The organism is Silicimonas lutimaris (assembly GCF_047314965.1).
In the GTDB taxonomy this organism is placed as follows: Bacteria; Pseudomonadota; Alphaproteobacteria; order Rhodobacterales; family Rhodobacteraceae; genus JAVJUV01.
Map to the genome: position 1 here is coordinate 1 of NZ_JBLBVK010000042.1, position 97,477 is coordinate 97,477.

General features: G+C 60.4%; 101 protein-coding genes and 2 tRNA genes. 46 read left to right on the plus strand and 57 right to left on the minus strand.

The features are described from left to right. The 4 genes from ACKLNI_RS06840 to ACKLNI_RS06855 all read left to right on the plus strand — a co-directional run. Nucleotides 1-509 (plus strand): hypothetical protein (locus ACKLNI_RS06840; RefSeq protein ID WP_413718311.1); only part of this gene is annotated, 509 nt, incomplete at its 5' end. Nucleotides 510-1,086: 577 nt separating this feature from the next. Further along, nucleotides 1,087-1,500 carry a hypothetical protein gene (locus ACKLNI_RS06845; protein WP_413718312.1) on the plus strand — a complete coding sequence of 138 codons (414 nt, stop codon included), beginning with the start codon at nt 1,087-1,089 and terminating at the stop codon, nt 1,498-1,500. Between the two features lie 4 nt (nt 1,501-1,504). Continuing rightward, the gene (locus tag ACKLNI_RS06850; protein ID WP_413718313.1) at nt 1,505-1,642 is read left to right on the plus strand and encodes a hypothetical protein; all 138 of its coding nucleotides are present in this window, start codon (nt 1,505-1,507) and stop codon (nt 1,640-1,642) included. 73 nt (nt 1,643-1,715) lie between these two features. Next, on the plus strand, nt 1,716-2,189 hold the full coding sequence (locus ACKLNI_RS06855) for a hypothetical protein (protein WP_413718314.1): 474 nt from the start codon (nt 1,716-1,718) through the stop codon (nt 2,187-2,189). A 111-nt stretch (nt 2,190-2,300) separates the two neighbouring features. On the opposite strand, the gene ACKLNI_RS06860 is transcribed toward ACKLNI_RS06855, so the two are convergent. Next, nucleotides 2,301-2,386 (minus strand) — tRNA-Leu (locus ACKLNI_RS06860). 55 nt (nt 2,387-2,441) lie between these two features. Next, the gene (gene ypfJ, locus ACKLNI_RS06865) at nt 2,442-3,287 is read right to left on the minus strand and encodes a KPN_02809 family neutral zinc metallopeptidase (protein ID WP_413718315.1); all 846 of its coding nucleotides are present in this window, start codon (nt 3,285-3,287) and stop codon (nt 2,442-2,444) included. A 105-nt stretch (nt 3,288-3,392) separates the two neighbouring features. On the opposite strand from ypfJ, the gene ACKLNI_RS06870 reads away from it, so the two are divergent. Then, nucleotides 3,393-3,971: a YqaA family protein gene (locus ACKLNI_RS06870; RefSeq protein WP_413718316.1), complete on the plus strand. Its 579-nt coding sequence runs from the start codon at nt 3,393-3,395 to the stop codon at nt 3,969-3,971. Then, nucleotides 3,968-4,435: a disulfide bond formation protein B gene (locus tag ACKLNI_RS06875; RefSeq protein ID WP_413718317.1), complete on the plus strand. Its 468-nt coding sequence runs from the start codon at nt 3,968-3,970 to the stop codon at nt 4,433-4,435. The genes ACKLNI_RS06870 and ACKLNI_RS06875 overlap by 4 nt, the downstream gene beginning before the upstream one ends. 46 nt (nt 4,436-4,481) lie before the next feature. On the opposite strand, the gene ACKLNI_RS06880 is transcribed toward ACKLNI_RS06875, so the two are convergent. Continuing rightward, nucleotides 4,482-4,751 carry an usg protein gene (locus ACKLNI_RS06880; RefSeq protein ID WP_413718318.1) on the minus strand — a complete coding sequence of 90 codons (270 nt, stop codon included), beginning with the start codon at nt 4,749-4,751 and terminating at the stop codon, nt 4,482-4,484. A gap of 98 nt (nt 4,752-4,849) precedes the next feature. After that, the gene (locus tag ACKLNI_RS06885) at nt 4,850-5,782 is read right to left on the minus strand and encodes a hypothetical protein (protein ID WP_413718319.1); all 933 of its coding nucleotides are present in this window, start codon (nt 5,780-5,782) and stop codon (nt 4,850-4,852) included. 159 nt (nt 5,783-5,941) lie between these two features. Here ACKLNI_RS06885 and gyrA point away from each other — a divergent pair, with 159 nt between their 5' ends. The 6 genes from gyrA to gluQRS all read left to right on the plus strand — a co-directional run bounded on the left by gyrA (nt 5,942) and on the right by gluQRS (nt 13,288). Further along, on the plus strand, nt 5,942-8,674 hold the full coding sequence (gyrA, locus tag ACKLNI_RS06890) for a DNA gyrase subunit A (RefSeq protein ID WP_413718320.1): 2,733 nt from the start codon (nt 5,942-5,944) through the stop codon (nt 8,672-8,674). Between the two features lie 241 nt (nt 8,675-8,915). Beyond that, entirely contained in the window at nt 8,916-9,620 is a 705-nt protein-coding gene (locus tag ACKLNI_RS06895) for a hypothetical protein (protein WP_413718321.1), read from the plus strand. Nucleotides 9,621-9,828: 208 nt separating this feature from the next. Further along, entirely contained in the window at nt 9,829-10,404 is a 576-nt protein-coding gene (locus ACKLNI_RS06900) for a hypothetical protein (protein ID WP_413718322.1), read from the plus strand. A 38-nt stretch (nt 10,405-10,442) separates the two neighbouring features. After that, nucleotides 10,443-11,801, plus strand: coding sequence for a methylenetetrahydrofolate--tRNA-(uracil(54)-C(5))-methyltransferase (FADH(2)-oxidizing) TrmFO (gene trmFO / locus ACKLNI_RS06905; protein ID WP_413718323.1), 1,359 nt, complete (start codon nt 10,443-10,445; stop codon nt 11,799-11,801). A gap of 36 nt (nt 11,802-11,837) precedes the next feature. Beyond that, nucleotides 11,838-12,452, plus strand: coding sequence for a class I SAM-dependent DNA methyltransferase (locus ACKLNI_RS06910; RefSeq protein WP_413718324.1), 615 nt, complete (start codon nt 11,838-11,840; stop codon nt 12,450-12,452). Next, a complete protein-coding gene (gluQRS, locus tag ACKLNI_RS06915) occupies nt 12,449-13,288 on the plus strand; it encodes a tRNA glutamyl-Q(34) synthetase GluQRS (RefSeq protein WP_413718325.1) in 840 nt (279 codons plus the stop codon). The genes ACKLNI_RS06910 and gluQRS overlap by 4 nt, the downstream gene beginning before the upstream one ends. A 69-nt stretch (nt 13,289-13,357) precedes the next feature. On the opposite strand, the gene hisI is transcribed toward gluQRS, so the two are convergent. Continuing rightward, complete coding sequence (gene hisI, locus ACKLNI_RS06920; protein ID WP_413718326.1) at nt 13,358-13,717, minus strand: phosphoribosyl-AMP cyclohydrolase; 360 nt, start codon at nt 13,715-13,717, stop codon at nt 13,358-13,360. Between the two features lie 65 nt (nt 13,718-13,782). On the opposite strand from hisI, the gene ACKLNI_RS06925 reads away from it, so the two are divergent. After that, nucleotides 13,783-14,235 carry an iron-sulfur cluster assembly scaffold protein gene (locus ACKLNI_RS06925; protein WP_413718327.1) on the plus strand — a complete coding sequence of 151 codons (453 nt, stop codon included), beginning with the start codon at nt 13,783-13,785 and terminating at the stop codon, nt 14,233-14,235. Nucleotides 14,236-14,420: 185 nt separating this feature from the next. On the opposite strand, the gene ACKLNI_RS06930 is transcribed toward ACKLNI_RS06925, so the two are convergent. The 5 genes from ACKLNI_RS06930 to sciP all read right to left on the minus strand — a co-directional run bounded on the left by ACKLNI_RS06930 (nt 14,421) and on the right by sciP (nt 20,081). Beyond that, on the minus strand, nt 14,421-14,588 hold the full coding sequence (locus ACKLNI_RS06930) for a hypothetical protein (RefSeq protein ID WP_413718328.1): 168 nt from the start codon (nt 14,586-14,588) through the stop codon (nt 14,421-14,423). 83 nt (nt 14,589-14,671) lie between these two features. After that, nucleotides 14,672-16,762, minus strand: coding sequence for an ATP-dependent DNA helicase RecG (gene recG, locus ACKLNI_RS06935; protein ID WP_413718329.1), 2,091 nt, complete (start codon nt 16,760-16,762; stop codon nt 14,672-14,674). After that, a complete protein-coding gene (ligA, locus tag ACKLNI_RS06940; protein WP_413718330.1) occupies nt 16,759-18,915 on the minus strand; it encodes an NAD-dependent DNA ligase LigA in 2,157 nt (718 codons plus the stop codon). Before ligA ends, recG begins: the two co-directional genes overlap by 4 nt. 75 nt (nt 18,916-18,990) lie before the next feature. After that, nucleotides 18,991-19,710 (minus strand): response regulator transcription factor CtrA, encoded by a 720-nt coding sequence (ctrA, locus tag ACKLNI_RS06945; protein WP_413718331.1) that lies wholly within the window; start codon nt 19,708-19,710, stop codon nt 18,991-18,993. 92 nt (nt 19,711-19,802) lie between these two features. Beyond that, complete coding sequence (gene sciP, locus ACKLNI_RS06950) at nt 19,803-20,081, minus strand: CtrA inhibitor SciP (RefSeq protein WP_413718332.1); 279 nt, start codon at nt 20,079-20,081, stop codon at nt 19,803-19,805. Nucleotides 20,082-20,215: 134 nt separating this feature from the next. Between sciP and mnmA the strand changes: the two genes are divergently transcribed. Next, the gene (gene mnmA, locus ACKLNI_RS06955; RefSeq protein ID WP_413718333.1) at nt 20,216-21,361 is read left to right on the plus strand and encodes a tRNA 2-thiouridine(34) synthase MnmA; all 1,146 of its coding nucleotides are present in this window, start codon (nt 20,216-20,218) and stop codon (nt 21,359-21,361) included. 12 nt (nt 21,362-21,373) lie between these two features. Here mnmA and lpxB read toward each other — a convergent pair whose 3' ends face one another. From lpxB to fabZ, 4 genes are read right to left on the minus strand one after another with little or no spacing between them, the layout of a single operon-like run. Next, on the minus strand, nt 21,374-22,534 hold the full coding sequence (gene lpxB, locus ACKLNI_RS06960) for a lipid-A-disaccharide synthase (protein ID WP_413718334.1): 1,161 nt from the start codon (nt 22,532-22,534) through the stop codon (nt 21,374-21,376). Next, nucleotides 22,531-23,322 carry an LpxI family protein gene (locus ACKLNI_RS06965; protein WP_413718335.1) on the minus strand — a complete coding sequence of 264 codons (792 nt, stop codon included), beginning with the start codon at nt 23,320-23,322 and terminating at the stop codon, nt 22,531-22,533. The genes lpxB and ACKLNI_RS06965 overlap by 4 nt, the downstream gene beginning before the upstream one ends. A 1-nt stretch (nt 23,323) precedes the next feature. Next, on the minus strand, nt 23,324-24,124 hold the full coding sequence (lpxA, locus tag ACKLNI_RS06970) for an acyl-ACP--UDP-N-acetylglucosamine O-acyltransferase (protein WP_413718336.1): 801 nt from the start codon (nt 24,122-24,124) through the stop codon (nt 23,324-23,326). Then, nucleotides 24,121-24,573, minus strand: coding sequence for a 3-hydroxyacyl-ACP dehydratase FabZ (gene fabZ / locus ACKLNI_RS06975; protein WP_413718337.1), 453 nt, complete (start codon nt 24,571-24,573; stop codon nt 24,121-24,123). Before fabZ ends, lpxA begins: the two co-directional genes overlap by 4 nt. A 155-nt stretch (nt 24,574-24,728) precedes the next feature. On the opposite strand from fabZ, the gene ACKLNI_RS06980 reads away from it, so the two are divergent. Continuing rightward, nucleotides 24,729-26,372, plus strand: a complete 1,644-nt coding sequence (locus tag ACKLNI_RS06980; protein ID WP_413718338.1) for a tetratricopeptide repeat protein — start codon at nt 24,729-24,731, stop codon at nt 26,370-26,372. Between the two features lies 1 nt (nt 26,373). On the opposite strand, the gene ACKLNI_RS06985 is transcribed toward ACKLNI_RS06980, so the two are convergent. From ACKLNI_RS06985 to pyrH, 9 genes are all read right to left on the minus strand, one after another. Beyond that, the gene (locus ACKLNI_RS06985) at nt 26,374-26,877 is read right to left on the minus strand and encodes an OmpH/Skp family outer membrane protein (RefSeq protein WP_413718339.1); all 504 of its coding nucleotides are present in this window, start codon (nt 26,875-26,877) and stop codon (nt 26,374-26,376) included. Between the two features lie 25 nt (nt 26,878-26,902). After that, nucleotides 26,903-29,179 (minus strand): outer membrane protein assembly factor BamA, encoded by a 2,277-nt coding sequence (gene bamA, locus ACKLNI_RS06990; protein ID WP_413718340.1) that lies wholly within the window; start codon nt 29,177-29,179, stop codon nt 26,903-26,905. 152 nt (nt 29,180-29,331) lie between these two features. After that, entirely contained in the window at nt 29,332-29,460 is a 129-nt protein-coding gene (locus ACKLNI_RS06995) for a hypothetical protein (RefSeq protein ID WP_413718341.1), read from the minus strand. A 124-nt stretch (nt 29,461-29,584) separates the two neighbouring features. Beyond that, nucleotides 29,585-30,922 (minus strand): RIP metalloprotease RseP, encoded by a 1,338-nt coding sequence (gene rseP, locus ACKLNI_RS07000; protein WP_413718342.1) that lies wholly within the window; start codon nt 30,920-30,922, stop codon nt 29,585-29,587. Nucleotides 30,923-30,928: 6 nt separating this feature from the next. Then, a complete protein-coding gene (dxr, locus tag ACKLNI_RS07005; RefSeq protein WP_413718343.1) occupies nt 30,929-32,098 on the minus strand; it encodes a 1-deoxy-D-xylulose-5-phosphate reductoisomerase in 1,170 nt (389 codons plus the stop codon). Beyond that, nucleotides 32,098-32,889: a phosphatidate cytidylyltransferase gene (locus tag ACKLNI_RS07010; RefSeq protein WP_413718344.1), complete on the minus strand. Its 792-nt coding sequence runs from the start codon at nt 32,887-32,889 to the stop codon at nt 32,098-32,100. Before ACKLNI_RS07010 ends, dxr begins: the two co-directional genes overlap by 1 nt. Continuing rightward, nucleotides 32,886-33,608 carry an undecaprenyl pyrophosphate synthase gene (uppS, locus tag ACKLNI_RS07015; RefSeq protein WP_413718345.1) on the minus strand — a complete coding sequence of 241 codons (723 nt, stop codon included), beginning with the start codon at nt 33,606-33,608 and terminating at the stop codon, nt 32,886-32,888. Before uppS ends, ACKLNI_RS07010 begins: the two co-directional genes overlap by 4 nt. A 43-nt stretch (nt 33,609-33,651) precedes the next feature. After that, complete coding sequence (gene frr, locus ACKLNI_RS07020) at nt 33,652-34,215, minus strand: ribosome recycling factor (RefSeq protein ID WP_413718346.1); 564 nt, start codon at nt 34,213-34,215, stop codon at nt 33,652-33,654. A gap of 194 nt (nt 34,216-34,409) precedes the next feature. Next, on the minus strand, nt 34,410-35,138 hold the full coding sequence (gene pyrH / locus ACKLNI_RS07025) for a UMP kinase (protein ID WP_413718347.1): 729 nt from the start codon (nt 35,136-35,138) through the stop codon (nt 34,410-34,412). 139 nt (nt 35,139-35,277) lie between these two features. Here pyrH and miaA point away from each other — a divergent pair, with 139 nt between their 5' ends. Next, entirely contained in the window at nt 35,278-36,117 is an 840-nt protein-coding gene (gene miaA, locus ACKLNI_RS07030; RefSeq protein ID WP_413718348.1) for a tRNA (adenosine(37)-N6)-dimethylallyltransferase MiaA, read from the plus strand. Nucleotides 36,118-36,175: 58 nt separating this feature from the next. Here miaA and ACKLNI_RS07035 read toward each other — a convergent pair whose 3' ends face one another. The 6 genes from ACKLNI_RS07035 to mgtE form a co-directional block, all read right to left on the minus strand. Then, a complete protein-coding gene (locus tag ACKLNI_RS07035) occupies nt 36,176-37,210 on the minus strand; it encodes a M42 family metallopeptidase (RefSeq protein WP_413718349.1) in 1,035 nt (344 codons plus the stop codon). A gap of 10 nt (nt 37,211-37,220) precedes the next feature. Further along, nucleotides 37,221-39,005, minus strand: a complete 1,785-nt coding sequence (locus ACKLNI_RS07040) for an SLC13 family permease (RefSeq protein ID WP_413718350.1) — start codon at nt 39,003-39,005, stop codon at nt 37,221-37,223. Between the two features lie 10 nt (nt 39,006-39,015). Beyond that, nucleotides 39,016-40,047, minus strand: a complete 1,032-nt coding sequence (locus ACKLNI_RS07045; RefSeq protein ID WP_413718351.1) for a DMT family transporter — start codon at nt 40,045-40,047, stop codon at nt 39,016-39,018. 227 nt (nt 40,048-40,274) lie between these two features. After that, entirely contained in the window at nt 40,275-41,093 is an 819-nt protein-coding gene (locus tag ACKLNI_RS07050; protein ID WP_413718352.1) for a TIGR00282 family metallophosphoesterase, read from the minus strand. Between the two features lie 9 nt (nt 41,094-41,102). Further along, entirely contained in the window at nt 41,103-41,693 is a 591-nt protein-coding gene (locus ACKLNI_RS07055) for a 5-formyltetrahydrofolate cyclo-ligase (RefSeq protein WP_413718353.1), read from the minus strand. Continuing rightward, the gene (mgtE, locus tag ACKLNI_RS07060) at nt 41,690-43,081 is read right to left on the minus strand and encodes a magnesium transporter (RefSeq protein ID WP_413718354.1); all 1,392 of its coding nucleotides are present in this window, start codon (nt 43,079-43,081) and stop codon (nt 41,690-41,692) included. The genes ACKLNI_RS07055 and mgtE overlap by 4 nt, the downstream gene beginning before the upstream one ends. A 103-nt stretch (nt 43,082-43,184) precedes the next feature. Here mgtE and guaD point away from each other — a divergent pair, with 103 nt between their 5' ends. Then, nucleotides 43,185-44,477, plus strand: a complete 1,293-nt coding sequence (gene guaD, locus ACKLNI_RS07065) for a guanine deaminase (RefSeq protein WP_413718355.1) — start codon at nt 43,185-43,187, stop codon at nt 44,475-44,477. Continuing rightward, nucleotides 44,471-45,061 (plus strand): LysE family translocator, encoded by a 591-nt coding sequence (locus ACKLNI_RS07070; RefSeq protein WP_413718356.1) that lies wholly within the window; start codon nt 44,471-44,473, stop codon nt 45,059-45,061. The genes guaD and ACKLNI_RS07070 overlap by 7 nt, the downstream gene beginning before the upstream one ends. On the opposite strand, the gene ACKLNI_RS07075 is transcribed toward ACKLNI_RS07070, so the two are convergent. From ACKLNI_RS07075 to ACKLNI_RS07085, 3 genes are all read right to left on the minus strand, one after another. Next, nucleotides 45,058-46,389 (minus strand): 8-oxoguanine deaminase, encoded by a 1,332-nt coding sequence (locus ACKLNI_RS07075; protein ID WP_413718357.1) that lies wholly within the window; start codon nt 46,387-46,389, stop codon nt 45,058-45,060. The two genes, ACKLNI_RS07070 and ACKLNI_RS07075, sit on opposite strands and share 4 nt — an antisense overlap. Beyond that, on the minus strand, nt 46,386-47,189 hold the full coding sequence (gene hisN, locus ACKLNI_RS07080; protein ID WP_413718358.1) for a histidinol-phosphatase: 804 nt from the start codon (nt 47,187-47,189) through the stop codon (nt 46,386-46,388). The genes ACKLNI_RS07075 and hisN overlap by 4 nt, the downstream gene beginning before the upstream one ends. A 67-nt stretch (nt 47,190-47,256) precedes the next feature. Beyond that, nucleotides 47,257-47,628 carry a helix-turn-helix domain-containing protein gene (locus ACKLNI_RS07085; protein WP_413718359.1) on the minus strand — a complete coding sequence of 124 codons (372 nt, stop codon included), beginning with the start codon at nt 47,626-47,628 and terminating at the stop codon, nt 47,257-47,259. 223 nt (nt 47,629-47,851) lie between these two features. Here ACKLNI_RS07085 and ACKLNI_RS07090 point away from each other — a divergent pair, with 223 nt between their 5' ends. Continuing rightward, the gene (locus tag ACKLNI_RS07090) at nt 47,852-48,820 is read left to right on the plus strand and encodes an NADPH:quinone oxidoreductase family protein (RefSeq protein WP_413718360.1); all 969 of its coding nucleotides are present in this window, start codon (nt 47,852-47,854) and stop codon (nt 48,818-48,820) included. Here ACKLNI_RS07090 and ACKLNI_RS07095 read toward each other — a convergent pair. Further along, the gene (locus ACKLNI_RS07095; RefSeq protein WP_413718361.1) at nt 48,810-49,682 is read right to left on the minus strand and encodes a LysR family transcriptional regulator; all 873 of its coding nucleotides are present in this window, start codon (nt 49,680-49,682) and stop codon (nt 48,810-48,812) included. The two genes, ACKLNI_RS07090 and ACKLNI_RS07095, sit on opposite strands and share 11 nt — an antisense overlap. 123 nt (nt 49,683-49,805) lie before the next feature. Between ACKLNI_RS07095 and ACKLNI_RS07100 the strand changes: the two genes are divergently transcribed. After that, nucleotides 49,806-50,024 (plus strand): DUF1127 domain-containing protein, encoded by a 219-nt coding sequence (locus ACKLNI_RS07100; protein WP_413718362.1) that lies wholly within the window; start codon nt 49,806-49,808, stop codon nt 50,022-50,024. Nucleotides 50,025-50,160: 136 nt separating this feature from the next. Beyond that, complete coding sequence (locus ACKLNI_RS07105; RefSeq protein ID WP_413718363.1) at nt 50,161-50,898, plus strand: Bax inhibitor-1/YccA family protein; 738 nt, start codon at nt 50,161-50,163, stop codon at nt 50,896-50,898. Between the two features lie 49 nt (nt 50,899-50,947). Here ACKLNI_RS07105 and ACKLNI_RS07110 read toward each other — a convergent pair whose 3' ends face one another. Then, the gene (locus tag ACKLNI_RS07110; protein WP_413718364.1) at nt 50,948-51,163 is read right to left on the minus strand and encodes a YdeI/OmpD-associated family protein; all 216 of its coding nucleotides are present in this window, start codon (nt 51,161-51,163) and stop codon (nt 50,948-50,950) included. Between the two features lie 24 nt (nt 51,164-51,187). Next, nucleotides 51,188-52,303 (minus strand): Ppx/GppA phosphatase family protein, encoded by a 1,116-nt coding sequence (locus ACKLNI_RS07115; RefSeq protein WP_413718365.1) that lies wholly within the window; start codon nt 52,301-52,303, stop codon nt 51,188-51,190. Between the two features lie 231 nt (nt 52,304-52,534). Between ACKLNI_RS07115 and ACKLNI_RS07120 the strand changes: the two genes are divergently transcribed. From ACKLNI_RS07120 to ACKLNI_RS07145, 6 genes are all read left to right on the plus strand, one after another. After that, nucleotides 52,535-52,831: a virulence factor gene (locus ACKLNI_RS07120; protein WP_413718366.1), complete on the plus strand. Its 297-nt coding sequence runs from the start codon at nt 52,535-52,537 to the stop codon at nt 52,829-52,831. Nucleotides 52,832-52,857: 26 nt separating this feature from the next. Then, a complete protein-coding gene (locus ACKLNI_RS07125) occupies nt 52,858-53,781 on the plus strand; it encodes a methylenetetrahydrofolate reductase (protein WP_413718367.1) in 924 nt (307 codons plus the stop codon). Then, entirely contained in the window at nt 53,778-54,440 is a 663-nt protein-coding gene (locus ACKLNI_RS07130) for an HAD family hydrolase (protein ID WP_413718368.1), read from the plus strand. The genes ACKLNI_RS07125 and ACKLNI_RS07130 overlap by 4 nt, the downstream gene beginning before the upstream one ends. After that, nucleotides 54,437-55,600: a dihydropteroate synthase gene (locus ACKLNI_RS07135; protein ID WP_413718369.1), complete on the plus strand. Its 1,164-nt coding sequence runs from the start codon at nt 54,437-54,439 to the stop codon at nt 55,598-55,600. The genes ACKLNI_RS07130 and ACKLNI_RS07135 overlap by 4 nt, the downstream gene beginning before the upstream one ends. A gap of 435 nt (nt 55,601-56,035) precedes the next feature. Then, on the plus strand, nt 56,036-58,081 hold the full coding sequence (locus ACKLNI_RS07140; protein WP_413718370.1) for an ASKHA domain-containing protein: 2,046 nt from the start codon (nt 56,036-56,038) through the stop codon (nt 58,079-58,081). 45 nt (nt 58,082-58,126) lie between these two features. Then, a tRNA-Gly gene (locus ACKLNI_RS07145) sits at nt 58,127-58,200 on the plus strand. Between the two features lie 9 nt (nt 58,201-58,209). Here ACKLNI_RS07145 and ACKLNI_RS07150 read toward each other — a convergent pair. Further along, nucleotides 58,210-58,491, minus strand: a complete 282-nt coding sequence (locus tag ACKLNI_RS07150; protein WP_413718371.1) for a hypothetical protein — start codon at nt 58,489-58,491, stop codon at nt 58,210-58,212. Nucleotides 58,492-58,769: 278 nt separating this feature from the next. Here ACKLNI_RS07150 and ACKLNI_RS07155 point away from each other — a divergent pair, with 278 nt between their 5' ends. Next, nucleotides 58,770-59,252: an acyl-CoA thioesterase gene (locus ACKLNI_RS07155; protein WP_413718372.1), complete on the plus strand. Its 483-nt coding sequence runs from the start codon at nt 58,770-58,772 to the stop codon at nt 59,250-59,252. Between the two features lie 470 nt (nt 59,253-59,722). Here the strand turns inward: ACKLNI_RS07155 and pgi are convergent, their stop codons facing one another. Genes pgi through zwf form a run of 3 tightly spaced genes read right to left on the minus strand, consistent with a single transcriptional unit; the run spans nt 59,723 to nt 63,468 of the window. After that, on the minus strand, nt 59,723-61,336 hold the full coding sequence (gene pgi, locus ACKLNI_RS07160; RefSeq protein WP_413718373.1) for a glucose-6-phosphate isomerase: 1,614 nt from the start codon (nt 61,334-61,336) through the stop codon (nt 59,723-59,725). A gap of 12 nt (nt 61,337-61,348) precedes the next feature. Further along, nucleotides 61,349-62,020, minus strand: coding sequence for a 6-phosphogluconolactonase (gene pgl, locus ACKLNI_RS07165; RefSeq protein WP_413718374.1), 672 nt, complete (start codon nt 62,018-62,020; stop codon nt 61,349-61,351). Continuing rightward, on the minus strand, nt 62,017-63,468 hold the full coding sequence (gene zwf / locus ACKLNI_RS07170) for a glucose-6-phosphate dehydrogenase (protein WP_413718375.1): 1,452 nt from the start codon (nt 63,466-63,468) through the stop codon (nt 62,017-62,019). The genes pgl and zwf overlap by 4 nt, the downstream gene beginning before the upstream one ends. A 187-nt stretch (nt 63,469-63,655) precedes the next feature. Between zwf and ACKLNI_RS07175 the strand changes: the two genes are divergently transcribed. Next, nucleotides 63,656-64,609: a radical SAM protein gene (locus tag ACKLNI_RS07175; RefSeq protein ID WP_413718376.1), complete on the plus strand. Its 954-nt coding sequence runs from the start codon at nt 63,656-63,658 to the stop codon at nt 64,607-64,609. Nucleotides 64,610-64,684: 75 nt separating this feature from the next. On the opposite strand, the gene ACKLNI_RS07180 is transcribed toward ACKLNI_RS07175, so the two are convergent. From ACKLNI_RS07180 to ACKLNI_RS07200, 5 genes are all read right to left on the minus strand, one after another. Beyond that, nucleotides 64,685-65,647 carry an agmatinase gene (locus tag ACKLNI_RS07180; RefSeq protein ID WP_413718409.1) on the minus strand — a complete coding sequence of 321 codons (963 nt, stop codon included), beginning with the start codon at nt 65,645-65,647 and terminating at the stop codon, nt 64,685-64,687. A gap of 10 nt (nt 65,648-65,657) precedes the next feature. Further along, complete coding sequence (locus tag ACKLNI_RS07185; RefSeq protein ID WP_413718377.1) at nt 65,658-66,242, minus strand: HNH endonuclease; 585 nt, start codon at nt 66,240-66,242, stop codon at nt 65,658-65,660. Nucleotides 66,243-66,429: 187 nt separating this feature from the next. Further along, nucleotides 66,430-67,089, minus strand: a complete 660-nt coding sequence (locus tag ACKLNI_RS07190) for an alpha/beta hydrolase (RefSeq protein ID WP_413718378.1) — start codon at nt 67,087-67,089, stop codon at nt 66,430-66,432. Continuing rightward, the gene (locus tag ACKLNI_RS07195) at nt 67,086-67,742 is read right to left on the minus strand and encodes a DNA-3-methyladenine glycosylase family protein (RefSeq protein ID WP_413718379.1); all 657 of its coding nucleotides are present in this window, start codon (nt 67,740-67,742) and stop codon (nt 67,086-67,088) included. Before ACKLNI_RS07195 ends, ACKLNI_RS07190 begins: the two co-directional genes overlap by 4 nt. Beyond that, nucleotides 67,721-68,455: a precorrin-6A/cobalt-precorrin-6A reductase gene (locus ACKLNI_RS07200; protein ID WP_413718380.1), complete on the minus strand. Its 735-nt coding sequence runs from the start codon at nt 68,453-68,455 to the stop codon at nt 67,721-67,723. Before ACKLNI_RS07200 ends, ACKLNI_RS07195 begins: the two co-directional genes overlap by 22 nt. Nucleotides 68,456-68,609: 154 nt before the next feature. Between ACKLNI_RS07200 and ACKLNI_RS07205 the strand changes: the two genes are divergently transcribed. Continuing rightward, nucleotides 68,610-69,824, plus strand: a complete 1,215-nt coding sequence (locus ACKLNI_RS07205) for an MFS transporter (RefSeq protein WP_413718381.1) — start codon at nt 68,610-68,612, stop codon at nt 69,822-69,824. 3 nt (nt 69,825-69,827) lie between these two features. Here ACKLNI_RS07205 and ACKLNI_RS07210 read toward each other — a convergent pair whose 3' ends face one another. Further along, nucleotides 69,828-70,292 (minus strand): Lrp/AsnC family transcriptional regulator, encoded by a 465-nt coding sequence (locus tag ACKLNI_RS07210; RefSeq protein ID WP_413718382.1) that lies wholly within the window; start codon nt 70,290-70,292, stop codon nt 69,828-69,830. Between the two features lie 104 nt (nt 70,293-70,396). Here ACKLNI_RS07210 and ACKLNI_RS07215 point away from each other — a divergent pair, with 104 nt between their 5' ends. After that, nucleotides 70,397-70,606 carry a DUF6356 family protein gene (locus tag ACKLNI_RS07215; protein ID WP_413718383.1) on the plus strand — a complete coding sequence of 70 codons (210 nt, stop codon included), beginning with the start codon at nt 70,397-70,399 and terminating at the stop codon, nt 70,604-70,606. Nucleotides 70,607-70,609: 3 nt separating this feature from the next. On the opposite strand, the gene mfd is transcribed toward ACKLNI_RS07215, so the two are convergent. Beyond that, complete coding sequence (gene mfd, locus ACKLNI_RS07220; protein WP_413718384.1) at nt 70,610-74,071, minus strand: transcription-repair coupling factor; 3,462 nt, start codon at nt 74,069-74,071, stop codon at nt 70,610-70,612. A gap of 44 nt (nt 74,072-74,115) precedes the next feature. Continuing rightward, on the minus strand, nt 74,116-74,646 hold the full coding sequence (locus ACKLNI_RS07225) for a component of SufBCD complex (protein ID WP_413718385.1): 531 nt from the start codon (nt 74,644-74,646) through the stop codon (nt 74,116-74,118). A 118-nt stretch (nt 74,647-74,764) separates the two neighbouring features. Between ACKLNI_RS07225 and hemB the strand changes: the two genes are divergently transcribed. From hemB to ACKLNI_RS07245, 4 genes are read left to right on the plus strand one after another with little or no spacing between them, the layout of a single operon-like run. After that, entirely contained in the window at nt 74,765-75,757 is a 993-nt protein-coding gene (hemB, locus tag ACKLNI_RS07230; protein WP_413718386.1) for a porphobilinogen synthase, read from the plus strand. A 51-nt stretch (nt 75,758-75,808) separates the two neighbouring features. Beyond that, a complete protein-coding gene (locus ACKLNI_RS07235) occupies nt 75,809-76,696 on the plus strand; it encodes an aldose epimerase family protein (RefSeq protein ID WP_413718387.1) in 888 nt (295 codons plus the stop codon). 3 nt (nt 76,697-76,699) lie between these two features. Beyond that, entirely contained in the window at nt 76,700-77,461 is a 762-nt protein-coding gene (hisF, locus tag ACKLNI_RS07240) for an imidazole glycerol phosphate synthase subunit HisF (RefSeq protein ID WP_413718388.1), read from the plus strand. After that, entirely contained in the window at nt 77,458-77,778 is a 321-nt protein-coding gene (locus tag ACKLNI_RS07245) for a phosphoribosyl-ATP diphosphatase (RefSeq protein WP_413718389.1), read from the plus strand. The genes hisF and ACKLNI_RS07245 overlap by 4 nt, the downstream gene beginning before the upstream one ends. Here the strand turns inward: ACKLNI_RS07245 and ACKLNI_RS07250 are convergent. From ACKLNI_RS07250 to ACKLNI_RS07260, 3 genes are all read right to left on the minus strand, one after another. Beyond that, complete coding sequence (locus ACKLNI_RS07250) at nt 77,775-78,269, minus strand: chemotaxis protein CheD (protein ID WP_413718390.1); 495 nt, start codon at nt 78,267-78,269, stop codon at nt 77,775-77,777. The genes ACKLNI_RS07245 and ACKLNI_RS07250 overlap by 4 nt on opposite strands. 8 nt (nt 78,270-78,277) lie before the next feature. Continuing rightward, nucleotides 78,278-79,339: a chemotaxis-specific protein-glutamate methyltransferase CheB gene (cheB, locus tag ACKLNI_RS07255; RefSeq protein WP_413718391.1), complete on the minus strand. Its 1,062-nt coding sequence runs from the start codon at nt 79,337-79,339 to the stop codon at nt 78,278-78,280. Between the two features lie 151 nt (nt 79,340-79,490). Continuing rightward, nucleotides 79,491-80,129 (minus strand): Hint domain-containing protein, encoded by a 639-nt coding sequence (locus ACKLNI_RS07260; RefSeq protein ID WP_413718392.1) that lies wholly within the window; start codon nt 80,127-80,129, stop codon nt 79,491-79,493. 564 nt (nt 80,130-80,693) lie between these two features. On the opposite strand from ACKLNI_RS07260, the gene ACKLNI_RS07265 reads away from it, so the two are divergent. From ACKLNI_RS07265 to ACKLNI_RS07280, 4 genes are read left to right on the plus strand one after another with little or no spacing between them, the layout of a single operon-like run. After that, a complete protein-coding gene (locus ACKLNI_RS07265) occupies nt 80,694-81,311 on the plus strand; it encodes a paraquat-inducible protein A (RefSeq protein WP_413718410.1) in 618 nt (205 codons plus the stop codon). After that, complete coding sequence (locus ACKLNI_RS07270) at nt 81,281-81,946, plus strand: paraquat-inducible protein A (RefSeq protein ID WP_413718411.1); 666 nt, start codon at nt 81,281-81,283, stop codon at nt 81,944-81,946. Before ACKLNI_RS07265 ends, ACKLNI_RS07270 begins: the two co-directional genes overlap by 31 nt. Next, nucleotides 81,939-84,323: an MlaD family protein gene (locus ACKLNI_RS07275; RefSeq protein WP_413718393.1), complete on the plus strand. Its 2,385-nt coding sequence runs from the start codon at nt 81,939-81,941 to the stop codon at nt 84,321-84,323. The genes ACKLNI_RS07270 and ACKLNI_RS07275 overlap by 8 nt, the downstream gene beginning before the upstream one ends. Nucleotides 84,324-84,326: 3 nt before the next feature. Next, a complete protein-coding gene (locus ACKLNI_RS07280; RefSeq protein ID WP_413718394.1) occupies nt 84,327-84,878 on the plus strand; it encodes a PqiC family protein in 552 nt (183 codons plus the stop codon). Nucleotides 84,879-85,223: 345 nt separating this feature from the next. Here the strand turns inward: ACKLNI_RS07280 and ACKLNI_RS07285 are convergent, their stop codons facing one another. The 4 genes from ACKLNI_RS07285 to ACKLNI_RS07300 are packed head-to-tail and all read right to left on the minus strand — an operon-like array spanning nt 85,224 to nt 88,475. Further along, nucleotides 85,224-85,919 carry an ABC transporter ATP-binding protein gene (locus ACKLNI_RS07285; protein WP_413718395.1) on the minus strand — a complete coding sequence of 232 codons (696 nt, stop codon included), beginning with the start codon at nt 85,917-85,919 and terminating at the stop codon, nt 85,224-85,226. Next, nucleotides 85,919-86,629, minus strand: a complete 711-nt coding sequence (locus tag ACKLNI_RS07290; protein WP_413718396.1) for an ABC transporter ATP-binding protein — start codon at nt 86,627-86,629, stop codon at nt 85,919-85,921. The genes ACKLNI_RS07285 and ACKLNI_RS07290 overlap by 1 nt, the downstream gene beginning before the upstream one ends. Next, nucleotides 86,626-87,558 carry a branched-chain amino acid ABC transporter permease gene (locus ACKLNI_RS07295; protein WP_413718397.1) on the minus strand — a complete coding sequence of 311 codons (933 nt, stop codon included), beginning with the start codon at nt 87,556-87,558 and terminating at the stop codon, nt 86,626-86,628. Before ACKLNI_RS07295 ends, ACKLNI_RS07290 begins: the two co-directional genes overlap by 4 nt. Next, entirely contained in the window at nt 87,555-88,475 is a 921-nt protein-coding gene (locus ACKLNI_RS07300) for a branched-chain amino acid ABC transporter permease (protein ID WP_413718398.1), read from the minus strand. Before ACKLNI_RS07300 ends, ACKLNI_RS07295 begins: the two co-directional genes overlap by 4 nt. A 187-nt stretch (nt 88,476-88,662) precedes the next feature. On the opposite strand from ACKLNI_RS07300, the gene ACKLNI_RS07305 reads away from it, so the two are divergent. After that, complete coding sequence (locus ACKLNI_RS07305) at nt 88,663-89,697, plus strand: zinc-binding dehydrogenase (RefSeq protein WP_413718399.1); 1,035 nt, start codon at nt 88,663-88,665, stop codon at nt 89,695-89,697. 30 nt (nt 89,698-89,727) lie between these two features. Here the strand turns inward: ACKLNI_RS07305 and ACKLNI_RS07310 are convergent, their stop codons facing one another. After that, on the minus strand, nt 89,728-90,570 hold the full coding sequence (locus ACKLNI_RS07310) for a nitroreductase family protein (RefSeq protein ID WP_413718400.1): 843 nt from the start codon (nt 90,568-90,570) through the stop codon (nt 89,728-89,730). 130 nt (nt 90,571-90,700) lie between these two features. On the opposite strand from ACKLNI_RS07310, the gene ACKLNI_RS07315 reads away from it, so the two are divergent. The 6 genes from ACKLNI_RS07315 to ACKLNI_RS07340 are packed head-to-tail and all read left to right on the plus strand — an operon-like array spanning nt 90,701 to nt 95,476. Beyond that, nucleotides 90,701-91,414, plus strand: coding sequence for a succinate dehydrogenase/fumarate reductase iron-sulfur subunit (locus ACKLNI_RS07315; RefSeq protein WP_413718401.1), 714 nt, complete (start codon nt 90,701-90,703; stop codon nt 91,412-91,414). Continuing rightward, nucleotides 91,414-91,746, plus strand: coding sequence for a succinate dehydrogenase (locus ACKLNI_RS07320; RefSeq protein WP_413718402.1), 333 nt, complete (start codon nt 91,414-91,416; stop codon nt 91,744-91,746). The genes ACKLNI_RS07315 and ACKLNI_RS07320 overlap by 1 nt, the downstream gene beginning before the upstream one ends. After that, entirely contained in the window at nt 91,743-92,096 is a 354-nt protein-coding gene (sdhC, locus tag ACKLNI_RS07325) for a succinate dehydrogenase, cytochrome b556 subunit (protein WP_413718403.1), read from the plus strand. The genes ACKLNI_RS07320 and sdhC overlap by 4 nt, the downstream gene beginning before the upstream one ends. 1 nt (nt 92,097) lies before the next feature. After that, nucleotides 92,098-93,858 carry an L-aspartate oxidase gene (locus tag ACKLNI_RS07330; RefSeq protein WP_413718404.1) on the plus strand — a complete coding sequence of 587 codons (1,761 nt, stop codon included), beginning with the start codon at nt 92,098-92,100 and terminating at the stop codon, nt 93,856-93,858. Continuing rightward, entirely contained in the window at nt 93,855-94,811 is a 957-nt protein-coding gene (locus tag ACKLNI_RS07335) for a fumarate hydratase (RefSeq protein ID WP_413718405.1), read from the plus strand. The genes ACKLNI_RS07330 and ACKLNI_RS07335 overlap by 4 nt, the downstream gene beginning before the upstream one ends. Then, nucleotides 94,808-95,476: a fumarate hydratase C-terminal domain-containing protein gene (locus ACKLNI_RS07340; RefSeq protein WP_413718406.1), complete on the plus strand. Its 669-nt coding sequence runs from the start codon at nt 94,808-94,810 to the stop codon at nt 95,474-95,476. Before ACKLNI_RS07335 ends, ACKLNI_RS07340 begins: the two co-directional genes overlap by 4 nt. Before the next feature lie 25 nt (nt 95,477-95,501). Here the strand turns inward: ACKLNI_RS07340 and ACKLNI_RS07345 are convergent, their stop codons facing one another. Further along, the gene (locus ACKLNI_RS07345; RefSeq protein WP_413718407.1) at nt 95,502-96,245 is read right to left on the minus strand and encodes a sulfite exporter TauE/SafE family protein; all 744 of its coding nucleotides are present in this window, start codon (nt 96,243-96,245) and stop codon (nt 95,502-95,504) included. Nucleotides 96,246-96,247: 2 nt separating this feature from the next. Further along, nucleotides 96,248-97,144, minus strand: a complete 897-nt coding sequence (locus ACKLNI_RS07350; protein WP_413718408.1) for a LysR substrate-binding domain-containing protein — start codon at nt 97,142-97,144, stop codon at nt 96,248-96,250. Nucleotides 97,145-97,477 lie beyond the last annotated feature (333 nt).

A 97,477-nucleotide genomic window follows, 5' to 3' on the forward strand; every position in this document is an offset into this window, starting at 1 on the left:
TGGCACTTGAGGCCCCGGGACGAAGCGCTCCCAAACTCGAACGCACCAGTGACAACAGCGTCACCATCCAACCCGACACGCAGGATCAGATACGCCAGCTGTATGGCCTGAAGACACAGGAGGCGGCCAACCTTCTTTTGGGAGTCGGCCTTAGTGCCCTTGGAAACGCAGGGTTCAATCAGCTCGAACTCGTTCCCGCCCTGGCCATCGAGAGGGAGCCGAGAGATGCCATCGAAGCCATGCTGGTCAACCAGATGGCCGCCACGGACTTTGCGACATCGTGCATGGCATCGCGGTTTCTCTCGGCAACCAGCCCAGAACTCAGGGAGACGTATGAGCGATCGTTGACGCGCCTTAATCGGACCTTCTTGGCGCAGGTGGAGGGTCTGAAGAAGTATCGAGCGAAAGCACAACAGGTCGTTCGGGTTGAACGCGTCGAGGTGAAAGACGGTGGTCAGGCCGTGGTGGGCGATATCAGCTACCGGAGGAGGGATGATGACGAAAGCTGACGATAGCCCCATGAACCCTGTCCATCGTCTCCGAAAAGCACCGCGATGTCACGCAACAGCAAAGTCCACCGGAGAGCGCTGCAAGTGCCCTGCGGTCCGGGGCTGGCGCGTCTGCCGTGTTCACGGCGCGGGAGGTGGCCACAAGGCCGGGCCGAGCCATCCAAGGTGGGTGCATGGAGGACGGTCAGGGGAGGCCATCATGGCTCGGCAGCTCTCAAACTGGCTCCAGCGAGCGGAGTTCGCCAAATGAGTGTGGCCGGCCAGTTAGCAAGAACGGCTCCGCTTCGCGCGAACGCTTTGGATTTCGTATCTTGCCAGACAACTGATCACCACAAAAGCCACTCAGAGCTTTCAAGCTCTTCCTCTCTGCTCCGCAATGCGACGGACGGAACTTTCCCATCCGAGACGGCGCTTCTTCATCACCACAAAGCAGCGTCCTTCCTGCGTTTGCGCTACTCAACCATCGAGAAAAGCGTCCCGAACGGGAGGGGGGGTACATCAATTTCCAGGGAAAAACGCCACGGACCGGCGGGGCTAGCCTTCCTGTCAGAAACGGTAACAAACGAGGTTTCAGGACATGGGAACACGAGGCCCAAAATCGCAGGAAGAATTGACCATTCCGAAGCCCGAAACGGAAGTTTCAGCGCGGATGGATGCGGATTATTCGCTGCGAGATGAAGAAAGCGAAGTCTGGAAGGCGATCACGGAAAGCCTGCCTGCCGACTGGATCAATGCGGGCAATGCGCCCGTCCTGGCGGCCTATTGCCGGGCCACGGTTTCAGCCCGCCGGATCGGGCAGCTTGTATATCAGGCGGAGAATGCCGACGCCTTCAATCCTGATGAGTTTCTTAAGCTGATCGCGGCGCATTCGAAGCTGGCGCAGACGATCAAGACGCTTGCAACAGCTCTCCGGCTGACACCGCAGTCCCGGTATCTCCCAAAGCAGGCAGATAAGGCACGGGCCGAGGGCCGCAAGCCATGGGAGTTTTAATCGGATGACCAGTGAACAGGAAGCCGAGATCGGATGGCGGATGGCGGAACAGGCGACCAAGGACATGGCCGAGTGGAAACGCCGCAACGGCCTAGCCAACAAGCAGATCGAACCGCAGCCAGCACCCCAAGGGAAAAGGTAAGAGCGGCATGACCGTGGAAACCCGCCGCCCCGCTCTTTGCATGTATGGCCAAAACTATTGAAAAGGTGACCAGATGGGCAGACCTAGAAAAAGCATCGAAGAATTGAAGCTGAAAGGCACATATCGCCCTCATCGGCACGGAAAGCCGGAGGAATTGCCGACAGGTGACTTTGATGAGGCGCTAAGTATGCCGAAAGGCATGTCCAAGCCTGCGCAGACCGTCTTCAAGCGGTTTCTGGCGAAGGCAACCTGGTTGGACGAAAGCCGCGAGGTAACTGCCCGCGTCTTCTGCGAACTGGTCGCCCAATTCGAGGCTGACCCGGTGGGTTTTCCGACATCACGGCTTACCATGCTAAGAAGTTACGGCGCTGACCTTGGGTTGACCGACCAGCGGATGCGCAAGGCGATGGACCCGAAGGCTGCCGAGCCGCTGGCGAAGATACTGGACGGGCGCAAGATCGATGGCCCTGTCAGGACCGGCACACCCGAGGCCGAGGCCCGCTGGAATGCGTTTCTGGAAGACTACGACCGAGAGCCTGACGCCTGAATCGCCAGAAAGCCCCCGCTTCCCCTATTTAGACTGCTTACTATTTGCTTACTAAGCCAACGAAGCGCCTTTCGAGCCTTCGCTTTTATTCCCCTAAGTCTTTGATTTTTTTGGTGCCCGAGGCGAGACTCGAACTCGCACGGTATCGCTACCGGCGGATTTTGAATCCGCTGCGTCTACCATTCCGCCACTCGGGCACACCTTGCCCTCTTATCGCGTCACGATCGCCTCGTGAAGCCCCAAGATTTGGACTCAGAGCTGCCGCGCGCCGAACGTGTCGCAGGCGCGGATATCGCCGGTCTCGTATCCCGTTGCGAACCACCTCTGGCGCTGCTCCGAAGTGCCATGCGTGAAGGTGTGAGGCTGGGGGATGCGCCCTGAGTTCCGCTGCAGGGTATCATCGCCGATCTGCTTCGCCGCGTTCATCGCCTCGGCGATGTCGCCCCTCTCTAGCGTACCAAACTTAGATTGCACCGCCCGGGCCCAGACGCCGGAATAGCAGTCGGCCTGCAATTCGATCCTGACGGAAATCGCGTTGGAGTCGGCTTCGCTGGACTGCGCGCGCACCCGGTTGGCCTGTCCCAGGATGCCAAGTTCATCCTGGACGTGGTGAGCGACCTCATGGGCCACGACATAGGCCGCTGCAAAGTCACCGCCCGCGCCCATGCGGCGTTCGAGCGTGGTGAAGAACCCTGTATCAAGGTAGACCTTTTTGTCTCCGGGACAGTAGAATGGCCCGGTCGCCCCGGAGGCCCCGCCGCAGGGAGATTGGGTGACCCCTTTGTAGAGAACAAGCGTTGGCGGGTTGTAGGTTTCGCCCACCTGTCTGCGGAAGATGTCGTCCCAGACCTCCTCCGTGTCGGCAAGAGTCACCGAGACAAACTCGCCGGCGCGCCTGTCGGCCTCGGTCAATTCGGTCTCGACAACCTGACCGCCACCGACGCCGCCTTGAAGAAGCGGGGTGACGTCAATTCCGAAAAAATAGCCCAGTCCAAGAATAATCAGCAAGCCGACCAGGCCGATGCTGCCTCCGCCGGTCATTGTGCGTCCGCGCCGATCCTCGATATTCCGGCTGCCGCGCCGTCCTTGCCACTTCATGAATGACCTCCGAAAAACACACACACCGCAGACTGTGCAACGTCGCAGGCTTGACGGCAACAACTCTGCATGTGTTCTAACATCAAAAAATGCGTAGGTAGTTTCATGATCCGCAGCCTTTACGACTGGACGATTTCTCTTTCCGCCCACCCTCGCGCTCTTTGGGCGCTGGCTTTCGTGGCCTTCATCGAGAGTTCGGTATTTCCGATTCCACCGGATATCCTGATGATCCCGATGATCCTTGCCGCCCCGTCTCGCGCATGGCTTATCGCGCTGGTTGCGACAGTTTCCTCCGTGGTCGGCGGTTTGTTTGGCTATTTCATCGGTGCGGTCCTGTTCGACACCGTCGGGCAGTGGGTATTCGATGTCTATGGCAAGGCCGATGCGGTCGAGGCCTTCAACGATCGTTTCAATGAATGGGGCGCATGGGCGGTTCTTGTAGCGGGGATTACGCCGTTTCCGTACAAGGTGATAACGATCATGTCGGGCTGGACGGGATTGTCGATCCCGGTCTTCGTGATAAGTTCGATTGTCGCCAGGGGCCTGCGCTTCTTCGTGTTGGCTGGGCTCCTGTGGAAGTTCGGCCCGCCCATTCGGGTCTTCATCGAGAAGTACCTGGGACTTCTCTTCACGTTGTTCGTCATTCTCCTGCTCGGAGGATTTTACGTGCTGAGGTACCTGTGACCCGCAAGAATCTGATGCTTTTGGCCGCCGCCGGTTCGTTCGCTCTTCTGGCGGGGGCATTCTTCTTCCAACTGCTTGGCTATGCCCCTTGCAAGCTTTGTATCTGGCAGCGTTGGCCGCATGGTGCCGCCATCGCGGCCGGCGCGCTGGTTGGCGCGCTGGGTCCGCTCACATTGCTTGGGATTATCGGACTCCTAGGCGCGCTGACGACGGCGGGGATCGGTGTCTATCATACCGGTATCGAGCGCGGATTTTGGGAAGGCCCGTCGGATTGCACCGGAGCGGGCGACACGCTCGCCGGCATGAGCGGATCGGACCTCCTGTCGCTCGACGCGCCAGTCGACATCGTCATGTGCGACGAGGTGGCTTGGGCATTCCTTGGCATTTCCATGGCCAGTTGGAATGCCCTGTTCTCTTTCGGCTTCGCATTGATCTGGTTCCTGGCGTTGCGTCAGCGCGCCTGAAGCATCCGCCGACGCTTGCCATACGTTTTGCCGACGCCTTGCCGACCTAGTGCAGCGTGAACTCTCCGGTCACGTTCCGCCATTCGCCGGGAGACAGCATCTTGCGATGAACGAACCGGACCGAGTGAAGCGGCCCCTCGATTTCGTCCTGCCAGAATTCGATAAACTTGAAGAGCCTCGGATGATCCGGCGCAAGATCGTAGTCCTGCCAGACAAACGTGTTCAGCACGTTCTTGTAATCCGGCATCCGGTAGAAGATCTCCGCCGTGGTCAGCCCGTATCCTTTCAGCAAAAGCTCGGTTTCAGAGACACTCATCATGACCTCTCAATCTGCCCCATGTGAAAATTGAGACACAGGACAGATTACTTTTCAATAAAAACAGCATGTTGGCACTCGACAAAGTCGGCTGCCAGCTACCGTTTCGTTGCGGTAAAGCGACAGCCGTTGGAATCCCTGCCATGCACCACATAGGCGTCGTCCGCCACGGTCCCGCGAGAACTGACCTTTCCGAAAAACAGCCCGAAATTCGTGGTCAGCGTTACCTGTCGCCCGACTACCTTGCCCACGACCTTGGCTCTCAGCCCCTGGCTGTTTCTGAGGTCTCCACTGAAGCCGTTGCCGCCGGTGTAACGTAGTGAGACCACCCCGGTGACCCTCTGGCCGGGCATTCTGGAATCGCGTCCGCAATTCGCTACATAAGTCCAGTTTCCTGGCATCGTCTGCGGCGTGACCGGGACCACTGGCATGGATTCACAGACCACTCCCTGACTGCTTTGAAGTACCTGCCAGAAGGCGTCACTTTCCATGCTGTAAAGGGCCTGATCCAGTCCCTTTTCTTTCAGAAAGGTCTCGTAGCCCCTCGTGGTCTTCCGCCCGGCAACACCATCCGGCGTGCCGGTTTCACACCCAACGGAATTCAACGCCTGCTGGATCGCCCGCATGCGCTCCTTTGGATCCAGAGGCGCAGGCGGAATCCCGGCCAATTCTGGTGGGGAAACTGTAAGTTGGTCCCCATAGATCTGGCCCTCCATCGTATTTCCTGACGGTGGCGGCGGCGGTACGAGGCTCTGTCCTCTGATCTGTGCATCGAGTACCGCCACGTTCAATTCGCCGAGAAACCCGCCGGCGCGGATCGTCGCCGCCTCGGGCGAATTCGGGTACTCGGTCACGACGCGGTCGAGTATGCGTCTGACGTCGACAAGGACGCCCTGCCTTTGCTCTCCCTCAAGTGTTGTGGCATAGCGGTTGAGATTTACGGCGCTTTCGACGAGTGTTCGAGCATCCTGAGCAAACGCGACACCCGCGCTCAACGCCATAACCAAAAGAAAAACACCAATTCTATGCATGAAAGGCTCCCCTGATCTATTCCTTAAAGGGTAGCCGCCAGACCCAAAGGTGCCAATGACATTATCTATCAGCGCCGCAATTCGGCATTGCACCCAATCCTTGCGGTCTGATAACGTCTGACCAACCAGATGTAGACGTTGAAAAAACGCGAGAGAGCTTTGACAGATACGCCAGAACCTCCTGAAAACATGGACGAAACGCCGCCAGAGCGGCCTGTCTACGATGGACCAACGGTATCCATCGAAGAGGAGATGCGTAATTCATACCTCGATTATGCGATGTCGGTCATCGTCAGTCGGGCCATTCCGGACCTGCGCGACGGGCTGAAACCTGTGCATCGCCGCATCCTTTTCGCGATGCACGAGACCGGAAATACGCACGACAAGGCCTACCGCAAATCCGCGCGCCCCGTCGGCGACACGATGGGCAAGTACCACCCGCACGGGGACAGCGCGATCTATGACGCGCTGGTGCGCATGGCTCAGCCATTCTCGATGTCTCTGCCCCTGCTCGACGGTCAGGGCAACTTCGGGTCGATGGACGGGGATAACCCGGCGGCGATGCGCTACACCGAAGTGCGTATGGACAAGCCGGCCGCTGCGCTACTTGCCGATATTGAAAAGGAAACGGTTGATTTTCAGGACAATTACGACGGCAAGGATCGCGAGCCCTCTGTCCTGCCCGCGCGGTTTCCGAACATGCTGGTCAACGGAGCCGGCGGGATCGCCGTCGGCATGGCGACCAATATCCCTCCGCACAACCTTGGTGAAGTCGTCGATGCCACGCTGGCGCTGATCGAAGACCCGGACCTGTCGACGGAGCGGTTAATGGAGTTCATCCCTGCCCCGGACTTTCCCACAGGCGGGGTAATCCTTGGCCGGTCGGGCGCCAGGAAAGCCTATCTCGAAGGGCGTGGCAGCGTCATCATTCGTGCCAAGACGCGCGTCGAGGAAATTCGTAAGGACCGCTACGCGATCGTTCTCGACGAGATCCCCTACCAGGTGAACAAGGCGTCGATGATCGAAAAGATCGCCGATCTCGTCCGCGAAAAGAAGATCGAAGGCATCTCCGGCGTTCAGGATGAATCCGACCGCGTCGGCGTACGCGTGGTTGTCGAACTGAAGCGGGATGCTACGCCGGAAGTCGTGTTGAACCAGTTGTTCCGCTTTACACCGATGCAGACGTCGTTTGGTTGCAACATGCTCGCGCTGAACGGCGGGCGTCCCGAACAGCTGACGCTTCGGGATTTCCTTTCATATTTCATAGCCTTCCGCGAAGAAGTTGTCGCAAGGCGAACGGCATACGAATTGCGCAAGGCGCGGGAGCGCAGCCACGTGCTGTGCGGCCTCGCGGTTGCCGTTTCTAACGTCGACGAAGTCGTCGCCACCATTCGCTCGTCCGCGGACGCCGCTGAAGCGCGTGAGAAACTCATGGAGCGCCGGTGGCCCGCCGAGGAGATCGCGCCGTTCATCCGGCTGATCGATGACCCGACGCATACTATGAACGACGACGGCACCTACAACCTGTCCGAAACGCAGGCGCGAGCCATCCTCGAACTGCGTCTCCAGCGCCTCACCCAACTGGGCGTGAAGGAAGTCACCGACGAGTTGGAAGAGCTGGCGGCCAAAATCAAGGATTACCTCGACATTCTCGGCTCGCGCGAGCGGATCATGGCAATCATCTCGGATGAACTGCGCGAAGTGAAGGACCAGTTCGCCGTACCTCGTCGTACCGAGATCGTTGACTGGTCCGGTGACATGGAAGACGAGGACCTCATCGAGCGTGAGGACATGGTCGTTACCGTGACCGAGAGCGGTTACATAAAGCGCACGGCCCTAGCGGAATTCCGGGCCCAGAAGCGCGGCGGCAAGGGGCTGTCCGGCGGCGCTCTCAAGGAAGACGACGTCGTCACCACGTTGTTCGTGGCCAATACTCATACACAACTATTGTTCTTCACCACTGACGGTATGGTCTACAAACTGAAGACGTGGCGCCTGCCCCTTGGCGGCCGCACGTCTCGCGGGAAGGCCATCGTGAACATACTGCCTATCCCGCAGGGTGTTTCCATCGCGGCGATCATGCCGGTCGACGTTCCCGATGAAGAATGGGACAACCTGCAGATTTTCTTTGCGACATCGGATGGAGACGTCCGCCGCAACGCGCTGTCCGATTTCACCAACGTGAAGTCGAACGGCAAGATCGCGATGAAACTGCCCGATGGCGTCAGCCTCGTGAACGCAAGGATCTGCAACGAGGACGACGACGTCATGCTGGTGACGGCTCTTGGCCGTGCGATCCGCTTCCCGACCACGGAAGTCCGTGTGTTCAAGGGCCGCGACTCGACCGGCGTTCGGGGTATCAGGCTGGCCGAGTCCGACCGGGTTGTCTCGATGTCCGTTATCCGGCACTTCGAAGCCGATCCTGCCGAACGCGCCGCCTATCTCAAGCAGCGCAGGCTGATGGCTGGTGGCGTGGAAGAAGAAATCGAGGCCGATGACGACGAAGAGGCCGTGGCCGAGGGTCAGCTCAGCCCCGAGCGGTACGCCGAGATGTCCGCGTCCGAAGACCTGATCCTGACGATTACATCTGGCGGTTCTGGCAAGCTCTCGTCCTCGCATGACTATCCTGTGCGTGGACGTGGGGGCCAGGGCGTTATGGCCATGGACAAGGCGATGCGCGGCGGCCCGCTGGTGGCCTCCTTCCCTGTCGAAGTCAGCGACCAGATTATGCTTGCGACATCCACCGGACAGTCCATCCGGGTTCCGGTGGACGGAATTTCGTTCCGGTCCCGATCGGCCGGCGGCGTCAAGGTGTTCAACACGTCGAAAGGCGAAGAGGTTGTATCCGTCGCCTGGATCGCCGAGCAGGACGACGAGTCCGAGACGGAATAACGTCCGAGAAGTTACCGCAGGCCGGAGCTTACCTTTGGTAAGTCCATTTCTCTGACTGATTTCGAGACTTTTGTGGTTAACGTAAAAAGTTAATTTTACTCGTTAACCATATGTTTATATTAATCTTCCATTAACAGCCGCCCTCTGCCACAACTCTCTCTGCCGGGTGGGTAGACGAGAGGGTAAAGCGATGAAGGCTCAAGCTGTTATTGCGTGTGTTGCGATTTTTCTGGGTTCCCCCGTGTTTGCGCAAAGCAGTCTGGGCATCACCGGCGCTACCCTGGAAGCGGGCTCGACCGAGGACGAAAATGGAAGGCAGAATGCCGGCTTCGCTTCCTCGGTCGATGTTCGGATCACCGAGGTGCATGGGCTCCAGGGCGATCTGGGCTTCTACGAAACCGCGACCGGCACGATCGGCCAGTTGACTGGCCACCTCTACATGGCTCCGCGTCCAGGACAAAAATACGGGCTCTTTCTGTCTCTGTCCGATGCCGACGGACGCTCCATGGCATGGGTTAGCGCGGGCGCCGAGGGGATGCTTTCACTTGGCGAGACGACCACTGTGGAAGGACGGCTGGGGCTGGGAGCTGCTGATGGAAATTCAATGGATTACATATTCGGGGGCCTTTCGCTTGTCCATTCATTGACTCCAAGTCTGGAAATCGAGGCGGCCCTGGATGTGGCCGACTTTGACGAGGCCGGTTTTCGGGCCACATCTGTCGAAACCGCTCTCACAATGCGCTACAGTCCGGAGGGAGCGCCCTGGGGCCTCTATGCCAGTGCAACGCACTCGGATCTGGTTGGCCGTGACGGCGCCCCTGCTGCAACACGCATCGGACTGGGGATCACCTTCAACTTCGGCGCGTCTGGCGGAACGGATCCTTCAACCCGCATGTTCAGAAAAGCCGATCCGTTCGGTCCCCTTGTCCGCCGCGGGCTCTGGTAAGTTTCCAAATCAAAGGCGTTCTGTCGGGTTCGGATGGCATCGCCATTCGAACCCGCCGCTTTTCTGACCCATTTCACGCAAGGAAATTCCGCTTCAGCGCCCAACAAACGCCACTCTATCAGCAAAAATAGACCGAAGCCTCCGTCCACGGACGCTGTGTTTCTATTTCGTGTTCATGTTTTCTGCTGAATTGACGAAAGGATAACCAATGCGGGAGGCTGAGAAGTCATTCTTTGTCCGCTTGTCTGCACACGGCGTCGCACGCCTTCTGATCACGTCCTATTTCATGGCGCTGGGTTTCGGCCTGATTGACGGCGCAGATGTCGGCGTGCTCTTCATGCCCTTCGTAGAGCAACCGGTTGCCGGTCTCCTGGCCGGAGTGCTGGTGGTGGCCCTTTCTTCCATGGTTCTCTTCGGAATTTATCGGCTGCCGGCAACACTCGTTTTGGCGCTTGCGATCTTCTGGGCAAGCTACCTGACAATGGTGGTACAGACCGGGCACGCGGATGTAGGCGGTTTCTGGCGGGACCTCGCCCTGATCGCGGGCCTTCTTCTGACAAGGGGGGAAGACACGTCTTCCCTGACAATTGCTCCCTTCGGCTTTCTTTCCACTGCCTCCGGAACGGAAAGGCGCAGCGAGCATGTCGTGAAAGTGCACAAGCCACGGGAAAACCTCCCAGAGGAAACCGGGTCGCATGTTCAGAACACGGCGCGGCCTGGCCACACCCGTCGCGTGCGCTCTGAAATCTACCGGCAGGACTTCGAGGTCGTTCGCGTGTCCTGACCCTTTTCAAAACCTGACGCGGGCGATACATCGCCCTCATGTCGGATAAACTTCACATCATTGGCGGTGGTCTCGCGGGCTCCGAAGCTGCGTGGCAGGCTGCCAGTCTTGGTATCAAAGTCGTCATCCACGAGATGCGGCCTGATGTAGAGACCTTCGCCCACAAGACCGGCAACCTTGCCGAGATGGTCTGCTCCAATTCGTTCCGCTCTGACGACGATGAGCAGAATGCGGTCGGCCTCCTTCATTGGGAAATGCGACAGGCGGGCGGGTTGATCATGGAGATGGGCGACCGTCATCGGCTTCCCGCGGGTGGGGCCTTGGCGGTCGACCGTGATGCCTTCTCCGAGGCCGTAACCGAACGCCTGCGTTCTCATCCGAATGTATCCGTCGAGGCCGGTGAAATCACTCGTTTGCCCGACGATGGCCACTGGATCATTGCTACCGGTCCTCTGACCTCGGGAGCGCTGGCCGAAGCCGTGCGCGCCGAAACCGGTGAAGATGCCCTCGCCTTCTTCGATGCCATCGCACCGATCGTCTATGCCGACACGATTGACATGTCGGTGGCGTGGGAACAGTCGCGCTACGACAAGGGCGAAACCGAGGAAGAGCAGAAGGCCTACATCAACTGCCCGATGACTAAACCCGAGTACGAGGCCTTCATCGACGCGCTTTTGGCTGCCGACAAGGCCGAGTTCCACGAAGGTGAAACGGCGGGGTATTTCGATGGCTGCCTGCCGATCGAGGTGATGGCCGAGCGCGGGCGTGAAACCTTGCGCCACGGACCGATGAAGCCCGTGGGCCTCACAAACCCCCACGACCCCCAGACCAAGGCCTATGCCGTTGTCCAGCTTCGTCGCGACAACAAGCTTGGCACGCTCTACAACATCGTCGGTTTCCAGACGAAGATGAAATATGGTGCTCAGACCGAGGTCTTCCGCATGATCCCGGGGCTTTCCGATGCGAAGTTCGCGCGCCTTGGCGGCATTCACCGCAACACGTTCCTCAATAGCCCTCGCTTTCTGGATCGCCAGATGCGCCTCCGGACCAAACCGAACATACGTTTTGCCGGACAGATCACCGGTGTCGAAGGCTATGTGGAATCTGCGGCAATGGGGCTGTTGGCGGGCCGACTGGCCGCGGCGGAGATACAAGACCGCATCCTTCCCGAAGTGCCGCCGACAACGGCGACAGGGGCGCTTGTCACCCACATCACCGGAGGTGCGGACGCCAAGACGTTCCAGCCCATGAACGTCAACTTCGGCCTGTTCCCTCCTGTAGACGCAAAGGGCGGCCGTCGCGGCCGCCGTGACCGCTACAAGGCCTATACCGACAGGGCCAAGGCCGACTGGAGCGGTTGGCTGGTGGCGCAAGGCGACAGTCTTGCCGCAGAGTGATGGACGCAGCCAGACCGGTCGCATAGTCTCCGCGCCATGACAGGAGATCCGAAAGACAAGCTTTGGACCCGGCACACCGTCGGAGAAACCAGGCAGATCTACGCGACCTGGGCCGAGACCTATGACAAGGACGTGGCAGAGTGGGGCTATGCCACACCGGGGCGGGTGGCGATGGCCTTGCGCCGTTCCGGCGCAAACCCCGACAAACCGGTTCTTGATTTCGGTTGCGGGACCGGCCTGTCGGGACTTGCGTTGAAGGCCACTGGATTTTCCCAGATCGACGGCACCGACATATCGCCCGAGATGTTGGACAAAGCCCGCGAGCGCGGCATTTACACGCATCTTTGGGAAGGCGAGCCCGGAAATTTGGGACACGTCAAACGCGGCGCGTATCCGATCATCGTGGCAACCGGCGTGATCAGCCTCGGCGCCGCCCCCCCCGAGACACTGGACATGCTGGTAGACGTGCTGCCTTCGGGCGGGTTTCTGGCTTTCAGCTTCAACGACGCCACCCTGGCGGACCGCGGCTATACCGACCGCCTCGACATTGCGGTACTGGCCCCCGATATAGAATTGGTATTCGAGGAAGATGGCCCCCATCTTCCCGCCAAGAACATGATGTCCACAGTCTACGTTCTCAAACGCACGTGATCTTCCGTACCCGCTTTGCCCCCTCGCCCACGGGCCCGCTTCATATTGGCCACGCCTACTCGGCGATCCTCGCGCACGACATGGCACGAGCTGCGGACGGCGCGTTTCTGCTTCGGATGGAGGACACGGATCTCGAGAGGTCCAAGCCCGAATGGGATACTCTGATTCAGGAAGACCTCGCCTGGCTCGGTCTGTCGTGGGACGGCCCGATTCACCGCCAGTCCGAGCATGTCGACAGCTACAACGCGCGGCTTGATACGCTTGCTGCACGCGGCCTGCTCTACCCGTGTTCCTGCACCCGAAGCGATATCCGCGCGGCCCTTGCGGCGCCCCAGGAGGGCGTTACCCACCAGGTCTATCCCGGCACATGCCGGGGCCGTCCGATGTCGGAGCGGACACCAGGCGATGCGATCCGACTTGATCTCTCGCGGGCACTCGACGGCCTGGAACCCGCGTCTCTGGTCTTCGAGGAGACAGGTCCGTCGTCACCCGGCACGCACATGCTCCATCCGGAGATCGTTCTTCGCACGATCGGCGACGTTGTCCTTGGCCGCAAGGGGGATGGAATCGTCGCGTATTTCCTTGCCTCAGCGTTCGACGACGCCGATCAGAAGATCAACCATGTCATTCGCGGCGAGGACCTGTTCGACTTCACGCCCGTTCAGGTCATTCTCCAGCATCTCTTCGGCTTGCCCACGCCAATCTACCACCATCACCGACTGATCCGGGACGAGGCAGGCACGCGCCTGGCCAAGCGGGACGACGCCCGTGCGATCCGCACCTATCGCGACGACGGAGCGACGCCTGCCGATATCCGACGCATGGTCGGCCTCTGAAATTCTTCCAGGCGAAAATCGGGCGGGGTCCGGGGCGGAGCCCCTGCGGATCGGCGCGCGTCAGCGCGTCTATCCCATCGGCGCCAGGAGTTCGACCTCGTCTCCGTCCCGCACCGCCGTGTAGAAACAGCTCCTGCGGTTCGTGTGGCAAGCCGGCCCGGTCTGGCGCACGACAAGCAGCAGGCAATCACGGTCGCAATCGACGCGGAAGTCGACAAGTTCCTGGATATGACCCGAGGTCTCGCCCTTGGTCCAGAATGCCTGGCGCGACCGTGACCAGTAGGTCACCCTGCCCGTCTCCAGCGTCCGCGCAACGGCCTCTGCATTCATCCATGCCAACATAAGGACCGCGCCGTCATTCTCGTCTTGCGCGATTGCCGGGATCAGGCCCTTTTCATCGAAGCGAAGACTTGCGGGATCGAAAGCCATGAGCCAATCCTTTCCTTGAGCGGCGGAAGACCCTAGATAATGGGGTGAAGGCGGGAAGGAAAGACATGGCCGAGACTGATCTCATCAAGCTTTATTCGGGACGTATCCTCGAGCTGGCAGCGGACATCCCGCTTACGAACCGGCTGGAGAGTCCCGATGCCACTGTCAAAAAACGCTCGCCGCTCTGCGGATCGACCGTGACGGTCGACGTTTCACTGAAAGAAGGCCGTATCTCGGATTTTGGCCAGGATGTGAAAGCCTGTGCGCTGGGTCAGGCCTCGGCGTCGGTCCTCGCCCGGCACGTTATCGGTCGAACGCGGGCCGAAATCGAGACGGCACGCGACCAACTGCGCGCGATGCTGACGGAAAACGGTCCCGTCCCGGACGCGCCCTTTTCCGATTACGCAGTGCTCGAGCCTGCCCGCGATTTCCGCAACCGCCATGCGTCGATCATGTTGGCACTCGATGCCACGGCGGAGGCCGTGTCGGACGCCGAAGCGCGCGCGGACTGCGCCTGATCCCCAGAGCTAGCTCAAAAAAACCGCCGCGCATCCGGGGACGGATGGCGGCGGAAGTGGCGTATCTGGTGTGAAGACCGGTCGAAGGCCTGGGACAAGGCCACACGAGGGACAAGCTCTGGCGCATCGGTTGTGGGACAGGATGCGCGACCGGTAATCCAGACCGCAGGCAGATCAGGTGAAGATCAAAGCAGGCTCGGCAGCGACAATCCGGTGAAAAAGATCACGACCAGAGCAGCGACGCTGGCAAAATCCTGAGCCAGGGTTCCGGCGTTACGGGAAAGTGTTTCTCTCAGTTCAGCCATCTCAATGGGTTCCTTCTTCGTCGGGATCAGGCAGCGGGCGGGCTGCATTTGTTAACGTAGTGTTCGCAAATGTTCTTCAATCTGTAAAGAACTTTTTGAGAACATTAGTGAACAAATTGCTCACTCGCTCTCTAACCAACTGAAATCATTTGGATCGCGCTATCCTGCTTCATCAACCAGAGAAGAACACGCGCAGCTTTTCCGCGGCGTGAAACCAGGGCCGGATCGTCACCGATCAATTTGCGTGCGTCGTCACGCGCCATCGCCTGAAGCCCGGCTTGCCGTTCCAGGTCCGCGATACGAAACCGCGGCAATCCTGACTGCGCCGTGCCCAGAACGTCGCCCGCGCCCCGCATCGCAAGGTCTTCTTCGGCGATACGGAATCCGTCCTCGGTTTCCCGGAGCGTTTCCAGCCGTCTACGCCCGCCCTCGGTCAGTGGTGGCTGGTACATCAACAGGCAGGTGGATTTCTCCGCTCCGCGCCCGACCCTGCCCCGCAACTGATGAAGTTGCGCCAATCCGAAATGCTCCGCCCGTTCGATCACCATGATCGACGCGTTCGGAACATCGACACCAACCTCGATCACAGTTGTTGCGACAAGAACCTTGGTCTCTCCGGCCGCGAAAGCCGCCATCGCCGCGTCTTTTTCGGTCGGCGGAAGTTGACCATGAACCAACCCGACAACGCCCTCGCCAAAGGTTGCACGCAGACGTTTGTACCTGTCCTCCGCCGCCGTCAGATCACTGACCTCGCTTTCATCGACAAGCGGGCAGACCCAATAGGCTTGCTTGCCTTCGGCTACGGCCCTTTTCAGATGATCCACGACTTCGTCGATGCGCCCCGCCGACACCAGCGCCGTTGATATGGGTGTTCGGCCTGGTGGCTTTTCATCGAGGACAGACACATCCATATCGCCATATTGCGCAAGGCTCAGAGAGCGCGGGATGGGAGTGGCGGTCATCACCAGAACGTCCGCCTTTTCCCCTTTCGCGCCCAAGGCCATGCGCTGCGCCACACCGAAGCGATGCTGCTCATCGACGATCGCCAGGCGCAGATCCCGGAAAATTACGTCATCCTGAAACACCGCGTGGGTTCCAACGAGGATCTGGATGTCGCCCGCCTCAAGAGCGGCAAGTTTGGCCTTCCGTTCGGCCCCCTTGTCGCGCCCGGTGAGAATCTCGATCACTACCCCGGCGGCTTCCGCCAACGGTTTGAGGCCTTGCAGATGCTGCCGCGCCAGGATTTCGGTCGGCGCCATCATCACACCCTGCCCGCCTGCCTCGACGGCAACCAGAAGCGCCATCAGCGCCACCAGCGTCTTGCCGGCTCCGACATCGCCCTGTAGCAGCCGGTTCATTCGTTCGGGTGAAGCCATGTCCGCCGATATCTCGCGCACGGCACGCTCCTGCGCAGATGTCGGCCGATACGGAAAGGCGTCCAGCACCTTGGCCTGAAGCCTTCCAGTCGCGACCGAGGGATGACCTTTACGCTTGCGGCGTCTCAGTCGAACCAGCGCCAGCGTCAACTGGTGCGCAAACAACTCGTCATAGGCCAGTCGCGTGCGTGCCGCGGCACCCGGTGACAGGTCTTCCGAACCGCGCGGGGCATGCGCAGAACTCAGTGCTTCGCGCCATCCGGGCCAGCCTTCCCGTGCGATGAGCCCTGGATCGATCCATTCTTCGAGGTCCGGCGCACGGGCCACCGCGGCTGACGCGGCCTTTGCCATGACCTTCAGCGTTACACCCTGGGTCAGGGGATAGACCGGTTCGAACTCCGGCAGGCTGCTGCCTTCGTCCACCGGCAGGATATGATCGGGATGAACCATCTGGGCCACGCCATCGAAAATCTCGACACGGCCCGAGACAATGCGACGCTCGCCGACGGGGAATTGTCGCTTCAGCCAGTCTTCCCGCGCATGGAAGAAAACCAGTTGAAAGGCGATCTCGCGATCCGACACGTCGATGCGGTAGGGCCGCCCCTTCGAGCGCGGCGGATGATGGCGCTCGACCGTGACCTCCGTCGTCGCGACGACCGGGAAATGAAGCCCCTGTATCGACGGACGAAGGCGGCGGTCGACACCGGAGGTCGGCAAGGTGAAGAGAAGATCGCGCGGACTCTCGATGTCCAGGTTTTCGAAAAGCCTGGCAGTCTTCTCCCCGATGCCCGGCAATGTCTCGAGCGAGGCAAAAAGGGGAAAAAGAATTTCCGGACGTCCGCTCATGCGTCTCCGATCAATTCAAGCCAGCTGTCTTCGTCGATCATCTCGATACCCAGTTCTTCCGCCTTCTTCGCCTTGGACCCCGCGCCGGGACCCGCGATGACAAGGTCGGTCTTCGCCGACACCGAACCTGCAACCTTTGCACCCAGAGCCTCGGCACGGGCCTTGGCCTCGGCTCGCGTCATCTTCTCGAGCGACCCTGTGAAAACGACCGTCTTGCCGGCGACTGGACTGCCGGTCGCGCGCGCGGCGGGAGCCTCGATCGTCAGCAACGCCACCAGGCGATCGATCGATTCCCGCTCATGTGCCTGCGCCAGCGCGGTGACCAGCGACTGGGTCAGCGTCACGCCAACTCCATCGATCGCCAGAAACTCCGACCATGCCGGGCTGGCCGCCAATGTCTCTCGACTGGGGCCCTGTATCGCCGCTGGCTCTGTTGCTGCTCGATCGGCGGCATCGGCAAGGCCATCCCAGGTGCCGAAAGCCCGCGCCAGATCTTTTGCCGCCACTTCTCCCAGGTGCCGGATACCAAGCCCGAACAGCAACCTGTGGAATGCGATCGTCCGGCGCTGCCGAATTGCCGAGAAGAGGTTTTCGGCCGATTTCGCGCCCCACCCCTCACGGTTCTTCAACTGCTGCAGGCCGCTCCCGTAGCGCTCTTCGAGAAGGAAGATGTCCGCCGGTTCCCGAATCCACCGGTCCTCGAAGAACTGTTCGACCTGCTTGGCACCCAGGCCCTCGATGTCGAAGGCTGCCCGGCTGACGAAATGCTTGAGTTTCTCGACAGCTTGCGCCGGACAGATCAGTCCGCCGGTGCAGCGCCGCACCGCGTCCCCTTCTTCGCGGATCGCTTCCGACCCGCATTCGGGACAAATGTGCGGGAAGGCGTAGGGTACGGCTGTTTCCGGACGCTTCGACAGATCGACGTCCGCGACCTTTGGGATCACGTCCCCTGCGCGATAGACCTGAACCCAGTCGCCCACGCGGATATCCTTGCCATCCCGGATGGGTTGTCCGTTGGAATCCCGCCCCGCGATGTAGTCCTCGTTGTGAAGGGTTGCGTTCGACACCACGACGCCGCCCACAGTCACAGGCGTCAGGCGGGCAACCGGACTGAGGGCGCCTGTCCTGCCCACCTGGATGTCGATTGCTTCCAGTCGCGTCCACGCCAACTCCGCTGGGAACTTGTGAGCAATGGCCCACCGCGGCGTCGTAGAGCGAAACCCCAACCGGGCCTGAAGCGACAGGTCGTTCACCTTGTAGACGACCCCATCGATGTCGTAGCCAAGCGTTGCGCGACGGGCCTCGATGTCCCGGTAATGCTCCAGCATGTCCTCAGGGCCAGTGCAGAGCCGGGTAAGGGGATTCGTGCGGAACCCGAGAGCGGCAAGTTTCCCGATTGCACCGATCTGGGTGTCGGCAAGCGACTGGCTGACACTTCCCCAGGCATAGGCGAAGAAACGCAATGGTCTGCCGGCGGTTACGCTGGGGTCCAACTGCCTCAGAGAGCCGGCCGCGGCATTTCGGGGGTTCGCAAAGGTCTTGCCGCCGTCCGCTGCCTGACGGGCGTTCAACGCGGCGAAATCCTCATGGCTCATATAGACCTCGCCCCGCACCTCCAGAACGTCGGGCGCATCCGTCAGCGTCTGAGGAATATCGGAAATGGTGCAGGCATTTGCCGTGACGTTCTCGCCGACGCTTCCATCGCCACGTGTTGCGGCATGGACTAAACGACCGGCCTCATAGCGCAGAGACAGCGACAGGCCGTCGATCTTCGGCTCAGCCGTGTAGTCCAGTTCCTCGTTTTCGCTCAAACCCAGGTACTTGCGAACCGAGCGATCGAATTCCGCGACTTCGGTATCGTCGAACGCATTGCCGAGAGAAAGCATCGGCACCGAATGCGCAATCTTCTGAAACCCCTCGGCGGGAGCGGCACCAATCTGGTCGCTCGGCGAATCCCGGCGCTTCAGTTCGGGAAATCGCGCTTCGATCTCGGCGTTTTCACGCTTCAGCCGGTCATACTCGGCATCGCTGATCTCCGGCGCATCGGCCTGATGATAAGCCTTGTTTGCACGATCCAGAATCCCGGCGAGTTCAACAAGGCGCCTTTCGGCTTCTTCCCGTGTCAGAGTGTCGACATCGAACTGGTCCTGCATGAACCTCTCCCGGAACGCTTTCCCAATGGATAGGGGGCGTCCCGGAAGAGGTCCAGACTGCTCTCATATTGTTTGTCACGCAGAGGCCGCGATACGCCGGTTCCCTTCTTGTATTGCCGGTTGAGGGTCTCTCAGGACATAGCCGCGTCCCCATACTGTCTCGATATAATTGTCACCGTCTGTCGCGATGCTGAGTTTCTTGCGAAGTTTGCAGATGAAAACATCGATGATCTTCAGTTCGGGCTCATCCATTCCGCCATAGAGGTGGTTCAGGAACATCTCCTTGGTCAGCGTGGTTCCCTTGCGCAGGGAAAGAAGTTCCAGCATCTGGTACTCCTTCCCGGTGAGATGAACGGTCTTGCCATCCGCCTCGACCGTTTTTGCATCCAGGTTCACGGTGACCTTTCCGGTATGGATCAGAGATTGGGCGTGACCCTTCGAACGACGGATAATCGCATGGATCCGCGCGACCAGTTCCTCGCGATGGAAGGGCTTTGTCAGGTAATCGTCGGCGCCGAAACCAAAACCCCGGATCTTGCTTTCGGTATCATCAGTCCCGGTCAGGATCAGGATTGGCGTTTCGACACGGGCAAGGCGCAGTTGCCTCAGCACCTCGTGACCATCCATATCCGGGAGATCGAGATCCAAGAGGATCAGATCATAGTCATACAGTTTGGCCAGATCGATCCCTTCCTCGCCCATATCCGTTGCATAGACGTTCAGATTGGCATGGCTCAGCATCATCTCGATGCTCTTGGAGGTTGTCGGGTCATCTTCAACCAATAGTACGCGCATATGACTTCTCCGCAGAATGAACTCGTTTGGTCTAATTTCTGAATGCAATTGGTTAACTACAGGTTACCCTCAAAATATTATAGAAATACACGCTATGGTTGTCTATAGCGTTGCAAGGTCGTCGCTTTCAGCGCTCTCTCCCCGTGTCGCTCAACTGCGGATTGCCACCCCTCAAGCTCCTCATCCGAAAGGGAATACCGTGAAATGGCTTCTTCCCGAGTGATCAATCCAAACTCCAATGCGCGTACGACAGCGGCCTTGCGGCTGGCGACCCACCGACGCGTGGATGGTTCCGGAAGATCGGCCCGCGACATCACGCTGCCATCCGGAAGGGTTATCGCCCGCGGTCCGTCAACCTTCTTCAGATACATCGCAAGTCACGCCATCAACTTCGGAACGAACCGCAATTTGCCGCGGCGATCTTAATCGAGGGTGAAGGCTGGCCTTGTGAGTGCGGCGAATTTTCCTATATTCCAACAGACCTTCCGTTCCATAGGTGCACCTCATGGCGCTGGACCGCAGCGACAGCCTGAATTCACTTGGTTTTCCAAAACCCCCTTCGGAGACACGCGTTGTCGTGGCGATGTCGGGTGGCGTCGATTCATCTGTTGTGGCGGCTGAACTTGCCCGTGAAGGCTATGATGTCGTCGGAGTGACACTCCAGTTGTACGACCACGGTGCGGCGCTGGCCAAGAAAGGCGCCTGCTGCGCGGGGATCGATATCCATGACGCGCGCCGGGTCGCCGAAACCATGGGGTTTCCGCACTATGTTCTGGATTACGAGAACATCTTTCGGGACGCCGTCATCGACGAATTCGCCGACAGTTACCTCGCGGGTGCAACGCCGGTCCCGTGTATCAGGTGCAACGAGCGGGTGAAGTTCAAGGATCTCCTGGAAACCGCCAAGGATCTCGATGCCGATTGCATGGCGACGGGCCACTACATCCAGCGGAAAATGGGTACGCACGGCCCCGAGCTCCACCGGGCCGCAGACCATGCGCGGGACCAGTCCTATTTCCTGTTCTCGACCACGCCGGAGCAGCTGGAGTTCCTGCGATTTCCCTTGGGGCACCTTGCGTCCAAGGACGAAACCCGCGCGCTTGCGGCGCGGCACGGGCTTTCCGTGGCCGACAAGCCGGACAGCCAGGACATCTGCTTCGTTCCCGACGGCAACTATGCGGGGGTGATCGAGAAGCTGCGTCCCGGCGCCGCCGAGCCCGGGCAGATCGTGCATGCCGACGGCCGTGTCTTGGGCGAGCACCGGGGCGTCATCCATTACACGATCGGGCAAAGGCGGGGGCTGGGAATCGGCGGCCTAGATGAGCCGCTCTATGTCGTGAAACTCGATGTTGATCAGCGACGCGTTGTGGTCGGCCCGAAAGAAATGCTGGCAACCCGCCGTGTCCCGGTGCGCGAAGTCAATTGGCTGGGCGATGCACCTTTTGCATCTGCTTTGGAATGGCACGTCGCTGTCAAGATTCGTTCCACGAAGCCGCCAATGGATGCCATCTTGCGGCCAATCTCACCGACAGAGGCAGAGGTGGAATTACTGACCCCTGAGGAAGGCGTGTCGCCCGGTCAGGCCTGCGTGTTCTACGAACCGGGCGGAAGCCGCGTCTACGGCGGTGGCTGGATATGGCGCGGCGCCTGAAAGTCTCGGCGACTATTCCAACGCCCTCAGAACGGAACGCGCCGCTCGAATGCCCGGCGCTTCTTCCCCCTGCCCCAGCGCCTTCATCGTAGCCTCCATCGCAGCCTTCTGCGTCTCGCGCGCAGCCTCGTCAGTCAGAAGCGATGTCAGCGCTGCACCGATCGGTCCGGGCTGGCAGGCCGGTCCCAGGAATTCTGGAACGGCCTTCTGGCCGGTCACAAGGTTCACAAGCGTAACGGTGTCGACCTTCGCCATGCGGCTCATGATCTGCCACGACAGCCAGTTCATGTCATAGGCGACCACCATCGGAGTGGCATTGGCGGCAAGTTCGAGCGACACCGTGCCGGACGCGGCAAGGGCCACGTCTCCGGCCCGGAATGCGGCGCGTTTTCGTGCCGCGGCTTCCGCATCGCCTCGCGGGTCCAGAACGACCGGAGAACCAGGCCACGACCTGACGGCGTCCCGTACGGCCGAAGCAACCGGCGCGGCAGCGGGGACGACGACCCTTGCGCCCGGAACCTTAGAGACGACCACGCGGAGGGCTTCGCCGAAGATCGGCGCCAGCCTGGAAACCTCGGCCCGACGGGAACCGGGCAGTGCAAGAATCAGGGGTGCCTGACCCAGCCCTTCGCGGTGCCGGAATGCAGCGGCCTCGTCTTTCGAGGCAACCGGCTCCGATACGACGGGATGCCCCACGAAGTCGCAGGTCATGCCTGCGGCCTCCATGTAGGGCGGCTCGAACGGCAACAGCGCCAGCACGTGATCCACGTCCCGAGCCATCTTCTCGGCTCGTCCGGAGCGCCATGCCCAGACCGAGGGGGCCACGTAGTGAACCGTGCGGATACTCTTGGCCGCATCTTTGACCTTGTGGGCCAGACGCAGAGAGAAATCCGGGCTGTCTATGGTGACCAGACCGTCCGGTTGCCATGCCACGCAGTCATTCGCTGTCTCCTGAAGACGTCGCTTCAACTCGGGATACTTTGGCAGCACCTCCGCGATGCCCATGACCGACAGCTCGTCCATCGGAAACAGGCTCTCCATCCCTTCGGCCTGCATCAACGGTCCCGCCACGCCTCGGAACTGGATGCCGGGCGCCAGCAATTTCAATCCCGTCATCAGCGCCGCGCCAAGCTTGTCGCCCGAGGGCTCGCCTGCAAGCATGTAGAGTTTCACCCGCGCACCCAAAGGAACATGCCACGCTCATCTAGGCCCTTGACGATGTCCGCAAGCCCGATGGAAAGGACGCCGCCCGCAGAGATCACAATCCCATCCAGACCCGCTCGCGCCGCCTTGACGACGGTCTCACTGCCGATCGTTGGCATGTCGATCCGCAAATCCTGACCCGGTTTCGGTGTCTTGAAGAATATGCCACCGGTTTGGCCGTGGCGGAAGGAAACGAGGCTTTCCAGCATCCAGTCGGTCCCTGGAAGCGCCTCCACGGCCAACGCCTGGCCCTTGTGAACGACGCAGGACTGGCCGACATCAGCCGCTCCAAGCGCTTCGACGATCTGTTCCGCACGCTCCGCATCACGTTCATTCTGGGTATCGGGTTTTCGGGCCGTCAGAACGCCGGGCGGAGGCAGGAGGTCGGGAGAGACCTCATGTGCCCCCCTGACAGTCAAGCCCGCCTCTTCGAAGAACCCGAGGACGGTCCGAAGCGCGGCATCGTCCCCCTCCTGAAGTGCCTTCATCATGCGGGGAACCAGCGGCAGTGTCGCGGCATCGACGGCTGCAGGATCAAGCGGTGGCCGCCGGATAGCGCCGGCAAAACAGACCTCGGTCACACCCCGGTCTTTCAGATTTGTTATGAAACTTCCAAGCTGCTCAATCCGGAATTCAACGTCGACTGCCAAGGCATCAGGCGGAAAGCCTTCAAGAGCCGCCACCATGAGTTCGCCTTCCACTGATTGCGCGACAGCATCCGGCAAGCGGCCTCGTCCCGCGATCAGCGCCAGCGTCACCTCAACGCTCCGGTGTCAGATAGCTGCGGTCACTGGCTCCAAGAACGAATTCCACGATCTCGCGCACATATGCGCTTTCCGTCTCGTCTCCGAGACGCCGGGCTCGATCCTGAAAGGCGCCCTCACCCTGTGCCAGCATCTGAAAGGCAGCGCGGAGCGCAGTGATGTCGCCGCGGTCCACGCCCTTGCGCTTCAGTCCGACAAGGTTCAGCCCGTCCAGTGTTCCGCGCGGTCCTTGGACAAGACCGTAAGGGATCACGTCGTTTGTCACCATCGTCACGGCACCGATGATAGCGCCCCGCCCGATCCGGACCCATTGGTGAATGCCTGACAGGCCACCAATGATGACGTCGTCCTCGATCACGCAATGGCCCGCAATTGCGCCCTGATTGGCCACGATCACGCGGCTGCCGACCGTCGCATCGTGGGCCACGTGAGCTCCGGTCATGAACAGGCAATCGTCTCCGACACGGGTCAGTCCGCCTCCGCCGGCTGTCCCCGTGTTCATGGTGACGCCTTCGCGGATCTTGTTGCGTTTTCCGACAACAAGACGGGTCTCTTCGCCATCGAATTTCAGGTCCTGCGGAATCTCTCCGATCACAGCGCCTGGAAAGACGACCGTTTCGTCACCGACCTCGGTCATGCCCGTCACCACGGCGTGCGACTTGATCTCCACGCCGGCGCCAAGAGTGACCTTGGAGCCGATGAGAGAAAACGGGCCGATCCTCGTGCCCGGTCCGATGCTTGCGCCCTCCTCGACGATTGCCGAAGGATGAATATGGGCCGAGGAATCGACGCTCACTTTGGCAGATCCATCATGGCCGTGAATTCACATTCGCAGGCGATCTCGTCTCCGACTGAAGCCACGCCACGGAACTTCCATACTTTGCCGCCGCCCCGCACGGTTTCGACCGCCATGCGCAACGTGTCGCCCGGTCCGACCTTGCGCCGGAACTTCACGTTGTCGATGGCCATGAAGTAGACACCGAAATTCTTGTCGGCGAGGTCCATACCCACGCCAACCACCACTGCGGCCGTTTGCGCCATGGCCTCAACCATCAGCACACCCGGCATGACAGGCATGCCTGGGAAGTGACCTGTGAACTGGGGCTCGTTCATGGTGACGTTCTTGATCCCCACCCCTCTTGCGGTCCCCTCGATGTCGACAACGCGGTCAACCAGAAGGAACGGGTATCGATGTGGGATGATCCTTTGGATCAGCTCGATATCGGCGGTCTTCAGATCGCTCATGAGTGCCTCGTCCTTGTTGTTTTAAAAGGGGTATCAAGCCGGCGAGCCATCGGCAAGGCACAGCGCGCAAAGGTGGCGAATGGTCGGAGCGCCCGGAAAAGCTGCAAGAATATACGGTTTGTGGTATTCTGACAGCTTGGAACGGGGGTGTACCAATGACAACATTCGATCTGGGGCCGTACGCGCGCGAGATAACCGCCGCATCGTTTGCGGCGAAATCTCACTTTGATCAGGGACTGAACTGGCTGTTCGGCTTCAATCACGAAGCGGCTGCGGAAGAGTTCGAAAAAGCCATCGCAATCGATCCGGATTGCGGATTGGCCTATTGGGGCATCGCTTATGCCATCGGCCCGAACTACAACAAACCCTGGGAGTTTTTCGAACCCGAGGAAAAGGTTGCGACACTGAAGCGGGCTCACGATGCGCTTGCCGCAGCACAGGCTCTTTCCCCAAGTCTCCAACCTGTGGAAAAGGCGCTCATCGAGGCCCTGGCCCACCGGTTTCCCGACGATCCCGAGATCGAGGATTTCGGCCCATGGAATGATGCGTTTTCCGATTCCATGCGCAAAGTCTATGCCGCGCACAAGAACGACCTCGACGTCGTTTCGGTGTTCGCTGAAGCCCTTATGAACAGAACTCCGTGGCTCCTCTGGGATCTGGACACGGGACAACCGGCCGAAGGCGCTTCGACGCTCGAAGCGCAGGCGGCACTTGAAACCGCATTCGACAGCCTTCCCGGAGCCTGGGATCACCCGGGCCTTCTGCATCTCTACATTCACCTTATGGAAATGTCGCCGCATCCGGAAAAGGCGCTGCGCCACGGGGACCGCCTGGTCGATCTTGTCCCGGACAGTGGGCATCTGGTCCACATGGCAACGCATATCGACGTATTGTGTGGCGATTATCAGAATGTCGTCTGGCGCAATCACCGGGCCGCCGAAGTCGATATGAAGTACGAAGCCATAGCGGGTGGGGAAAACTTCTACACGGTGTACCGCATCCACAATGTTCACTTCGAAGCATATGGCGCCATGTTCCTGGGGCAGCCGGAAGTCGCCCTCGAGGCGTCGGAGCGTCTGATCGAGATGCTGCCTGTCAACGTGATCCGCTATCTGCCCGATCTGTTCGAATCCTTTTACGGCAAGAAGATTCACGTGATGGTCCGCTTCGGGATGTGGGAGGAGATCCTCGCAGAACCCATGCCCGAAGATCCGGAACTATACAGCTATACGACAACGGCGATCTGGCAGGCGCGTGTCATTGCACTGGCCAATCTCGGGAGGATCGAGCAGGCCGAAGCGGAACGTGCCTATGCGGTCGCGGCACGTGAGGCCGTTCAGGAAAGCAGGATGGTGTTCAACAATACGGCGGAGGACGTTCTCCTGATCGGCGAGGCCATGATGGATGGAGAACTCGCCTACAAGTCTGGACGGATCGAAGAAGGGCTGGAACACTTGCGCCGTTCGGTCGGGCTCGACGACGCACTTCTTTACGACGAACCGTGGGGCTGGATGCAGCCGACCCGTCATGCCCTCGGCGCGCTCCTGATGGATGCGGGTCAATTCGAACAGGCCGAAGCAGTGTACCGCGCAGACCTCGGCCTCGACGACACCCTCGCCCGCCCTTGTCAGCATCCGAAGAACGTCTGGAGTCTGCACGGGCTGTACGAGTGCCTGGTGCATCGGGGCGAGTTGACCGAGGCGGCGCACGTCAAGCTTCAGCTTGATCAGGCGATCGCGCGTGCAACCGTTCCGATTAGGGCATCGTGCTTCTGTCGTGCAAAGGCACTCGCAGCCTGAGCTATTCGAGCTTCTCGTTCACGAGAGCAATCGCCTCTTCGGTGATATCGATCCGGTCGGCAGACAGGAAAACGTCCCGCCGGTCGATTACGACGACAGCGCCCTTGTCGCGGACGATTTCGGAAATGATTTCGGCAACCTCTCCGAAGAAGTTTTGCCGGGCTTCCTCTCTGGAGCGGTTCAGGAGCCGGGCCTTTTCGTCCTGTTCCGAGCGGATCCTCTCGACACGCGCATCGAACTCGTCTGCCATCGCCCGAAATTCCTCGGGCGCCGTATTTGGTCTCAGCTCCGTCAGTTCCTGTTCACGCGCGATCAGCTCAGCCTCGATCCGCTGGTTTTCTGCGGCAAGAGCCTGCGCGTGCGCCTCGAAATCGGCTTGAGCGCGCGAGCCAAGACGGGTCTCGGCGAACAGCCTGTCCTGGTCGATTACCAGCACCGGAGACTGAATCTCGATCACGGTTTGATCCTGTGCGATCGCCGCATGCGAAAGCATGGCGAATACCATCACAGCGGCAGACCGTCTGAGCAGATCAGAACTGCGTCGAAATCGTGATGTCGAACGTGTTTTCTTCATCGAGCGCGTTCTTTTGAATTGGCTTTGCGAAGTTCAGTCGCAGCGGACCAATCGGCGTGGTCCAGAACACCGAGACACCCACGGACGAGCGCAATTCGAAACCATCGTCTACCGTCACCACGCCTGCCGTATCGTCCAGTCCCCAAAGCGAGCCAAAGTCGGCAAAAACGCCGCCAGAGATCCCGTATTCCTCAGGCAACCCAAGCGGAAAATCTGCCTCGAAACGCAGAGCCGCGTACTTGTTGCCGCCCAGAACATCCGAATTCCCGGCGCCGGTATCCCGCGGGCCTACACCCCGCGAAGAAAAACCGCGAAGCTGGTTGGAAGAGAGGAAGAACCGGTCCGTGACACGTGTTGTTCCGTCCAAAGATGAGATCACGCCACCTTCGAGGATTGCACGGATCGTCACCTCTTCGTTGAAAATGTCGCGCTGGGCAACCGCGCGCGCTGTGGTCTTGATCGCTTCGACGTCACCACCGAGCCCCGAGTATTCCTGACCGAAGCTCAGTCGAATGCCCCTGTTCGGGTTCAAACCGCCCCTCAGAAGGTCAAGCGAGTAGTTGTAGCCGACAGAGCTACGCCACAGGTCGCCTTCCTCCCGGACGAGGATGGGAGACGCGAGGGCTCCATCCACATTGAAGATGTCCTCCTTTGCGATCTCGTAGTAGACGGAAAGACGCGAATTTTCGCCCAGCGGAAAACCAAGGGATGGCGAGAACAAACTGATACGGGTTTCGTAGGTCGCATCATCGAAATCGTTGGTTGCGTGTATGCCTTCAAGGCCAAGCGTAAGGTCGCGCCCAAGGAAAGCTGGTTCACTGAAAGCGACCCGTGATGTGGAATTCTCGTCTCCGGTTTGAATATCCAACGTCAGGGCTTGGCCCCGCCCCAGGAAGTTCCGTTCGGAAAACCCGATAGCAACGGCGAACCCCGTATCGTTGTTGTAGCTGCCGCCAAAGCTCAGGTTGCCGGTCGGCTGCTCCTCGACATCGACATCCACGATAACCTGGTCCTGTGCGGACCCCTCCCGGGTATTCACCTCAGCCTCGCTGAAGAAGCCAAGCGCCCGGATCCGTTCCGCTGCATTCCGGATCTCGCGCGGATTGAACGGATCGCCCTCGACCGTGTCGAACTGGCGCCGGATCACGCGATCGAGCGTCGTCTGGTTTCCTTCGATGTCGATCCGTTCCACAAAGATACGCGGGCCACGGACGAGAGCGAACTCAACATCCAGTTCCAGGTTGCGGCTATCACGGGTAACCCGGGGATCTGCCCGAAGGAAATCGTAGCCCTGCTGTAGGGCAAGTCGCTCTAGTCGCGCGATCTGCTCCTCGATTGCCGACGGGTTCCATGTTTCGCCGCTGCGCAGACGAAGCGCGCGCCGATATTCCTCGATATCCAGCCCTTCGAACTCGCTCGTCACCGAGATTTCGCCGACCTTGAAGGATTGACCCTCACGCACGTTGAACGTCACGAATGTCGCGTCTCGTTCGCGGGACAATTCCGTAGTCACATCCAGAACTTCGAAATCCACATAGCCGCGCGAATTGTAGAAATCGGTCAGCAATTGCCGATCAAATGCGATCCGTTCCGGAACATAGGTGTCCCGCCCCACAAGCGCCCTGAGAAAACCGGCCTGCTTGGTGTCGATCACGCGACGCAGGCGCCTGTCCGAGAACGCCCGGTTGCCCACGAAGCTCACGCGTTCGTTCTCGACCACCCTGCCCTCGGAAATCTCGAAGATCAGATCGACCCGGTTGTCCGACCGCCGAATGATTTTCGGCGTGACTTGTGCAGCAAGGCGCGAGCGCCGGGTATAGGCGTCAGCGATGCGCGCTGCATCCGCCTCGGCAATCGTGGGCGAGAAGACGCGCCTTGGCGCCGAAGTGATTTCGGCCAGCAACTCATCGTCATCCAGGCGACGATTGCCCTCGATGCTGATCTGGTTGATCGTCGGCCGCTCCACGACCTCGACACTCAGTCCGTTTCCAGTTGGCGTAATCTCGACCGTTTCGAAGAACCCGGAAGCCAGGACGCGCTGCAAGGCGTCGTTGATTTCGCCATCTGTCGCGACAGCCCCACGCTCCAGCGCAAGAAGGCTGATGATGGTCGAGTCGGGAATACGGAGGTTCCCGTCGATTGATATGCTGTTCACCTGGACCTGCGCGAATGCGCTTCCTGCGTTCAGCGCCAATGCGGCCGCGCTCGCGAGAAACAAGCCTCGTAGTCCCACGGAAGACTTCCTTACCATCTCACCTGCCCCGTCATTGCTGTTGACGAAAGTGAGTAATGGGATTCTGACAGGCTGTCAAAAGCAGGAAGCCGCCCGAAGGGGCGGCTTCCGAAAAGTCTTTGCCTTCGCCGGGTGCGCAACCCGGCTATCGTTTAGCGAGGCGTGCCGACGTATGCGGCAAAAAAGAGCGCGCCGGACAGGGCGGCAAGGACAATCAAGCGGTCGAAATTCAATTCGAACAGCAATTCCAGTCCCCGGTATCCTCTTTGGATCGTCTGCATCGGTCTTCCCCGGTAAGGAGTTACTTCGCCGACGTTAGGCACGAAATGTGACGGGATTTAGGCACACTCAAGACGAGTTGTAGGCAAGCGTGCCAAAGCCCTCCTTTTAACAATACTGCTTATTTCACGGGCAGAAAAGATCGTTCCCCACGGCGAAAAGCATCAGCGCAAGCATGATCGTCAGGCCACCCGCCATCAGGTAGCGCAACGCCTTGTCGCTCGGCGGACGGCCAGTAGCCCATTCGAAGGCGTGGAAGACCAGATGACCGCCATCGAGAACCGGGATCGGGAAAAGGTTCAGGAAGCCGACAGCGGTGGAAAGAACTGCAATGAACCAAAGGAACGACACCCAGCCCTGGCTGGCGGCCTGCCCCGAAGTTTCGGCGATGCCGATCGGACCCGACAGGTTGCAGGTCGAAATCTTGCCGGCGATCATGTGGTAGAGACCGGACACAGACGATTCCACGATAAAGATCGTCTGGTTCACCCCGTAAAGTAGCGCCTCACCGAGACCCGGAGCCTCGCTCTTCGGTTCGAAGACCAGACCACCGCCGATGCCGATAAGATAGCGCGTTTCGAACCCGCCGTTCGGCAAGGGCAGATCGCGGCGCTCGGGTTGAAGGGTCACGTCCCGCGTTTCGCCGTCGCGCCAGAGGCTCAATGTAACCGCATTGCCGTCGGAAGCACCGACAGCGTCTCTAAGCTGGCCGAAATCGTAAACCGGAACGCCATCGATGGCGGTGACAACATCACCCTCTTCGACACCGCCTTTTTCTGCTGCAGAACCGGGCGTAATGGAGGCGGCAAAGGGAGGATAAAGCCAGGGGCCTTCGATCTCTATCTCCGCCCCATCCCGAAGAACCGTGTAAGGCAGCGTCGGGGACGCCTCCAAGGCGGCGCCAAATTCGCTGAATTCTTCAGTTTTCGGAACGGCTACGCCACGGATTTCCAGCAGAACGTCGCCCGGAAGAAGCGCCTCTGCCTCGACAGGTACGGAACGTGCGGATTCGACGGTAATCGGATCGGTAGCAACACCCCGCGCAAAGAGGAGCGCCGCGAACAAAAGAAAAGACAAAACGAAATTGAAGGCCGGGCCGGCAATGACGGTCGCAGCCCGCGCCCAGAGAGGAGCGCCATGCATGGTCTGGCGTCGTTCCTCTTCCGTCATGGCGCTCAGGACCTCTTCATCGGGCCGGTCAGAGGCCGCACTGGTGTCACCCATGAACTTGACATAGCCACCGAACGGCAAGGCCGCGATCTGCCAGCGCGTTCCGTCCTTTCCGATGCGGCTTGCAATGACTGGGCCGAAGCCGATCGAAAAGACTTCCGCTTTGATCCCCGACCATTTGCCGACGATATAGTGACCGTATTCATGGATGGCCACGATGACAGAAAGCGCCACGACGAAGGCGGCGATCGTCCAAGCGAAACTGCCGAAAGTAGGGATCAGCCCTGCATCCATGCCTATTTACCTCTGACGTTCTTCAATAAATTCATCAGCCCATCTACGAGCCATCTGGTCCGTGTGCCGCACAGAATCAAGTGTAATAGCGGCCTTTCCTAGACCCTCGCCTGACATCTTTTCGATCACATCCGCGACAACTCCAGCCATATCCAGAAAACCGATGCGGCCTCCGATGAAGCCGTCGAGAGCCGCTTCTTTTGCAGCGTTGAATGCGGCTCCGGTCAGGCCGCCCTGTCGCATGACCTCTCGGGCCAGAGCCAGTGCGGGATACCGCGCCTCGTCCGGTGCCTGGAACGTCATAGAACCGATCTCGGCGAAATCCAGTCTTGCCACGGGAAGATCGCGCCGCTCTGGCCAGTGCAGAGCATACCCGATCGCATGTCGCATGTCAGGAGGCCCCACGTGCGCCATCAATGCCCCGTCCCGAAAGCCGACCATCGCGTGGATCAGGCTTTCCGGGTGAATCAACGCTTCGATGCGTTCTGGATCAACGCCAAAAAACTGATGAGTTTCAATAAGCTCCAAAGCTTTGTTAAACAAACTGGCGCTGTCGATCGTGATGCGTTGTCCCATCGCCCAATTCGGATGAGACGAGGCCTGTGCCACCGTCGCTTCCTTCAGTCGCTCGATGGGCCAATCCCGGAAAGCGCCGCCCGAGGCGGTGATGATCACCCGTTCGACGGCATCGATATCTTCGCCAACCAGCCCCTGAAACACGGCCGAGTGCTCACTGTCCACCGGCAGGACACGGGCGCCGTGTGCCTCGGCCGTTTCAAGAAGCAATGGGCCGGCCGTAACAAGGCTTTCCTTGTTTGCCAGTGCCAGAGTGCCGCCATGCTCAAGTGCTTTCAGCCCTGGTGGAAGACCGGCGGCCCCGACAATCGCGGACATCACCCAGTCAACCGGGCGCTCGGCCGCCGCGACCACGGCAGCCTCTCCGGCCGCGGTCTCAATTCCTGTCCCCGCCAAGGCGTCCTTCAGAGCGTCGCCACACTCTTCGAAGGCGGTTACGGCGATTTCAGCTCCAAGGGCCTTGGCCTGTTCCGCAAGTTTCGCGACATTGCGCCCCCCCGTCAAAGCAACGACGGAGTATTCCTCGGGGGAGCGCTGAACCAGATCCACGGTGTTGCATCCGATGGATCCGGTCGAACCGAATATCGATATCCTGCGCATCAGAGGGGAACCGGCGGGAAATCAATGATCTGTTCTACCAGGAGAAGGAACAGCGACGCTCCAAGCATCGCGTCGAACCGGTCGAACATGCCGCCATGTCCGGGCAGGATTGACGACGAATCCTTCACCCCCATGCGCCGTTTCAGAGCGCTCTCCGCGATATCACCAAACTGCCCGGCAATGGCCAAAGCGATGGAAATACCGATTATCTCTCCGCCCGCCATACCTTTCCAGGCATAGACCAAACCGACCAGCGCCGCTCCGATCCAACCTGCAATCGTGCCGGACCATGTCTTCTTGGGGCTGACCTTTGGCCAGAACTTGGGTCCACCGATCGAACGGCCTGCAAAGTAGCCAAGAATGTCTGAGGCGATCACGATCAGCGCCAGCCAGACCATCCAAATGAATCCGAAATCGTCCCGCAGGTGGATCAGGCCGAAACTCGCAACAAGAATGGCCGAAGAGAACAACGCGTAGCTGACGCGATGCCGCTCGAGCCGCGCGATCCCCACGAGAGCCGGCACGAACACCAGAGGCAGCGAGTAGCCGGCCGGCAAAGTCACCAGCAGGAACAACGCCACTGCCGCAAGGCACCCAAGCGCCACGGATGCCGACGCTGCACCCACCATCCGCGCCACTTCCCAGACCATGATCCCGCAGATCACGGCGACGAAAGCGTGAAACGGATGCCCGCCAAGCCACATTGCAAAAAGGCCGATCACGGCGAAAAGGCCGCCGGAAATCAGCCGTGGTCCAAGATCACTCCACTGCCCCACCCCGGCGTGGTTCATCCCGGCACAGCTCCGTACCGCCGCTCACGCTGCGAGAAATCAGCGAGAACGCGCGCGAATTCTTCCCGGGTAAAATCCGGCCAGAGCGTGTCGATGAACTCGTATTCCGAGTAGGCCGACTGCCAGAGAAGGAAGTTGGAAATCCGGGCTTCGCCACTGGTCCGGATCACAAGGTCCGGATCAGGCAGGACATAGGTATCCAGATGCCGCGCAAGTTCCTCCGCGTCCACCTTCTCCGGGTCAACCTTTCCAGCGGCGACGTCGCGGCACAATCGCTTCGCCGCGCGCGTCACCTCGTCCCGACCGCCGTAGTTCAGCGCGACAGTCAGATGAACCCTATCGTTGGCGCAGGTCAGCAGTTCCAACTCGTCCATCAGCGCGACGAGGGTCTCGTCAAGGCGAATACGATCACCGATGAAACGAACACGGACACCTGCTTCGACAAGTTGCTTGGTCTCGCTCATCAGGTAGCGCTTGAAGAGCTTCATCAGCCCCGAAACTTCGGTCTGCGTCCGCTTCCAGTTCTCGGTAGAAAATGCGAATATCGTCAGATACTTGACGCCAAGATCGGGACAAGCCTCAACGATTTCCCTGACGCGCTTTGCGCCAGCATGGTGTCCGAATAGCCGGGGCTTGCCGCGTGCCTGTGCCCAACGGCCGTTGCCGTCCATTATGATCGCGACATGCTCGGGGGCGCCGCCGTTACCTCTTTTGCCCAAATCGGGTCTCCTCGTACTTCAATGCCCACCCCAGTCTAAAGAGTTACACCTGCATGATCTCTTCTTGCTTGGTGTCGAGAGCCGCGTCGATCTTGGAAATTCCCTTGTCGGTCAGTTCCTGAACCGCGGCTTCCCAGAACTTCTGGTCGTCCTCCGACATGCCATCGGATTTTGCCTTCTTGATCTGATCCATCCCATCGCGCCGCACGTTCCGGATCGCGATACGCGCGTTCTCGGCATACTGCCCCGCAACCTTGGTCAGTTCGCGACGGCGTTCTTCGTTCAGTTCGGGGATCGGAAGCATGATGATGGTGCCATTCAGCTGGGGATTGATCCCCAGTCCGCTTTCACGGATGGCCTTCTCGACAACACCAACCAGGGATCTGTCCCAGACGTTGATGGTGACCATCCGCGGTTCGGGAACGTTCACCGTTCCAACCTGGTTGATCGGTGTCGTGGCGCCATATGCCTCGACTGTAATGGGTTCAAGCATCGATGCCGATGCCCGTCCGGTCCGAAGAGACGCGAAATCGGTTCGCAAACTGGCCAAAGCGCCGTCCATTCTGCGCTCAAGATCGTCGAGATCGATTTCGAAATCGTCAGCCATGCCCGTCTCTCGTTTTTCTATGTGGCTAAACCACCTAATTTTTCCTTCTATACCTTCAACAAAAGGCAATTGTATAGAGGACCTGTGGCAAAGCTGTGCAACCGCGCCTCAGCTCGTGTGCAGTTTCGTTGCCGGATGGCTTCACTTGAAGGCTGGAGCGCCGACATCTTCCGGGTTGTTCTGCGGAGCCTACGTCAACCCTTGACGATCGTATAAGTCCCCTCGCCTCGCAGGATACCGCGGAACCCGCCCGGTTCATCCAGCGAAAAGACGATGATCGGCAATTTGTTGTCGCGTGCCAGAGCAATGGCGCTGGCGTCCATCACACCCAGGTGCTGAGCAAGAACATCGTCATAGGTGATGGTGTCATAGCGTTTGGCATCAGGGTACTTCACCGGATCCTTGTCATAGACCCCATCGACCTTGGTGCCCTTGAATATGGCCTGGCACGACATTTCGGATGCGCGTAGCGTGGCCGCCGTGTCCGTGGTGAAATACGGGTTCCCCGTACCAGCGGCAAAAATGCAGACCCGTTTCTTCTCCAGATGCCGCACCGCCCTGCGACGGATATAGGGCTCGGCCACTTCGTCCATGCGAATCGCGCTGATTACACGGGTAAACACGCCAAGCGCCTCCAGTGCGGACTGCATGGCGAGAGCATTCATGACGGTTGCCAGCATGCCCATGTAATCGGCCGTCGTCCGTTCCATCCCCTGAGCCGAACCGGCAAGCCCGCGGAAGATATTCCCACCGCCGATGACCATGCAGATTTCAACGCCAAGGTCATGGACCGATTTCACTTCTTCGGCGATGCGCTGAACGGTCGGGGGATGCAGACCAAACCCCTGGTCGCCCATCAGGGCCTCTCCGGAAATCTTCAGAAGGACACGTTCGTAAGCCGGAGCTGCCTTTTCTTCGCTCATATTCCTGTCCCTCGCATCCTTGTTTTGACCCCGGGCTTTGCACCCGGCGGGAAAATGTCGGAAAAGCCGGAGCAATTCAACGCCGGAAGGACGCAAAATCACCGACTCGCTCGTCCACAGTCTCGACACGACCCGCCCCGTGCTGATCGCAGGTCCGACGGCCAGCGGCAAGTCCGCATTGGCCATGGAAATTGCGACACGTCTTGGTGGTCCGGTTGTGAATGCCGATGCACTTCAGGTTTACGGAGATTGGCGGGTGCTGACAGCACGTCCTTCGACAGCCGACGAGGCCACGCTGCCTCATGCGCTGTACGGTCACATTCCTGGGCATCAGCCCTATTCGGTCGGAGACTGGCTGCGCGAACTTGAACCTTTGCTGGCCGGACCGCCCCCGGTGATCGTGGGTGGCACCGGACTCTACTTCACCGCCCTCACCGAGGGTCTTGCGGATATTCCTTCGACACCTGAAACCATCCGCCTGGAAGCCATTCGCCGGATGACTGACGAAGGCTTAGATGCACTTCTAGCCGAACTCGATCCCGAGACCGCGGCCCGCATTGACCGCCAGAACCCGATGCGTGTTCAAAGGGCTTGGGAGGTGCTTCGCACAACCGGGCGCGGCTTGGCCAGCTGGCAGGAGGAGACGCCTCGCCCGCTCCTGCGGATCGAAGACGCGCAGCCTCTTGTCATGGAAGCCCCAAAGGACTGGCTCAACCCGCGGATCGAGGCGAGGTTCGACATCATGCTTGAGGCGGGCGCTCTGGAAGAAGCGCGGATGAACGAAGGGGCCTGGCACGAAGGCCTGCCCTCAGCGAAGGCGATAGGCGCGGCCGAACTGGTGGCGCATGTGCGCGGAGAGATGAGCCGTGAGGAAGCACGCGAAGCGGCCGTCACGGCCACCCGGCAATATGCCAAACGACAACGCAGCTGGTTCCGATCCCGAATGAAGGCTTGGCGTCAGATAGACGCCAGGTCATGAAAAGCCGGGCAAAACGCAGACGTTTGCCATACGTTTTGCCGACGCTTTGCAGACACCTTTATTTCGACTTGAGATACGCCACGAGAATGTCGCGCGCCGCCTCCAGGTCGCTCTTCTCGATCATCTCCGTGACGGTATGGATGTACCTTGTTCCGACAACGATCCCCACGGCGCGAGCACCGGCTGCCGCCTGCTGGGCGGCCGCGCCGTCCTGACCGCCCGAGCGTAACATCGTGCGCTGAAAGGGTATTTTCTTCTTCTCCGCCAAGGCGGCAATCTCGGCGACCAGGGCCTTGTCGGCAATGAAGCTGCCATCCCTGATATGGAGCCCGAACCCTTTGCCCTGTTCGGTCGTCCGATCCTGCTCCGGAACGCCAGGCGTGTCACAAGCCAGCGTCGTGTCGATTCCAATCCCGATATCCGGTTTCACATGATAAGCCGCCGTCCGCGCCCCCCGCAGCCCGACTTCTTCCTGCGTGGTGAAAACGACATGGATTTCCGCATCGGTCTTTTTCTTTCCGAGTCCGCGCAAGGCTTCGACTCCAAGCCAGCAGGCGATACGGTTGTCCAAAGCCTTGGAAACCACCTTGTCTCCCATCTCTAGAAATGGCTCGTCCATGACCACCATGTCACCAATCTTGACGACATCCTTCGCCTTTGCGCCAAGTCCGGTATCGACAAAGAATTCGTGCGGTTCAGGGATCTTCTTGCGGTCTTCAGCCGACGCGATGTGGACAGGCCGCCCCCCGGGGTTCATGACGGCTTTCAGATCTCCCTGATCCGTGCAGACCAGCACTCGGCGCGAGAACAGGTTGCGCGGATCGAATCCGCCGACAGTCTGCAGATAGAGGAATCCCTTGTCACTGATATGGCTTACAAGAAAACCGATTTCATCCATATGGCACAGGAGCATGATCTTTTCGGGCGACTTGCCTTTGCCTTTGCGAATAGCGTGCAGAGACCCCATCGCATCTTCATGCACGTCATCGGCGAAACCGATGATCTCGGTGCGGATCAATTCGCGAACCCTCTCCTCATGACCGGGAACACCCGGGGTTTCGCAGAGGATTTTCAGAAGTTCGATGTTTTTCATACGTTCCTCGTCAGACTGGCCAAATGATGGGAATGAAGAAACTTGCCGTCAGTGCCAGCAGAATATTCAGCGGCAGACCGACGCGGGTAAAGTCTGTAAATCGATACCCGCCAGGACCATAGACAAGAGTGTTTGTCTGGTAACCGATGGGCGTCGAAAAAGCGGCTGAAGCCGCGAACATCACCGCAACGACCAGCGGACGCGGATCTAACCCCAGGGCCAGCCCCAACTGAATCGCAATGGGCGTCAAGATGACCGCCACGGCGTTATTCGTGACGAGCTCTGTCAGAGTGGACGCCAGCAAATAGATCGACAGAATCACAACAAAAGGCGGCGCGTTCGCAAGCAAGGGTTGCGCGTAGGAAACAATGAGTTCCACCGATCCGGCCGCCTCCAGGCCGGCGCCGACCATCAGCATCGCGAAGATCAGCGCAAGCAGCCTTCCTTCAACCATTGCGAAGGCTTCATCCGCGTCGATACAGCGTGTCAGCAGAATGAGAGCTACCGCAAGAAGCGCCAGGGGCAGAATATCGGCAACGCCCAATGCCGCCAGCCCGACGACCCCCGCCAGAGCCAATATGGCAATCGGGGCCTTCTCTCTTCGAAATGCCTGCTCTGTCGGACGGTTGACTTCCACCAGTTCCATATCCTGCGCCAAGCGATGAATGTCGTCTGAAGCACCTTCCAGAAGCAGCGTGTCGCCGACCCGGACGACGACTTCATCCAATTGCCGGCCGATATTCTGATCCCGACGGTGTACAGCGAGCGGGTAGACCCCGTAGCGGCGCCGAAGTCTCAGCGCGCCAAGCGACCGTCCGACCATCCTGCACCCGGGCGTGATCAGGACTTCCACGGTTTCGGTCGCAACGGAAGATAGCTTGTCCACGGGCCTCAGTTTCGCATCTGTCTGGAACGAAAGGAGCTCGGCAACGTCGGTTCTCAGCATCACCCGGTCGCCTGGTTCCAAGATAACGCTCTTCAAATCGCGACGCAGCGAGGCATCACCTCGGAGAACGTCGACGACCCGCACGCCATCACGTGAGAAAAGATCGACTTCCAAGGGTTTCTGACCGATCAGATGCGAGCCTTCGGGCAACGCTACCTCGGTGAAGTATTTCATCTTTCGCCTGTCGCCGCCTAGCAAACCGCCCATCGACGTCCGTTCGGGCAGAAGGTGGCGGCCAATGAGAACCAGATAAACACCGCCCATAAGAACCTGGATCAGTCCCAAGGGAGCGATTTCCAGAATCGAAAACGGCTCAAGTCCACGCTCGCGGGCCACGCCATCTACCAGCAAGTTCGTCGAGGTTCCGATCAGCGTGATCGTGCCACCGAGAATCGCCGCATACGATAACGGGATCAGAACCTTCGAGGGTGAAATCCCGATCCTCTTTGCAAGCTGGACGAAAATCGGGATCATCAAGACAACGACTGGCGTATTGTTCAGAAAGGCAGAGCCCGCAGCCACCACCGCCAGACTGACGACAAGTGTTGCTGTTGGTGCAGTATCAGCTCGTCTATCGGCCTCGACCGTCAACCATTTTAACGCTCCGGTTCGAACGAGGCCACCCATGACCAGGAACATCGCTGCAATTGTCCAAGGCGCGGAATTTGAAAACACACCCGCAACCCGTTCGAATGGAAGCAGCCCTAGAAGATACATCGCGGCTGCACCACCGATTGCCGTCACCTCGGGCGGATAGGTTTCACGGGCAAACAACACGAGCATCGCAAGAACGACGAGAATGCCGCAAACGGCAAGAATCATCGGGCTTGCACCCATAAATGTCAGCATTTACCGCCTCCTAGCGGGACTTCCTGTCGAGGGTATCCGGCCTGTCAACCGCTGCAAGAGGATCCTCTGCTCGGGGTTGAACGAGGAATACTCCAGTCAAAATCAGAGCCATAGCGCCCCAAATCCACCCTGAATAGCTCTCCTGCAGGATCAGTGTTGCCCAAAGGACCCCGAATCCGGTGACAAGATAACTGACCTGAACGGCAAAAATCGGCCCTGCCGCTCCGACCATCCACACATAGGCCGTATAAACTACAACATGAATCAAGGCTGCCAGTACGATGGCGAGATCGGCGAGAGCCCAAGGAGGACGCGGATCGATGAACTGACCCGAAAAAGCGGCAAGTGGCAACGCGATAAGCGCCCCAGTGACCGATGCACCATATAGGACATCCACTGGCGAAAGCCCGGCTGTGCCCCACTTGGCAACAGCATTGCCCTCCAGCCCGTAGAAAAATGGTGCGACAAGAGCCAGTGGGATGAACGCAACCATCGCTCGTTCAGGCAAAGACGCTTCGGGCGCAACGATAAGGAGTACTCCGGCCAGACCAAGCAAAAGCCCCATCAGGCGCGAGGTCTCGAACTTTTCGTTTCCAAGCGCCATGGCAATCGGGAATGCGAACATCGGAACGAGCGACAGCAGAATGGACACGAGGCCAGAAGGCAAATGACGAATAGCCTCGTAGGACGCAGAATTGGGAAGAACGGTGCCAATGAGTGCGATGAAAACATAGACCCGCATAGCACCTGCATCGAAGCGAAGGCTGGGCCACCGAAACAACAAACGGCGGCGGGTTGGATTCTCTTTAAGACCGCGGACTTCAATACATCGGAAAAGCGCCAAAGAGACCGCGCCGAGCGCCAACTGCCAGAATACAAGTCCGAAATGCCGATATCCCTCTGAAACCGCGATCTTCGACAATGGCTGCGTCATACCCCAGCCCGCGCCCATCACCACAAGTATCAGAAGGAATACTACCGTCCTGCGCTTCATGAAATGCAACTTACCTGCATCGGAACGACGCTGACCTTTTGTCTTCACTCAAGCAAGTCCAAATCGGAGTTGTCTTGGATCAAGGCGACACCCTGAGGTTTCACGTCATCTGGGGAAAATTGAAGAAGGAGAAACAAATGCTTCGCATTCTCGTCTTGCTCTCAATTCCGCTGGTGACCGCAGCGTGCGCAGAGAAAGACAAATATCCACTGTCAGGAGACCAATGCCATGAGGGAGATCCTGTTCAGCAGATGACACCTCCCGACTGCCTGAACCTACCGACCGGGACCGGCACTTTCTAGGCGCCCCCCTTCACGGAACATTTTGACCGTCTGCGCTTTTCCAGTACGGTCGTCGGTCTCGACATAAAGACCTGAAAGTGTTGCCTCATCCATTGCAGGCTGGAAGCGCCCCTTCGACATGCCGGTTATAAACCGACGTAGGGGCTCTTCCTTATCCATGCCAATAACCGAATTATAATCTCCGCACATTCCCGCATCTGTAAGGTAGGCAGTGCCGCCGGATAGGATCATTGCATCGGCGGTCGGCACATGCGTATGCGTTCCGACCACAACGCTTGCACGGCCATCACAAAAATGCCCGATGGCCATCTTCTCGGATGTCGCCTCGCAGTGGATGTCCACAATGCTGGCCTGAACCAGACCACCCATAGGGTGCTTTCGCATCACTTCGTCCAAAGCCGAAAAAGGATCGTCGAAGGGCCGCTTCATGAAGACCTGTCCGAGTGCCTGAACGACAAGTACTTTTCTGCCTGAAGGCGCATCGAAGACGCGCGCGCCCTGCCCCGGAGCGTTCTTCGCGAAGTTCAACGGACGAATAATCCTTGGCTCTTTCTCAATGTGGGCAAGCATTTCGCGCTGATCGAAGGCATGGTCACCCAATGTCAGGACATCCGCGCCAGCCTTGAAGATATCTTGTGCGTGCTCCGGGGTGATCCCAACGCCGGACGTCGCGTTCTCGCCATTGACGACGACGAAGTCCAACTTGAGGCGCGCCCGGATGTCGGGAAGGCGTTCTGTGATAGCACGACGTCCAGCGCGGCCTACGACGTCTCCGAGAAAGAGTAACTTCATTGTTACGCCCTAGACGTCATCAGCCTGCCAGGCAAGTGAACTTCCATTCTCGGGTCGTACAATCCCGAACTCGGTCACTATGGCATCAAGCGGCTGGTCGGTTGCTTCGACAGGCAAATCAGCATCGCTGTGCTGTGCGGCGTAGGCAAGTCCGATGGCAACTACCCGAGCATGAGGACGAAGCGCCGCGAGAGTACGGTCGTAATGGCCTGCACCGTATCCGAGACGATGGCATCGAGAGTCGAACGCAAGCATGGGGACTACAAGTACCCTGGGGGTCACCGGCTCATCCAATGCCGGAATGGAGACGCCGAAGCCATCCTTCTCCATATCCATCCCTTCGTGCCAACGGCGAAAAGTCAGAGCGGCATCTCGGCCATGAGTCACAGGCAGACAGACAGTCCGGCTGGCCTGTAGTGCCAACATGACGGGTCTTGGATCTATCTCGGTTCGGATAGGCCAATAGAAAGATACGGGACCATCGGTTCCGGACAACAATCCCTTCAAACGTTCAAGTGCCGGCGCTGGGTCAACGTTACCATGCGCAGATGCCCGCCGTTCTCGCGCAATACGACGCAGTGTGTCTTTGTCACGGTTCATAGCAGCATCACCGAAGCCAGCCCTAGAAACGCGAAGAATCCCACCACGTCGGTCACAGTCGTCACGAAAGTGCCCGAGGCCAACGCGGGGTCCACACCGGACTTGTCCAAGGCAAGCGGAATGAGCACACCAGACAATCCCGCGGCAAGAAGATTGACCACCATCGCCACGGCAATCACCACTCCGATCATGGGCTGACCGAACCAGACAAGCCCCACAAGGCCCATGACAATCGCGAAGATCATTCCGTTCAACAGGCCGGCCATGGCCTCTCGACGGATCACTCTCCATGCGTTGGAACCGGTCAGGTCACGGGTAGCCAGTGCTCGGACGGCGACCGTCATGGACTGTGTCCCGGCATTGCCGCCCATCGAAGCAACGATTGGCATCAGAACGGCTAGCGCCACCACGGCGGCGATCACTTCGTCAAAAAACGAGATCACGATGGACGCCAGAATTGCGGTAGCGAGGTTGATGCCAAGCCAGGGAAATCTGCGTCGGACGATTTCGAGGGTTGAGTTCGACAGGCTCTCGTCGCCAACCCCGCCGAGGCGGAGCACGTCCTCCTCATGTTCCTCGTCCAAGACTGCCATGGCATCGTCGATGGTAATCACGCCCACAAGCCGCCCGTCGGAATCGACGACTGGCGCGGAAATCAGGTGATACTGATTGAATGCATAGGCGACGTCGCCCTCTTCCTCATCGACCTCGAAGACCCTGAAACTATCCTCTGTGATTGCCTTTAGAGGTACTTCACGGCGGGACGACATGATCCGACCAAGCGTAACGTAGGCAGTGGGTCGGTGTCGCGGGTCAACAAGTACGATGTGGTAGAATTGATCGGGAAGATCGGCATTGGCCCTAAGGTGGTCGATGGTGTCACCGACAGTCCAATGCTCGGGCGCAATCACAACTTCACGCTGCATGAGACGACCGGCGGAGTACTCCGGATAGGACAGCGCCTTTTCGACCGCGATCCGGTCGACCATGTCCAGAACGTCGAGAATTGCTTCCTGCTGGGGTTCGTCGAGGTCTTCGATCAGGTCGACAACGTCGTCCGACTCGAGTTCCTGAACTGCGGCGGCCAGAACTTCGGGTTCCAGAGCCTCGATTACCGAGTCTCGGATATCCTCGTCGATCTCTGACAGGATCTCGCCGTCGATGTAGTCTCCCGCCAAACGGAGAATGGAAGTCCGGCTATCAGCGCCGACTTGCTCGAGAAGGTCGGCGATGTCGGCGGGATGCAAAGGCTCCAGGACTTCCTCAAGCCGTGCGCGATCTCCCGAATCTGCTGCTTCGACAGCGGCCAATACAACCTTGTTCCGGAGAGCGTAGTCGTCTTCGGTCTCGTCTTCGGCGTGTTCAAGTGTTTCAACCTGGTCGTTCATCGCGACATCTCCGGGAGGACTTTGACGCGCACCCTAGAGTATTGCACGGGATGGACAACAGGGCGCGGGCATACTTTAGAAGAAGCGACGAAAGGAAACTGTCATGGATGCTGGCGAACTGTTGATTGGGCAAATTATCAATTTCTCGGGCAATCCGTTTCTGGAGGGGCCGCATGCAGCGCATCACGATGCAAGCGGAGGATTGGTTATCCAGAACGGGCGCATCTCGGCAGTCGGATCAGCCGAAGACCTGCGTCGGGATTTCCCGCGAGCAAAGGTCACCGACTTTGGTAACGATTTGATCTTACCGGGTTTCATCGACGCTCATGTTCACTACCCTCAGACTGCGATCATCGCCAGCTGGGGGAAGCGGCTCATTGACTGGCTGAACACGTATACGTTTCCGGAAGAGATGCGTTTCAGTGACCCGGAGTATTCTGCAGAGGTTGCTCGCTGTTTCTTTGACCTGTCTCTTTCGCATGGGACGACGACTGTTGCGAGCTTTTGCACGATTCACCCTGAGAGCGTGAACGCGTTTTTCGCCGAAGCGAAGCGCCGGAATCTGTGTGCAGTTGGTGGAAAGACCTGCATGGACCGGAATGCCCCGGACGGTCTTCGTGACAATGTGCAGAGCGCGTACGATGACAGCAAACGGCTGCTGGAGCGTTGGCACGGTGACGATCGCCTAATCTACGCCATTACGCCTCGTTTCTCACCGACCTCGACGCGGGAACAACTTGAAGCGCTCGGGGCGCTGTGGTCGGAGTACCCCGAATGCCCGATGCAAACCCATCTGTCGGAACAAACCGACGAGGTTGCCTGGGTCGCGGAACTCTTTCCGGAGGCCCGGGATTATCTTGATACCTACGAGGCAGCAGGTCTTCTTGGAGCAGGTGGCCTCTATGGGCATGCCATTCACCTTGCTGACCGTGAAAGGCAAAGGCTGCTGGAAGCCGGTGGAGCACTGGTACATTGCCCCACGTCCAACACATTCATCGGTTCCGGATTGTTCGACATGGACGGATTGACCCGTGAGGATCAAATCGTCGGGCTTGCGACAGACACTGGCGGCGGCTCATCGTTCTCGATGCTCCGAACGATGGCCGCGGCCTATGAAGTCGCGCAACTTCGCGGGCGTCCGCTTCACCCGTCCGAATTGATATGGCTTGCCACCGCCGGATCAGCGCGTGCATTGCGGCTTGGTGATCGCATTGGAGACCTGAAGCCAGGATATGATGCAGACCTTGTCGTGATGGACCTCGCCTCCACTCCCGCAATTGCTCAACGCGCCGCGCGGGCCAAAGACATCTGGGAAGCCCTGTTTCCAACAATCATGATGGGGGATGATCGTGCCATCCGGGATGTACGAGTTCTGGGGCAAACGGCACTATGCTGACATTTGCGCTCGCAGTTCTGTTCCTCATTATAACTCCCGGGCCTGGCGTTCTGTCGCTTGCCGGCGTCGGCGCCGCGTTCGGGTATCGCCACGGCAGCAGGTATCTGGTGGGCCTGTTTCTGGGCACCAATCTTGTGTGTCTCGGCGTGATCACCGGGCTGGCTGCCATCATGTTGGCCGACCCTCGCATACGAACGATCTTTTCCATTGCTTCCGCAGCCTATCTTGCGTGGCTTGCGTTCCGTATCGCTTTCGCAGGCGCGAGGATCGCGTTCATCGAGCGGACTGAACCGCCTGGGATTCGCGGCGGCATTTTCCTTCAGATCATCAATCCGAAGGCCTACGCGGTTAATACGGCCCTGTTCTCCGGCTTTGCATTCATGAGCGATGCACCGGCCATAGAGATGGCGATAAAACTCATTATTCTTAATACGATGTGGATTGGGATTCATGTTTTATGGCTATGGGTCGGCGTTACGATACGTCGCCTTGATTTGCCGCCGCGAAAGCAAAGAGCGATCAACATCGCCATGGCAGTCTCGATGCTGGTTGTCGTCGCTCTGGCGGCATTCGCCGCGACTTAGCCCATCAACCTCTGAACGCTGGAGCGGGCTGCATATAGGGCACCCGGCAAATCAACCGTGGTGACGTTGCCGTCGTTCACGATCTGCCGCCCTTCGACGAAAAGATGCTTCACTTTCGTTGGCCCGGCCAGAAGAAAGGACACCGGGTCCCAGCTTCCTGCGCTGTCCATTCCGGAGATATCCCAAAGCGCGAGATCGGCACGCATCCCAGGTCGAATCCGCCCAATGTCATCACGTCCAAGCACCTGGGCCCCGCCAACCGTGGCAATTTCGAGGGCCTCACGTGCGCTCATAGCATCTGCTCCATTTGCGACCCTCTGAAGCAGCATGGCCTGGCGGGCCTCAGACGCAATGTTCGCCTGATCGTTCGATGCGGAGCCATCCACACCAAGTCCGACGCGAACGCCGGCATCCCTCATGGCACGCACCGGAGCAATCCCGGAACCGAGCCGGCAATTGGAGCATGGGCAATGAGCCACGCCTGTCCCGGTCCGAGCGAAGAGATTGACTTCGCTTTGGTCTAGTTTGACACAGTGAGCATGCCAGACGTCATCGCCCGTCCAGCCAAGTTCTTCGGCATATTCCCCCGGACGACAGCCGAATTTCTCCAGTGAATAGGCGATATCCTCATCATTCTCCGCAAGATGGGTGTGCAGCCGGACACCTTTGTCCCGAGCAAGTAGTGCGGCGTCGCGCATCAACTCGCGACTTACTGAGAACGGAGAACAAGGCGCAATGCCAACTCTGACCATTGCGCCCGGGGAGGTGTCGTGGAACTTATCCACGACACGGATGCAGTCATTGAGAATTGCCTTTTCTGTTTCGACAAGACTGTCGGGGGGTAGACCTCCTGAACTCTCCCCGATCGACATCGCGCCCCTCGTCGGGTGAAAACGCACGCCGATTTCGGAAGCGGCCCCAATCGTATCATCGAGTCTCGCGCCGTTCGGAAAAAGATAAAGGTGATCGGAGCTTGTCGTGCATCCTGAAAGAGCAAGCTCGGCAAGACCCAGGGTAGTGGACAGAGCGAAATCGTCCGGCGTGAACCGTGCCCAGATGGGATAAAGCGTCTTGAGCCAGCCAAACAGGAGAGCGTCCTGTCCTCCCGGAACCGCCCGTGTCAGTGTCTGGTAAAGATGATGATGCGTATTGATCAGGCCAGGTGTTACAAGAAGCCCGGTCGCCCGCAAAACCTCCGCATCCGGGGCATGCAAGGCGCGGCCCAATTCTGTAATCACCCCGTTCGAAACAAGGATGTCGACATCCGACAGATCAGGACCATCCATGGTGCAGACACATTCTGCGCCTTTGATGAGAACGTCCCTCAATCGGCTCCCCGCAAAAGTGAGAGCGCCGCAAAGTGAAGTTCTGGATTGCCGGCAGCCAGGATACGCCCCCCCAAGTGTGCGGGCTTTCCTTCCCAATCCGTCACGATCCCGCCAGCGGACTCGATGACTGCAATGGGGGCCTGGACGTCATAGATATTCAAGCCCGCCTCTATTACCAAGTCGATCTGACCAGCGGCCAGCAATGCGTAGGCGTAGCAGTCGCAGCCATAGCGAGTCAGTTTGACTTTGCTCGACACTCTTCGAAACGCGGCGCCTTCCTCGTCGGTACCCACTTCGGGAAAAGTCGAAAAAAGAGTCGCCTCGGAAAGCTCCACGTCAGCCTTTACACCAAGCGGATGCGTTCCGAGAGGTCCGCTGACCCTCGAACGCCCCAGACCACCTTCGAATCTCTCGCCAACATATGGTTGGTCAATGATGCCGATAAATGGTCCGTCCGCGTCGGCAACCGAGATCAGAACGCCCCAGGTAGGTGTTCCGCTGATGTAGCCTCGGGTCCCGTCGATGGGATCAAGAACCCAAGTCAGGCCGGAAGTCCCTTCCTTGCTACCGTGCTCTTCCCCGATGATGCCATCGTCAGGACGCAACTCTTCCAAGAGACGTCGCATGGCGAGTTCAGCATTCCGATCCGCAATCGTTACTGGATCGAAATGTACTCTCTTGCTTTCTGTCGAAAGTCCGTCTTGTCGGAAGTAGCGCAGCGTTTCGATACGTGCAGCGTCCGCCAATGTGTTTGCGACCTGCCAGAGATCCGGCAGGTCATCGCTGTATCGATCCAACAAATTCTGCCCCCTACGTATTCCCCATGGAAAATGAAGTATTTTGGGCAGTTAAGACGGTCAACCCTTGTCAGGCAACGTCACTGAGCACCCGAGCCAATTCGAATAGACGGCGACGTTGGGTCTCGGGAATTGCGTAGTAGGATCTAACCAACTCCAGCGCTTCCTTGTCCTTCAAGATGTCACCGGGAAGTTCCGTGACCTCATGCGTATGTTCAGGTACGTCTTCCAAGCCCTCGAAGAAGAAGCTTACAGGTACGGTCAAAGCCTCAGCGATATCCCAAAGCCGAGACGCGGAAACGCGGTTCATGCCTGTTTCATACTTCTGGATCTGCTGGAATTTTATTCCAACCGCTTCAGCAAGTTGCTGTTGAGTTATACCGACAAGCCACCGGCGATGACGGATGCGCTTACCGACGTGGACATCAACCGGATGCTTCATTTTTATATCCATTCTCTACCATGACGACCCTACACTGCTCCTCTTAGAGTATTCTAGTTATACTTATGGGTAGGTAAACAACCCACGGTGCAAAAACCTCGACAGCAAGGCAGCACGCAGGCACTCTTGCTCAAAGATATCATATACGATGAATGGTGAACACTGTCACCAAAAAAAATCGATATTGTTGAGAATGTCTTAATAACAGCGATAAATGTAAATCATGCGCAAAGCTGAAGCCTGGATATGCCGGACGACAAACACTGCTCCTCGGATAGAGGCATTCGTGGTGCCAACTCTCACGTCCAACGAAGTCTTGCTTCGCGTCAAAGCCGTTGGACTCAACTTCGCGGACATCTTGATGCTTAAAGGTAGCTATCAGGCAACACCACCCACGCCTTTCGTTCTCGGCATGGAGTTCGCTGGGGTTGTTGAAGAAGTGGGAGACGCTGTTTCAGCGTTTGCCGTAGGAGATCGTGTGATGGGGGTCCCAGGACACGGCGGCCTCGCTGAATTCGCAGTGCTGCCCGAAACCAAACTGCGGCATTGTCCACCAACGATGGACGACATATCTGCGGCGGGCTTTCAGATTGCCTACGGCACGTCGCACCTCGCCTTGACACATCGCGCACGTCTTCTGGCCGGAGAAACGTTACTTGTCATCGGAGCCGCCGGTGGCGTCGGCCTGACCGCAGTAGAGGTCGGGCATCAGCTTGGCGCGAGGGTTATCGCGGTCGCGCGCGGAAAAGAAAAACTCGAAATCGCGAAAGCGGCAGGAGCCGATGTCTTGATCGACAGCGAAAGTGCCGATTTGCTGAGCGAGTTGAGGTCTTTGGGGCCGATTGACGTTGTCTACGATGCTGTCGGCGGAGAGTTGGGAGAAACAGCCCTGCGGGTCATGGCGCCTGATGGACGCTTTCTTGTGATAGGCTTTGCCAGCGGCCGCTTACCTCAACTGAAACCCAACCATCTACTCGTGAAAAACCAATCGGTTATCGGTTTCTATTGGGGCGGATATGACGCGTTCAACCCGACGGTCTTAAACACCAGTCTGGCGGAACTCAGCCTATGGCATGCAGAAGGTCGCATCAAACCGCATGTGAGCCATGTCTTGCCCTTCGAACGTGCACTAGAGGGTCTGGAGTTGCTGCGTTCGCGAAAATCCTCAGGCAAAATCGTCATTACGCGCTGAGCGCAAGAGACGGCTGGCCATAGAAGCGGCGCACCAGGTTTGCCAAATGGTCTCGCGTCACACTCGACGCTACATTTGACACATAAAGGTTGATCTTCTTTTTTCCGAGTTCCGGCAGACTTCCTTGGTGTGGAACTTCCGCCAGCTGCGGCGCGGCAGTGCCTGATAACTGCGAAAGAATTGCAAGGTCCCCGGCGACGGTCGCTTCGACCGTTCTTGTCGACTCCGAGTCAACCGCCATTTCCCAAGGGATTCCGGCATTGTCCAATGCGTGCTGCATTGTGCGGCGAAACTGGCAATGAGGTTCCGAGGCGAGCGGCACAGGCCGTTGCTGCCAGGCGCTTCCTCCCGGCGCGCCATACCAAAGCAATGGCACCTCCACCAACGTCTCTCCGCCCGGATCAAGGTGATCCTCTGTCGTTAGAATGATGTCACACCGCCCATCCGAAAAAAGATGCTTGAGGCGCGATGTCCACGAAGACACCAATTGCACCCGCATCCGCGGATAATCGGTCGCAAAAAGCTTCATGACGCGCGGGATCGAAGGATAAATGATGTCATGTGGCACGCCGAGGATCAGCGTACCCTCGAATGCGCTATCGGTCATCTGCGCATAGACCTCGTCATTGAGAGCGAGGATCCGCCTCCCATAGCTGGCGAGTTTCTCACCTGCCGCAGTCAGCCCGATGGTACGCCCGGAACGGTCTAAAAGGTTCTGGCCCAGGTTTTCTTCAAGGCGTTTGAGCTGCATCGAAACGGCTGATTGAGTGAGGTTCAGGATGGCGGCGGCACGGGTCACTCCACCAGCATCCGCCACGGCGACAAACGAACGAAGAGCCGTCAGATCCAGATTCCTAGGCACATCAATTTCCTTGAAGTTTTAGTTCAGAAATATTTGCTTTTAAAATATATCTGAATTGTGCAGAAGCATCAAGCCTGGTGATGAAAGGACGATCAATCATCAGATTTCAAGAAAGGTATCAGAATGATCAGCCTCGACTCCCTGCCCCGCTTCGCATTTACTCAACGACCCAAAAGGTCGCTTTTGCGGGTAATCATTTTGCTCGAAGCTACATACCGCCAACGCCGTGAATTGGCGGAAATGGAGTCTCACCGTCTGACTGATATTGGCCTGACTAAAATCGAGGCATTGGATGAGGCGAAGCGACCGATATGGGACGCTCCGGCGAATTGGCGGCGCTGAAGCAACAATTCCCGATAAAAACAGTTCGCTTTTCGCGCCCGAAAGCTTGAAAAGCTGGCGGTTCCTGCCAATATCCACACAGGAGTGGTCGGCTTTCCCGACCAATCACGTCATTAACGCTAGGAGAGCACGAGCAATGGCTGAATATCAGACCGTCCGCACCGCACCCGGTGTCCGCACGGCCGAGATTGACGAGGGCCTTCGCGCCCACATGAACAAGGTCTACGGCATCATGTCCGTGGGCATGCTTGTCACTGCCGGTGTAGCATGGGCCGTGGGCACCAGCGACGCACTTCTCTCGATTTTCCGCGATCCCATGACGCTTCAGCCGAATATCCTGGGATGGATCGCCATGTTCTTGCCGCTGGGGCTGGTTTTCCTGTTTTCCGGAACGATCAACCGGATGTCGGCAGCCGCCGCGCAAACGTTTTTCTACGTTTTCGCTGCAGCCATGGGATTGTCTATCGCGTGGATCTTCGCGGCCTTCACGGGCGTGTCGATTGCGCAGACATTCCTCGCGACAGCCGCCGGCTTTGCCGGTCTGAGCCTTTGGGGCTACACGACAAAACGTGACCTGACGGGTATGGGCTCGTTCCTGTTGATGGGCCTGATCGGTTTGATCGTGGCCATGCTGATCAATCTGTTTATCGCATCGAGTGCTTTGGCCTTCGCGATTTCGGTTATCGGAATCCTGATCTTCGCGGGCCTCACCGCTTATGATACGCAAAGGATCAAAACGGAGTATCTTGCGCATGCGAATGCGATGGATAGCGAGTGGCTGCAAAAGTCAGCCATCATGGGAGCCCTGAACCTCTATCTCGACTTCATCAACTTGTTCATGTTCCTGCTGTCGTTCCTCGGCAACCGGGAATAACGGACGAACTGTTTCTCGGGAAAAGGGCCGGCCGGACGCCGGCCCTTTTTCATGCGTTACCGCCCTTCAAGCGCCAAGCCATTTTCATGTAAAGACCACCGGCGCGAAGTTCATCCAGCATCTGGGCAAGACGTTTTTCCTTGGTATCTTGCCGCTTTGCCCGCGCAATCCATCCCAGGTAGTCGTTCCTCTGATACCAGGGCCTTGAGACGCATGCCTCCATCAGTCCGTTTTTCTCCAGCGCTTCGCGAACAAACTCGGGCATCGGGTTCACGGGCCGGGCCATCGATCAATAAGCGCCCTCGTCAAGCACGCCATCGCTGGACATCTGCGCGTATAACAAGCCTTCCCTCAGACCACGGTCCGCAACGGACAAACGGTCGGTTGGCCAGACCCGCAGCAAGGCTTGCAGAATGGCGGCCCCCGACATGATCAGCGCATGCCTATCCCGCCCGATCCGCGGGTCCTTGCGGCGGCCCTCCGGGCCCAGATCGAGGTAATCTCGGATGACCCTGTCGATCTGATCTGACGTCATACGCAGACCATCGACTTTCGACCTGTCATAGCGCTTCAATCCGAGATGACTGGCAGCGACCGTGGTCACGGTACCTGAAGTGCCGATAATCTGAAAACCCTCTCTTGTCTGCTCAGCTTCATAAGGAGAAAAATCCGCAAGATTTTCTTCAAAGAACCAGCTCATCAAAGCAAATCGCGCGGCGTCATCCGTAACATCATCGAACTGGTCCCGAAGCGTCGCAACACCCAAGGGAACCGAAATCCAGTCTACAACATGCGCAGCAGGGAACGGCGACGCCAGATCAGGCTTGAAGCCTGAGTGAAGGCGCATGATTGCGCGTTGCCGTTCGTGCTTGGGTACTTTGCTCAGGTCGATCCAAACCAGCTCCGTAGAGCCCCCGCCGATGTCCACGACCAGAAGCTGCTCGGTCTTGGTCGAAACCAGCGGAGCACAAGAGATAACCGCTAGCCGGGCCTCTTCCTCAGGCTCGATGATCTCGAGGCGCAGTCCGGTCTCGCGGACTACTGCCTTCATGAATTGAGCACCGTTTCGCGCCCGCCGGCATGCTTCTGTCGCCACAAGACGCATGCGCCGTACCTGGTGCTTGGCGATCTTCTTACGGCAAATCTTGAGGGCACCGATCGTGCGCTGCATCGAAGCGTTCGACAGCCGACCGGACGCTTCGAGTCCCAAACCTAGCTGCACGGATTTGGAAAAACTGTCGACAACATGAAATTGATTGCCCTTTGGCTGGGCAATCAGCATCCGGCACGAGTTGGTGCCGAGGTCCAGCGCGGCATATAGCTCTGCTGGGTCGGCTTTTGCGGGCACTGACGGCTCTACCGCATGCGGGAGCCGTGTCGCGCCCTCAGGACGCTTGGGCGGCATGACGCCCTCCGAAATCAGGTTGCCTCCACGCTACACCCCGTCAAGGCTTTCGCGCAAGAGCGACGCCGATGTTCAAGAAGATAGTGAGTAATTTTCAGGTTGAGCCCATTGTTCCTCGCGGGTTGCTTCGGTTAAACGACCATACGTCGCGAAGCTTTCGCAAGATGTCGAAAATCGCACATGATTCCCAACGTGCCCGGCGTAGGTGTGGCGCAACTTGGAGATACGCGAATGCCTGAGGTTACCGTCGTTTTTTGGAGGGATATCCCGGCACAAGTTATCGTCGGTAAGGGTCGGCGAGGCACGAAAGCGCCGCTTCCTGAACGTTTCGAACAAGCAATCGACCGCGCCGCGATGAAGGTCGGTGCCTCGGACACGGATGCATACCTTGCGGAATGGCGCAAGGCAGCACCCTACACCCTGGAAGGTGACGCCGAGGAGATCGCCGCCTCTGAAGCGGCGCGTATCGACAGAGAATATGATCGGGACCGGATCAAGGCCCTGATCGAGAATGACGGTTGGGCATGACGCCTAGCGAAATTGGGAAAGCTTTCATGGCGCTTTTGAACTTCAGAAGGAAGACCGACGAGGCCCATCGGGTTGATACAAAGGTCGCAGATTTCCTTAACGACTTCTCTATCGAAGTCATGCCGCGCACTGCCGAAAAGGTGGAAGATTTCCGCGCCATTCTTCCGGAGGGAACGCGGGTCTACATCGCGCATATCGAGGGCACTCCGATCGATGACATGGTCGCGACCGCAAAGCGCCTTTCGGCGGACGGATTTCAGGTCATGCCGCACTTCCCTGCCCGCATCATCAAGGATCAGGCCACACTAGGCGACTGGATCGCCCGCTATCAGGGAGAAGCCGGCATCACGCAGGCCCTCCTTCTTGCCGGCGGCGTGACCGAACCGGCCGGAGATTTCCATTCGTCCATGCAACTCATGGAAACGGGCCTGTTTGACAAAACGGGCTTCAAACGCCTGCATGTTGCGGGACATCCGGAGGGCAATCGCGACATCGATCCCAAGGGCGGCAGCGCCAATGTGGATGCCGCTTTGAAATGGAAAAACGCGTTCAACGAGCGCACGGATGCCGATATGGCGATCGTGACTCAATTCGCATTTGAAGCCGATCCGATCATCAAATGGGCAAACGACGTCCAGGTTTCGGGAATTCAGCTTCCGATCCATATCGGCATCGCCGGTCCGGCAAAGCTTCAGACCCTCATCAAGTTCGCGGTCGCCTGCGGCGTGGGCCCGTCACTGCGCGTTCTGCAGAAGCGTGCGATGGACGTCACCAAGCTTGTCCTTCCTTATGAGCCGGATGATGTGGTCTCGGGGCTGGCAACCTACAAGGCCGCAAACCCCGACTTCGCCATTACACATGTCCACCTGTTCCCTCTTGGTGGGATCAAGACCTGCGCGGAGTGGGCAAAGTCGCGGGGCAGCCAGGGCGCGGCCAAGGCGGCGCAGTGACACTCAAGGCGCTTCTCTTCGACATCGATGGAACGCTGGTCGACAGCGACCCAATCCATATTGCCGTTTTCATGGATTTCCTTGCCGAGAGAGGCGTCACCATCACGCGGTCGGACTACATGGAACGCATCCATGGACGGCTCAATACCGAGACATTCACCGAACTTCTCCCAGACGCCGATCCCATCGAAATGGATCTCGCCAAGGAAGCCGCTTACCGCGAGCGCCTGGGCGACACGATTGAACCGATGGCGGGAGCACGGGACCTGATCGCACGTGCGCGAGCTGCCAACATGAAAATCGGAGCGGTCACCAATGGACCTCGTGCCAACTTGAACGCTGTCTTGAATGCGACTGGTTTGGCCGCCGCCTTTGACCACGCCGGCTCGTCCAACGATGTAAAGCGGGGCAAACCACACCCGGAGTTGTACCTTGCGGCGCTGGCCGCACTGAACATTGCGGCACATGAAGCGCTGGTATTCGAAGACAGTCCAACCGGCATCCAGGCTGCCCGTGCGGCAGGCATCGATGTTGTCGCGATCACCAGCAGTTTGTCCGCGGACGCTCTTGTCGCTCATGGCGCGTTGTTCGCCATTTCCGACTTCAATGACCCAGCGCTTGCGCGCCACCTCTCGTCCCTCGAAGGAGCCTTTGCATGACCCGGACCGTTGTCGAGTCAAAATCCAAAACCGTTGTCATCGGCTTTGATGAACCGTTCTGCGTGATCGGTGAGCGGATCAACCCTACTGGCCGTAAGCTTCTTGCAGCCGAACTGGAGGCCGGAGATTTCTCGACTGTAGAGAAAGATGCGCTCGAGCAGGTAGCCTGCGGCGCCCAAGTGCTCGATGTGAACGCAGGGGTGGTGTACAACTCTAACCCCAACCCCAACGAGACCGAACCGCCACTCATGCGGAAAATGATCGAGTTGGTTCAGGGGCTTGTCGATGTCCCGCTTTGCATAGACTCGTCGGTGCCCGGCGCGCTGGAGGCTGGTCTGGCAGCGGCGGAGGGCCGCCCGCTCTTGAACTCGGTGACAGGCGAGGAAGAGCGCCTCGAGGTGGTTCTGCCGCTGGTGAAGAAGTATAACGTGCCCGTCGTCGCAATCTCGAATGACGATACCGGCATCAGCGAGGACCCGGATGTGCGCTTTGCGGTGGCGAAGAAGATCGTCGAGCGCGCCGCCGATTTCGGGATTCCGGCGCATGATATCGTGGTCGATCCTCTGGTAATGCCGGTCGGCGCGATGGCGACAGCAGGCGTTCAGGTCTTTACACTCGTGCGCCGCCTGCGCGAGGAACTGGGAGTGAACACCACCTGTGGGGCATCGAACATCTCGTTCGGCCTGCCCAACCGGCATGGGATCAACAATGCATTCCTGGCTATGGCCGCATCGCACGGCATGACGAGTGCGATCATGAATCCTGTTGCGATGCCGAAGACGCTGAAATCGGTTAGTGAACGGCTCGATGAGTTGCGCGCCTTGGGGCTCGAAATTCCCGCTGAAGCAGATCCGAAGGCGCTTAGAGGCCTGGTTGGGCTGTCCAGCGACGAGGATCTTGTGCGCGAACGCATCCTTCAACTCCAGGCCCATGGCATCGTGGTTCCTGACGAAATCGACCTCGCGAAACTCGGACCACTTCTTGGCATCGGTCCGAAAACCGGCGTGGCTTCGGAAGAAATCCTTTCTATCCGCGCCGCCGATTTCCTTAACGATCACGATCCTTCGGGCGGAAACTGGATCCGTCTGAACAAACCCGTTGCCGCTCCTGGCGGTGGTGGGCGCGGTGGACGCGAGGGACGGCGGCGGCGCCGCGCCTGACGCCCAGCCCCCAAAGCCGTATCGCAGGCATCGTTTTCCCGTTTCACCTTGGTTGCCGGGCAAGCCCAGTCCATTCTGACGTGCGCGGCCAAGAAGAGCACGGGCGCAATGCGCGTGAACGCGAGAGGATGGCAGTGCCTTTCGCGCCCTGTATCGAGACAGGTATCAGTCTCCTGATCCCCAAGGGCGTTGATTGGCTACAGAGACGCAATGCCTTCATTGCGGGGGTCTTCCCGTCGCTTCGGAAACTTTGCGGCGATTGAAGTCATGGCGCTAGCCATTTTGCCAGTTACCTCATGGTTCTGCCTTTAAGGATCCGGTTTTCTGACCCTCGACTGTCGGGACAATGCCGCGCATTGGCGAAATACGGACGCTGACAGGCTTTCCCTGCTCAAACAAAACGTTATGTTCACGCCGAATAGGCAGGACCGACACATGAGCGATACCGCACTCGTAATTTTCACACCATCTGGCAAGCGTGGCAGATTTCCGGTCGGAACGCCCGTATTGACGGCAGCAAGACAGCTTGGTGTCGATCTTGACTCGGTCTGTGGCGGTCGTGGCATCTGCTCGAAATGTCAGGTTATGCCAGGATACGGCGAGTTCTCGAAACACGGAGTTAACGTGGCGGCCGATGCGCTGAGCGCATGGAATGCCGTTGAAGAGCGCTACAAGTCCAAGCGTGGCCTCATCGAAGGCCGCAGGCTGGGCTGCCAGGCGACCATCCAGGGAGACGTCGTGATCGACGTGCCGCCTGAAAGCCAGGTACACAAGCAGGTGGTGCGCAAGCGCGCCGAAGCACGGGAAATCGTGATGAGCCCGGCTGTCCGCCTGTTCTACGTCGAGGTCGAAGAACCCGACATGCACGAACCGAGCGGTGATCTGGAACGACTGTCCAAGGCTTTGGAAACACAATGGGAGTTAGCCGGCGCTTACGCGGGACTGTCCGTGCTGGCGACTCTTCAGCCTCTCCTTCGCAGGGGCGAATGGAAGGTAACCTGCGCGGTCCACCAGGACAGCGCCTCCGCCCGCCCCCGAATCCTGAAGGTCTGGCCTGGATTTCACGAAGGTCCTGTCCTTGGCCTTGCCGTTGACCTGGGCTCCACCACCATTGCCGGACATCTCTGTGACCTTGCGTCTGGTGAGGTCGTCGCGTCTTCCGGTTTGATGAATCCCCAGATTCGGTTCGGCGAAGACCTGATGAGCCGGGTCAGCTATTCCATGATGAACACCGGCGGCGCCGCCGAGATGACGCGTGCCGTTCGAGAGGGCATGAACCGACTCATCGGGGAAATTGCGGCCGAGGCGAATGCTACGACAGACGACATTCTCGATGCAGTCGTGGTCTGCAATCCGGTCATGCACCACCTGTTCCTGGGGATTGATCCTTATGAACTTGGCCAGGCGCCGTTCGCGCTTGCCACCTCCGATGCCGTGACGCTTTCATCGCGCGGTCTGGACCTGACACTGCACCCCGAGGCATCGGTTTATCTCCTGCCCTGCATTGCCGGGCATGTGGGGGCCGATGCGGCCGCGGTCACCCTGTCGGAAGCACCTGAAAAATCAGAAGAACTGGTGCTGGTGGTCGATGTCGGCACCAATGCGGAAATCCAGCTAGGAGACCGTCAAGGCGGGGTTCTGGCCTGCTCTTCGCCGACTGGTCCGGCCTTCGAGGGCGCCCAAATCTCGGCGGGGCAGCGCGCTGCCCCGGGGGCGATCGAACGTGTCGAGATCGACGCGGCGACGAAGGTACCTCGGTACAAGGTGATCGGTTCCGATCTTTGGTCAGACGAAGACGGGTTCGAGACGGCTATTGCAACGACCGGTGTCACCGGGATCTGCGGTTCAGGCATCATTGAGATGGTCGCAGAAATGCGCATGGCCGGCATCCTCGACCAGAGCGGATTGATCGGTTCTCCGGAGCAGACGGGATCGGATCGGTGTTTTCTTGACGGACGCACCTATTCCTATCTTGTACGCGAGGCCGGCGAGGACGGGCGCGGAATCACCGTAACCAATCGGGATATCAGGGAAATCCAGATGGCGAAGGCAGCGCTTTATTCGGGCGCACGGTTGCTGATGGACAAGCGGGGTGTGGATCGGGTGCAGCGGATCGTTCTGGCGGGTGCGTTCGGGGCGCATATTTCGCCGAAGCACGCGATGGTTCTGGGCATGATCCCGGATTGCCCGTTGGACAAGGTCTCATCGGCCGGAAACGCTGCGGGAACCGGCGCGCGGATCGCGCTGCTGAACCGAGAAGCGAGAACTGAAATCGAAGCAACCGTTCGGGATATACAAAAGATTGAGACCGCCATCGAACCGAGGTTCCAGGAGCACTTCGTCAACGCCTCGGCCATACCGAATGCCGTGGACAGTTTTCCCCATCTGGAACAGATAGTTAGCCTGCCGCACGTAAGTTTCAATACGGGCGAGAAAACCGATGCGGAAGGTGGCGGACGACGGAGACGGCGGCGGGGCTGACGCTTGACGGTTTGACCCGCTTCGCCTAACTCAATGTGGTGGAAGGCGGGTGTAGCTCAATGGTAGAGCAGGAGCTTCCCAAGCTTAAGACGAGGGTTCGATTCCCTTCACCCGCTCCAGGTCACGTTTCATTCCTCCAACTGATTGCGTCTTGGTCTCTTGAAATCAGGAGGCAGAATCCGCGCCGTTCGCGCTGCGATGCTGTCGCTCGGTTCCGAGGCCGAATGCGATCTTTGATGATCAGCACCCTTGTCCCATTGGGGTGAATTAAGATATTGATTTAAAATATTTTCAATTCTTCGGTTACGCAACAAATTCGGAAAACGCGCACGAAAATTGGCCGAACAAACGCATTTTTTCGCCGTTCCAAGATCGACCGAATCCTCGTCACATTGAAGTGCGGCCTTCATCCCGCCGCGCGGGCGAGACGGTGACCGTTGTCCCATCCCAGTGCCAGACGGCGCCGGATCGCCCGCTCACCGGGATTCTTTTCTTCTCCCGAGTGGGGGCACGGCAAGTCTGTCCATCCTGCAACAGCAGGTAGCCAACACACGGATATCCGACCATTTTCCCTGTCGGCAAAGCGTCGGCAAAGTGTATGGCAAACGTATGCCAAAATGTCTGGCGGCCTGAATTCGTGGCTCATCCGACGGAGTACGCAGAACCCCACAGGGAATTCTACTTAGAAATGAAAGTTCTACAGGCGACACTTAATGCGGCTGACATGTTGGAAGCGGGATTGCCCGGCTGGCCCTTCGGAATGCAGGACGTTGTCCGGTTTTCCGAACTCGATCCTCTCAATCATGTCAACAACGCCGCATATCTCAGCTGGTTCGAAACCGCGCGGATCGGCTACATCATGGAATATGGCCTGACGGGGATGACACATTCCGAGGCCGACCCCCAGATCGTGGTTAGGCGTCAATTGGTGGACTACCTGAAACCGATCCTTTTCGGCGAGTGCTATGTCGTCGCATTGCGCACGACACGGATCAAACCGTCGAGTCTCGTGATGGAGTATGGAGTATTTGTCGACGGCCAACAAAGGGCGACGGGCGAGACGGTCATCGTCAGTCTGACGCAGGATGGCACCAACCGCCTGCCCTGGCGACCCGAAGCCGTCGGGCGGATGATTGAGCGCGACGGCGCGAAGACGGTCGGATTCCAGTAATACGAATTGGATATTCCTGTTCGGGTTCCAGGCTTCCGTGAGGGAAGTTCCTTGTCATTGATCTGATAATTCGGACTTGGCGTGCTTCACCACGAGCCTGATCTGGAAGTCCCGAGCAACAGTCTTCCTATCTCAACCACGGCATCTTGCGGAATTGTTCAGCCAAGGGACCAGGCAGAACACGGCAAGTGTCCAGGTGACTCGGCGACGTTTCTTCATGCGGCACACCCCAAACGGGTTACTGAACTGCGTCTTGGGTGAATTCCATGGTTCGGCCTTCCGTTATTTCCCGCAGGCGAAAGTAAAGCAGCACCAGAATCACGGCGATGAATCCATAGGAGAGGACGTCTTCGCAGCAGCCCAATAAGAGCTCCATCCGATAGGGGAATCTGCGCTTCTACACCGGATCGGGTTCGACTAGGGCTTTGGACTTGTGCATGAGCGGCCCGCCAAGTCAGGCAGAACACTGCCTAACTTGCGTGCGTCAGGATGTAGTCTACAAGCTGCGCGGTCGAGCCATCCTTGCCATCTGCGCTTTCTTTCCCGGCCACTATGGGGCCAAGCGCTGTGGCCAGTTCCTTGCCAAGTTCGACGCCCCATTGGTCGTAACTGTTGATCCCGAGCATGGCGCCTTCCACGAAAACCCGATGCTCATACAGCGCGATGATCTGGCCAAGAACGAAAGGCGTCAGCTTGGGATAAACCAGGGTGGTCGAGGGCCGGTTTCCCGGGAAGACCCGGTGGCGGGCCTGGCGTTCCAGTTCGTCGCCGTCGAACTTGCCCCGCACGATCTCGCGGGCTTCGTCGAGACTGCGGCCCTTCATCAAGGCCTCGGACTGGGCAAGGCAATTGGCGACGAGCAACTGGTGCTGATGCGCCAGTGCTTCTTCGAAGCCCGCGGCTCCGATCATGAATTCGCAAGGCACGATCCGGGTGCCCTGATGGATCAGCTGGTAGAAGGCGTGTTGGCCATTGGTACCGGGTTCGCCCCAGACGACCGGTCCGGAATGAACCGGTAGCGCCGCGCCGTCCATCGAGACGCCCTTGCCGTTGCTCTCCATTTCAAGCTGCTGCAGATAGGCCGGCAGCCGGGAGAGGCGCTGTTCATAGGGCAGAACCGCACGGGTGGCGTATCCCAGCCCCTGGTTGTGCCAGATGCCGGTCAGCGCCAGCATGACGGGGATGTTTTCATGCGGTTCGGCAGCGCAGAAATGACTGTCCATCGCCTCGCCGCCCGAGAGGAAGGCGCGGAATGCCCGCGCGCCGATGGCGATCATCAGGCCAAGGCCGATCGGCCCCCACATGGAATAGCGCCCGCCGACCCAGTCCTCGAAACCGAAGACGCGCGACGGATCGACGCCGAATTCTGCTGTCTTGTCCGCTGCGGTCGAGAGCGCCGCGAAATGGCTGCCCGCATTGTTGTAGCCCACTTTCGCCGCGATCCATTCCCGCGCTGTCTGGGCGTTGGTCATGGTTTCGATCGTGGTGAAGGTCTTCGACGCGACGACCACGAGGGTCGACGCCGGATTCAGCGGCAGGAGGACGTCGTTGATATGTGCGCCGTCGACGTTCGACACATAGTGGACACGCGGGCCGTCGTGGTAGGGAGCCATCGCCAGCGTCGCCATGGCCGGACCAAGGTCCGACCCCCCGATGCCGATGTTGACCACATCGCTGAATGGCAGGCCGCCCGATGGAGTGATCGATCCGTCGCGCACGCCTTCGGCGAAGGCCTCCAGCCGGTGGAGCGTTCCGAGGACGCCGGGCATGACGTCATTCCCGTCGACGAGAACCGGGGTGCCCGACAGGTTTCTGAGGGCGGTGTGCAGGACCGCCCTGCCCTCGGTCTCGTTGATCTTCTTGCCGGAGAACATCGCCTCGCGTCGGGCCGGAACGCCAGCCTCTTCGTACATTGCGATAAGAAGATCGCGGCCAGCCGCGTCCATCGTGGTTTTCGAGTAGTCGAACAGAAGATCACCGGCGGTGACCGAGAAATCCGATGCCCGGTCGGTGCTGTTGAAGCGGTCGATGATCGGCGTTTCGGCGGCTTTGGCCGCGGCGTCGCGCAGGCGGTTCCAGTCCATGATTTCCTCCGCTCAGGGGGCCCAGTGAATGGTGGCGGTCTTGAGCACCAGCGCGATGGGCGCTTGCTCGGGCGTCAGTTTGCGAGCCTCTTCGATGGCCGCGCGCTTTGCTTCGCCGGTGATGACGACATGGATTGCCATGGCGTCTGCGAGAACGGGTGCCGTCAGGGTGATACGTGGCTCGGGCGCTCCTGGAGCGCGCATGGGCAGCACCGGAGGCGCGTCGTCGGACAGCGCGTCGGACAGCCGGTCGGCGCCGGGAAACAGCGAGGCCGTGTGCATATCGGCCCCCATTCCCAAAAGGAGTATCGAAAGCGGCAGTTCCGCGGCGATACTGTCGCTCAGGTCGTCCAGCGCCTCTTCCGGCGTGGATGTATCGCGGTAAAGCGGCACGTAGACGGCGTCTGACGCGCGTTCGACCAGCAGACGCTGACGCAGAAGCCGGGTGTTCGAGCGTTCGTGATCCTCGGGCACCCAGCGCTCGTCGGTCAGCATGACGTGCACGCGGCTCCAGTCGAGATCGGCGTCGCAGAGCGCGTCGAAGATCGGGCCGGGGGTGGTTCCGCCGGGAACGGCAAGTGAAGCAGTCTCCTGTTGACGCAAGGCCGTCCCCAATTCCCCTGCGATCTGGTTCGCGAGGTCGATCATCATCATTTCGGCATCGGGGTATTCGACAAGGTTCACGCCTTGATCTCCCTCCATCTACGGCCTTCGCGGTGCATCAGAACCGCCGCGTCCTCGGGACCGGTCGAGCCGATGTCGTAAGGCTTTGGTCGGTCGCCCCGCTCCGTCCAGCTTTCGATCAGCGGATCGGTCCAGGCCCAGGCGGCCTCGACCTCGTCACCCCGCATGAACAATGTCTGGTTACCACGGATCACGTCCATGATCAGCCGTTCATATGCCTCGGGCGCGACATCGGCATCGGGACCAAGCGCGTCTTTGAACGACATGTCGAGCGGGACGTCCACAAGACGCATGCCCCCGGGGCCGGGTTCCTTGATGGTCACTCGGAGGGTAATGCCCTCGTTCGGCTGAAGCCGGATCGAGAGGATGTTCCGGTGGTGGCCCAGTTCCTGCCCGAAGATCGAATGCGGCGCGTCCTTGAAGACGATGGCGATCTCGGAGGCGCGCGCCTTGAGGCATTTGCCCGTGCGGAGATAGAACGGCACCCCGGCCCACCGCCAGTTCGACACCTGGAGCTTCATCGCGATGAAGGTCTCGGTAATGCTGTCGGAACCGACCTGGTCGAGATAGCTCTCTCCCTTCTTCTCGGAGGCGTACTGACCACGCACGATATCGGAAGGCTCCACGGGTTCCAGCGCGCGGATCACCTTGAGTTTCTCGTCGCGCACCGCGTCGGGATCGAAGCGAGAGGGCGGCTCCATCGCGATCAGGCACAGGAGCTGCATCAGGTGGTTCTGCACCATGTCGCGCATCGCGCCGGACTTGTCGTAGTAATCAGCCCGCCCATTCACACCAACGGTTTCGGCAACAGTGATCTGAACGTGATCCACGTACTGGGCGTTCCAGAGAGGTTCGAACAGAACGTTGCCGAAGCGGACGGCCATCAGGTTCTGGACGGTTTCCTTACCGAGATAGTGGTCGATCCGGTAGATCTGGTTTTCGTCAAAATGGTCACGCAGGGTCTTGTTCAGTGCACGCGCGCTTTCGAGATCGCGTCCGAATGGCTTTTCCACGACAATACGGCAGCTTTCGCCCGCGCATTTGTATTCGTGCAGCCTTTCGGCCAGTGCCCCGAATAGCGAGGGCGCAACCGAGAAATAGAACGCCCGGACCACGCCGGCGCGCAACAGCTTCGACAGTTCGGGCCAGCCTGCGGATCCGGTCGCGTCGATCTGCACATAGTGGATCGCCTCGAGGAATTCCTTGACCACGTTCGTCGGCCGGTCACCCTTCTCGATGAACTCTTCCAGCGCGCCCTTGACCACTGCCCGGTAACCCGCATCGTCGAGATCGGCCCGCGCAGCACCGATGATCCGGCTGTCTTCAGGCATCTGTCCGGACTGGAAGCGCCGGAACAGTCCGGGAAGGATCTTTCGGCGGGCCAGATCGCCCGTGCCGCCAAAGATCACGAGGTCGAATGTATCGACCGGAATAACGCGCGAGACCATGATAAACCTCCAGCCCTTGCGTTCGCGGCGTTACCGCTAACATAGTTTTCGTCGCCGGCATAGGCCCGTTGTGCGAATAAGTCCAGTTCTGACGACAAGATCACATCTCTGTCACGTGGTGTCGGTTTCTCTTTTCCACACGAACTCTTCTGACCTAGTTAAAGGCCGGGGAAGAGAAAGAGAATTCATGAAAGACTCCATCGAGCAGGACGCAAACCGGGGAAAATTCCTTGATCCACTTGTGACCGCCAAAGGTGAGGAGCGCGCGGAAGTCCGCCTGACGCATCCCGAGACGCTTTGGTTCAACACCGGCACATTGTGCAACATCGAGTGTATCAATTGCTATATCGAATCTTCACCCAGCAATGATCGCCTCGTCTATCTGTCCGCCGACGACGTATCTTATTTTCTGGATCAGCTGAACGAACGCGACTGGCGCGTGCGCGAAATCGGGTTCACCGGCGGCGAACCCTTCATGAACCCGGAGATGATCGAGATGGCCCGGCGTGCGCTGGAGCGCGGGTACGAGGTGCTGATCCTGACCAATGCCATGCGTCCGATGATGCGAAAGTCCGTGAAAGCAGGATTGCTGGCGCTGCGCGACAGCCATAGCGACAGGCTGACGCTGCGCGTGTCTCTCGATCACTGGGACGCTTCGCGGCATGACGAGGAACGTGGCAAGGGTGCCTTCGGGAAAACCATCGACGGCATGCGTTGGCTGAGAGACGCCGGTTTCCGCATGGCTGTCGCCGGACGCGCGCTCTGGCATGAAAGCGATACCTCGGCGCGGCGCGGATACGCCGATCTGTTCGAGCGCGAGGGATTCCCGATCGATGCGGCGAATCCCGGCCAAACCGTTCTGTTTCCCGAGATGGACGCTGCCGTCGAGGTGCCCGAAATCACCACCGCCTGCTGGGGAATTCTGAACAAGTCTCCGGATGACGTGATGTGCGCCTCTTCGCGGATGGTCGTGAAGCGCAAGGGTGCTGCGCGGCCCGCGGTTCTTGCCTGCACGCTTCTGCCCTACAGCCCCGAGTTCGAGCTGGGCGAGACGCTGGAGGAGGCTGAACGCCCCGTGCGGCTGAACCATCCCCATTGCGCAAAATTCTGCGTTCTGGGCGGCGCCAGCTGTTCGGCCTGACGGGGCCGGCCCCCTCGCCGCGCAGACGCGGCTCACCCCCGAAGTATTTCTGCCAAGAGAAAGGGCCGTCCGGGTTCAGGTTTCCGGAAGAGCGGTCATCGCGCAGAGCAGTTCGAACATGATTGAAACGCCGAGAAATGCGGTCGCTCCGGTCGCGTCGAATGGTGGCGACACCTCGACAAGATCCGCGCCCCGGATATCGAGACCGTGGAGATGGCGGCAGACTTCGAGCGCCTGGAAGGAATTGGGTCCGCCGACCTCGGGCGTGCCGGTTCCCGGTGCGAAGGCCGGATCGACGAAGTCGATGTCGTAGCTGACATAGACCGGTGCGGTCCCGACAATCTCGCGGGCCTCTGCCATCACATCCGGGATGCCACGTTCGAACAGCTCTTCAATCCGGACGATCCTCACACCCACGCTGGCGGCGAAATCGAGGTCCTCGGTTTCGTACATTGTGCCCCGGATGCCGATCTGAACGATCCGCTTCGGGTCGAGCAGCCCTTCTTCGACGGCGCGGCGGAATGGCGTGCCGTGGGTATACATCTCGCCGCCGAAATAGCTGTGGAAGAGATCGGTGTGGCTGTCGAAATGGATCATGCCGAGGGGCGCGTCCGTGGCGATGCCCCGAAGGATGGGCAAGGAACAGAGATGGTCGCCGCCACCTGTCAGGGGGCGAATTCCGTTATCTTTCAGGTCGTTGTAGAAGGAAGTGATCCTGTCGAGCGTGTCGGTGATGCTGGCCGGGTTCGGGCCGACATCGCCGAGGTCGGCACAGTTGAAGGCTTCGAAGGGGCGTTGCCGGGTGACGGGGTGCTGGGCCCGGATCATCGTGGAGGCGTCGCGCAACTGGCGGGGGCCGTGGCGGGGACCGGGGCGGTTGGTGGTCCCGCTGTCCCAGGGCGTGCCGACAAGGCCGATCTGAACATCGGCGAAACGGGGATGTCCGGGCGGGACGTGCGGAAGGCGCATGAAGGTCGGCACACCAGCGAAACGCGGGAGATCGAAACCGGAAACGGGTGTAAAGAAAGGATCGCTCATCCGCGCTTCGTCACTCTTCCAGCTCGGCATCCCAGTAGAGGAAGTCGAGCCAAGTTTCGTGCAGGTGGTTGGGCGGGAACTTGCGCCCATGGTTGCGAAGCTCTTCGGCGCCGGGCTGTCGCGGCGGGCGGCGCAGCGTCATGCCCGCCTGGCTCAGAGATTTCGAGCCTTTCCTGAGGTTGCATTTGGCGCAGGCGGCAACCACGTTTTCCCAACTGGTGATCCCGCCCCTTGCGCGGGGCACCACGTGGTCGAAGGTCAAATCGCCCTTCGCTCCGCAATACTGGCAGCAGAAACCGTCCCTCAGAAAAAGATTGAAGCGCGTGAAGGCCACGCGCTTCTGGGGTTGGATGTATTCCTTGAGGACGACGACCGACGGTATTCGTATTTCGGTCGACGGGCTTCGGACCACATCGTCATATTCGGCGAGGATCTGGACCCGGTCGAGATAGGCGGCTTTCACCGCTTCCTGCCAGGGCCAGAGCGACAGGGGGTAATAGGACAAGGGCCGGTAGTCAGCGTTCAGCACAAGCGCCGGGTTGTGCCGAAGGCTGCTTGGTTCACGTACAAAACTCGTTCTGAAATCGCCGTCCATCAATGACTCCGTCTCCGCCCGGTTCGCCTGCATCTTTGGCACCAGAGCGGGGACGACCCGCCCCGGCTTTTCTTGGACTATATATGGCGCTGCCGGGCTGGCAAGCCCCATGATTTGCTCATGGCCGGAGACAGGCCTAGGACGATTTCGTTACATGCGGATGACGGCAATCCACAGCCTGCGCGCGTCAGGCGTCCAGTTGTTCGCGCATGAACGACAGCGCCACCGACAGGCCATCGGGCGCTATGCCGTGGGCCGTGCCCTGCATGACATGGCCATAGACCTCGAAACCGGCGTCCTGCAGCGCCTCCCCGGCGATCTGCATCTCCTGGAAGGGAACGACGTCGTCGGCGTTGCCGTGGATCAGGATCACAGGCGGTTTCGACAGCGCTTCGCTGGCCAGCGCATCGGGAAACATCAGGCGTCCGGAGAAGCCGACGATGCCCGCGATTGGATCGACACGGCGCGGAGCCACGTGCAGGCTCATCATTGTGCCCTGGCTGAAACCGAACAGGATCAGGTTCTCGGGCGCGAGACCCTCGTCGGCCAGCACCTTGTCGATGAAGGCGTCGAGAAACTTCGCAGAGCGGCGCATTCCTTCGGCCGCCGCCACTTCGGAAGAACCGTCGATCCAGGGGATCGGGAACCACTGGAACCCCATCGGATTGGCCATGGACCGTTCCGGAGCGTCGCATGCGATGAAGACGGTGTCCGGCAAATGCGGCGCAAGCGGCTCGGCGAGCCCCAGAAGATCGGCCCCGTCGGCGCCATACCCGTGAAGGAAAAGGACAACCGAGGAATCCGCGCCGGACGTGGACCCACGCCGTTTGAAGTTCAAGTCACTCATCTGATCCCTTCCCGTTCCTTGGCCACGTGGTAGTAGGCCCAGAGCAGCCGCGCCGCAACCGCCCGCCAGGGGGACCACGCCTCCGCGAGCTCGCGAAGGGCTTTTTCCGACGGCCTTGCGGGCAATTCGAACAACAGCCTTGCCGATTCCTGCAATGCGAGATCCCCGGGTGCGAACACGTCTGCGCGCGCGAGGGAAAACATGGCGTAGATCTCGGCCGTCCAGCGGCCGATACCCGGCACCTCGGTCAGCGTGACGATGACCTCGTCTGTCGGCATGTCCCGCAGACTGGAATAGCGGATATTCGCTTCGGCCAGCGCACGTGCGTAGCGGATCTTCTGGCGAGACAATCCACAGGCCCGCAGGTCTTCGTCCGTGGCAGAAGCGAGTTTGCGTGGGCCAGTCAGGCCAGCATTCCTGAGCCGCCCCCAGATCGCATCGGCGGCCGCAACGGAAACCTGCTGGCTGACGATGGCGTCCAGAAGCGCGGGGAATCCGTCCTTGCGCAATCTGAGGGGAAGCGTACCGGTCTGATCGAGCGCACGCCGGAACCGAGGCTCGATATCCGAGAGATGCGCCGCACCCTCGGCGATGCAATCCGGCCCCTGGATGACACGGCCGACCGCGCGCGTTACATCCTGCGCCGGACCCAAGCCAATGTCTCGGCCACCGTCGTTGCCCGAGGGCCGTCCGGCGGGGGCGGACGCCGCACCAGCGCGACGCGTATCCCCAGATCCCGTGCTGCCTCGATTTTCGGCCAGCTGCCTGCTCCTCCGGTGTTTCTGGCTACGATCCAGTGGATCCCAAGGCGGTTCAGAAGACGCCGCTCGGATGTCACGGTATAGGGTCCGGGGCTGAAGAGGAAGTCTCCGCCTTCGAGGGGAAACCGTCCGACCGGCCATTCGGTCACCCGAAAATAGAGGCGTCTTCCATCGAGGTTGCGTAGCGGACCCAGGTCGGATCGTCCAACGCTGGCGAAAACGTTGGTGTCGAGGGGGATATGCTCGTGCGCCTCGTCCTCGGAGTTCAGGAAAACCCATCTGTCGCTGGTATCCGGCACCCAAGCCGGACGCAGGAATCGAATATGGTCAATGCCAAGACTCTTTGCCACGCGCGCAGCACGAGCCGACATGTCTGTCGCGAATGGATGGCTGGCATCGATCATGGCATCGAAACCCTCGGTCTCGATCCAGTGTCCGAACGCCGCATCATCGTTCCAGCCGCCAATGCGGACGGGCCAGCCGAAACTCTCCGGTCGCATGCCTGCCCGGGACACAGATACGGTAACGGAAAATCCGGGTTCACGCCAAAGAGCGAGGGCGATGTGACGCGCCTCGTCAGCTCCTGCAATCAAGAGCAGCCTCACGGGATCCTGTCCTCCGCTTTTTCTTGGCCCCATGGGATTGGGGACAAAATTTTACAGAGATACGAACGCAACGCAGAAGCGGATCAAAAAAAGCGCGCAATGAGTCGCACTTAGGGTTCTTGTCTCGGCACGAAATGGTGGATACGCGGATCTCATGGTCGAAACAGACAGCGATAGAATCGCGAGAAGAAACGTTCTCGTTCTTGCGGCGTGCAATGCCGTTCTGGGCGCACAACTGCCGATGATCTTCACGATCGGCGGATTGGCCGGACAGACGCTTGCGCCCAACGTCTGCTTTGCGACGCTGCCGATCACGATGGTCGTTCTCGGCTCGATGCTGGCGGCCACACCGGTTTCGGCCATCATGCAGCGCTTCGGGCGGCACGCTGGTTTTTTCCTAGGAGCCGGATCTGGGGCCATCGGTGCGCTTGTTGGCGCTCTGGCGCTCTACATGGCGAATTTCTGGCTGTTCCTTTCCGGGTCGCTGCTGACCGGCATCTACCTGTCTTCGCAGGGGTTCTTCCGTTTTGCCGCCGCCGACACCGCGTCCGAGGAGTTTCGCCCCAAGGCGATCAGCTATGTCCTTGCTGGCGGTCTGGTCAGCGCGATCATCGGCCCGCAACTGGTCAAGGTCACGGCGGATGCGATGGTTGTGCCCTTCGTCGGGACTTACCTAGCGGTGATCGGGCTCAACCTTTGCGGCTTCCTGCTCTTTCCGCTGCTTCGTTTCCCGGCCCCTCTTGGCGCAGATCCCGACGCCCCATCCGGCCGGTCGCGGCTGGAACTGCTCAAGTCGCCGGTCGTTCTGGTGGCGATCATCTGCGCCATGGTCTCGTATGCGTTGATGAACCTCGTAATGACCTCGACTCCGCTGGCCGTCGTCGGCTGTGGGTATGATACGAACAACGCCGCCGACATCGTATCGGCCCACGTGCTGGCGATGTTCGTGCCGTCGTTCTTCACGGGTCACCTGATCGCCAAATTCGGCACCAAACCGATCGTTGCGACTGGACTTTTCATCCTGGCCTGCGCCGCCGCCGTCGCGTTGTCGGGCACGGAGCTTGAGAATTTCTTCGTTGCGCTGGTACTTCTTGGGATCGGCTGGAACTTCGGGTTCATCGGCGCAACCACGATGCTGGCCAGTGCACATGCGCCCGAGGAACGCGGCCGCGTGCAGGGGTTGAACGACATGCTGGTTTTCGGAGGCGTGACGATGGCCTCTCTGGCATCGGGCGGGCTGATGAACTGTTCAGGCGGTTCCGCCGTCGAAGGCTGGACGGCAGTAAACCTGGCAATGGCGCCGTTCCTGATGCTCGCGGGCGGCGCGTTGATCTGGCTTGCGATGGGGCGCAAAACGGCCCACGGCTGACGCTCAGAGCGGCAGAGCCGTTGTGTCCTTCAATTCTTCCATGACGAAAGATGCGGCCACGTCCGAAACCTCGACCTTACGGATCAGCCGCTGATACAGCCGGTCATAGGCTGGCATGTCGGCGACGCGGGCCCGAACGAGGTAATCGAGATCGCCGGTCATGCGATAGGCGCTGAGGATCTCCGGCATATCGCGCATGGTCGCCGCGAAGGTTTCGAGCCAGGCGGGGTCGTGCCGGTTGGTGCGGATCTGAATGAAGACGGTCAACCCGAGATCCAGTTTGTCGGGATCGAGGAGCGCGACCCTTGAGCGGATTACCCCGGCTTGCTCAAGCGCGCGCACCCTGCGCCATGTGGCATTCCGGCTGAGGCCCACGCGATCGCCAAGTGTTTCGAGCGGTTGCGCGGAATCGCGCTGCAACTCGCTCAGGATTCGGCGATCGATTTCATCGATTGTCACATCATTCATAACTTTATGGTACATTTATCCCATTTAATCCGCAATGAGCCGTATCTTTGGGACATAATCTCCGGTCCGTTGTGCGAAATCCATCACCAAGCAAAGGAGAGAGAATGATGCTCGCACGCCTGTTTCTGGATCACCCGTCCAGCGTCGATGAGACATATGCCCAGCACGCCCGGTTCGCGGCCGGATTTTCGCTGAAGCTGTTCGCCGCAGGATTTGCGGCCATGGTTCACGCGGTCGCTCCCTGCCTCTTCGAGAAGACGGCCAGCCGCATGGTGGCCGAGCTTTACGCCCGCACTCATAACCGCGGACGCTAGGCGTCAGCTTCCGCTGGCCTTTTCCGCCAGATCGCGCGCGACTGCGAACGCCCCCTGCACGCGGTCCTTGGTCTTTGACCAATCGCGACGCACGACGATCTTGTTGTCCTTGACCTTGGCCAGCCCGCGCTGATCCTTGATGAAGTCAACGAGCCCTGCCGGGTTGGGGTATTTGTCGTTGTGGAACTGGATCGTCGCGCCCTTGGGGCCAGTATCGAGACGCGCGATATGAGCCTTCTTGCATTCGGCCTTGATGCGCACGACCAGCAAAAGCGTATTCACTTCCTTCGGCAACTTCCCGAAGCGGTCGATCAGTTCTGCGGCGAAACCCTCGAGTTCGACCTTGGTGTGAAGCGAGGACAAGCGGCGATACAATCCCAGACGCACGTCCAGATCGGGGACGTAATCTTCGGGGATCAGGACAGGGACGCCGAGATTGATCTGCGGCGCCCACTGGTCGTCGGCCTCACTGAGACCTTCGAGCTGGCCGGATTTGATGTTGGCGATCGCCTCTTCCAACATGGACTGGTAGAGTTCGTAGCCGACCTCGCGGACGTGCCCCGACTGCTCTTCGCCAAGTAGATTGCCTGCGCCGCGGAAGTCGAGATCCTGGCTGGCAAGAGTGAAACCGGCGCCGAGGCTGTCGAGCGAGCCCAACACGCGCAGCCGTTTCTCGGCCTGAGGCGTCAGCTTCAGACGTGGTTTGGTCGTTAGATAGGCATAGGCGCGGGTCTTCGAGCGCCCTACCCGGCCGCGGATCTGGTAAAGCTGTGCGAGGCCGAACATATCGGCGCGGTGAATGATCATGGTGTTGGCGGTCGGAATATCCAGACCGGATTCCACGATGGTCGTGGCGAGCAGCACATCGTACTTGCCGTCGTAGAATGCGTTCATCCGGTCATCGAGTTCGCCCGCTGCCATCTGCCCATGGGCGACGACGTATGAGACCTCCGGCACCTGATCGCGCAGCCAATTTTCCATTTCCGGCAAGTCTGCAATGCGCGGCACCACGAAGAAGGATTGGCCGCCGCGATAGTGTTCGCGCTGGAGAGCTTCGCGGATGGTGATCGTGTCGAACTCGCTGACATAGGTGCGGATCGCGAGGCGGTCGACGGGCGGCGTGCCTATGATCGAGAGATCGCGCACGCCGGTCAATGAAAGCTGCAGTGTTCTCGGGATCGGCGTGGCCGTCAGCGTCAGCACATGGATGTCGGTGCGCAACTGCTTCAGCCGTTCCTTGTGGTTGACGCCGAAGTGCTGTTCCTCGTCGATGATCAGGAGGCCGAGATTCTTGAAGCGCACCTGCTTTGCCAGCACCGCATGGGTGCCGACGACGATATCGACGGTGCCGTCGGCCAGCCCTGCCCGCGTCTCGGATGCCTGTTTCGCAGAGACGAAGCGCGACAACTGACGCACCTCGAGAGGGAAGCCCCGAAAACGGTCCCGGAAGCTCTTGGCGTGCTGGCGCGCAAGCAGGGTCGTCGGCGCGATGACGGCGACTTGAACGCCGGACATGGCGGCGACGAAGGCGGCACGCATGGCGACCTCGGTCTTGCCGAAGCCGACATCGCCGCAGATCAGCCGGTCCATCGGGGTACCCGAGGCCAGATCGTCGAGCGTATCGTTGATGGCGCGCAGCTGGTCGTCGGTTTCCTCGTAGGGGAAACGGGCCGAGAATGCGTCCCACATGCCGTCGGGCGGGGTCAGGATCGCGCCCTTGCGCAGATGGCGTTCCGCGGCGACGCGGATCAGTTTGTCTGCGATCGCGCGAATTCGCTCTTTCAGGCGCGCCTTCTTGGCCTGCCACGCGCCCCCGCCCAGCTTGTCGAGCAATCCCTCCTCATGGCCGTACCGGCTGAGGAGTTCGATGTTTTCGACCGGCAGGTATAACCGGGCTTTCTCGGCATACTCCAGGTGAAGGCACTCGTGCGGCGCGCCCATCACGTCCAGCACTTCCAGCCCGTGGTAACGCCCGACGCCGTGGTCGACGTGGACGACGAGATCGCCCGGGGTCAGGGTTTGCGCCTCGGTCAGGAAGTTCTCGGCGCGGCGCTTCTTCTTTGGAGCCCGGATCAGGCGATCGCCGAGAACGTCCTGCTCGGAGATGACCGTCAGCCCGTCCCTGCCCTCGAACCCATGCTCCAGCGCCCAGACCGCCAGGAAGACGCCGCCCTTGCCTTCGGGCACATCCCGAAAGTCGGTTATCGTCTCTGTTCCGGCCAGGCCCTGATCGTCCATCAGGCCCTGAAGGCGCTCGCGCGCGCCCTCGGAGTAAGAGGCCACGATGACCCGCCCTTGTTTGCGGCGGGTGTCGATATGAGCGGCCAGCGCACCGAAGAGGCTGACCGATTCCTGTTGGCGCTCAGGAGAGAAATTGCGGCCAATGCGGCCGCCGGCATCAATGACACCGGGCCCTGTTGGCAAGGGAAGAACGTTCAAATCCATGACCCGGCATCGCGCGGTCGCCTTCGTCCAGGCGGCATCGTCGAGGTAGAGAAGGCCGGGCGGTGCCGGTTTGTAGACCGTATCCACTCGCCCCTTTGCCGTCATCGCCTCGCGGCGGGTATCGTATTGGTCGGCGATACTTTCCCAACGCGCCTGTCTTTGCGGGCCGGTCTGATCATCGAGGACGAAACTCGCTCCGGGCAGGTAGTCGAACAGGGTTTCCAGCATTTCGTGGAAGAACGGGAGCCAGTGCTCGACGCCGGCATGTTTCTTTCCGGCGCTCACGGCCTCGTAGAGCGGATCGTCGGTGCCTGCCGCGCCGAACTCCAGCCGGTAGTTCTGGCGGAAGCGCATGATCGCGGCATCATCGAGGATAATCTCGGAGACCGGCGCAAGCTCGACGAGGTCCAGCTTTTCCGTTGTGCGCTGGGTGGCTGGGTCGAAGCGGCGCGCGCCGTCGAGGACATCGCCGAAGAAATCGAGGCGCACGGGGCCACCTTCACCCGGCGGGAAGATGTCGATGATACCGCCCCGGATCGCGTAGTCGCCCGGTTCGGTGACGGTGGGCGCCTGCACGAAGCCCATCCGCACGAGGAAGTTGCGAAGCCCGGCTTCATCCACCCTGTCCCCGACCCGCGCGGTGAAGGCGGCCTCGCGCAGGATCTCACGGGCAGGCACGCGCTGGGTGGCCGCGTTGAGCGTCGTGAGAAGGACAAAACGCTTCGGCATGCCGTGGACCAGACCGGCCAGAGTCGCCATCCGGACCGCCGAGATATCCGCGTTGGGCGAAACCCGGTCGTACGGCAGGCAATCCCATCCGGGAAACGTGATGACCGGCAGACCAGGCTGGAAAAATGCCAATGCCTGGCGCATCGCCGCCATGCGCTTGTCGTCGCGCGCAACATGGACGACCGGCGCACCGGTCTTTTCCAGTTCGCGCAGGATGACCGTGGCGTCAAACCCTTCGGGCGCACCGCTGACCGTGACATGACGGCTGCCAATATCGGAAGTGTCTGACATGAGCCGCGAGGTAACGGGTCTCGCAGCGCTGTCAACCGGCTTTGTCAGAAACCGAAGGGTCCGACATACAGGTTCTTGTACATTCCATACATCGCAGTAATGAAAATCGAAACGATGCCGATCAGCTGGGTAAACTGCCGGTGGCGGTTCAAGCGACGGATCAGCTTCAGTTCCTTTTCCTTGCTTCGATGGATTTTCCGAGCCGTCCAGGCGGTCAACAGGACGAGAAGGCAAAACGGGAAAACCAACAGGAAAAGGGCCTGGGAAAACTCCACGTCGTACACGAATGCGGTGAGGCCAAGCATCGTCAAAACGGCGGAGCTGAAAAGGAACAGCCAGGAGCCTGAGACGTCCGCTATGTAGATGATACGATTGACGTTGATGCGGATCAGATCGTGCAGGTCCTCCATCGCCTGCCCGCCGTTCTCGCGCCGCGCCCGCATGATCAGGTCATGGGGAACGCCCAGCACCCAATGGCTGACCGACGACCAGAAAACCGCCAGCGCGATCCAGTACCACAGGTTCGAGAATGATCGCATGTCGATCACCTCGAAGACAGATTCGTACCAATCCAAGGATGTGCCTCAACCGCTTGTTATTCCCGCAACACTAGAAAAACACAGCCGACTTGACCACCCTCGCTTGCACGGCTACCGCAGAACGTAATTCAAACGTGCACAAAGGCGTCAAATCATGGCGACAGGCTCTTATCCCGCAACGCGCTTCCGGAGAACCAAGCGCTTTGACGCAATCCGCAGACTGGTGCGCGAAAACACACTTTCGGTCGATGACCTGATCTGGCCGGTCTTCATCCGCGACGGAGAAGACGACGAAACGCCGATCCCGTCGATGCCGGGCGTTTCGCGCCTGACCGTGGATCGTGTGGTGAAAGCCGCGCGCGAAGCGGCCGACCTGGGAATTCCGGCGATATGCCTTTTTCCGTATATCGATACCTCGCTGAAGACAGAGCTTTGCGAGGAAGCCTGGAACCCGGACAACCTCTCGAACCGGGCCACGCGCGCCATCAAGGATGCCGTGCCCGAGATCGCGGTGATGACCGACGTGGCGCTAGACCCCTACAACATCAACGGTCACGACGGGATCGTCCGCGACGGAGTGATCGTGAATGACGAGTCGGTCGAAGCCCTCGTGAAGATGGCCATCGCACAGGCCGCCGCCGGTTCCGACATCCTTGGCCCCTCCGACATGATGGACGGCCGGATTGGACAGATGCGCGCCGCGCTTGAGGCAGCCGGGCATCGGGACACCTGCATCCTCTCCTACTCGGCCAAGTACGCCAGCGCGTTCTACGGTCCTTTCCGCGATGCCGTCGGCGCCTCCGGGCTTCTGAAAGGCGACAAAAAAACCTACCAGATGGACCCCGGCAATACCGACGAAGCGCTTCGCCTTGTCGAACGCGATCTGAGAGAGGGTGCGGACATGGTGATGGTGAAGCCCGGCATGCCATATCTGGATGTCTGCCGCCGGGTCGCAGAACGCTTTGACGCCCCGCTCTTCGCCTACCAGGTGTCGGGAGAGTACGCGATGATCTCGGGCGCCGCGCAGAACGGCTGGATCGATGGGGAGCGCGCGATGATGGAGAGCCTGATCGCGTTCAAGCGCGCAGGGTGCGATGGCATCCTGACCTATTTCGCAAAGGACGCGGCTCGGCTGCTCAACGGCTAGGGACTTGACGGCTCGAACCATCTCGTCCACCTCGGGCCCATGAATGTGCCCATGGACAAAATCACTCTGGCGGCCGGTGCGACCGAAATCGAAGTCTGGACCATTGGCGCCCGGCTGAACGCGGTGTCGTGGAGCGGGTTCGAAGGGCTGGTCGACGGATCGGCAAGCATCGACGAAGCCAGGGGGCCGAAGCTCAACCACGGCTGCGTCGTTGGACCCGTGGCCAACAGGATTGCCGGGTCGCAGTTCAAGCTTGACGGCAAGACCTACAGCTTCCCGCCGAACGAGGGCGGAGCAACGCTTTGCCACTCGGGCAATGCCAGTCTTCGGGATCGAACCTGGAGTGTGACGGAGCTTGGCGATCACTCTGTCGTTCTGACCGCCGAGGTCGGCGACATGGAAGACGGTTTTCCCGGCAACCGCGTGTTTGAGGCGGATTACCGGGTGTCCGATGATGGATTCGATCTGAGGCTCTCCGCAGAGACGGACGCGCCGACGCTGGTGAACCTTGCCTTGCATCCCTACTGGACGCTTGATGGGCGCGGACGCGAGGGCCAGTCGCTGTTTGTCGATGCGGGCAGCTATCTGCCCGTCGATGCGCTGAAGATTCCGACCGGCGAGATCGCGCCGGTCGCGGGCACGATTTTCGACCTTAGAACAAGGGCCGTGCCCAGCACGGAAATCGATCACAACTATTGCCTGTCGCCCCAGCGTCCGGTGGATTCACCGGCGGCCCGACTGGTTGCGGATCGCGGAGTTGCGCTGGACATCCTGACGGACGCACCGGGTCTGCAGGTTTTCACCGGCAAGCCGGTCGGCATTGCGCTTGAGCCGCAGCACTGGCCCGATGCGCCGCATCATCCCGCCTTTCCATCAATCCGGCTGGAGCCGGGCGTGCGATATGAGCAAGCCACCCTTTACCGTTTTTCGAGGGTTTGAGAGATGTTGAAGACACGCGTCATTCCCTGCCTCGACGTCGCCGATGGCCGCGTGGTCAAGGGTGTGAATTTCGTTGACCTCGTCGATGCCGGTGATCCGGTGGAAGCGGCCATCGCCTATGATGCGGCCGGAGCGGACGAACTGTGCTTCCTCGACATCCACGCGACCCACGAGAACCGGGGCACGATGTATGACCTCGCGCAGAGGACGGCGGAACATTGTTTCATGCCGTTGACTGTGGGCGGCGGTGTAAGAACCGTGGACGATGTGCGCAAACTGCTTCTTTCCGGGGCCGACAAGGTGAGCTTCAACTCGGCGGCGGTGGCCGATACGGACGTCGTCGCCCGAGCCGCCGACCGGTTCGGGTCCCAGTGCATTGTGGTCGCAATCGACGCCAAGACGGTCGAGCCCGGCCGATGGCAGATATTCACCCACGGCGGGCGGCGCCCGACCGGGATCGACGCGGTCGAATTCGCGCGGACGGTTGAGGCCAAGGGTGCGGGCGAGATCCTCCTGACCTCTATGGACAGGGATGGCACGAAGGCCGGCTTCAATCTTCCCCTGACCCGGACCATCTCCGAAGCCGTCGGAATTCCCGTCATCGCCTCGGGAGGTGTCGGCACTCTTGATCATCTGGTCGAAGGGGTGACCGAGGGCAAGGCCAGTGCCGTGCTGGCCGCTTCGATCTTCCATTTCGGCGAATTCACCATCGGCGAGGCCAAGGCCCACATGGCCGCCGCCGGCATCCCCGTGAGGCTGACATGAGCGATGTTCTGACCCGCCTTTCCGAAACCATCGCCGACCGTAAGGGCGCTGACCCGGAAACCTCGTGGACGGCCCGCTTGCTGGCAAAGGGCCCCGAGAAGGCGGCCGAAAAGTTCGGAGAAGAAGCCATCGAGGCTGTGATCGAGGCCGTGCGGGGCGACAGGGACAGGCTGACGGCGGAAGCTGCCGACGTCTTGTATCATCTCTTGGTCATGCTGGCGTCGCGGGATGTGACGCTGAACGACGTCCTGGAAGAATTGCAACGGCGCGAGGGCACTTCGGGCGTCGATGAAAAGGCGTCCCGCACAAGCGGTTAGAACAGTTCGACATCGTTCTGGTCGAAACGGATAGGTTCGGTCAGGGCCGGAGCTTCCTCGACGAACTTCTGCTTTGCTGCACCGCTCGCTGGCCAGAACCTGAGCTTTCGGGCCAGTGTACCGCCGACACTTTCACCGTCGCATGGGATGTTCTCGGCCATGAGATAGTTGCGACCGAAATTCGCGTTGCGTGCGCCGATGTCGGTCAGGCCCGAAAGCATCGAACTGCCTCCAAACAGCTTGGCCCGCAGCCGCGACCTTTCGGCCCCCAGCTTGACCAGCCGGTTGATCAGCCGTTCCATCGCGATGGCCCCGGCGGTGTCGAGACCGGGGCCGGCCTGACGCATTTCCGGCAGCAGAAGATGGTTCATGCCGCCGACCCGTTTTACGGGGTCCCAGAGGCAAACGGAGATGCAGGAGCCGAGGATTGTGGAGATGACCATGTCCTCGTTCGAGCCCACGGCGTCTTCGCCCTGGGCGATGTAAATCATCCCCGAAGTCATGAATATGCCCTTTGCGTCCTGGAAGTGCGGGCAAGAATTCGCGATGCGATTTCCGGCAGGCTTGCGACCTCGGCGGCAGCGTCCAGTTCCCGCGCTGCGCGCGGCATCCCGTCGACGACCGAGGTTTCGGCATCCTGAACGATCGTATGCGCGCCGGCCAATCGCATTCGTGCCATGGCATCCGCGCCGTCGCGCCCCATACCCGTGAGCATGACACCGATCACATTCGCACCATGGCGAACTGCCGACGAAAACAGAAGGTCGATCGACGGAACATACTTATGCGTGCCATCGTCCGTGATTTTCTTCAGGCGGAGCGGGTCACGGTTCGAGAGCAGGATGTGTTCGTCCCCGCCCCGCGCCACGCAGACCGTGCCACGCCCAAGCCGCATTCCATCGCGGGCCGGCACGACACTTGGAGCCGTGTGACGATCCAGCCTGTTGGTGAAACTTTCGAGGAAGGCAGCCGGCATATGCTGCGCGATCACCGTGGGCGGGCCGTCGGGGGGATACCCGGACAAGACCGTCAGCAGTGCATCGACGCCACCGGTCGATGCACCGATAACGACGACCTTGCCATTCCAGTCGAATGTCTGGTCCGGCCGCTCTGCGCTCCCGCACGCGCTGCCCTGAGGTTTTCGCGGATGGCTTGCCGCAGCCATCAACAGGGTGTCAATCAATTGCCGGCACTCCGCCCCGCCCTTGCGCAGCAAAGCGATATCAACGCAATCGACGGCGCCAAGGGAAAGTGCACGGATCGCGGCATGGCTGTTTTCGGTTGTTCGAGATGAGACCATGACGACCGGCATGGGCCGCAGACGCATGATACGTTCGAGAAATGCGAGACCGTCCATCCTTGGCATCTCGACATCCAGCGTAATAACGTCCGGGTTCAAGGCGCGAATCAACTCCCGCGCCTCATATGGATCCCCAGCCTCGCCGACCACTTCGATCTCGGGCGCGCGCGAAACCACTGCACGGATCATGGCACGCATCGTCCGCGTATCGTCCACGATCAGCACCCTGACCTTTCTGTTCGCTGCGATCGTCCCCGGCATTGCGCGTCCTGAATCTTTTTTTGTCGGGAGGCCTCCCTTTGAATGCCTCCACGCGGGTTTGCCACGAGATCGCTGAAAAAAGCGTTTACGCGAAAAAACGAACGCCGGGCCCTTTCGGACCCGACGAGGAATGACACGAACCGCGATCGGTTCAGGTTTCGATCGGGAAGTGCAGATATGCGCCTTCGCAGTAAACGTCGGCGGCTTCGCCGACGTGAAACATTGTGTATGTCAGTCCCGTTTCACGGAACCGGCGGACACCAGTGCGCGACAACAGCATCGACGCCTCGCGCGGCTTCGAGAGACCGGAGCGGTCGTCGGCACAGAAGATCTGCCGGGGCGACACCATCATCTCACTCGAAGGCACGTTCGGCCCGAGCGAACCGGGTGCCAGAAGGATCGGGTTCGAATCCGGTTTGAGGTTGAGAATATGCTCTTCGAGCATGATCCTGTTTACCCATTCGATGGCTTTGTACTCTCCGCTTTTCAGGAGAACCTTGTCACCCTTGCGCAGCGCGATGGCATGCACGTCGCCGAACGACGTCCGAACACGAGTCATCGGAGCCAGGCCCGGCAGCGGCCAGAGTTCCAGACCATTGTGCTGATCCCTTGCCTGCTGCTTTTGAGCTATCTGAGACGCCCCCATTCCGTCCTCGGATGCAGGGCGCGAAGTTTCGGTGTCCTTCAACTGCACGCCTTCAACAATGCGCGATACACGCTTTCCGGACCGCACGCGGTTCAGTGCGCGCATCAATCCGAAGCCTGTTTCATTATCGGTAAATCCAACCATACTCGCACCTACCCATTTATCAAATTTTACAAACCGCCCGAGCGGGAAATTTACAATGGGACGCACCAACCACCACACTGGCGGCACGTCCCGGTTACACTCACGCCTCCGGCCGGAACCGGCTTCACTCACACACAATCGACCTAAAGAGTGGATCGACCAATCGCTCACAGGTCATTTGTCTCACGACCGGTAGGCAGGAATTTGGCGAGACTTTTAGCAATGCGGCCCGAATAGGGAACTGGCCGGACTTCGGCTCCCGAAAGTGCCTCGCGAGAATTTCCAAAACCGAAACGAAAACTCGCAAAGGATGGCACGCTCACCGGATTTCCATGGAAAATTTGTCTTCCTGTTTCGATTTCGGAAACTTTCGCACAGGCGATTTTGTTGGATATGAGGCGGACTTCACAGTTTCGTCGCGTTCCCGAGGGGATCTGGAACAGACTGTTTCCGAAAACACTTTGGATAATCAGGAAAACGATGGCGAAAGGTGATGCAGACCGTGCAGAACCGGACCACCCAAACCGTGATTGTGGCTGGCAGGGATCCGGCTATTCTGGAGCCATGTCAGCCGAGGCCGCAAATCTGGACGATCTTATCGCCTGCCCGCATTGCGACGCCCTCTATCATGCGCGCCAGCCTCGGCCCGGCGAGCGCGCCGTCTGCCATCGCTGCCATACGGTCATGATCGCTCCGCGCCGGGGTGCCGGGTTGAAGATAATCGCGTTGGCTCTGGCCTCGGTAGTTCTGGTTATCGGCGCCTTGACCTTTCCCTTCATCGGCATTCGGCGGCTTGGCCTGTCAAGCGACGCGACCGTGCTGGACGCGGCGCTGGCTTTCTCCGGACCCCTGCTGATTCTGTCGCTGGCAGTCTTTGCCCTGATCATCTTCCTGCCTCTCACGCGGTTGCTGCTGACGCTCTATGTCCTGACGCCCGTGGTGTTTGACCAGGCGCCGTGGCCGGGTGCCAAGCGCGCGTTTCGGTGGTCCGAAACCCTGCGTCCGTGGTCGATGGCCGAGATCTTCGTGATCGGATGCGCTGTTGCACTGATCAAGCTGTCCGATCTCGCTCGCGTGGAGATTGGCCCCGCATTCTGGATGTTCGTTATTCTCGTGGTCCTGATCGTTGTTCAGGACACTTTCATGTGCCGATGGTCTGTATGGAAATCTCTGGACAGTTAGACGGGAACGTCACCGCAAGGGACAAGGGCCTGGTCGGATGCCGGCGTTGCGCGCGGGTCTGGCCGATTGCGCAGTTGCACTGTGGACGGTGCGGTGGAAGGCTCCAAAGCCGCGATGAGCGGTCGCTTCAGAAGGTCTGGGCCTGGTGGCTGGCCGGTGCGATGGCCTACATCCCGGCCAATATCTACCCCATGCTCGAGACGCGGACGTTGTTCATGCGGTCGGACGACACGATTATCGCGGGGGCGATCAAACTGGCCGAACACGGGTCCCTTGGCGTTGCGCTAATCATCCTGATCGCGTCCGTCGGCATTCCGCTGGCCAAGTTCTTTGCCATTGCCTATCTCGCCCTGTCCGTCAGGCAGGGCGCATCGATGTCCAAGGGCGGCCGGCAGGGCGTGTACGAGATAGTCGAATACATCGGGCGCTGGTCAATGATCGATGTCTTCGTCGTGGCGATACTTGCCTCGCTGGTGCAACTGAACGTCGTGGCCTCGATCGTTCCCGGTCCCGCGAGCCTTGCCTTCGCCTTATCCGTGATCTTCACGATGCTTTCGGCCCAAAGCTTTGATTCCCGCTTGATATGGGACAGTGATACAATCACTAAGCCCGGACCGGGGGGCGAAATTGACTGACAGTATTCCAGACATCGAGATCGAACCGACCAAGCGCAGTTTTCTTGAGCGCGCCTCCATCGTGTGGCTGGTTCCGGTTGCGGCGCTTCTGATAGCGATCGGTGTCGCGCTCAACACGTGGCGCGACCGGGGACCGGTCATCGAGATCGCCTTTTCGGACGCAGGCGGCATCATCGCGAACGAGACACAGTTGAAATTCCGCAACGTGTCGGTCGGGGTGGTCGAACGAATCCGATTCTCCGATGATCTGGAAAAGGTTCTGGTATCGGTGCGGATCGACAAGTCGGTCGCGCCCTTCGTGGACGACGATGCCGAATTCTGGATCGTGCGTCCGGAAGTCACGGCGTCGGGCGTCTCCGGTCTTGAGACAGTGCTTTCCGGGGTTCACATCGAAGGCGCCTGGGACGGAGTTGCGGAGACTCAGCAGTATAGCTACGCCGGTCTGGACGAAGCTCCTTTGGTTACGGCGGGGCGGGCCGGGTTGACGTTCGAACTGCGCTCTTCGTCGGATAGCACCATGACCGAGAACACCCCCATCCTTTACAAGGGCATAGAGGTTGGCCGGATCGGCAAGGCGCGGATTAGCCAGGATGGCCGCTGGGTGTTCGCCGACGCGATCGTCTATGCCCCCCACGATGGTCTTGTCACCACCGCCACGCGCTTCTGGAACACCTCGGGGTTCAGTTTCTCTTTGGGTCCCAATGGCGCGCGGCTGGATTTTTCATCGGTCTCGTCGCTGATTGCGGGCGGCATCAGCTTCGACACGCTGGTCTCGGGCGGCCAGACCGTCGCTCGTGGTTCGGTATTCGAGGTTTATTCCGACGAAGCCGCGGCCAGAACCAGTATCTTCGAGGACAGCGATGGCGCGGAGATCACGCTGTCGATGATCTTCGAGGAGAACATCAGCGGTCTTGCGGCGGGGGCGCCGGTGGAGTGGCGCGGTGTGACCGTTGGCGAGGTTCTGAACGTGACAGGTCTGGTGGACCGGGAGCGTTTCGGCGACGCCCGCGTCCGGCTTCTGGCCACGGCAGAGTTGCGCCCGGTGCGTTTCGGCATGACCGGAGATCCGACGGAGGAAGACGTTCTTGACTTTCTTGCCCAACAGGTGACCGACGGCCTGCGCGCGCGCATGGTCTCGGCCTCGATCCTGACGGGCGGCCTGAAGATCGAGCTGCTGACGGTCGAGAACGCGAGCCCTGCCACCCTCCAGAGAGACGTGGATCCCTTTCCCGTTCTGCCTGTAACGGACAGCGAAATCGCCGATGTTTCCGCGACCGCCGAAGGCGTGTTCCAACGGATAAATGCCCTGCCCATCGAGGACCTGCTGGAAAGCGCCATCGCGTTTCTGGACAACGCCAATGCCTTCGTCTCGAGCGAGGATTTCCGCGAAACGCCCGGCGACCTGCGCGGCCTGCTGGCGGATGCACGCGGGCTTGTCGGATCGGAGGATGTGCAGGCGCTGCCTGGCGAACTTAATGCCGCCATGTCAGATATTCGAAGCGCAACCAGTGACTTGCGCGACATTCTAAATGCCCTTACCGAGGCGGATGCGGCGGCGCGTCTTGTTGCCTCGATCGAGCAGATCTCGGCCACGGCTAAAGCGGCGGAAGAGGCTCTGGCCGGGGTCCCGGATCTGACAGCGAAGATCGACGCGCTTGTGACAAAGGCCACGGCGTTGCCGCTGGAGGATCTGAGCACGGAAATCACGGGGCTGGCGGCTGATGCCCGACGTCTGATCGGAAGCGAAGCTGCGCAGGCGATGCCGCAAGGGGTTACCGACGCGCTTGCCTCGCTCACCACCATCCTGGACGACCTGACCGAAGCCCGGACGCCAGAACAGTTGTCGGCGGCGCTGACATCCGCCGACGCCGCGGCACAGGCCATCGAGACGGCGGTCAGGGATGTTCCCCAAGTCGTGGAGCGGATCGACCGGATCGCAGCCGGAGCTGAGGCCGTGAAACTGGACGAACTGGCGACGGAGTTGGGCGCTGTTCTGGCCGAGGCGCGGACCTTGTTCGGTGAGGCTGGCGAGGCGAACCTGCCTGCGGCCCTGGCCGACGCGTTCCGCGAGGTCGAGAGGGCCATGGCGGAGCTGCGTGAGGGCGGTCTGGTGGACAGTGCGAACCAGACGCTGGCCTCGACCCGCGACGCGGCGGCATCGGTGGCCGAGGCGGCGGACCAACTTCCGGCGCTGGTTGAACGGATTGACCGAGCCCTTCAGCAGGTGCAGGGCACGCTTGCGGCATATGACGGCAACTCGACCTTCAGCCGCGAGATGGAAGCCGCGCTGCGCGACATCCAGCGGGCCGCGAAGTCGGTGGACAGCCTGTCAAGGACGCTGGAGCGGCGGCCGAACTCGATTATCCTGGGGCGTTAGATCATGAAGAGACTGGCCATTTTCGCAGCAATCGTTCTGGCAGGATGCGGGGCCGAGGACAGGTTTATCGCGGCGCCGCAGGTGCAGGCGACGGAGAAGGTTCCAAGCCGCTATTCCAGCATCGAAGTTCGTGAAGTTTCGCTGCCAACCCACGCATCCAGCGAAGAAATCTACGTTGAGGCAGAAGGCGGCGGGCTGACGGCTTCGGACCTTCTCTGGGCCGACGATCCGACGCGGGCCGTGACCCTGGCGCTAAGCCGGAACCTGGCGGAAATCACCGGGGCAAGAGTTGCGCCGGAACCCTGGCCATTCGACAGCTACCCCGCAGCCCGGGTCGACGTGCGTGTCGAGCGGTTCCTGTCGCAGGCCGATGGAACGCTGGTCCTGGCGGGACAGTATTTCGTGGCCGACATGGATGGCCGGGGCCGTGACAGGGCGCGCCTCTTCAGCCTTTCCGTGCCACTTGCACCGGGCATGTCGCCCGCGGAAGCCGCGGGCGCGCGGGCGGGGCTGGTGCGAGACCTAGCGCTGCGCATTGCCAGAGACGGGCTTTGAGAAACGCTCCCTAACGGTACGTTCGCCCCTCGGCGTTCCGTGCGGCTCCCAGAGACGTCAACGAGCTTTTCGGTCAGGCTTTCATCGGCTCAGGTGGCGTCGGCAAAGCGTATGCATTGCGTCGGGAAAAACGTATGGCACGGGAACCGCGCGGTCAGTTGAGTGTGCCGGGAGTCACTGCGCACGGTAAGGGAGGTTAACAGGCCGTTAACCTGTGCTTGAGAATACTTGAAGATAGAGGCGCAAATTTCTGTGCTGAAACAGTTTTGCTACCTCTTACTAATGCCGGGCTGAAGCCCGGCCTACGAGGTGGAATGGGCGCATGCCTCTCCGGGACCAGGAGCCTCAGACGCCGACGTAGCGCATCACCAGTTCGTGGTCTTCGCGCAGATGTTGAGCGGGCAGCGTGGCGCCCATCCTGCCGTTCTCGATGAAGGCCACGCGGTCGGCCAGTTCGAGCACGGCGTCAAGCCGCTGTTCGACCAGAAGGATCGCCACGCCTTCCTGCCGCATCTTCTGGACGACCTGGCGGATCGCTTCGATCATCGAGGGTTGAAGCCCTTCGGTCGGTTCGTCCAGCAGCAGAACCTTGGGCCGAATGGCGAGCGCACGGGCGGTCGCGAGCATCTGCTGTTCGCCGCCCGAGAGCGTCTCGGCGCGTTGTGATAGCCGTTCGCGCAGGCGCGGGAAGAGATCGAGCAGCCAGTCGCGCGTCCGGGCACCCTGCCCGCCAGCCATCAGGCCAATCTCGATATTCTCGGCGACGGTCATCTCGGTGAAGAGCCGCCTGCCCTGCGGCACATAGCCGATGCCGTGGCTTGCGATCTCGTGCGCCTTGAGCCCGCTCAGGTCATGGCCGTCGAGCCGGATCGAACCGCCGGAGCGTTTCACAAGCCCCATGATGGCCCGGAGTGTCGTCGTCTTGCCCGCGCCATTCCGGCCGAACAGGCAGACGATTTCGCCCTTTTTCACGATCAGCGAGACCTCGCGCAGCACCAGCGCTTCGCCGTATCCTGCCGATATGCCATCAAGCGCCAGCATCAGGACGTCCCCAGGTAGGCGGCCTGGACGGCCGGGTTTTCGTGGATCTCTTTCGGCGTGCCTTCGGCGAGGATCTCGCCGAAGTTCAGCACGGTGATCCGGTCGGCCAACTCCATCACGACGCGCATGTTGTGCTCTATCAGGAGAACGGTCGCGTCCTCGGCCACTTCGCGGACGAGAGTCTTGAAGGTTTCGATCTCAGCGTCGGAGAGGCCCTGCGTCGGTTCGTCCATGATCAGGAGTTCGGGGTCCTGCACCAGCCCCATCGCGACTTCCAGAAGCCGCTGGTGGCCATAGGCGAGATCTCCGGCAATCTGGTCGGCGCGGTCGGCCAGACCGACGCGGGAAAGCGCGTCGCGGGCGCGCCGCTCCACCTCGGCGGCGTCGGGCCATTTGCGGCGCGCGGCCAGCGCGACGTTCTCGATCACCGGCAAGCGCGCGAAGACCGAGGTGATCTGGAAAGTGTAGGCCATTCCCTGCGAAATCCGGGCGTGGGCCGGAAGCTTGGTGATATCGCGGTCCCGAAAGGTGACTGTGCCCGACGTCGGCTCGATCCGGCCGCAAAGAAGGCTGACAAGGGTGGTCTTCCCTGCCCCATTCGGGCCGATCAGGGCGCGGATCTTTCCCGGCTCGAGCGTCAGGTTCACGTTCTTGACAGCGTCGAGACCGCCGAAGCTTTTCGAGAGGTGCTGGGTGGCGAGCAGGCTCATGGCAGGTCTCTCAGGATGCGGCGGCGGATTTCTCCGGCGATGCCCTGCGGCGCGAAAAGCGTCAGGAGCACAAGAGCCACGCCCGCGACAGCCATGTAGGCGGTCGTCAGGCCGGACGAGAAGTCGATCAGGTAGAACATGAAGAGCGTGCCGATGAACGGTCCCACCACGGTACCCGCTCCGCCGAGCAGCACCCAGAGCAGCGGGAAGATCGAGTATTGCACGGAGGCGAAGCTGGCGCCGACATAGCCGAAGAGAAGGCCGTAAGCGGCGCCGGAGGCCGCCGAGAAGGTGCCCGAAAGAACGACGGCGGTCCATTTGAGGCGGAAGGTGTCATAGCCGAGCATCTGGGCGCGCGCCTCGTTCTCGCGGATCGCCACCAGCGTCTTGCCGAGGGGCCGGCGCACGATGGCGAGCGTGATGAGCGTGGCCGCCGCGAAGATCGCGAAGGCCACCCAGAAACGCAGGTCGGGGTTCGAGAGGCTTTGGCCGAACAGCAGGCGTTCGTCGGGTTGCAGGACGAAGCCCTCGTCGCCGCGGGTGTACTCGCCGAAATAGAGGATCGTCAGGTAGACGGCCTGGGCGAACATCAGCGTGACGATCATGAAGGCGACGCCCTTGGCACGAAGCGCCAGCGCGCCGAGGATGCCCGCCAGCACAGCGCCCGCTGCCAGGCCGGCGATGAAGGCGGGGATGGTTCCGAAATCGAGGAACCGGATGCCGAGACCGGTGGCATAAAGCCCTGCCGCGAAGAACATGGCATGGCCAAGCGACAGAAGCCCGGTATAGCCGAAGAGGATGTTGTAGCCGGTCGCATAGACCGCCAGCACCATGATCCGGCTGAGATTGCCCTGGTGGTAGTCGCCGACCATGAGGCCCGCGACCGCGACCAGCGCAAGAAGCGCGATATGTGCGACCCAGCTCTTCAATGCGCCTTTGTCCCGAAGAGACCCTGCGGGCGGAAGACGAGGACGAGCGCTACAAGGACAGTGGCGAGGATCTTGGCCAGTGTCGGCGAGAAGAACACCGAAATGATGCCGTCCGACATGCCAATCAGGAGCGCCGCAAGAACCGCGCCCGGCAGCGAGCCGAGGCCTCCGATGATGACAACGATGAAGGAGAGCAAGAGGGGGTCGCCTCCCATCAGGTAGTGAGCCTGGGAGATGGGGACGATGAGGACGGCGGCGAGCGCCGCCAGTCCGGCGCCGATGCCGAAGACTATGGCGTAGACCTTTTCAACGGGGATACCGAAGGCGGTGGCCATGTCGCGGTCGAGTTGCGTGGCGCGCATCAGGAGGCCGATCTTGGTGCGGCTCATCAGCGCCCAGACGCCGAGCAGCACGGCGATGGCGGCGGCGATGACGAAGAGCTTGTAGGAGGTGACCGAAAGGCCCCAGGGGTAGAACCATTCACCGGCGGCACTGTCGTACCACGGGATCGCGATGCGCTGGTTGAAGGGCGGCTCTACCGCGCGCGCCTCGGGGCCGTAGGTCATCAGCGTGACCTGCTGGATGATGTAGAGAAGGCCGATGGTGGCGACGATGGTGCGCTCGGGGTCGTAGTCGATGCGTTTGAGCACGGTCATGTCCGCAAGCGCGGCGATACCGCCGACGATCAGCGGCGCGAAGATCAGCGCGGCGAGGAAACCGATGGCGGGGTGGCCGCCGAGGCTGGTGGCGATGAACCATGCGAAGACCGCGCCAAGCATGAAAAACTCGCCATGGGCGACGTTCACCACCCGCATGACCCCGAACACGAGACCGAGGCCCACGGCGGTGAGCGCAAGGACGGCTGCGCCGACGGCGCCCTCGATCAGGGCGAGGAGAAGATGGGGGCCAAAGTCCATGGGCCGGACTTGAGCAGTTTGGATGCGAGGTGGCAAGTACCACATTCCCGGTTCGCACCTCCGGCGGGCGATCCGACATCGGGAAACGGGGCGATGTTCTTTACTTCGGCGGGGGAATGTATGATCCACGGGGTCAAACGAGAACACATCATGCATGCGGCATGAATGACAGGGAGGGAAAGTAGCGATGCGGGCTGCCGTCGTCAGAAACTTCAATGAAGACCTTTCGATCGAGACCGTTCCGGACCCGGCCTGCCCGGACAATGGCGTCGTGCTCGAGGTCGCGGCCTGCGGTGTCTGCCGGTCGGATCACCACGGCTGGACCGGCAAGCACCCGCGTGTCCAGAACGGGTCGATCATGGGCCACGAGTATTGCGGAACCGTCGTCGAGGCCGGGCCCTCCGCGAAATACAAGGTCGGCGACAGGCTGATCGCTCCGTTCATCCTTGGCTGCGGGTCCTGCCCGGCCTGCTACACCGGGGTGTCGAACACCTGCCAGAACCAGATCGTGCCGGGATTCGGCCCGCCGGGCGCCTATGCCCAGTACGTGGCCGTGCCGTTCGACCACAACCTCGTCTACCTGCCCGACTCGATGTCTCCGGCGCTTGCGGCCGGGCTGGGATGCCGGGTGACGACTGCCTGGCATGCGCTGACCGACCGCGCCAATGTCCGGGCCGGCGAGTGGGTCGCCATTCACGGCACGGGCGGGATCGGGCTGTCGGGGCTGCTTCTGGCGAAGATGCTTGGCGCCCAGGTTGTGGTCGTCGATGTCGTCGAGGAAAAACTGAATCATGCGAAAGAGCACGGGGCCGATGCGACCGTGAACGCCAGCACCACCGACGCCGCCGAAGCCATTCGCGAGATCACCGGCGGCGGCGCGCAGGTGTCGATCGAGGCGCTTGGGATCGAAGCGACCACCAATGCGTCGGTCGAATGCCTGGCGACGCTTGGCCGGCATGTTCACGTCGGGATGCCCTCGGGCGACGGGCGGATGCAGGTCAACATGCGTGCGGTCTACATGAAACAGCTTTCGCTGTTCGGCACCCGCGGGATGCCGTCGTGGAAATACCCGTCGCTTCTGGGAATGATCGAGCGCGGCGAGGTCGACCTGAGCCCGATGGTCGCGCGCCTGGTGTCTCTGTCGGACGCAAGCGCGGAATTGCGCGCGATGAACGGCCCCACCCCTCCCGGTACGGCGGTGATCACCGACTTCACGCGGTAAGCCGATCGAGGGCGGCGCCGACGCGCCGCCTCAGTCCAGCGAGAACCCCTTTGCGCGGACGAAATCGCCGAAATCCGCCCGTTCCGGCACGCTGTATTGCCGGACCTTGTCGTCGGACCATGCGTAATCCGGGCTTTCGCCGAAGGTCTTCGGAAAGCGCTGGCTTCCATAAGGCTGCGTCGCGGCACGATCGCGGTCGTAGGACCGGACCGCGGCTTCGAGGTTGTCTTCGCTGTAGCGGTCGGTGTGGCATGTCACCGACAGAGGCAATCGCTTCGCGATCACCGGGTCATTGGCGGGATAGCCGATGGCCAGCCCCGCAAACGGGAACACATGCTCAGGAAGTCCGAGCAAATCCGAGACCGCACGCGCCTCGTTGCGGATGGCGCTGACAGGGCAGCATCCCAGACCAAGCGCTTCGGCCGCAGCAACGAAGGCGCCGAGCGCGATGGCCGCATCGGTGGCGGCGTTGAAGAAGGCGTCGAGGTGATCGTTCGCGAAAGGCACTCCGTGCCATGCGTGCAGCAGTCTTTGCCTGCGGTTGTTACCGCAGAAGACCGCCAGCATCGGCGCTTCCGCCACCCAGGCCTGCCCCGGCACGAGCGCGGCGAGACGCCTGCGCATGTCGGCCGACCGGAGGAGCACGATGTCGCGTTGCTGAAGGTCGCTCTTGGTCGGCGCGGCCAGAGCCGCTGCAGAGATCAGGTCCAGCAATTCGGTTGGGACCGGTTTGTCGAGGAACCTGCGGCAGGAGCCGCGCGCGAGCATCGTCTCAAGCCGGTCGTCGGTCGCCAGCGCCTCCGGCAGGCGGGGCGCGTCGCTGTAGCGAGCATCGAGAAGCTGTTGCAGACCAGACCGTTCGTCTTGTGTCATCGTGACGATTTCCCGAGATTTTCTGTTAGTTTTTCTAACGCGATGATTAAGAACATTTCGCGTTTATTAAGTTTTCCTATCAGGTAAAGTCTGCCATGAACCGTGGTGCCTTTGGAAGACATTCGAAGAAATGACGCCGGATTCCCTGAAAGTGACCATCGAGCGCGCGCCCGGCGCACAGAGCGTATTCGATGTGCCCGCCTATGAAAACCAGACGGTCCTGGACGTGGTCTCATGGGTTCAGCAGAACGCCGATCCCACGCTGAGCTACCGGTTCGCCTGCCGCGTCGGCATGTGCGGCAGCTGCGCGATGATGGTCAATGGCGTGCCGCGCTGGACGTGCAGGACCCACATCTCGAAGGTCCTGTCGGGCAACGCCGTCACCATCGGTCCGTTGCGCAACCTGCCCGTGATCAAGGATCTGGCGGTCGACATGGACCCGTTCTTCGAGAAATGGGTCGCGGCGGAGGGTGTGCACCACGGCAGCCTGACGCGGGACGATCCGATCATGCCCGTCGACGAGACAAGCCCGGAGCGCGTCGAGGCCAATGCGGCCATCGAGTGCATCAACTGCGCGGTCTGCTATGCGGCCTGCGACACGGTCGCGGGGAACCCGGACTATCTAGGCCCGGCGGCGCTGCAGCGGGCGTGGACCCTGCTGAACGACGTCAAGGATGATGGCGGCGGGGCCATTCTGGACGCCGTCTCGGGCGGCGGCGGGTGCCACAACTGCCACTCGATGGGGTCGTGCACCGCCTATTGCCCGAACGAGCTGGACCCGATGTCGGCGATCGCGGGTCTGAAGCGCGAGACCGCGAAATCCTTCTTCCGGGGGAGGCGCTGATGCTGAACCTGCGTCTCTACATGCTGCAGCGGCTGTCCGCGCTTCTGATGGCGCCCCTGGTGCTGGGCCATCTTGCGGTGATGATCTATGCGATCCGGGGCGGGCTGAGCGCGGCGGAGATCCTTGGCCGGACCCAGGGATCGGTCGCGTGGTTCGCGTTTTACGGCATCTTCGTCGCCGCGGTCTCGGTTCACGGGGCAATCGGGCTTCGCGTGGTGCTTCACGAGTGGGCGGGTCTCAGGGGAGCCTGGCTCGAGGCGGCGATGTGGGTCACCGGCACCGCACTTTTCATACTGGGAGCACGCGCCGTCTGGGCCGTGACCTTCGCATGACCACGGCGCGCGCCATCACGTCGCGGGCGCATCCGCTCTGGCTGGCCTTCGTGCTGCACCGGGTGTCGGGCGTTGCGCTCGCCCTGTTTCTGCCGGTGCATTTCTGGGTCCTGGCAATGGCGATGACCGATCCGGCGAAGCTGGACGGGTTCCTGCAGATGACCGGCTCGGGGGTTGTGAAACTTGCGGAGTTCGGCCTCGTGTTCCTGCTGGCGGTGCACATGTTCGGCGGCCTGCGCCTGATGGCGATGGAGTGGCTGCCGTGGACGCCGCCGCAAAAGACGCTTGCGGCGGGCGCGACGGCGGTGTCGTTCCTTGTGGCCGGGCTCTTTCTTCTGGAGGCGGTGTGACATGACCCCGGGCGACATAGAGCGGCACGACACGGATATCCTGATCCTCGGCTCCGGCGGCGCTGGTCTGTTCGCGGCGCTTCACGCCCGGCAGAGCGCCCCCGAAGGCACGAGGATCACCATTGCCGTCAAGGGACTGATCGGCAAGTGCGGCTGCACGCGCATGGTTCAGGGCGGCTACAACGTGGCGCTTGGCGGCGGCGATACGGTCGAGCGGCATTTCATGGACACGATCAACGGCGGCAAGTGGCTGCCGAACCAGGACATGGCGTGGCGGCTGTGCGAGCAGGCTGTGGTGCGTATCCGCGAACTGGAGAACGAGATCGGCTGCTTCTTCGACCGCAACCCGGACGGATCGCTGAACCAGAAGGCCTTTGCCGGACAGACTGCGGACCGCACCGTTCACAAGGGCGACCTGACCGGCATCGAGATCATCAACCGCCTGATGGAAAAGGTGCTGGCGAGCGGCGTGGAGAAGCTGCAGGAGCATCGCGCGGTGGGCCTCATTCCGACGCGTGACGGCTCGGCCCTTGCCGGTGTGCTGATGATCGACATGCGGAGCGGACGCTTCCGCCTCGTGCGCGCCAAGACCGTGCTGATGGCCACCGGCGGCGGGCCGACAATGTACAAGTATCACACGCCCTCGGGCGACAAGACCATGGACGGCCTGGCGATGGCGCTGCGGGTCGGCCTGAGCCTGCGCGACATGGAGATGGTCCAGTTCCACCCGACCGGGCTTCTGGCGGGCGATCACACGCGCATGACCGGCACGGTCCTGGAGGAAGGGTTGCGCGGCGCGGGAGGACAACTGATCAACCACGCGGGCCAGCGGTTCATGTTCGACTATGACGCGAAGGGCGAACGCGCGACCCGCGACGTGGTCAGCCGCGGCATCTATGCCGAGATGCGCAAGAACAACAATCCCGAGCAGGAGGGCGTTTTCATCTCGATGTCGCATCTCGGGCCCGAGAATGTGCGCCAGAAGTTCAAGGGCATGGTCAAGCGCTGTGCCGACTGCGGCTTCGACCTGGCCGCGGGCAAGGTCGAGGTCGTGCCGACGGCGCATTACTTCATGGGCGGCGTCGTGGTTGACGTGGACACGCGCACCGCGATGGAAGGGCTTTACGTTGCGGGCGAGGACGCCGGCGGCGCGCATGGCGCAAACCGTCTGGGTGGCAATGGCGTGGCGAATTCGACCGTCTACGGCGGGATTGCGGGCGACACGATGGGCGCTGACATCCGCCGGATGCCGGCCCTGCGCGATCCCGATGAGACGGTCCTTGCCGCCGAACTGGAGCGTGCGATCCATCCGCTCGGCCGCAAACCCGACCTTGTCCAGCCACTGCGCAAGCGGCTTCAGGACCTGATGTGGGACGATGTGGGCGTGATGCGGACCGAGGCGGGCATGAAGCGCGGCCTGGCCGGGATCGCGGACGTGTCGGAGGCGCTGATGGACGTGGGCGTCGCGAGCGACACTCTCGCCTTCAACCTGACCTGGCACGACTGGCTGAACCTGCGCTCGCTCTGCGATATCTCGGAGGTGATCGCAAAGGCCGGTATCGCCCGGGAAAACTCTCGCGGAGCGCATTACCGCGAGGATTACCCGGATGCCGGCGCGATGGAGGACAGCGATTTCACCGTCGCCCGACTTAAGGACGGCGCCGTCGCGGTGGCGCGCGAGCCGGTTCAGTTCACCATCGTGCGCCCTGGCGAGACTATCCTGCCCGATGGCGAACCCGAAACACTGGTGGCAGCACAATGATCCCGATAAATCTGATACAGAAAACGGCCGAGACCCTGATGGACAAGGCCGCGATCGAAATCCCTCAGGACTATCTCGACGGTCTCAAGGCCGCGGCCCGCACCGAGGACGGCGATCTGTCCTCGTTCGTGCTGAAGGCGATGCTGGAGAACTACGAGGCGGCGAAGGAAGACCGACGGGCCATGTGCGGCGACACCGGCGTGCCGCGGTGGTTCGTCAAGATGGGCAACGACGCCCGCGTCGAGGGCGGCATGGTGGCGCTGGAAGCCGCGCTGCGGCGGGCCACCGCCAATGCGACCGAAGCGGTGCCGCTGAGACCGAACCGGGTGCATCCGCTCTGGCGGACCGACCATAACAACAACGTCGGCATCGGCGCGCCGGAGATCGAGTACGGGTTCGAGCCCGAGGGCGCGTGGATCGACTTGATCACCGTCCACAAGGGCGGGCTTTTCGGCACGGATTACCGGATGCTGTTCCCGTCGGACGGGATACAGGGGATCAAGAGGTTCTACCTCGACAGCCTGATGGCCTTCGGAAAGCGCGGCCTTGCCTGCCAGCCGGCGATCATCGGAATCGGTCTGGGCGGATCGAAGGACATCTGCATGACACTGGGCAAGCGGGCCTCGACCCTGCGGGTCGTCGGCAGCCGGAATTCGGACCCGCGCATCGCGGCGATGGAGGATGAGTTCAAGGAACTGGGGAACTCCATCGGGATGGGCGCGATGGGCTTTGTCGGCAAGAACATGGTGATCGACTGCAATATCGAGGTCGGCTACTGCCACACGGGCGGCATGCCGATGTCGGTTCATGCCTTCTGCCTGTCCTCGCGCCGCGCGGTGGCCCGGATCTTCCCCGACGGGCGCGTCGAGCACCGGACCGATCCCGACTGGTTCACCGACTACCAGCGCCGCGACACCATCGACTGGGAACCTGTGCGGGAGGCGGCGGAATGAGCGGGCCACGCGAAGTCCGGCTGTCGACGACGCCGACACCCGAAGCGATCGCCGATCTGAGGCTGGGCGACATCGTCTACCTCGACGGCCTGATGTACACCGCGCGCGAGGGTGTCTACATGCGCGCGCTTGAAGACAGGGCCAACATCCCGATGGCCCTGCCCTCGGAATCGGCCGCGAATTTCCATTGCTCGCCCGCCGCGCGGATCAACGCGGACGGCTCGTTCGACATGGGTGCGGTCACCGCCACCGCGTCGTTCCGCTTCGCCAAGTGGCTGCCCGAGTGGATGGCGAAGACCGGCGCGAAACTGATCATCGGCAAGGGCGGCATGACTTCAAAGGACTACAAGGAGTACTTCGTTCCGAACGGCGCGGTCTACCTGTCCACGGTGGGTTATGGCACCGGGGCCCTGCTGGGGCGCGGCGTCGAGAAGGTGGAGGCTGTCCACTGGCACGAGGAGCTGGGCCTTGCACAGGCGATGTGGGTGATCCGTTGCAACCGCATGGGTCCGTTCATCGTGGCCTCGGACCTGAACGGCGACTGCCTGTTCGAGCGCGAGAACGCCAAGATCGCCGAGAATGTCGCGCGGCTTTACGAGGGTACGAAGCCGGCGGTTCTGAAGCGGTACGGCGAGACCGACGACCGCACGGACGAGGTGATCTGACGCAGCGCTAGCCGGTGCGCCGGTCTCAGGCGATTTCGCTCACGAGAATCCCGAGCCCCATGAACAGGGTCAGCAGGATCAGGAGCCGCCGGAAGCCGGTGTCGCTGAGGCGGTGAAAGACCATGATCCCGATCTGCGCAGCGATCAAACCCGTCGGGATCGTGACCAGAAGCGCGTTCACCGCCGTCTGGTCGTAAGCGCCCCTGAAGAACAGGAGGCTGACTGTCGTTCCGAGAATGGCGACGTTGAAGGGCTGGAGGATCGCGCGGGTCTCCGCCTTGGTCCAGGGCCGGACAGAGAGCCACATCGAGACGAGAGCGCCCGAAACCGACGCCGCCCCTCCGAGGATGCCGCCCGTCAGCCCGACGGCGCCGTCGATCCAGGGCGTCCTGCGCGAAAAGGATGGAAGCGAGGACCGGAACCCGAAATACGCGCCGTAGGCGATCAGCATCGCCGCGATCGCCAGCCTCAGCGTGCCCGCGTCGATGATGCTGAGCAGCGAAAGTCCGACGGGCACGCCGGCCAGACCGGGGAGCAGAAAGCGCAGCAGCCTGCGCGGCTCGGCCGATATTTCCCGACGCACGATCCAGAGCCCCTGCAGACCCGCGAGTACAGACATCAGGGCGACGATGGCGACGGCCCGGACGGGATCGAGCACCACGAGGTAGAAGCCAAGCGCGAAAAGCGCCGTGCCGGTACCCGACAGGCCATTGATGAACCCGCCCGCTGCGGCGCCAAGAAGCAGGAACAGAACAGTCTCGGTGGTCATGGTCAGAGCGGCGCCTTACCCGGGCGGTCACGGTCGAGAACACTGACCAGCGCCTCGTGAAGCGCCTCGATGGCCTGCATCTTGACCTGACCTTCGAGGTAGACGAGCCCGAGCACCCGCCTTGGCGCATCCGGGCCGAGGTCGACGCGCTTGACCGGAACGCTGTCCTGCGGCTTGACCGCGAGGTCGGGCACGATCGAGACGCCGAGATTTGCCTGAACCATGCTTGCAATGGCCTCGGGGCTGTCCAGTTCCATCGTTTCGGTCACGCGGATGCGCTTGGAGAGAATCCAGTTGTCGATCAGCGTGCCAACGACGGCATTCCGGTTGAAGCGGATGAAGGGACGGTCCCTGAGAAGCGTGATAGGATCATCCTCCTGCTCCTCGATGGCCGCGATCAGCTGCATCGGCTCTTCCGTGAGTTCCCGGAAGACGACGCCCATCGGCATCAGATGTGGTCTTGTGACAATGGCGGCATCGATGGCACCCCGCTCGACCTCGGCCAGAAGCGCGCCGGTCAGCCCGGGGCGGATGCGCATCCCGATCTGGGGATAGCGGGATTTCAGCACGGCCATCGCCTGGGGTGTCAGGCCCGTCAGCGTGGTACGCAGCGCGCCAAGGGTCACCTGCCCGCTCAGGCCGCCGTCAGCGAGAACCGATGGCACGAGGTTATCGTAATCCGCGATGAGCTTGCGCGCCTTGGCGACGACCTGATGGCCAAGCGGCGTCAATTCGGGGGTTCTGGTTGTCCGGTTGAACAGCGCGATGCCAAGATCCGCCTCAAGCGTCTGCATCTGCTGGCTGACGGCGGCGTGGGTGACATGCACGACGTCGGCCGCTGCACTGAAGGTCCTGGTGTCGGCGACCGCGACAAGCGTCCGCAGCAATCTGATCGTCATGGCACCGCCCGCCTTTTATCAAGCTGATCTTTCAGAAGATGTAAGACAAATTAGCTACTATTAAGCTTAGCTTACTTCTAAATTGAAGGAAAGCATCGGAACCGCGTGAAACCGGACGAAGACAGGATGTGAAGCCAAAAGGAACGATGCGCGGGCTTGACCGCTCAGATGCGCATCATCCGCATCGCTCGTAACACAACGTCTCAATAATTGCAGAAACGGGAGGAAGCAATGGGAGTGAACGATCGTATCGGGGGGGTCTCGCGGAGGGATTTCTTCAGGATAGCTGGGACTTACGGGATGAGTTCGACGCTTCTGGCGGCGGGGACGTTT

Bases quoted from the DNA above. Each gene is read 5' to 3' on its own strand.
- ACKLNI_RS06845 (WP_413718312.1), top strand. From the start codon at position 1,087: ATGGGAACACGAGGCCCAAAATCGCAGGAAGAATTGACCATTCCGAAG.
- ACKLNI_RS06850 (WP_413718313.1), top strand. From the start codon at position 1,505: ATGACCAGTGAACAGGAAGCCGAGATCGGATGGCGGATGGCGGAACAG.
- ACKLNI_RS06855 (WP_413718314.1), top strand. From the start codon at position 1,716: ATGGGCAGACCTAGAAAAAGCATCGAAGAATTGAAGCTGAAAGGCACA.
- ypfJ (WP_413718315.1), bottom strand. From the start codon at position 3,287: ATGAAGTGGCAAGGACGGCGCGGCAGCCGGAATATCGAGGATCGGCGC.
- ACKLNI_RS06870 (WP_413718316.1), top strand. From the start codon at position 3,393: ATGATCCGCAGCCTTTACGACTGGACGATTTCTCTTTCCGCCCACCCT.
- ACKLNI_RS06880 (WP_413718318.1), bottom strand. From the start codon at position 4,751: ATGAGTGTCTCTGAAACCGAGCTTTTGCTGAAAGGATACGGGCTGACC.
- ACKLNI_RS06885 (WP_413718319.1), bottom strand. From the start codon at position 5,782: ATGCATAGAATTGGTGTTTTTCTTTTGGTTATGGCGTTGAGCGCGGGT.
- ACKLNI_RS06900 (WP_413718322.1), top strand. From the start codon at position 9,829: ATGCGGGAGGCTGAGAAGTCATTCTTTGTCCGCTTGTCTGCACACGGC.
- trmFO (WP_413718323.1), top strand. From the start codon at position 10,443: ATGTCGGATAAACTTCACATCATTGGCGGTGGTCTCGCGGGCTCCGAA.
- ACKLNI_RS06910 (WP_413718324.1), top strand. From the start codon at position 11,838: ATGACAGGAGATCCGAAAGACAAGCTTTGGACCCGGCACACCGTCGGA.
- hisI (WP_413718326.1), bottom strand. From the start codon at position 13,717: ATGGCTTTCGATCCCGCAAGTCTTCGCTTCGATGAAAAGGGCCTGATC.
- ACKLNI_RS06925 (WP_413718327.1), top strand. From the start codon at position 13,783: ATGGCCGAGACTGATCTCATCAAGCTTTATTCGGGACGTATCCTCGAG.
- ACKLNI_RS06930 (WP_413718328.1), bottom strand. From the start codon at position 14,588: ATGCAGCCCGCCCGCTGCCTGATCCCGACGAAGAAGGAACCCATTGAG.
- recG (WP_413718329.1), bottom strand. From the start codon at position 16,762: ATGAGCGGACGTCCGGAAATTCTTTTTCCCCTTTTTGCCTCGCTCGAG.
- ligA (WP_413718330.1), bottom strand. From the start codon at position 18,915: ATGCAGGACCAGTTCGATGTCGACACTCTGACACGGGAAGAAGCCGAA.
- ctrA (WP_413718331.1), bottom strand. From the start codon at position 19,710: ATGCGCGTACTATTGGTTGAAGATGACCCGACAACCTCCAAGAGCATC.
- sciP (WP_413718332.1), bottom strand. From the start codon at position 20,081: ATGTATCTGAAGAAGGTTGACGGACCGCGGGCGATAACCCTTCCGGAT.
- mnmA (WP_413718333.1), top strand. From the start codon at position 20,216: ATGGCGCTGGACCGCAGCGACAGCCTGAATTCACTTGGTTTTCCAAAA.
- fabZ (WP_413718337.1), bottom strand. From the start codon at position 24,573: ATGAGCGATCTGAAGACCGCCGATATCGAGCTGATCCAAAGGATCATC.
- ACKLNI_RS06980 (WP_413718338.1), top strand. From the start codon at position 24,729: ATGACAACATTCGATCTGGGGCCGTACGCGCGCGAGATAACCGCCGCA.
- ACKLNI_RS06985 (WP_413718339.1), bottom strand. From the start codon at position 26,877: ATGGTATTCGCCATGCTTTCGCATGCGGCGATCGCACAGGATCAAACC.
- ACKLNI_RS06995 (WP_413718341.1), bottom strand. From the start codon at position 29,460: ATGCAGACGATCCAAAGAGGATACCGGGGACTGGAATTGCTGTTCGAA.
- rseP (WP_413718342.1), bottom strand. From the start codon at position 30,922: ATGGATGCAGGGCTGATCCCTACTTTCGGCAGTTTCGCTTGGACGATC.
- dxr (WP_413718343.1), bottom strand. From the start codon at position 32,098: ATGCGCAGGATATCGATATTCGGTTCGACCGGATCCATCGGATGCAAC.
- ACKLNI_RS07010 (WP_413718344.1), bottom strand. From the start codon at position 32,889: ATGAACCACGCCGGGGTGGGGCAGTGGAGTGATCTTGGACCACGGCTG.
- frr (WP_413718346.1), bottom strand. From the start codon at position 34,215: ATGGCTGACGATTTCGAAATCGATCTCGACGATCTTGAGCGCAGAATG.
- pyrH (WP_413718347.1), bottom strand. From the start codon at position 35,138: ATGAGCGAAGAAAAGGCAGCTCCGGCTTACGAACGTGTCCTTCTGAAG.
- ACKLNI_RS07035 (WP_413718349.1), bottom strand. From the start codon at position 37,210: ATGAAAAACATCGAACTTCTGAAAATCCTCTGCGAAACCCCGGGTGTT.
- ACKLNI_RS07040 (WP_413718350.1), bottom strand. From the start codon at position 39,005: ATGCTGACATTTATGGGTGCAAGCCCGATGATTCTTGCCGTTTGCGGC.
- ACKLNI_RS07050 (WP_413718352.1), bottom strand. From the start codon at position 41,093: ATGAAGTTACTCTTTCTCGGAGACGTCGTAGGCCGCGCTGGACGTCGT.
- ACKLNI_RS07055 (WP_413718353.1), bottom strand. From the start codon at position 41,693: ATGAACCGTGACAAAGACACACTGCGTCGTATTGCGCGAGAACGGCGG.
- mgtE (WP_413718354.1), bottom strand. From the start codon at position 43,081: ATGAACGACCAGGTTGAAACACTTGAACACGCCGAAGACGAGACCGAA.
- guaD (WP_413718355.1), top strand. From the start codon at position 43,185: ATGGATGCTGGCGAACTGTTGATTGGGCAAATTATCAATTTCTCGGGC.
- ACKLNI_RS07070 (WP_413718356.1), top strand. From the start codon at position 44,471: ATGCTGACATTTGCGCTCGCAGTTCTGTTCCTCATTATAACTCCCGGG.
- ACKLNI_RS07085 (WP_413718359.1), bottom strand. From the start codon at position 47,628: ATGAAGCATCCGGTTGATGTCCACGTCGGTAAGCGCATCCGTCATCGC.
- ACKLNI_RS07090 (WP_413718360.1), top strand. From the start codon at position 47,852: ATGCGCAAAGCTGAAGCCTGGATATGCCGGACGACAAACACTGCTCCT.
- ACKLNI_RS07100 (WP_413718362.1), top strand. From the start codon at position 49,806: ATGATCAGCCTCGACTCCCTGCCCCGCTTCGCATTTACTCAACGACCC.
- ACKLNI_RS07105 (WP_413718363.1), top strand. From the start codon at position 50,161: ATGGCTGAATATCAGACCGTCCGCACCGCACCCGGTGTCCGCACGGCC.
- ACKLNI_RS07110 (WP_413718364.1), bottom strand. From the start codon at position 51,163: ATGCCCGAGTTTGTTCGCGAAGCGCTGGAGAAAAACGGACTGATGGAG.
- ACKLNI_RS07115 (WP_413718365.1), bottom strand. From the start codon at position 52,303: ATGCCGCCCAAGCGTCCTGAGGGCGCGACACGGCTCCCGCATGCGGTA.
- ACKLNI_RS07120 (WP_413718366.1), top strand. From the start codon at position 52,535: ATGCCTGAGGTTACCGTCGTTTTTTGGAGGGATATCCCGGCACAAGTT.
- ACKLNI_RS07125 (WP_413718367.1), top strand. From the start codon at position 52,858: ATGGCGCTTTTGAACTTCAGAAGGAAGACCGACGAGGCCCATCGGGTT.
- ACKLNI_RS07135 (WP_413718369.1), top strand. From the start codon at position 54,437: ATGACCCGGACCGTTGTCGAGTCAAAATCCAAAACCGTTGTCATCGGC.
- ACKLNI_RS07140 (WP_413718370.1), top strand. From the start codon at position 56,036: ATGAGCGATACCGCACTCGTAATTTTCACACCATCTGGCAAGCGTGGC.
- ACKLNI_RS07150 (WP_413718371.1), bottom strand. From the start codon at position 58,491: ATGAAGGCCGCACTTCAATGTGACGAGGATTCGGTCGATCTTGGAACG.
- ACKLNI_RS07155 (WP_413718372.1), top strand. From the start codon at position 58,770: ATGAAAGTTCTACAGGCGACACTTAATGCGGCTGACATGTTGGAAGCG.
- pgi (WP_413718373.1), bottom strand. From the start codon at position 61,336: ATGGACTGGAACCGCCTGCGCGACGCCGCGGCCAAAGCCGCCGAAACG.
- zwf (WP_413718375.1), bottom strand. From the start codon at position 63,468: ATGGTCTCGCGCGTTATTCCGGTCGATACATTCGACCTCGTGATCTTT.
- ACKLNI_RS07175 (WP_413718376.1), top strand. From the start codon at position 63,656: ATGAAAGACTCCATCGAGCAGGACGCAAACCGGGGAAAATTCCTTGAT.
- ACKLNI_RS07180 (WP_413718409.1), bottom strand. From the start codon at position 65,647: ATGAGCGATCCTTTCTTTACACCCGTTTCCGGTTTCGATCTCCCGCGT.
- ACKLNI_RS07185 (WP_413718377.1), bottom strand. From the start codon at position 66,242: ATGGACGGCGATTTCAGAACGAGTTTTGTACGTGAACCAAGCAGCCTT.
- ACKLNI_RS07190 (WP_413718378.1), bottom strand. From the start codon at position 67,089: ATGAGTGACTTGAACTTCAAACGGCGTGGGTCCACGTCCGGCGCGGAT.
- ACKLNI_RS07205 (WP_413718381.1), top strand. From the start codon at position 68,610: ATGGTCGAAACAGACAGCGATAGAATCGCGAGAAGAAACGTTCTCGTT.
- ACKLNI_RS07210 (WP_413718382.1), bottom strand. From the start codon at position 70,292: ATGAATGATGTGACAATCGATGAAATCGATCGCCGAATCCTGAGCGAG.
- ACKLNI_RS07215 (WP_413718383.1), top strand. From the start codon at position 70,397: ATGATGCTCGCACGCCTGTTTCTGGATCACCCGTCCAGCGTCGATGAG.
- mfd (WP_413718384.1), bottom strand. From the start codon at position 74,071: ATGTCAGACACTTCCGATATTGGCAGCCGTCATGTCACGGTCAGCGGT.
- hemB (WP_413718386.1), top strand. From the start codon at position 74,765: ATGGCGACAGGCTCTTATCCCGCAACGCGCTTCCGGAGAACCAAGCGC.
- ACKLNI_RS07235 (WP_413718387.1), top strand. From the start codon at position 75,809: ATGGACAAAATCACTCTGGCGGCCGGTGCGACCGAAATCGAAGTCTGG.
- hisF (WP_413718388.1), top strand. From the start codon at position 76,700: ATGTTGAAGACACGCGTCATTCCCTGCCTCGACGTCGCCGATGGCCGC.
- ACKLNI_RS07245 (WP_413718389.1), top strand. From the start codon at position 77,458: ATGAGCGATGTTCTGACCCGCCTTTCCGAAACCATCGCCGACCGTAAG.
- ACKLNI_RS07250 (WP_413718390.1), bottom strand. From the start codon at position 78,269: ATGATTTACATCGCCCAGGGCGAAGACGCCGTGGGCTCGAACGAGGAC.
- cheB (WP_413718391.1), bottom strand. From the start codon at position 79,339: ATGCCGGGGACGATCGCAGCGAACAGAAAGGTCAGGGTGCTGATCGTG.
- ACKLNI_RS07260 (WP_413718392.1), bottom strand. From the start codon at position 80,129: ATGGTTGGATTTACCGATAATGAAACAGGCTTCGGATTGATGCGCGCA.
- ACKLNI_RS07265 (WP_413718410.1), top strand. From the start codon at position 80,694: ATGTCAGCCGAGGCCGCAAATCTGGACGATCTTATCGCCTGCCCGCAT.
- ACKLNI_RS07270 (WP_413718411.1), top strand. From the start codon at position 81,281: ATGGTCTGTATGGAAATCTCTGGACAGTTAGACGGGAACGTCACCGCA.
- ACKLNI_RS07280 (WP_413718394.1), top strand. From the start codon at position 84,327: ATGAAGAGACTGGCCATTTTCGCAGCAATCGTTCTGGCAGGATGCGGG.
- ACKLNI_RS07285 (WP_413718395.1), bottom strand. From the start codon at position 85,919: ATGCTGGCGCTTGATGGCATATCGGCAGGATACGGCGAAGCGCTGGTG.
- ACKLNI_RS07290 (WP_413718396.1), bottom strand. From the start codon at position 86,629: ATGAGCCTGCTCGCCACCCAGCACCTCTCGAAAAGCTTCGGCGGTCTC.
- ACKLNI_RS07300 (WP_413718398.1), bottom strand. From the start codon at position 88,475: ATGGACTTTGGCCCCCATCTTCTCCTCGCCCTGATCGAGGGCGCCGTC.
- ACKLNI_RS07305 (WP_413718399.1), top strand. From the start codon at position 88,663: ATGCGGGCTGCCGTCGTCAGAAACTTCAATGAAGACCTTTCGATCGAG.
- ACKLNI_RS07310 (WP_413718400.1), bottom strand. From the start codon at position 90,570: ATGACACAAGACGAACGGTCTGGTCTGCAACAGCTTCTCGATGCTCGC.
- ACKLNI_RS07315 (WP_413718401.1), top strand. From the start codon at position 90,701: ATGACGCCGGATTCCCTGAAAGTGACCATCGAGCGCGCGCCCGGCGCA.
- ACKLNI_RS07320 (WP_413718402.1), top strand. From the start codon at position 91,414: ATGCTGAACCTGCGTCTCTACATGCTGCAGCGGCTGTCCGCGCTTCTG.
- sdhC (WP_413718403.1), top strand. From the start codon at position 91,743: ATGACCACGGCGCGCGCCATCACGTCGCGGGCGCATCCGCTCTGGCTG.
- ACKLNI_RS07330 (WP_413718404.1), top strand. From the start codon at position 92,098: ATGACCCCGGGCGACATAGAGCGGCACGACACGGATATCCTGATCCTC.
- ACKLNI_RS07335 (WP_413718405.1), top strand. From the start codon at position 93,855: ATGATCCCGATAAATCTGATACAGAAAACGGCCGAGACCCTGATGGAC.
- ACKLNI_RS07340 (WP_413718406.1), top strand. From the start codon at position 94,808: ATGAGCGGGCCACGCGAAGTCCGGCTGTCGACGACGCCGACACCCGAA.
- ACKLNI_RS07345 (WP_413718407.1), bottom strand. From the start codon at position 96,245: ATGACCACCGAGACTGTTCTGTTCCTGCTTCTTGGCGCCGCAGCGGGC.
- ACKLNI_RS07350 (WP_413718408.1), bottom strand. From the start codon at position 97,144: ATGACGATCAGATTGCTGCGGACGCTTGTCGCGGTCGCCGACACCAGG.